The organism is Micromonospora sp. NPDC023956, from assembly GCF_040639195.1.
In the GTDB taxonomy this organism is placed as follows: Bacteria; Actinomycetota; Actinomycetes; order Mycobacteriales; family Micromonosporaceae; genus Micromonospora.
In genome coordinates this window covers 56,177-171,519 of the sequence record NZ_JBEZZN010000010.1, presented here as the reverse complement: position 1 = coordinate 171,519, position 115,343 = coordinate 56,177, and the positions used below count along the sequence as shown (strand labels likewise).

At 69.6% G+C, this 115,343-nt stretch carries 86 protein-coding genes and 5 pseudogenes (1 of these 91 cut by a window edge); 58 read left to right on the top strand and 33 right to left on the bottom strand.

Features of this window, described 5'->3' with window-relative positions; translation table 11 throughout:
- The 5 genes from brxC to AB0F58_RS20370 all read left to right on the top strand — a co-directional run.
- On the top strand, positions 1–1,224 hold the 3' portion of the coding sequence (brxC, locus tag AB0F58_RS20390) for a BREX system P-loop protein BrxC (RefSeq protein WP_357144954.1). 2,250 nt of this gene lie to the left of the window's left edge; the window shows 1,224 of its 3,474 coding nt (coding positions 2,251–3,474); its start codon lies off the left edge, out of view; the stop codon is at positions 1,222–1,224.
- On the top strand, positions 1,224–4,649 hold the full coding sequence (gene pglX, locus AB0F58_RS20385; RefSeq protein WP_357144951.1) for a BREX-1 system adenine-specific DNA-methyltransferase PglX: 3,426 nt from the start codon (positions 1,224–1,226) through the stop codon (positions 4,647–4,649). Before brxC ends, pglX begins: the two co-directional genes overlap by 1 nt.
- 22 nt (positions 4,650–4,671) lie before the next feature.
- Positions 4,672–7,140, top strand: coding sequence for a BREX-1 system phosphatase PglZ type A (gene pglZ / locus AB0F58_RS20380; protein WP_357144949.1), 2,469 nt, complete (start codon positions 4,672–4,674; stop codon positions 7,138–7,140).
- Positions 7,141–7,156: 16 nt separating this feature from the next.
- Positions 7,157–9,277, top strand: coding sequence for a BREX system Lon protease-like protein BrxL (gene brxL, locus AB0F58_RS20375; RefSeq protein WP_357144946.1), 2,121 nt, complete (start codon positions 7,157–7,159; stop codon positions 9,275–9,277).
- A 143-nt stretch (positions 9,278–9,420) separates the two neighbouring features.
- Positions 9,421–10,683, top strand: a complete 1,263-nt coding sequence (locus tag AB0F58_RS20370; RefSeq protein WP_357144943.1) for an IS256 family transposase — start codon at positions 9,421–9,423, stop codon at positions 10,681–10,683.
- Positions 10,684–10,948: 265 nt separating this feature from the next.
- Here the strand turns inward: AB0F58_RS20370 and drmC are convergent, their stop codons facing one another.
- The 5 genes from drmC to drmD are packed head-to-tail and all read right to left on the bottom strand — an operon-like array spanning position 10,949 to position 24,644.
- Positions 10,949–11,659 (bottom strand): DISARM system phospholipase D-like protein DrmC, encoded by a 711-nt coding sequence (drmC, locus tag AB0F58_RS20365; protein WP_357144940.1) that lies wholly within the window; start codon positions 11,657–11,659, stop codon positions 10,949–10,951.
- The gene (locus tag AB0F58_RS20360; protein WP_357144937.1) at positions 11,649–13,718 is read right to left on the bottom strand and encodes a DUF1998 domain-containing protein; all 2,070 of its coding nucleotides are present in this window, start codon (positions 13,716–13,718) and stop codon (positions 11,649–11,651) included. Before AB0F58_RS20360 ends, drmC begins: the two co-directional genes overlap by 11 nt.
- Positions 13,715–17,416, bottom strand: a complete 3,702-nt coding sequence (gene drmA / locus AB0F58_RS20355; protein WP_357144934.1) for a DISARM system helicase DrmA — start codon at positions 17,414–17,416, stop codon at positions 13,715–13,717. The genes AB0F58_RS20360 and drmA overlap by 4 nt, the downstream gene beginning before the upstream one ends.
- On the bottom strand, positions 17,413–21,474 hold the full coding sequence (locus AB0F58_RS20350; protein ID WP_357144931.1) for a DNA methyltransferase: 4,062 nt from the start codon (positions 21,472–21,474) through the stop codon (positions 17,413–17,415). Before AB0F58_RS20350 ends, drmA begins: the two co-directional genes overlap by 4 nt.
- On the bottom strand, positions 21,474–24,644 hold the full coding sequence (drmD, locus tag AB0F58_RS20345; protein ID WP_357144928.1) for a DISARM system SNF2-like helicase DrmD: 3,171 nt from the start codon (positions 24,642–24,644) through the stop codon (positions 21,474–21,476). Before drmD ends, AB0F58_RS20350 begins: the two co-directional genes overlap by 1 nt.
- A gap of 378 nt (positions 24,645–25,022) precedes the next feature.
- Here drmD and AB0F58_RS20340 point away from each other — a divergent pair, with 378 nt between their 5' ends.
- The 7 genes from AB0F58_RS20340 (at position 25,023) to AB0F58_RS20310 (ending at position 39,321) form a co-directional block, all read left to right on the top strand.
- Positions 25,023–26,579 carry a DUF2397 domain-containing protein gene (locus tag AB0F58_RS20340; RefSeq protein WP_357144925.1) on the top strand — a complete coding sequence of 519 codons (1,557 nt, stop codon included), beginning with the start codon at positions 25,023–25,025 and terminating at the stop codon, positions 26,577–26,579.
- Complete coding sequence (locus AB0F58_RS20335; RefSeq protein ID WP_357144922.1) at positions 26,576–27,766, top strand: TIGR02678 family protein; 1,191 nt, start codon at positions 26,576–26,578, stop codon at positions 27,764–27,766. Before AB0F58_RS20340 ends, AB0F58_RS20335 begins: the two co-directional genes overlap by 4 nt.
- Positions 27,766–32,085 (top strand): TIGR02680 family protein, encoded by a 4,320-nt coding sequence (locus AB0F58_RS20330; RefSeq protein WP_357144920.1) that lies wholly within the window; start codon positions 27,766–27,768, stop codon positions 32,083–32,085. The genes AB0F58_RS20335 and AB0F58_RS20330 overlap by 1 nt, the downstream gene beginning before the upstream one ends.
- Positions 32,082–33,230: a TIGR02679 domain-containing protein gene (locus tag AB0F58_RS20325; protein WP_357144917.1), complete on the top strand. Its 1,149-nt coding sequence runs from the start codon at positions 32,082–32,084 to the stop codon at positions 33,228–33,230. The genes AB0F58_RS20330 and AB0F58_RS20325 overlap by 4 nt, the downstream gene beginning before the upstream one ends.
- Before the next feature lie 227 nt (positions 33,231–33,457).
- Positions 33,458–36,640 carry an ATP-binding protein gene (locus AB0F58_RS20320; RefSeq protein WP_357144914.1) on the top strand — a complete coding sequence of 1,061 codons (3,183 nt, stop codon included), beginning with the start codon at positions 33,458–33,460 and terminating at the stop codon, positions 36,638–36,640.
- The gene (locus tag AB0F58_RS20315) at positions 36,637–37,860 is read left to right on the top strand and encodes a response regulator (protein ID WP_357144912.1); all 1,224 of its coding nucleotides are present in this window, start codon (positions 36,637–36,639) and stop codon (positions 37,858–37,860) included. Before AB0F58_RS20320 ends, AB0F58_RS20315 begins: the two co-directional genes overlap by 4 nt.
- A gap of 576 nt (positions 37,861–38,436) precedes the next feature.
- The gene (locus tag AB0F58_RS20310) at positions 38,437–39,321 is read left to right on the top strand and encodes a phosphotransferase (protein WP_357144909.1); all 885 of its coding nucleotides are present in this window, start codon (positions 38,437–38,439) and stop codon (positions 39,319–39,321) included.
- A gap of 30 nt (positions 39,322–39,351) precedes the next feature.
- On the opposite strand, the gene AB0F58_RS20305 is transcribed toward AB0F58_RS20310, so the two are convergent.
- Entirely contained in the window at positions 39,352–39,909 is a 558-nt protein-coding gene (locus tag AB0F58_RS20305; RefSeq protein WP_357144906.1) for a flavoprotein, read from the bottom strand.
- Positions 39,906–40,421 (bottom strand): annotated as a pseudogene (locus tag AB0F58_RS20300) (hypothetical protein); the annotation flags it as partial. The pseudogene AB0F58_RS20300 and the gene AB0F58_RS20305, both read right to left, overlap by 4 nt.
- Positions 40,422–40,768: 347 nt before the next feature.
- Here AB0F58_RS20300 and AB0F58_RS20295 point away from each other — a divergent pair.
- A pseudogene (locus AB0F58_RS20295) lies at positions 40,769–41,095 on the top strand (ADP-ribosylation/crystallin J1); the annotation flags it as partial.
- Positions 41,096–41,666: 571 nt separating this feature from the next.
- Here the strand turns inward: AB0F58_RS20295 and AB0F58_RS20290 are convergent.
- A complete protein-coding gene (locus AB0F58_RS20290; RefSeq protein WP_357144903.1) occupies positions 41,667–42,050 on the bottom strand; it encodes an MmcQ/YjbR family DNA-binding protein in 384 nt (127 codons plus the stop codon).
- 157 nt (positions 42,051–42,207) lie between these two features.
- Between AB0F58_RS20290 and AB0F58_RS20285 the strand changes: the two genes are divergently transcribed.
- The gene (locus AB0F58_RS20285) at positions 42,208–42,885 is read left to right on the top strand and encodes a hypothetical protein (protein WP_357144900.1); all 678 of its coding nucleotides are present in this window, start codon (positions 42,208–42,210) and stop codon (positions 42,883–42,885) included.
- Positions 42,886–42,934: 49 nt separating this feature from the next.
- Here the strand turns inward: AB0F58_RS20285 and AB0F58_RS20280 are convergent.
- The 3 genes and pseudogenes from AB0F58_RS20280 to AB0F58_RS20270 all read right to left on the bottom strand — a co-directional run.
- A pseudogene (locus AB0F58_RS20280) lies at positions 42,935–43,180 on the bottom strand (MOSC domain-containing protein); the annotation flags it as partial.
- An 86-nt stretch (positions 43,181–43,266) separates the two neighbouring features.
- A complete protein-coding gene (locus tag AB0F58_RS20275; protein WP_357144898.1) occupies positions 43,267–43,977 on the bottom strand; it encodes a DUF6333 family protein in 711 nt (236 codons plus the stop codon).
- A 273-nt stretch (positions 43,978–44,250) separates the two neighbouring features.
- Entirely contained in the window at positions 44,251–45,168 is a 918-nt protein-coding gene (locus AB0F58_RS20270) for a tyrosine-type recombinase/integrase (protein WP_357144895.1), read from the bottom strand.
- Between the two features lie 303 nt (positions 45,169–45,471).
- On the opposite strand from AB0F58_RS20270, the gene AB0F58_RS20265 reads away from it, so the two are divergent.
- Both AB0F58_RS20265 and AB0F58_RS20260 read left to right on the top strand, forming a co-directional pair.
- Positions 45,472–46,164 (top strand): response regulator transcription factor, encoded by a 693-nt coding sequence (locus tag AB0F58_RS20265; RefSeq protein WP_357144892.1) that lies wholly within the window; start codon positions 45,472–45,474, stop codon positions 46,162–46,164.
- Positions 46,161–47,612, top strand: coding sequence for a HAMP domain-containing sensor histidine kinase (locus tag AB0F58_RS20260; RefSeq protein ID WP_357144889.1), 1,452 nt, complete (start codon positions 46,161–46,163; stop codon positions 47,610–47,612). Before AB0F58_RS20265 ends, AB0F58_RS20260 begins: the two co-directional genes overlap by 4 nt.
- A gap of 225 nt (positions 47,613–47,837) precedes the next feature.
- Here the strand turns inward: AB0F58_RS20260 and AB0F58_RS20255 are convergent, their stop codons facing one another.
- Complete coding sequence (locus AB0F58_RS20255) at positions 47,838–49,910, bottom strand: MMPL family transporter (RefSeq protein ID WP_357144886.1); 2,073 nt, start codon at positions 49,908–49,910, stop codon at positions 47,838–47,840.
- Positions 49,911–50,553: 643 nt separating this feature from the next.
- On the opposite strand from AB0F58_RS20255, the gene AB0F58_RS20250 reads away from it, so the two are divergent.
- The 5 genes from AB0F58_RS20250 (at position 50,554) to AB0F58_RS20230 (ending at position 55,298) form a co-directional block, all read left to right on the top strand.
- The gene (locus AB0F58_RS20250; RefSeq protein WP_357144883.1) at positions 50,554–51,171 is read left to right on the top strand and encodes a TetR/AcrR family transcriptional regulator; all 618 of its coding nucleotides are present in this window, start codon (positions 50,554–50,556) and stop codon (positions 51,169–51,171) included.
- Positions 51,168–51,965, top strand: a complete 798-nt coding sequence (locus AB0F58_RS20245; protein WP_357144880.1) for an NAD(P)H-dependent oxidoreductase — start codon at positions 51,168–51,170, stop codon at positions 51,963–51,965. Before AB0F58_RS20250 ends, AB0F58_RS20245 begins: the two co-directional genes overlap by 4 nt.
- 454 nt (positions 51,966–52,419) lie before the next feature.
- The gene (locus AB0F58_RS20240) at positions 52,420–53,382 is read left to right on the top strand and encodes a hypothetical protein (protein WP_357144878.1); all 963 of its coding nucleotides are present in this window, start codon (positions 52,420–52,422) and stop codon (positions 53,380–53,382) included.
- 179 nt (positions 53,383–53,561) lie between these two features.
- The gene (locus tag AB0F58_RS20235) at positions 53,562–54,224 is read left to right on the top strand and encodes a pentapeptide repeat-containing protein (protein ID WP_357144875.1); all 663 of its coding nucleotides are present in this window, start codon (positions 53,562–53,564) and stop codon (positions 54,222–54,224) included.
- A gap of 138 nt (positions 54,225–54,362) precedes the next feature.
- Entirely contained in the window at positions 54,363–55,298 is a 936-nt protein-coding gene (locus AB0F58_RS20230; protein ID WP_357144872.1) for a DUF998 domain-containing protein, read from the top strand.
- Between the two features lie 88 nt (positions 55,299–55,386).
- On the opposite strand, the gene AB0F58_RS20225 is transcribed toward AB0F58_RS20230, so the two are convergent.
- Positions 55,387–57,054, bottom strand: a complete 1,668-nt coding sequence (locus tag AB0F58_RS20225; protein WP_357144870.1) for a cellulose binding domain-containing protein — start codon at positions 57,052–57,054, stop codon at positions 55,387–55,389.
- 433 nt (positions 57,055–57,487) lie between these two features.
- Positions 57,488–58,504: a BadF/BadG/BcrA/BcrD ATPase family protein gene (locus AB0F58_RS20220; protein WP_357144867.1), complete on the bottom strand. Its 1,017-nt coding sequence runs from the start codon at positions 58,502–58,504 to the stop codon at positions 57,488–57,490.
- 39 nt (positions 58,505–58,543) lie between these two features.
- Between AB0F58_RS20220 and AB0F58_RS20215 the strand changes: the two genes are divergently transcribed.
- From AB0F58_RS20215 to AB0F58_RS20190, 6 genes are all read left to right on the top strand, one after another.
- Positions 58,544–59,455, top strand: a complete 912-nt coding sequence (locus tag AB0F58_RS20215; protein WP_357144864.1) for a MurR/RpiR family transcriptional regulator — start codon at positions 58,544–58,546, stop codon at positions 59,453–59,455.
- Positions 59,452–60,201, top strand: a complete 750-nt coding sequence (locus tag AB0F58_RS20210; protein ID WP_357144861.1) for an SIS domain-containing protein — start codon at positions 59,452–59,454, stop codon at positions 60,199–60,201. The genes AB0F58_RS20215 and AB0F58_RS20210 overlap by 4 nt, the downstream gene beginning before the upstream one ends.
- Before the next feature lie 17 nt (positions 60,202–60,218).
- Positions 60,219–61,643: an N-acetylglucosamine/diacetylchitobiose ABC transporter substrate-binding protein gene (gene ngcE / locus AB0F58_RS20205; RefSeq protein ID WP_357144858.1), complete on the top strand. Its 1,425-nt coding sequence runs from the start codon at positions 60,219–60,221 to the stop codon at positions 61,641–61,643.
- 2 nt (positions 61,644–61,645) lie between these two features.
- Positions 61,646–62,572 carry a sugar ABC transporter permease gene (locus tag AB0F58_RS20200; protein WP_357144855.1) on the top strand — a complete coding sequence of 309 codons (927 nt, stop codon included), beginning with the start codon at positions 61,646–61,648 and terminating at the stop codon, positions 62,570–62,572.
- Entirely contained in the window at positions 62,569–63,450 is an 882-nt protein-coding gene (locus AB0F58_RS20195) for a carbohydrate ABC transporter permease (RefSeq protein WP_357144852.1), read from the top strand. Before AB0F58_RS20200 ends, AB0F58_RS20195 begins: the two co-directional genes overlap by 4 nt.
- An 85-nt stretch (positions 63,451–63,535) precedes the next feature.
- On the top strand, positions 63,536–64,696 hold the full coding sequence (locus tag AB0F58_RS20190; protein ID WP_357144849.1) for a carbohydrate-binding protein: 1,161 nt from the start codon (positions 63,536–63,538) through the stop codon (positions 64,694–64,696).
- A 201-nt stretch (positions 64,697–64,897) separates the two neighbouring features.
- On the opposite strand, the gene AB0F58_RS20185 is transcribed toward AB0F58_RS20190, so the two are convergent.
- Positions 64,898–65,197, bottom strand: coding sequence for a hypothetical protein (locus tag AB0F58_RS20185; protein WP_357144846.1), 300 nt, complete (start codon positions 65,195–65,197; stop codon positions 64,898–64,900).
- Between the two features lie 421 nt (positions 65,198–65,618).
- On the opposite strand from AB0F58_RS20185, the gene AB0F58_RS20180 reads away from it, so the two are divergent.
- Positions 65,619–66,449, top strand: coding sequence for a DUF2690 domain-containing protein (locus AB0F58_RS20180; protein ID WP_357144843.1), 831 nt, complete (start codon positions 65,619–65,621; stop codon positions 66,447–66,449).
- Between the two features lie 61 nt (positions 66,450–66,510).
- On the opposite strand, the gene AB0F58_RS20175 is transcribed toward AB0F58_RS20180, so the two are convergent.
- Positions 66,511–67,131, bottom strand: a complete 621-nt coding sequence (locus AB0F58_RS20175) for a YdeI/OmpD-associated family protein (protein WP_357144841.1) — start codon at positions 67,129–67,131, stop codon at positions 66,511–66,513.
- A 297-nt stretch (positions 67,132–67,428) separates the two neighbouring features.
- Here AB0F58_RS20175 and AB0F58_RS20170 point away from each other — a divergent pair, with 297 nt between their 5' ends.
- From AB0F58_RS20170 to AB0F58_RS20160, 3 genes and pseudogenes are all read left to right on the top strand, one after another.
- Positions 67,429–69,006 carry an ABC-F family ATP-binding cassette domain-containing protein gene (locus tag AB0F58_RS20170; RefSeq protein WP_357144838.1) on the top strand — a complete coding sequence of 526 codons (1,578 nt, stop codon included), beginning with the start codon at positions 67,429–67,431 and terminating at the stop codon, positions 69,004–69,006.
- A gap of 76 nt (positions 69,007–69,082) precedes the next feature.
- Positions 69,083–69,259 (top strand): annotated as a pseudogene (locus AB0F58_RS20165) (ATP-binding cassette domain-containing protein); the annotation flags it as partial.
- A 113-nt stretch (positions 69,260–69,372) separates the two neighbouring features.
- Positions 69,373–69,495 (top strand): annotated as a pseudogene (locus AB0F58_RS20160) (hypothetical protein); the annotation flags it as partial.
- Between the two features lie 231 nt (positions 69,496–69,726).
- Here AB0F58_RS20160 and AB0F58_RS20155 read toward each other — a convergent pair.
- The gene (locus AB0F58_RS20155) at positions 69,727–70,128 is read right to left on the bottom strand and encodes a DUF805 domain-containing protein (RefSeq protein ID WP_357144835.1); all 402 of its coding nucleotides are present in this window, start codon (positions 70,126–70,128) and stop codon (positions 69,727–69,729) included.
- A 242-nt stretch (positions 70,129–70,370) separates the two neighbouring features.
- On the opposite strand from AB0F58_RS20155, the gene AB0F58_RS20150 reads away from it, so the two are divergent.
- Positions 70,371–70,979 carry a class I SAM-dependent methyltransferase gene (locus AB0F58_RS20150; protein ID WP_357144832.1) on the top strand — a complete coding sequence of 203 codons (609 nt, stop codon included), beginning with the start codon at positions 70,371–70,373 and terminating at the stop codon, positions 70,977–70,979.
- Between the two features lie 59 nt (positions 70,980–71,038).
- Here the strand turns inward: AB0F58_RS20150 and AB0F58_RS20145 are convergent, their stop codons facing one another.
- On the bottom strand, positions 71,039–71,431 hold the full coding sequence (locus tag AB0F58_RS20145) for a hypothetical protein (protein WP_357144829.1): 393 nt from the start codon (positions 71,429–71,431) through the stop codon (positions 71,039–71,041).
- Between the two features lie 525 nt (positions 71,432–71,956).
- Between AB0F58_RS20145 and AB0F58_RS20140 the strand changes: the two genes are divergently transcribed.
- Genes AB0F58_RS20140 through AB0F58_RS20120 form a run of 5 tightly spaced genes read left to right on the top strand, consistent with a single transcriptional unit; the run spans position 71,957 to position 76,821 of the window.
- On the top strand, positions 71,957–73,183 hold the full coding sequence (locus tag AB0F58_RS20140; protein ID WP_357144827.1) for an ABC transporter substrate-binding protein: 1,227 nt from the start codon (positions 71,957–71,959) through the stop codon (positions 73,181–73,183).
- A 58-nt stretch (positions 73,184–73,241) separates the two neighbouring features.
- Positions 73,242–74,117: a branched-chain amino acid ABC transporter permease gene (locus AB0F58_RS20135; protein ID WP_357144824.1), complete on the top strand. Its 876-nt coding sequence runs from the start codon at positions 73,242–73,244 to the stop codon at positions 74,115–74,117.
- The gene (locus tag AB0F58_RS20130; RefSeq protein WP_357144821.1) at positions 74,114–75,181 is read left to right on the top strand and encodes a branched-chain amino acid ABC transporter permease; all 1,068 of its coding nucleotides are present in this window, start codon (positions 74,114–74,116) and stop codon (positions 75,179–75,181) included. Before AB0F58_RS20135 ends, AB0F58_RS20130 begins: the two co-directional genes overlap by 4 nt.
- Entirely contained in the window at positions 75,174–76,103 is a 930-nt protein-coding gene (locus AB0F58_RS20125) for an ATP-binding cassette domain-containing protein (protein WP_357144819.1), read from the top strand. The genes AB0F58_RS20130 and AB0F58_RS20125 overlap by 8 nt, the downstream gene beginning before the upstream one ends.
- Complete coding sequence (locus AB0F58_RS20120) at positions 76,090–76,821, top strand: ATP-binding cassette domain-containing protein (RefSeq protein WP_357144816.1); 732 nt, start codon at positions 76,090–76,092, stop codon at positions 76,819–76,821. Before AB0F58_RS20125 ends, AB0F58_RS20120 begins: the two co-directional genes overlap by 14 nt.
- Before the next feature lie 118 nt (positions 76,822–76,939).
- On the opposite strand, the gene AB0F58_RS20115 is transcribed toward AB0F58_RS20120, so the two are convergent.
- On the bottom strand, positions 76,940–77,701 hold the full coding sequence (locus AB0F58_RS20115; RefSeq protein WP_357144813.1) for an SDR family oxidoreductase: 762 nt from the start codon (positions 77,699–77,701) through the stop codon (positions 76,940–76,942).
- Between the two features lie 41 nt (positions 77,702–77,742).
- On the opposite strand from AB0F58_RS20115, the gene AB0F58_RS20110 reads away from it, so the two are divergent.
- From AB0F58_RS20110 to AB0F58_RS20095, 4 genes are all read left to right on the top strand, one after another.
- Positions 77,743–78,609: an LLM class F420-dependent oxidoreductase gene (locus AB0F58_RS20110; RefSeq protein WP_357144811.1), complete on the top strand. Its 867-nt coding sequence runs from the start codon at positions 77,743–77,745 to the stop codon at positions 78,607–78,609.
- A 63-nt stretch (positions 78,610–78,672) separates the two neighbouring features.
- Positions 78,673–79,395, top strand: a complete 723-nt coding sequence (locus AB0F58_RS20105; RefSeq protein ID WP_357144808.1) for an SDR family oxidoreductase — start codon at positions 78,673–78,675, stop codon at positions 79,393–79,395.
- A gap of 11 nt (positions 79,396–79,406) precedes the next feature.
- Positions 79,407–80,624, top strand: a complete 1,218-nt coding sequence (locus tag AB0F58_RS20100; RefSeq protein WP_357144805.1) for an acetyl-CoA C-acetyltransferase — start codon at positions 79,407–79,409, stop codon at positions 80,622–80,624.
- Positions 80,624–81,439 (top strand): SDR family oxidoreductase, encoded by an 816-nt coding sequence (locus AB0F58_RS20095; RefSeq protein WP_357144802.1) that lies wholly within the window; start codon positions 80,624–80,626, stop codon positions 81,437–81,439. The genes AB0F58_RS20100 and AB0F58_RS20095 overlap by 1 nt, the downstream gene beginning before the upstream one ends.
- A 9-nt stretch (positions 81,440–81,448) precedes the next feature.
- On the opposite strand, the gene AB0F58_RS20090 is transcribed toward AB0F58_RS20095, so the two are convergent.
- Positions 81,449–82,048, bottom strand: a complete 600-nt coding sequence (locus AB0F58_RS20090) for a TetR/AcrR family transcriptional regulator (protein ID WP_357144800.1) — start codon at positions 82,046–82,048, stop codon at positions 81,449–81,451.
- A 366-nt stretch (positions 82,049–82,414) separates the two neighbouring features.
- On the opposite strand from AB0F58_RS20090, the gene AB0F58_RS20085 reads away from it, so the two are divergent.
- Both AB0F58_RS20085 and AB0F58_RS20080 read left to right on the top strand, forming a co-directional pair.
- Positions 82,415–83,149, top strand: a complete 735-nt coding sequence (locus tag AB0F58_RS20085) for an SDR family NAD(P)-dependent oxidoreductase (protein ID WP_357144798.1) — start codon at positions 82,415–82,417, stop codon at positions 83,147–83,149.
- Positions 83,142–84,734 carry a class I adenylate-forming enzyme family protein gene (locus AB0F58_RS20080; protein WP_357144795.1) on the top strand — a complete coding sequence of 531 codons (1,593 nt, stop codon included), beginning with the start codon at positions 83,142–83,144 and terminating at the stop codon, positions 84,732–84,734. The genes AB0F58_RS20085 and AB0F58_RS20080 overlap by 8 nt, the downstream gene beginning before the upstream one ends.
- Positions 84,735–84,805: 71 nt before the next feature.
- Here AB0F58_RS20080 and AB0F58_RS20075 read toward each other — a convergent pair whose 3' ends face one another.
- Positions 84,806–85,207 carry a hypothetical protein gene (locus tag AB0F58_RS20075; RefSeq protein ID WP_357144792.1) on the bottom strand — a complete coding sequence of 134 codons (402 nt, stop codon included), beginning with the start codon at positions 85,205–85,207 and terminating at the stop codon, positions 84,806–84,808.
- Between the two features lie 72 nt (positions 85,208–85,279).
- Between AB0F58_RS20075 and AB0F58_RS20070 the strand changes: the two genes are divergently transcribed.
- Complete coding sequence (locus AB0F58_RS20070; protein ID WP_357144790.1) at positions 85,280–86,914, top strand: class I adenylate-forming enzyme family protein; 1,635 nt, start codon at positions 85,280–85,282, stop codon at positions 86,912–86,914.
- A gap of 119 nt (positions 86,915–87,033) precedes the next feature.
- Here AB0F58_RS20070 and AB0F58_RS20065 read toward each other — a convergent pair whose 3' ends face one another.
- On the bottom strand, positions 87,034–88,557 hold the full coding sequence (locus tag AB0F58_RS20065; protein WP_357144787.1) for a class I adenylate-forming enzyme family protein: 1,524 nt from the start codon (positions 88,555–88,557) through the stop codon (positions 87,034–87,036).
- Complete coding sequence (locus AB0F58_RS20060) at positions 88,554–89,693, bottom strand: alcohol dehydrogenase catalytic domain-containing protein (protein ID WP_357144785.1); 1,140 nt, start codon at positions 89,691–89,693, stop codon at positions 88,554–88,556. The genes AB0F58_RS20065 and AB0F58_RS20060 overlap by 4 nt, the downstream gene beginning before the upstream one ends.
- 99 nt (positions 89,694–89,792) lie before the next feature.
- Between AB0F58_RS20060 and AB0F58_RS20055 the strand changes: the two genes are divergently transcribed.
- From AB0F58_RS20055 to AB0F58_RS20030, 6 genes are all read left to right on the top strand, one after another.
- On the top strand, positions 89,793–90,362 hold the full coding sequence (locus AB0F58_RS20055; RefSeq protein ID WP_357144782.1) for a 2-oxoacid:acceptor oxidoreductase family protein: 570 nt from the start codon (positions 89,793–89,795) through the stop codon (positions 90,360–90,362).
- Positions 90,359–91,438, top strand: coding sequence for a hypothetical protein (locus tag AB0F58_RS20050; protein WP_357144779.1), 1,080 nt, complete (start codon positions 90,359–90,361; stop codon positions 91,436–91,438). The genes AB0F58_RS20055 and AB0F58_RS20050 overlap by 4 nt, the downstream gene beginning before the upstream one ends.
- On the top strand, positions 91,435–92,217 hold the full coding sequence (locus tag AB0F58_RS20045) for a thiamine pyrophosphate-dependent enzyme (protein WP_357144776.1): 783 nt from the start codon (positions 91,435–91,437) through the stop codon (positions 92,215–92,217). The genes AB0F58_RS20050 and AB0F58_RS20045 overlap by 4 nt, the downstream gene beginning before the upstream one ends.
- A complete protein-coding gene (locus AB0F58_RS20040; RefSeq protein WP_357144772.1) occupies positions 92,214–92,951 on the top strand; it encodes a GntR family transcriptional regulator in 738 nt (245 codons plus the stop codon). The genes AB0F58_RS20045 and AB0F58_RS20040 overlap by 4 nt, the downstream gene beginning before the upstream one ends.
- Positions 92,948–93,220 carry a 4Fe-4S dicluster domain-containing protein gene (locus AB0F58_RS20035; protein WP_357144769.1) on the top strand — a complete coding sequence of 91 codons (273 nt, stop codon included), beginning with the start codon at positions 92,948–92,950 and terminating at the stop codon, positions 93,218–93,220. The genes AB0F58_RS20040 and AB0F58_RS20035 overlap by 4 nt, the downstream gene beginning before the upstream one ends.
- Positions 93,221–93,386: 166 nt before the next feature.
- A complete protein-coding gene (locus tag AB0F58_RS20030; RefSeq protein ID WP_357144766.1) occupies positions 93,387–94,724 on the top strand; it encodes a M23 family metallopeptidase in 1,338 nt (445 codons plus the stop codon).
- A 129-nt stretch (positions 94,725–94,853) separates the two neighbouring features.
- Here the strand turns inward: AB0F58_RS20030 and AB0F58_RS20025 are convergent, their stop codons facing one another.
- A complete protein-coding gene (locus tag AB0F58_RS20025) occupies positions 94,854–96,200 on the bottom strand; it encodes a YncE family protein (protein ID WP_357144763.1) in 1,347 nt (448 codons plus the stop codon).
- Positions 96,201–97,331: 1,131 nt separating this feature from the next.
- On the opposite strand from AB0F58_RS20025, the gene AB0F58_RS20020 reads away from it, so the two are divergent.
- The 5 genes from AB0F58_RS20020 to AB0F58_RS20000 all read left to right on the top strand — a co-directional run bounded on the left by AB0F58_RS20020 (position 97,332) and on the right by AB0F58_RS20000 (position 102,367).
- Entirely contained in the window at positions 97,332–97,532 is a 201-nt protein-coding gene (locus AB0F58_RS20020) for a helix-turn-helix domain-containing protein (protein WP_357145213.1), read from the top strand.
- 225 nt (positions 97,533–97,757) lie between these two features.
- On the top strand, positions 97,758–100,124 hold the full coding sequence (locus tag AB0F58_RS20015; protein ID WP_357144760.1) for an FAD-dependent monooxygenase: 2,367 nt from the start codon (positions 97,758–97,760) through the stop codon (positions 100,122–100,124).
- Complete coding sequence (locus tag AB0F58_RS20010; RefSeq protein ID WP_357144757.1) at positions 100,121–100,441, top strand: antibiotic biosynthesis monooxygenase family protein; 321 nt, start codon at positions 100,121–100,123, stop codon at positions 100,439–100,441. Before AB0F58_RS20015 ends, AB0F58_RS20010 begins: the two co-directional genes overlap by 4 nt.
- Positions 100,438–101,673, top strand: coding sequence for a cytochrome P450 (locus AB0F58_RS20005; RefSeq protein WP_357144754.1), 1,236 nt, complete (start codon positions 100,438–100,440; stop codon positions 101,671–101,673). The genes AB0F58_RS20010 and AB0F58_RS20005 overlap by 4 nt, the downstream gene beginning before the upstream one ends.
- Positions 101,674–101,701: 28 nt before the next feature.
- Positions 101,702–102,367, top strand: a complete 666-nt coding sequence (locus tag AB0F58_RS20000; RefSeq protein WP_357144751.1) for a TcmI family type II polyketide cyclase — start codon at positions 101,702–101,704, stop codon at positions 102,365–102,367.
- A gap of 30 nt (positions 102,368–102,397) precedes the next feature.
- On the opposite strand, the gene AB0F58_RS19995 is transcribed toward AB0F58_RS20000, so the two are convergent.
- From AB0F58_RS19995 to AB0F58_RS19985, 3 genes are all read right to left on the bottom strand, one after another.
- On the bottom strand, positions 102,398–103,225 hold the full coding sequence (locus tag AB0F58_RS19995; RefSeq protein ID WP_357144749.1) for a hypothetical protein: 828 nt from the start codon (positions 103,223–103,225) through the stop codon (positions 102,398–102,400).
- A 95-nt stretch (positions 103,226–103,320) separates the two neighbouring features.
- Positions 103,321–104,409, bottom strand: coding sequence for a family 43 glycosylhydrolase (locus tag AB0F58_RS19990; protein ID WP_357144746.1), 1,089 nt, complete (start codon positions 104,407–104,409; stop codon positions 103,321–103,323).
- 176 nt (positions 104,410–104,585) lie between these two features.
- Positions 104,586–105,611 carry a glycoside hydrolase family 11 protein gene (locus AB0F58_RS19985; protein ID WP_357144743.1) on the bottom strand — a complete coding sequence of 342 codons (1,026 nt, stop codon included), beginning with the start codon at positions 105,609–105,611 and terminating at the stop codon, positions 104,586–104,588.
- Positions 105,612–106,351: 740 nt separating this feature from the next.
- Between AB0F58_RS19985 and AB0F58_RS19980 the strand changes: the two genes are divergently transcribed.
- Positions 106,352–107,467 (top strand): hypothetical protein, encoded by a 1,116-nt coding sequence (locus tag AB0F58_RS19980; RefSeq protein ID WP_357144740.1) that lies wholly within the window; start codon positions 106,352–106,354, stop codon positions 107,465–107,467.
- A 67-nt stretch (positions 107,468–107,534) separates the two neighbouring features.
- Here the strand turns inward: AB0F58_RS19980 and AB0F58_RS19975 are convergent, their stop codons facing one another.
- Both AB0F58_RS19975 and AB0F58_RS19970 read right to left on the bottom strand, forming a co-directional pair.
- Complete coding sequence (locus tag AB0F58_RS19975; protein ID WP_357144738.1) at positions 107,535–108,764, bottom strand: helix-turn-helix domain-containing protein; 1,230 nt, start codon at positions 108,762–108,764, stop codon at positions 107,535–107,537.
- Positions 108,761–108,904, bottom strand: coding sequence for a hypothetical protein (locus AB0F58_RS19970; RefSeq protein WP_357144735.1), 144 nt, complete (start codon positions 108,902–108,904; stop codon positions 108,761–108,763). The genes AB0F58_RS19975 and AB0F58_RS19970 overlap by 4 nt, the downstream gene beginning before the upstream one ends.
- Positions 108,905–109,114: 210 nt before the next feature.
- Here AB0F58_RS19970 and AB0F58_RS19965 point away from each other — a divergent pair, with 210 nt between their 5' ends.
- Positions 109,115–109,906, top strand: a complete 792-nt coding sequence (locus AB0F58_RS19965; RefSeq protein WP_357144733.1) for a GntR family transcriptional regulator — start codon at positions 109,115–109,117, stop codon at positions 109,904–109,906.
- Positions 109,907–110,034: 128 nt separating this feature from the next.
- Here the strand turns inward: AB0F58_RS19965 and AB0F58_RS19960 are convergent, their stop codons facing one another.
- The 4 genes from AB0F58_RS19960 to AB0F58_RS19945 all read right to left on the bottom strand — a co-directional run bounded on the left by AB0F58_RS19960 (position 110,035) and on the right by AB0F58_RS19945 (position 113,635).
- A complete protein-coding gene (locus tag AB0F58_RS19960; protein ID WP_357144730.1) occupies positions 110,035–110,661 on the bottom strand; it encodes an SGNH/GDSL hydrolase family protein in 627 nt (208 codons plus the stop codon).
- A 129-nt stretch (positions 110,662–110,790) separates the two neighbouring features.
- Positions 110,791–112,281, bottom strand: coding sequence for a CoA-acylating methylmalonate-semialdehyde dehydrogenase (locus AB0F58_RS19955; protein WP_357144728.1), 1,491 nt, complete (start codon positions 112,279–112,281; stop codon positions 110,791–110,793).
- Between the two features lie 29 nt (positions 112,282–112,310).
- Complete coding sequence (locus AB0F58_RS19950) at positions 112,311–112,712, bottom strand: dimethylsulfonioproprionate lyase family protein (RefSeq protein ID WP_357144725.1); 402 nt, start codon at positions 112,710–112,712, stop codon at positions 112,311–112,313.
- A gap of 134 nt (positions 112,713–112,846) precedes the next feature.
- A complete protein-coding gene (locus AB0F58_RS19945; protein WP_357144722.1) occupies positions 112,847–113,635 on the bottom strand; it encodes a DUF4437 domain-containing protein in 789 nt (262 codons plus the stop codon).
- Positions 113,636–113,907: 272 nt separating this feature from the next.
- On the opposite strand from AB0F58_RS19945, the gene hydA reads away from it, so the two are divergent.
- The gene (gene hydA / locus AB0F58_RS19940) at positions 113,908–115,287 is read left to right on the top strand and encodes a dihydropyrimidinase (protein WP_357144719.1); all 1,380 of its coding nucleotides are present in this window, start codon (positions 113,908–113,910) and stop codon (positions 115,285–115,287) included.
- Positions 115,288–115,343: the final 56 nt, after the last annotated feature.

Genomic DNA, 115,343 nt, shown 5'->3' with positions numbered 1-115,343 from the left:
GACAGCGGCCTGTTCGAAGCCGGCACTTTGACCAGGCTTCCTGCAGAGGAGGTGCTGTCTTTCGTCCTTCGCAAGGAGGCGCTCGGCGAGCAGGTCACGGTCAAGACCGTCGTCGACAGCTTTACGGCCAAGCCCTACGGCTGGGACCTGGCCTCGATTGAGGTTCTGATCGCGTACCTGATCGGCACGTCCAAGGTCACGCTGACTGTCGATGGCAACGTCCTCAAGCGGTCTGAGGTCGCCACGACGCTGCGCAACACCCAGAAGCACGGCTACGCCGTGGTGTCGCCTCAGATGTCCTTCGACGAGCGCAAGGTGTCCGCCTTCCGCAAGTTCTGCACCGACTTCTTCGACGAAGCCAACGCACCCAAGGATCCGCTGGAGCTGGCCCGGCACGGCGCCGACAAGCTAAGGGGCAAGCGCGACGAGCTCAAGGCGACCATGGCGGGTTCTAAGTACCCGTTCGTGAGCCAGCTTGCCGCCCCGATCGAGCTGCTCGACCAAGTGGTCGGCAAGCCCGACGACTGGTACCTGACCGACTTCAACCTTGGCGACGACCTGCTCGACGCCAAGGAGAGCATTATCGACCCGATCCAGGCGTTTCTCAGTGGCGGCCAGAAGGTCATCTACGACGAGGCCGCAGACCTGCTGAGCACTCACAGCAGCAACCTCGGCTACCTGCCGTCCGGCAGCGACGTCACAATCCGTACGGGGCTGGACGACCCGAATGCCTTCCGCGGCAACAAGATGGCCCAGCTCAAGCAGGCCACCGACCAGCTGCGCGCCCAGGTTGACGAAGTCGTCGCCAGCAACCGCACCGAAGTTGTCGAGGCGATCGAGGGACGTAGGGCCGAGATCGAAGGAAGCGCCTTCTACGCCAAGGCGATACCGGACGCCCAGGGGAGCGTGCTGCGCCGGGTCGACCAGACGATCTCCCGCGTCCGCTCCCTGAACCAGGTCGCTCTCATCCGCGAGACCGGGTCGAGTTTCGAGCAGACCGTCTACCCGAGTTTGCTCGACCAGCTGGCCGCTTCCCAGCAGGGAGACGCCGACGGTGATGGCGGCACGCCACCCCCGCCGAAGCAGACGGTGTCGGTCAAAACCATCTCAGCCGCCGGCGTTTCCGGGGTGCTGGAGACGGAGGAAGACGTCGACTGCTACCTCGGTGCCCTGCGCATGGCACTTGTTCAGACCCTGAACGACGGAAAGCGAATCTCTCTCTGATGGAAACCGCACCGCTTAAGTCGTTCGCCACCTGGGCACGTACGGCGCTCATCCGTGAGGTGACCGCCCGCATCGCCGTTGTGCTGGCCCCTGCCTCGCCGAAGCGGGTGGAGCGGCCCAAGGTCGTCGAAGCCCTGGAAAAGGCAGTCAGCGCAGCCGGTGGCGGCGACAAGGGCAAGGCAGCTGTCGCCGACCGGGTCGCCTACACCTGGTTCAACCGCATCATCGCCCTGAGATTCATGGACGCCAACGGCTACACCGGCACCGGCGTCGTCTCCCCACAGGCCGGGGTCGAAAGCGGTCAGCCAGAGATCCTCGCTGAGGCTAAGCGCGGCAACATCGACGCGACGGTCGTCGGCATCAAGACTCGCGAGACCGTCACGGGTCTGCTCAACGGCACCCGTCGCAGCGAAGACCCTCAGGGCGAGGCCTACGCCCTGCTGCTCGCGGACTATTGCCGTTACTGGAACCGGGCCATGCCGTTCATGTTCGAGCGGGAGGGTGATTTCATCGAGCTGCTCATCCCCGCCAACCTGCTGGCGGACGACTCGGTACTCAACCGGGCTGTCAAGGTCCTGACAGCCGACGTTTGCCAGGACGTTGAGGTCATCGGCTGGCTATATCAGTTCTACATCTCCGAGCGGAAGGAAGAGGTTTTCGCCGGCTTCAAGAGGAACAAGAAGGCCGGCGCCGACGAGATCCCGGCGGCCACCCAGCTCTTCACTCCGCATTGGATTGTTCGATACCTGGTCGAAAACTCTCTGGGCCGCTTTTGGATGCTCAATCATCCGTCGTCTCGCTTGGTCGACCAAATGGAGTACTATATCGCCCCGATCGACGATGGTACCGCCTTCCTTGAGATCAGCAGTCCAGAGGAGCTCAAGGTCATCGACCCCGCGTGCGGGTCGGGCCACATGCTCACATACGCCTTCGACCTCCTGTACGCAATTTATGAGGAGGAGGGCTATGCCCCGGCGGAGATTCCTGGCCTCATCCTGACCAACAATCTGTACGGCATTGAGATCGATCCGCGCGCCGGAGCACTCGCGGCCTTCGCATTGACCATGAAGGCCCGCGCCCGGCAGCGCACGTTTTTCAACAAGCAGGTTGAGCCGAACGTGTGCACGCTGGAGCCGATTTCATTTACGCCTGCGGAGCTCGATAATCTTGCTTCGCCTGGCGGTGATGGCGCAGCGGAGGCGTCGTTCTGGAATCAATTCGAGCGGGCCGATCTCCTGGGCGCGCTGATTAGCCCAAGTGCGAATCTCTTAGATGTCTTGTCAAGGCACATCAATTCGCGTCCGTCGAAGGGCGGGGATCTGCTCGCTGCTGACCTCGATGAGCGTGCGCGTCGAGTGCTCCAGTATGCCGAGTTCCTGGGTGGCCGATACCAGGTAGCCGTCGCCAATCCCCCATATATGGATGCACGGAATATGAGCGGGGCGCTGTACGAATATTTGGTTGAGCATTTCCCTGACGGCTACACGGGGGTTGACCTTGCCTTCGTCCTTCGTTCACAGGCGCTCGTGCAACCGGGGGGCTATCTAGGGCTGCTGAATATGGACAGTTGGCTGGGCAATGTGGAGTGCGCTGCATTTCGCGATGTGGTGCGCGAGAGTTTGGCACCCCGAGTCGTTCTACACCTGGGTCCGCGCGCCTTTCCGGAAATTGGCGGAGAAGTTGTCCAGGTATCGGCTACGCTGTTCCAGCGGGCTGCACCAGCCTATAGCAGCACTACGTTCATCTCTGCTACAGGCGGGGCGAACGCAGAGGCCAAGATCGATCAATTCCATGACCCCCGGCGTCGCTTTACGCATCCGCTCGACTGGTTTGATGTTTTTCCGGGCAGGGTGTTTGCAGCCTATTCCGCTTCCGAGGAGGCCCACAAGACGTTCGCAACTGCTCCCCCAATGAGCTCGATTGCAGAAGTTCGCACCGGTTTGCAGACTGGGGATAACGGTCGCTTCTTGCGTCAGTGGTACGAGGTCTCATATGGCAGGGTCCGCACAAGCGAGGCGCCGGATGCTAGGTGGGTCCCGTACGTCAAGTCGAGTTCGCCGACTCGATGGTTTGCTCGCGAACACCTGGTTGTTGATTGGGGTAACGACGGGGCTGAGATCCGGAGTCACCAGAGTTCCGTCGTGCGTAACTCTTCCTACTACTTTCGGCCAGGACTGTCGTACGGCGGACTAGCAGGGAACCTCAAGGCGAGGCTCGTCTCGGCCGGGGCGATCTTCGACCAAAAAAACTCGATGGTCTTTCCCCTTGGACAGGCCACCACAAGTCAACTTCTCGCACTGATGAACAGCCCCGCTCTCGAAACCCTTGCACGGCTCGTATCATCCAAAGGATTCGGAGTTGGCACGCTCGCCCAGCTTCCAATTCCTGCTGACGCGTTGGGCGCGCCGCGTGTTGAGGAGATCTCCAATCATGCCGTACACCTCGCGACCGTGATGTTCGATCGGTCCGAGACCTCCCGCGGGTTCGCCGGTCTGAGGTCGATCTTCCTCGACCAGGATGTCTCGTCGGGGCTGCGGCCCGCCATCGAGTCAGTGTGGAAGAAGGAGGTCGAGATTCGCACAAAACTACTTGATCTAGAGCATGAGAATGCCGCCTTCTTCGAGGAAGCCCTGCTGGCGACCGGCGCGGACGATTCTCGTGCGGAGGAACCGCAAGCACCTACCTCGGAATCCGAGATAGTCCGGGACATTGCTTCGTACGCCGTCGGTTGCATGTTCGGTCGGTATAGCCTCGACAAGCCGGGATTGGTTCTCGCTGACCAGGGCGCGACGATGAATCACTTTGTTGCAAAGGTTTCCGAACCCACGTTCAGCCCCGATGCGGACAACGTCATACCTATCGTGGACGGCGACTGGTTCGAGGACGACATCGTCGCGCGCTTCCGCAAGTTCCTCCGCGCCGCCTTCGGTGAGCAGCACTTCGAGGACAACCTCCGCTTCGTGACAGAGTCCCTCGGGGTGAAGGAAATCCGTGACTACTTCGTGAAGTCCTTCTACAAGGACCACGTTCAGCGGTACAAGAAACGTCCGATCTACTGGCTATTCTCCAGCCCCAAGGGGTCGTTCAACGCGCTCATCTACATGCACCGCTATACGCCCTCCACGGTCTCGACAGTGCTTAATGAATACCTGCGCGAGTTCAGCGCCAAGGTGACGTCCAGCTTGCAGCAGCAGGAGCGTCTCGCCGCCGACGACGGGACGCCGCGTCAGCAGGCGGCCGCTCAGAGGGAGGCCGACCGGCTCCGCAAGGTGCTGCTGGAGCTCGAGGGGTATGAGCACGACGTTCTGTACCCGCTGGCGTCTCGGCAGCTCTCGATCGACCTGGACGACGGTGTGAAGGTGAACTACCCGAAGTTCGGCACCGCTCTAAAGAAGATCCCCGGCCTTGAGGCAAGCGATGAGTGACGGTGCCACGGTCCGCTCACACTTGGAGCGGTGGTTCAAGAGCCGCCGGGTCGTCTTCTGGCACGACCCGGACGGCCAGTACGCAGCGGATCTGGACGGTCTCCAGCTGCCGGGGGTCCAGACGATCCGGGTTGCCAACAATGAGTACGGCATCAAGAACCGACTCCTGCACGACGAGCCCACGAGCAAGTTCCTCGTGTACCGCTCCGGTCAGGTGCCGACGGGTATCGGGAACTGGCTGCTTGATCTAGAGCTTGCCTATAAAGTCTTCACGGCCGACCGCACCGCCCTCATCGCGCAGGACCTCGGCCTCAGTTGCAAGGGCATCGACGAGGTCGTTCAGACCCACGAAAAGTTCTTCAAGGCGACCAAACGCGTCCAGAGCCTCAAGGCTCGGCTGCGCGCGGAGGACGATTCCACCGACTTGCGCGCCAAGATGACTGCAGTGCTACTTGGTCTCAAGGACTCCCACAGCCTGCTGGAGATCACCCGCACGCTGCTCACGGAGAACGCTCAAGGGCTCCATGCGAAGTACGACGCGCTCGTCGACTACGGCCTCGACGACTTCTACTGGCGCGGTGCGGCCAGCATCTACGGTTACGAGTCGCCGTCGCCAAGTATCGACGATCTGGTGCTGTGGATCTTCCGCAAAGCCATTGAGGGCTTCAAGTCCGACCGGCCAGGTGGCCTGCAGAACATCCAGCTCGACTTCGCGAGCCTGCGCAACGACCGGCGCAGCCAGGAGGCGCTCGCCACGCTGGCCAAGCGGGCGGCACGTAACCTCGACTATGCCTCGCTGATCGAGGACACGAGCTTCGGTGATCTGGTGGCGGTCGACCTGTTCGAGGAGTCCGACCAGAAGATCATCAGCGACCTGGCGCGTGCGGTCGCCGAGCAGACCGTCACCCCGCGCGAGGTCGCCGAAGTGGTGCGCGCGCGGCAGAGCAGCGTGTGGATCGACGGCTACCGGCAGCTCTACACGGCCGTCGCCAGTGCCTCCGAACTGCTGGGCGAACTCGCCTTGCTGGACCTTGGGATACAGTCGTTCGACGACGGGCTGGAGCGCTACCGCCGCAAGTGGTTCCGCATCGACCAACTCTACCGCCAGTTCGTTTACGCGGCGCGCACGGCCGAATACCCGAAGCCACTGGAGGCATTGCGCGAGCAGGTCGAGAAACGCTACACCAACAAGTTCGTCTACGGGCTGGGCAATGCCTGGCAGCAGCAGGTCGACCAGGTCGACAGGTGGCGCTCGACCGCACTTCGCTCGCAAACATCATTCTACGCCGGCTACGTGGAGCCGCTCGTGCGGGACGGCGACAAGAAAGCCGTCGTCATTATCTCGGACGCGTTGCGGTACGAGGTGGCCGATGAACTCGGCTCACGCATCCGGCAGGAAAACCGCTTCGACGCGACACTCGATGCAGTCCTCGGAGTGCTGCCGAGCTATACCCAGCTCGGGATGGCGGCGCTTCTGCCGCACTCGACGCTCAAGCACTCTGCCGATGGCAAGACCGTGCTCGCGAACGGCCAGCCGACGAACGGCACCGCCTTCCGCGGAAAGATCCTTGAGCGCGTCGGCGGCGCAGCTATCCAGGCCGAGGACTTCAAGGCCCTGAACGCCGACGAGCGGCGCGAGCTTTACAAGGCCAACCGAGTCCTGTACGTCTACCACAACCGAATCGACGCCACCGGCGACAAGCCCGGCACTGAACGGCAGGTGTTCGAGGCCGTCGAGGACACGCTGCGTGACATCGTCGACCTCGTGAAGAAGCTGGCCAGCGCCAACGCCACAAACATCTTCATCACGGCTGACCACGGCTTCCTGTTCCAGGACGAGGCCCTAGGCGACATATTTTTCCTGTCCACCCAGCCGCAGGGCGACGACATCAAAGTCGTCAACCGACGGTACGTGCTGGGGCGCGGCCTCAAGGTTGACAACGCCTTCGCGACCTTCGATGCCGCCCAGCTCGGGCTCCAGAGCGACCTCGAGGTGCAGATCCCCAAGTCGATCCACCGACTCCGCCTCGCCGGCGGGGGATCACGGTTCGTCCACGGAGGGGCGACGCTCCAGGAGATCGTCGTCCCCGTGCTGGCCGTCAACAAGAAGCGCAAGAGCGACACCAGACTGGTCAACGTAGAGGTATGGCCCGAGTCCGACAAGATCACCACCGGGCAGGTCGTCGTCCGACTGTTCCAGTCCGAGCCAGTCACCGACAAGGTCCAGCCACGCACGCTCCGGGCCGGGCTCTACGTCGGCGAGAACCTGATCTCGAATCTCGCCCACCTAACCTTCGACCAGATCTCGGCCGACAAGCGAGACCGGTACCAGAGCGCACAGATGCTGCTCAGCCAGGACGCCAACGACTACAACAACCGTGCCGTCGAGTTCCGCCTAGAGGAGCGCATCCCCAACACCAACCGGTGGCGCGTCTACGCGAAGGCAATCTACACGCTGAAGCGTTCGTTCGCATCGGACTTCGACTTCTGAGGGGAAGGAGGCTCGGATGAGCGAGACCGAGAACGAGGCGCCCGACGCCGACGCACCGCAGCAGAGCGACCTCGACTTCAAGATCAACCTTCTGTTCCCCGGCGTGGTCGTCCGCAAGGACCTAGTCAAGGCCGTCAAGGGCAACGCCATCGTGCCGTCATACGTGCTTGAGTACCTGCTCGGTCAGTACGCGGCCTCCGACGACGAGGCCACCATCCAGGCGGGTATCGACACGGTGCGCAAGATCCTCGCCGAGCACTACGTGCACCGGAACCAGTCCGAGCTGGTGAAATCTACGATCCGCGAACGAGGGCGGCACCGCATCATCGACAAGGTGACCGCCACCCTCAACGAAAAAGCCGACGTGTACGAGGCCGAGTTCGCCAACCTCGGCATCAAGGGCGTGCTCGTCGAACCCGCGACGATCAAGGCCCATCCGAAGCTGCTCGTCGGCGGCGTCTGGTGCATCTGCGACATCGAGTACTTCCACAGCGACGACGCGCGGGTCGTGCCCTGGATTCTCGGCTCGATCAAACCCATCCAGTTGTCGAACTTCGACTTCGAGGGCTACCTGGCCGCCCGACGGGAGTTCACCACCGACGAGTGGATCGACCTGCTAGTGCAGTCCATCGGGTTCAACCCCGAGCTGTTCGGCCGGCGAGCCAAGCTCATCCAGCTCGTGCGGCTCATCCCATTCGTCGAGCGCAACTACAACCTCGTGGAACTCGGCCCCAAAGGCACCGGCAAGTCGCACATCTTTTCGGAGTTCTCGCCGCACGGCATGCTCATCTCCGGCGGCGAGGTAACCGTGCCGAAGCTGTTCGTCAACAACGCCAACGGGCGCATCGGCCTGGTCGGCTACTGGGATGTCGTCGCCTTCGACGAGTTCGCAGGAAAGAAGAAGCGCGCGGACAGAGCGCTCGTCGACATCATGAAGAACTACATGGCGAACAAGACGTTCTCGCGCGGCGTCGAGACGCTCGGCGCCGAGGCCTCGATGGTGTTCGTTGGCAACACCTCGCACACCGTGCCGTACATGCTCAAACACTCCGACCTGTTCGACGAGCTGCCCGACAGCTACCACGACTCGGCCTACCTCGACCGGCTGCACCACTACATCCCCGGCTGGGAGGTCGACACCATCCGCGGGGAAATGTTCTCCAGCGGCTACGGGTTCGTCGTCGACTACATCGCCGAGGTGCTCAAGTCGATGCGCTCGGCGGACTACTCGGACCGCTACCAGCAGCACTTCACGCTCTCGTCGAACATTTCCACCCGCGACCGCGATGGCATCCACAAGACGTTCTCAGGGCTGATGAAGATCCTCTACCCTCATGAGGAGGCCACGCCCGAGGAGATTGAGGAGATCCTGCGGTTTGCGATTGAGGGCCGCAAGCGCGTCAAGGACCAGATCCTTCGCATCGATTCGACGATGGCCGACGTCAAGTTCGGCTACCTGGACACCGATGGAGCCTGGCACCCGGTCTCGACCCTCGAAGAGGACGAGTACCCAGCCTACTACCACCGCGAGCGCCGCGAGGGTGCCGAAACCACGGCCGATCGAGGCGAACCGACGCTAGGTGGTTCGGCACCGACCGTGGAGGCCGAAGCACCGCGCGAACCCGAGCCGGTCGCCGAGCCGCCGCTGTTCGAGGGGCACCGGGAGTTTCAGGAAAACCAGCGCGGCGTCTCATTCGACACGCTCATCATCCCGTACCTGCGCGGTGCGGGGCAGATCACGATCATCGACCCCTACATTCGCCAGTTCCATCAGGCCCGCAACCTCATGGAACTCATCGAGGCGATCGCCAGGACGAAGGACGCAGCCGACGAAGTCAACGTCAAGCTCATCACCGCGGAGAACATCGAGGGCGCGGACAAGCTGCGCAAGCAGCTTGAATTCCTGGTGAAGATCAAGCAGGGCGCGGCAGTCGGGGGCGTCAACTTTGATGTCGCGTTCGACAACACGATTCACGACCGCTCGATTGTCACGGACACCGGCTGGAGAATCCTCCTCGGCCGCGGCCTCGACATCTTCCAGTACGTCACCGGTGATGCGTTTGACCTCGCGACCAAGCTCCAAGAGTTCCGGCAAGTCAAGGCATTCGGGATAACCTACATCCGCGAGAGCGCATGACCGAGATCAAGGTACCTGTGGTGCGTTGGGGATGAGCGAGGTCTGCCCGCCACACCTCCCGCAGGGACTGCGTAGTTTTCCGTGTTTGGCCTGGGTGTGGTCCGTTGGACAGGACGTAGCTCCTGTCCGGGAAGGACCACGTCATGGCAGACAAGAAGAACGCTGCTCCGCTTCCGCAGCCGTCGGCGGCTGAGGTGGAGTTCGCGCAGCAGCTGGTTGAGCGGGCCAAGGCCGATGGAGTGTCGTTGGTCGGGCCGGGTGGGCTCCTCGCCGGGATCACCCGCACCGTGCTCGAATCGGCCCTCGACGCCGAGCTGGACGCCCACCTCGACGAGGCCGGTGTCGACGAGACGACTGGCCGGCGGGCCAACATCCGTAACGGTCACGGGGCGAAGACGGTGCAGACCGAGGTGGGGCCGGTGCGGATCCAGGTGCCCCGGGACCGGGCCGGGTCGTTCACCCCGAGGGTCGTCCCGAAGCACGCCCGTCGTCTGGACGGGTTCAACGAGGCGATCCTGTCGCTGTATGCGAAGGGCCTGACGACCGGGGAGATCTCCGCGTACCTGGCGGACGTGTACGACGCGGACGTGTCCCGGGAGTTGATCAGCCGGGTCACCGACAGCGTCCTGGCCGACATGGAAGCGTGGCGGCAACGGCCTCTCGACCGGATCTATCCGGTGGTGTTCATCGACGCCCTGGTGATGAAGATCCGGCAGGGGCAGGTCGCGAACCGGCCCGTCTACGTCGTGGTCGGCATCAGCCTCGACGGGGAACGCGACGTGCTCGGTATGTGGGCCGGCACCGGCGGTGAAGGCGCCAAACAGTGGGCCGGCTACCTCACCGAACTCCGTAACCGGGGTGTCGAGGACGTGTTCATGGTCTGCTCCGACGGCCTCAAGGGCATGACCGACGCGATCGAACAGGTCTGGCCGCAGGCGGTGCACCAACAGTGCGTCGTCCACCTCGTCCGAGCCAGTCTGCGGTACACCAACCGCAAGGACTGGCAGAAGATCACCCCCGCGCTGCGGGAGATCTACACCGCCCCCACCGTCGCCGCCGCCGAGGTGCGTTTCGAGGCGTTCGCCGCCGAGTTCGGCGACCAGTACCCCGCCGTCATGCGGCTCTGGCGCACCTCGTGGCCGCAGTTCGTGCCCTTCTTGGACTACGACCACGAGGTCCGGAAAGTCCTCTACACCACCAACATCATCGAGTCCCTGAACGCCCGGTTCCGGCAGGCCGCCCGCCGACGCGGGCACTTCCCGACCGAGCAGGCCGCGATGAAGGTCCTCTACCTCGTCGTCCAGCAGAAACGCCGGGGCGGCGGGAGCATCACCGGCCGGGTCTACGGTTGGGCCAAGGCCCTCAACGCCCTGATCCTCGCCTACGACGACCGGATCACCATCTAACAATCTCGATCACACCACAGGCTCAAACACGGAAAACGCCACACTCCCTCACAGCCCGGAACAACCGCCAGCCCGGCGGTGGGCGTAAGGAGTCGAGTAGCAGCGAGCGGGAGTCAGGTGCGAGCACCGGCAGCCTCCAAAGAATCCGCTGCGCAGCCGTCGTGGATGTCCGTGAGGATCCGGCGGACCTGCGGCCAACGGAACACCTGTCAACGATCGCGGCGAACGACGACGCCCCGCCCGTGGTAATTCGCCCGTGCACCTGTCAGGTCACTTGCTCGTAGAGCACCCCGTGCTTGCTCCGCATGAGGGCTTCGATCGATGTGGCGAGGTTGGTGTCGTGCACCAGCAGGCCCAGTTCTATGTTGGTGTTCTCGGCGCTGTAGGAGAAGTTCGCGCTGGTTAGCAGCGTCATCGTGCGGTCGACGACGATGAACTTGGCGTGGCTGACCAGCGGATGGTGGCCTCCGGGCGGGGTCAGCGTCCGGAGTACGGTTGCCTTCGGCAGGTGGGCCGCGACGGCTGCCGGGGAGCCGGCGTGGGCGTCGAGGTACACCGTGACGCTCAGGCCGGGGCGCGCTGCGGCGTTCTTGAGGGCAGTCCACATGCCCGAGTGCGGCGTGAAGTTGAAGCTGGAGCAGACGATCGACATGCGCGCGTCGTCGATGATGCGCTGAGCTTCGCTGGTGAGACGGCCGGTCGTGGCTTCGACGCCGGGCATGGTCCAGACGGGGGATATGGCGGTCCGGACGGATCGTGCGCCGGCGATCGCCCGGAGTACGGCGACCGAGTCGTCCCGGTGCTCTGGACCGAGTTCGGCTGCGAGGAGTAGGCGCTTCGCCTCGCCGCGGCGGGCCGCGTGTACTTCTTTCAGCGCCTGGCCAGTGGTGCCGCCGCCTTGTAGGACGGTGGCGAGTCGTTGTGCCTCGTAGGCGGTCAGGAAGGCGCCGAGCGCCGTGTAGGGGTCAGTAGACATCGATGGCGCCGAAGAAGCCGGGGACCCGTTCGTCGTCGATGGTGGGCAGGGTGAGCAGGAATCTGCGGTCGAGAAATCGGTTGGCGCGTTCGCAGGAGGTTTCCGAGGCGAAGCTGCAGCAGTGGCAGGCCGCGCCATGCAGGAAGTCCTCGCCGTGCCGTGGGGTGCGTTGCCCGCAGACGGGGTCGGAGGAGCAGCGGGCTGCTCGGCGCAGTGCGTCGAGCAGGAGCCCGTGCAGTCGTTCCGGCTGGCTGAGCGCGACGAGGCCGCCGAGGGTTCCCTCGCTGTCGGAGGCCGTGGTGCAGATGAGCAGTCCAGCGGCGGCGGGCCGGTCGGGGGTGGCAGGCCAGGCGTAGAGGCGTTCGCTGAGGCTGGCAGCGCCGTAACCGCAGGACATCGCCATCTCGCGGATGAGGATGTGCGCCAGGCTGTGGATCAGCCAGTAGCGCGGGGCGGGGAAGCGGGTGTCGGGGTCGATCTGGGCGGCGGTAGCGGAGAAGCGCCGGGAGAAGTTGTGCCGATGGGCTTCACGGTGCGCCCGCCACAGCGCGGTGGGCAGGATCTGCGCTTCCCAGGCGGCGACGGCGGTCTCGTCCAGTTGCAGGAAGATGCCTTCGCCGCGGTCCTCGGTGGCCGGCACCCAGGTGGGTCGGCCGTCCCGGGTGAGCTTGACGAGCCGGCTCGCTAGGTCGTTGACCCGGTCCATCTCGTCGATCCGGGTGAAGCCGATCACCGCGTTGACCCTCTTCATCCGGTTCACGGCGATGACCCGGTGCACCTGCTTCGGGAGATCGGCGGCGGTGGGCATCTCGGTGACCATCAGCCCGCTGGAGTCCTGCTGCTGCGCGAACAGGCTCGGCTTCTGCAGGTAGTCCCACTCCGGCACAAGCAGCTCGACCGGGTCCCAATCGCGGAGCCTCTCCCGGCGCTCCTCCTCCGACGGGGGTGGGGCGAGCGCCTCGGCCGCCGCCGCGGTCAGCTGCTCGTCGGTGACTCCGGCAATGTCGCACTTGTTCGCGACGAGCAGCGAACGGAGCACCTTCGGCAGGGTGGCGTAGTCGGCCAGTTCCTCCGGGGTCAGGTACGTGCGTAGTTTCGTGGCGAGGGCGGTCTGCTTCTGCTCCTCGCTGCGTGGCATGACGATGATCGACTGGGTCGAGGCGAACCAGAGGTTGGAGGCGCCCATCATCATCAGCGAGGTGTCCAGCCCGCACTTGGGGTCGAAGGCGTTCAGGTGCGGGTGCCGGCCCCGGCAGGTCGGCAGTTTCCGCTTGCCGGCCTCGCCCTGAGCCTCGCCCATGCCGCGCCGCTGTTGGCAGCGTTCGCAGGTGATGACCGCGCCGGCTCCCTGACCGATGTTGCTGTCGCGCAGTTTCAGGTTCGGGTGTGGGGCGGCGGCGGGGCAGGTTCTGCCGCGGTGCACCCACAGCGCGTACGGGAACTCGTCGAGGTGTCCGTTGGCGCAGGCGAGCAGGTAACGGGCGGGCACCGCCGGGCTGCGCCTGGCCTTTCCCTTCGCGGGAGCCTTGACCTTTCCCTTTACCGCCCCCGCGAACGTACGGCCGGGACAAGTTGCGTGTTCGAAGGTCGCCAGGTCGGGCCGGAACGGGTGGGTGTTGGTGTAGCTGAACCGCGACAGCGGCCCGAGGTAGTCGCAGCCGGTGCAGCGCAGCCACTGCGGGAACACCCGGGCCGGAATGCCGAGGTCGGAACCCTCCTGTGACATCGCGCGGGCCTTCGGCTGCCACGGGAACGGCCGCAGTTGCTGCACGCGGGACCCGAGGTGAAGCTGGACCACCTTGAGTAGCCGTGGTTCCTCGATCGTCGGCACGGTGGGCCGCCGCCGCCAGATCGGCTCCCAGTCGTCGAGGCCAGCCGGCATGATCGAGAACTGCGGCAGGTCCATGATCGAGCCGACACCGTAGGTGTAGAGCAGCGACGACGGCCGGGCTGAGCCCACCTTGGCCCGGTTCTTGACGTTCGACTGCTCGCTGTCGGTGAGCGGGTCCAACGGCTGCGCCGACTCGAAGATCATCTCTGCCGCGTCGTCGTCCGTCACTCGTCGTCTCCTTCGGGTAGCTCCCAGGACGGCGCGTCGTCGGGTTCGATGACGAACAGCCGCTCGGGTATGGGGCTGACCAGCAGGTTGATCTCTGGCTGGACCTCCCGCATCGAGTGCGCGACGACGAACGGCGCGCGGTCCGGCTGACCCTGATGGGCCTTCGCGTTCTCCGGGCTGATCAGCAACGGCAGGTAGCTGTCGTTGTCACCGGTGCGCTCGTACACCAGGGTCTTGCTGAGCTTCCCGGCGTACCTTCCTCGCGCGTTCCACTGATCCAGCCGGTTAATCAAACGCTGGTATGCCTGCGCCATCACGTCGTCCAACTGGGCGGCTGTCCGGATTCGGGCGTAAAGCCGATCGACCAGGGCGGCGAGAGCGTCCTGTTCGTCACGGACCCGCCACGCAGCCCGCTCCGGCGACAGCCCATCGTCGCGGTGCGCCTGCAGCACCCGCGCCGCGCTGACCAGCACCCCGTCAATGCCCCGGTCCAGAGCCGTCGGTGAGAACGGGGTAACCGACAGCGCCTCCACCTGCGCGTAAAACGTCTCGTGGTAGTGGCGGAACTGCTCGTAGTGGGCCAAGTCGCGGGGCCGCGCCCAGTTCCCGAGCGCCACGACCAGCCCGGGCCGGCCGCAGTCCTCGCCCGGACGGCCGACGTCGCGGCCCACCCGCGAGGACGCCTGGATGTACTCGGCGGTGTTCTTCGGCTGCCCCACCACCAGCATCAGCCCGAGCCGCTGCACGTCGACCCCGACCTGCAGCATCGAGGTGGCCAGCACCACGTCGAACGGGTCGGCCTTCGGCCGCTCCATCCGCCCGCCGGCCTCCTGCTGTTCGAGCCGCTTCCGCATCGCTGCAGTCGTGGCGTAGTCGGGGTCGAACTCCAGGGCCAGATAGTCCAGGGTCCGTCCGATATCGACTGAAGCGATGCGGGAGGTCAGCTCGCCGGTGACCAGCCGCCCGTACGAGCCGAGCCGCCGTGGGAAACCCGAACCGGGGCGGGGCTGCCGGACCCGGTTCTGCACGTCGTCGGCCACATAGCGGGCCATACCGGCCAGTTCCCGGGTCGCGTTGAAGTAGCCCACCAACGTCATGTACGGATCGGCGGCGGACCCACTGCGGTCGAACAGCAACTGCCCCGCGAGCAGCAACACCTCGGCGACCCGGATCTCCGCGCTCGACAGCCGCACTCCCTGCGCACTCACCCCGATGTAGCGCCGGCCCGGGGTGGCCGGCCCGATCGGCAGCTCCTGCGAGAAGTACGTGTCCGCTACGTCCAACACCTGTGGCGGGAAGATCTGGACGCCGCGCCCGTAGAGCCCTCGCACCTGCTCGTCGGCGCGGCGTACGGTGGCCGTCGATGCCACGATCATTGGCCGGACCGGCTTGCCGTCTGCGGTCTCCCACGACGTGAGGGTCTCGACGGTCACCTCGAACAGCCCCACGGCGGTGCCCAGCGCTCCGGTGATCAGGTGCAGCTCGTCCTGGATGATCAGATCCGGGGGCCGGAGCCGTCCCACTCGGCGAACGGTCGCGGCGGGCAGTCCGGGCTCCGCCTGGTGACCGGTCGTCACACTGCAACTGGCGTAGTCCGGGTGAACGTAGCCGTGCCGACCGCAGTAACGGCCAACGTAGCCGAATAGCGATGCCGCCTCACCCTCGCGGGCCAGCCGGGCGAACTTGTCGACGGTCGCGATCACGAACGCCGGCGGCATCCGGTAGATCTCCTCGTCCACCGTCAGCATCGGCAGGCCCTCATCCACCTGACCGCCCTTGGCGAACGGGCACTGCCCCATGTCGTCACCGCAAAAGACCAGTACCCGCCGAGTCGTCTTGATCGGCTTCACGTTCGCGGCGCCGATCGGGCTGCCGCACCACGGGCATCGCTGCACCTGCAACACCGTCAGCCGGTGCCCGCCGTACGCGTTGGCCTTGCGCAGCTGCTCATCCGCCTCGTCCCACCGCTTCGGGCTCACGTCGGTGCCGACCCACAACCCGATCCGGAACGGCTTGCTACCCCAGGTTGCCTCATCCCGGCGGCGGACCAACTCCGCCGCACACACCAGCGTGGTGGCCCGCTGGAACTGCTGCGCGGTGAGTAGCCGCAACGTGTACCGCATCAACACGGCCACCCCGTCACGCCCGTCCAACGGCCCATCGGAGGACGCCACCACCTGCTGCCGCCGCCGGATCGCGAACGTGTACGCCGCCAGACCCAGGTACGCCTCGGTCTTGCCACCACCGGTCGGAAAGAACAACAACTCCACCCGCGACAGCTCGCCACTGCGCGCCGCCGCGGTGGGGATGGTCAGCGCTGGCAGCTGCATGAGGATGAACGCCAGCTGAAATGGCCGCCACGACGACGGCTTCTCCCGCTCGTCGACCTCGACCTGCCCTCGGGCGTCGTCGAACGACAGGCTCGGGTCGGAGCTACGCAACGCCCCGATCCGGGAGTGGACCCGCTGGTCCCGCATGACCTCGTTCATGAACCGGAAGCACGCGAACGCCTCCGGATCAGCCACCACGTGCGCCAGCCCGTCCGCCAGCCGTTGCTGTGCCGCGCGTGCCTCGTCCACGACCTCCTCGGCCAGGTCTCGCAGATGCTCGGGGAGCTGCGCCGCCTTCGCAACCTGACCGTCGAGCCAGGTCCGGTACCCGTCCACCAGCGGGGCGAGCCCATCACGAGCCTGCTCAGGGCTGGCCTTAGCCAGTGCGTCCATGGACAGCATTGCGCCCGCGACCGACCGTGCCTGCGTCTGCGGAGTCTCCGCCACCGGCAGCCACGTCGTCCACACCGCCGTCGCCCGCCGCGCCCCCGACTCCGCCCGCCAATCCACCGAGCAGGTCCGCCCGACCGCGAACTCCAGCCGGTTGCGGTACTGCAAATGCAGCCGGCGCATTTCGTCGTCGTGCTCCGGCCACTCCTGCTCCATGACGTCGCGCACCGGCAGGAACACCGCCGCACCGCCCGCGTCGACGTGCAGCTTCGTCTGGAACAGCCACTCATGCACCGGGATCGTCGGCGGCGTCTCCCGGTCATTGACCAGCGCGATCTCGATCAACCGCCGACCGAAACGCGCGTCGTCGTAGGCATCGATCCGCAGACAGATCTGCCCGGTCAGCACCCGCGTGTACGTCCGGCCCGACGCCAGCTCGGCCACCGCGATCTTCTCGACGATCCCAACCGGCGTGCGCCGATACCGCCGCACCGCCCGGCCCCGCTTGTCGACCTCACCGGTCTTCACGCTCTCGTAGGTGCCCCACGACGCGGTCACCGTGAACTCCGCCAGATCGTTCGGCACCTGGAACCGCAACCCCATTGACGACGGAATCATCAGCCCCTGCCTCGGAGCCTTGTCGTCGGCGTCATCGTCCTCACCCTCGACGTCGGTGCCGTCGGCGGACTCGGCCGGAATCCCACGCTGGGCACGAGAACCCGCCGCATCCGATCGGATGCCCACCAGGCCATACCCGTCCTCAGATCCGGCCGGGTCAGCGTCGGGCTCGGTCAGCTTCACCGGCGCGATATGCCCTACCAGGTAGAGCTGACGCGGGCTGACCGTCAACAGCTCCTCCGGCCCACCCGACGGCCCGAGCACCTCCCGCTCCAGGATGTCGACCAGGTTCTCCCGGACCGTGTACGAAGTGCCATCCGGCTCGTGCGCGAGCCTGAAACCCGACCCTGAGTCAGTCATAGCAGCGCCCCCTGGTCCTTGTGGACCACCGGCTTCCGCTGGCGGGAAGCGGCCTTCTTTGCCGCCTTCGGCAGCTGCGCCGCCGCGCGGCGCAGATTCTCCGCCAGCAACCGGTCCAGGATCTCGACCCGCGCCGCTGGACTCACCGTCCACCGCGTCATCTGACGGTACGTGTGGAAGCCATGCTCCAGCGGCACCTCCGACCAGTCGTACGCCGCCATCACCGCCAAGTCCAGCTCGACGTGAATCCGCCGCAACCGGGCCACGTCCGCGTCGTCGTCGTCAAGGATTTGCGGATTGTTGATCAGGTTATACAGCTTCGTCAAACCCAGCTCTCGGCGTAGCATTATCTCTCGCCGTTCGATGTCCAGGGTTCTGCCCATTTCCAACAAGCGTGGATCGCTTTCGGGTCGAGCAAAAGTCTCAAAAACGTCAGAAGGGCTGTAGCTTAGATCTGTCCGCAAGGTAGAGCTATACCTTATTGCCCACATGCTATGCATCGATGATGAAAGGATAGCCTGATCGCCATACGAGTCGGATGCGAAGATGATCAGCTTGTTATTGAGAACTTGATTGGTGTTTACGCGAACAGGCATGATAGTCTTGCTGACGACGGCAATAACTAGCGCCTCTTGCAGGTGTGCTGTTGCGCTTCGCATGCCGGGCGCATTCTCGCCGTACTGCCACCATCGCTCTCTTCTGATCGTGCGGTTATTCTTCGCACGCTCGGGCATGACGAGAGTTTTTACTCGCTCGAAAGGTGTGGTGTAAGTTGCGGCAGCTTCCATGCTGCGGTCATTAAAATCTATCACCCAGCGTGAAGCGGAGCAATCGAACCGAGAATTAAGATCTTCGCCGTTGAGATAAGGGAACAATACTTCCCGATTTCGGGGGTCCTCCGCGATCCACGACAACGCCTGAGCGGGATCCACAACGAACCCCTGTCCCTCCACCTTGCATCCGTTGAATGAGAGTCGAGCGTTCTCGACGAGTCGGATGGGCGTGCCGTCCACCTTCCCGGCGGGTTCGAGCAGTGTCAGTATTCGCGGAGCTTGAATACCATCTGCCGTCCTCACTGCAGTTGCCGAGACCGTATTTCGTGTAGCCCACACCGCCGCGTACTCTAGGTTGGCGCTGGCCGATGGCCATCGAGCACTTTGGACTGCACGGGTTATGGTAAGCCCGTCTGCGACGACCTGGTCGAGACCAACCTGGCGGGTGTCGCCTTGGGCGATGGTGTTAGTGGCGATTAATCCGAGCGTCCCGGCGGGCCGGAGCAACTCGACCGCTCGCAGCAGGAAGTAAGCGACCAAATCGGCGCTGCCCCGGGTGCCGCCGGCGATCTGGTGGACGAACCAGTCCCGGACGTTGGTCCCCATCGCTCCGGTAATCTTTGAGCCACCCAGGAAGGGCGGGTTGCCGATGACGGCATCGAAGCCGCGGTGATCGATCACCACGTCCGGTACTTCGAGCACCCAGTGCAGCGGCTGCCAGCGTTCGTAGTCCGTCGAGACGGTCGGGGTCAGCCCCTTTTTCAGGATCGAGTCAAGGGACTCGGGATTGGCGGCCGTGCCGTCGGCCGGCATCGCGGCGGCCACCGCCTCGGCCAGGCTCTCGTACGCTTCGTCCAGGGCTTTGCCTGGCTTGCCGCCGACGCGGAGCCCGGCGGCGATTACCCCGTCGGCTGCGGTGCGTAGGTCGGCGGTGAGCCTGCGAGTCTGATTGAGCTGGCGGCGCTTGGCGGTGGCGCTACGCATGGGGTCGTGTTCGCGTACCTCGCTGGCGAGGTCGCGGCGGATGTCAACGGCTCGTCGGATGGTGCCGTCCACGTCCCGGACCGTCAGCCTGGCCTGCTGATAGGTGGGTGCCTCGATGTGCAGGGTGCGGAGCTGGCGGAGATCGGTGAGGCCGAGCAGGGAGTTGCCGTGCAGGATCTTGTCGTCGACGAAGGAGAACGGTAGGTCGCGGTCGAGGGAGACCAGCCATAGCGAAAGCTTGCACATCTCGACGGCCATTGCGTTGATGTCGGCGCCGTACAGGCAGCGGGCGACGACCTCGCGGATCGCGTGTTGTCCGAGGTCTTGCCGGCCGGCGTTGGCCGGGTCCTCGTCGATCCATGCCTCGACGAGGCGGGCGGCGAGGTAGCGGGCGGCGGCGACGAGGAATGCGCCGGAGCCGGCGGCGATGTCGGCCACTTTTAGGTTGACGATCTCGTCCGGGCCGCGCAGTTTCCACGCGTTCTGGTCGGCGGTCTGGTGTGGGCCGGGGGAGTAGCAGAGCGGTTCGAGGGCGTGCTTGACGACTTCCTCGGCGAGGGATTTCGGGGTGTAGTGGGCACCGGCGTTGCGCCGTGACGGCGTCTCGGTGATCACCAGGCCGCCGTCCAGGACGACGGTGGGGCGGTCGCGCAGGTCGGGCCGGGTGATGGTGGCCCAGGGGAGCAGGCGTGCGCGCATGTCGTCGTCATCGGTCACCGCGCGCAGCATGCGGTCGGCGTCGTCGCCGGGCTTGGCTGCGAGCCGCTTCGCCAAGGCGTTCGCGCTCGGCGGGGTGGCAGCGGGCTGGTTCTCCTTGAGCCAGGCGATGATCGCGGTGGCCAGTTTCGCCGGAGTCGGATTGGCGTCGGCGAGCTGCTCCAGCACGGCCAGCGGGATCTCCGGCTCGGCTCCGGTGGCACCGAAGAGGCCGACGTGGGTGTCGCCGGTGACCCGGGTGCAGGAGTAGCCGAGCAGCCCTTCGTAGATGTAGCCGATCTGTTCCACGTCGACGTCACGGAACGAGATGCGGCGGGCGTCGCTGCCCTTGAGCTGGGCGACCTGCACCGAGCGCAGGACGTGCAGCATGACCCGGTCGGAGACGGGCAGGGCGAGGGTGCCGTTGTCGTTCGAGGCGGTCAGGAACGGGTACCGGTCCGGATCGAACAGTGATCCGCCGTACGCGGGCATTCGCATGTTCTCGAACGACGCGCCTCGATAGAGGGCCTGGCTGGTGGCGAGCAGCCGGTGCCAGGTCAGATAGGTGCTGTCCAGCGATTCTTCGCCGTCGCGCAGCCGGCGTTGTTCCAGGTCGTCGAGTTCACCGCTGATGCCGTACCCCTGCAGGAAGAGCTCGCTCTGCGGCAGCAGGCCGCGCTCTTCGGCGAAGAGCAGGAAGACGACGCGCATCATGACCGTGACGGCCGCGGAGTAGGTGTCGTGCGGGTCGTCCGGCAGCGGATCGTGTAGGCCGCGCCTGTGGTGGTCGGCGGCGGTCTCCGCGAACGCCTGGATCAGCAGCTCGACGGCGCGGCGGACCTGGGCGCCGAGGGCTTCGGTGATCTCCTCGGCGGCGGCGACGGACTCCTCGAACAGTTGGGGGAGTCGCTCGTTGGGGTCGCCGCCGATGATGTACTGCCGGGCGATGACGGTGAGGAAGGCGTTGCGGGTCAGTGGTTCCTCGACCCAGGTTTGAGCGTCGACGATGCCGGAGGCGACCATCGCGTCCGGCCGGGCGCAGACCAGGGCCCACCAGCGGCCGTCGGTGACGATGCCGATCGCGATGCTGGCGCCGCGCAGCATCGCTTCCATCCGGTCGATGGCGGTGGCGGCCCAGCCGTCGGTGCCGGTGGCGTGCAGGCTGTCGCACTTGTCGACCACGCCGACCAGCGCGCCGATCCCGTCAGGACCGTGCAGGGCGGCCTGCGGGGTGACGGTGATCCGCCGGTCGGGTGAGTGCGCCGCCACCCCGGGCGCGCAGTCGGGACCCCAGGCCAACGAGGTACGCCAACCGACGACGTCCCGCAGGACGGTCTGCACCCAGACGTCGCGGACCTCGGCGTACTTGGCCTGGACGGTCTCGTCGTCCGGGTCGATGTCGAGGGCCTCCCAGGCGTGGTCGAACGCCGGCCTGGCCTCGCGGAGGACGTCGAGGCGTTCGGGGTCCAGGGCGGGCATGCCCTGCGGCCACACCCGCTTCAGCGGCGGGATGGCCAGGAACGGGCCGTCTGTCTCGACCAGTTCCAGCCACGCCCGGTGCAGCTCGGTGGCCGTCTTCGGACGGAAGGTACGGGCGGTCCGCATCAGCGGGATCCTCCTCGCTGGGCGTCGGCCGGGGTGAGCGCGAACACCACCGCCGCGGCGGTGGTGTGTGGCTTGACGTCGCGGTACCGCTCGGTGATCGCCGCGATCTCTCGCTGCTCCTCGTCACCGAGCTCGTCTAGCCGACGGCGCATCGTTTCAATGTCGCGGCGCCGCTGCCGCTGCTGATCATCGGGGAATAGAGCCAGTTGGTCCTGCATCTCGGCGCTGTTGAGCTGAACCAGCGACTCGTTCAGGTTCCGGCGGAACGCGGCAAAGATCTCCCGCGCCCGGGTGACGTCGGCCTCCTCGCGTTTGGCGAGCTGGTCGCTGACCCGTTGGTGGCGGGACTCGGCGCGGCGCGTCATCGAGTCGAGCAGGCGGACCCGCAGCGGGGACTCCGGCTCGTTCCACTCCCTGGCCAGGTCTGCGCGGACGTCCGCAGCGGCCAGCGTCAGCCTGCCGGCGTCGAGGGCCTGGTCGAGCAGTTGCTCGGCGCGTTCCTCGGCGATGGCACGGCGGCCCCGCAGGCGTACGCCGGCGAGGAATATCTCCTCGTGCAGGCGTAGCCCGCCCCGGCCGACCAGCACCATCCGGGTGACGGCCGCGACGAAGGACTCCTCCAGCCCATCTACCACGACTGCCGTGACTCGGTGCAACGGCGCGTCCGCGCTCCACAGCGACCGGCGTAGCAGCCGCTGAGCCTTTTTCACCAGGGGATGACCCAGGTGGACGTAGACCAGGTCCTTGCGACCGGCCGCGGCCTTGTCGTCGAACGTGATCGGCCGCAATACGCCCGGCTCGGAGCGGGTGTCCAGGCCCTTCAACGTCGACTGCCAGGCCGGACCGAGCGGCGGCACGGTGAACACGGCTGCGTCGGTCCGGTCGTCGCCGGCCACCACCAAGGGCGGCTGGTGGCTGATCCGCAGCGCGGTGTCGACCACCCGCCGCAGGTTCTCCGGCTCCAGGTGCAGCTCCGCCCGACTGTCGGCGTAGCCCTTCTCCAACTGGGTCAACCGGCTGTTCAGGTCCAACCCGCCGGCCAACGCCTTGTTGATCACGGAGTTGCCGTCGAGCGCAGCCTTCTTGCGCCGTCCCGCTGAGGAACGGGTGAAGTGGTCCTGGATCTCGTCGGCGATGACCTGGTTGACCGACCCGAGGTCACGCGCGACCGTCACCACCTTGCGGGCGATCCGGCCCATGAACTCCATGTCGGCGGCGTACAGGGTCGCCGAGCGGTCCGGGGAGAACTGAAACACCAGCGGGGTCTGCTGCTGCCCGTACCGGTCGATCCGGCCGATGCGCTGCTCCAGCCGCGACGGGTTAAACGGGATGTCCAGGTTGATCAGCCGGTAACAGTGGTCCTGCAGGTCGATGCCCTCACCGGCCGCGTCGGTGGCCAGCAGCACCCGCACCCGATTCTTCGCCGACGGCTCGGTGGTGAAGTGCTCGCGGACCAGCTCCCGCTCGTCGGTCGGCGTCTGCCCCTGGATGACCTCCAGCACGTCGCCGTAGCCCTGCTGCACCAGCACCCGGTGCACCCACTCCAGAGTGTGGGCGTACTCGGTGAACACCACGACCCGCTCGTTGGACCAGAACCCGCCCGGCCGGCAGATCGCGTCCAGGGTCGTGATCAGCTCATCGAGGCGGGAATCGGGTCGGCTTTCGAAGCTCAGCCCCCACTCGGCAAGCCGCTGCAACTCGCCTGGCGCGGCGGCGACCAGCGGATCGGTGGCCTTGCTTCGCCGCAGGGCCGTCGCCTCGTCCTGCTCCCACAGGCCTTCCTCCTCGTCGGCCTGTCCCTCGCCAAGGATGTCGTCGTAGTCCCAGTCCGTCGGCGCCTGGCCCACCGACCGCGCGGCGAGGTACGACTGCAAAGTCATGCCGAACGCCCACGGGCTCGACAAGAACCGCTTCTTGAACAGCATCGCGGTGATGTCACCGGACTCGCCGGTCCCGTTCGCCTTCGCACTCTCGGTGAGAATCCGATCCAGCAGAGCGAACATCTCCTGCTCGTCGGCGCGCGGTGTGAACGGGATGATACGCAGCTCCCGAGGGCGGAAACCCTTCTCCGGTAGGTCCGACTTCAACCGCCGAACCGTCACTTCGCGCAACGCCCGCTCGTCGAGCAGCGCACCCCGGCTGAACCGGCGCGAATCGATCATCTCCAACAGCGCCGTGAACGACTCCGGATACCCGTTGTGCGGGGTGGCGCTGAGGAACAAGCGGTGCTCACACTTGTCCGCCAGCTCCCGCACCGCGATCGTCCGCTGCGTGTCGACGGCGTACCCCCGCCCACCCCCGATCGCCGACGGGCTGGCCGGCGCCACGTGATGCGCCTCGTCCACGATCAGGATGTCAAACGCGTACCGCCGGGCGGTCTTCGTGCTCGACGCCTGCGCATACACGTCACGCAACATCCGCTGGGCGCGCACCTGCGGCAGCCACGCCATGCTCACGATCACCCGTGGATACAGCTGGAACGGATTCGCGTGCAACCCGTAGCGCCGCCGTACGTCCCGCATCCTCTCGCTGTTGATGATCGTGAAGTCGAGACCGAACTTGTCGCGCATCTCGTCCTGCCACTTCAAGGCGAGGCTTGGCGGGCACACCACGATCGCGGTCCGCGCCCGGTGCCGCAGCAGCAGCTCCTGCACCACCAGGCCGGCCTCAATGGTCTTGCCCAGACCCACATCGTCGGCCAGCAGGAGGTTAGTCCGGGGCGAGGACAGCGCCCGGCGCAGCGGTTCCAGCTGGTAAGCCTCCACCGCCACACCGCTGTGGAACGGTGCCTGCACGCTACGGTCGTCCGCCGAGGTCACCGCGCCCCAGCGCATCGCGTCGACGAACCCGGCGAGGGTGTTCGGGTCATCGAAAGTATCCGGCTTGACCTGCGTCGGTAGTCCCTGAGCGGGCGTGACGGTGTGGCCAACCTCCAGCTCCCATACGACCGTCAGCTCCTCACCCAGCCGGTCTTCGTCGAGCGCCTGAAGGGTCACCGCGTGGTTCAGCGAGGCCACGGCTTCGTCCGCCGGGCTGCGCGGCAGTCCTTGCGGCTTGACCTGCGCCACCGCCCAGGTCGACCCGCGAACCTCGACCACTTGTCCCGGCCCAGGAACCAGACGGATGTCAGCTGCTGGCGAGAGAGCCGCATTGGCGATCGAGGGAGCCATGCGGAGACCATAGTGGACACGAGATTGGCACACATTCTTGTGCCTGTCGGACAGTGGACTGCGTCAAGGCGTGTCACCGGCTAGTCAGGCCGCGTGACTGAAACTGTCACCTATCGCTGCAGCAGACCCGTCCGCGCCTTCATCACTGAGTTGTTCCTGCGGTATCACCTTGGCCTGTAGCCCAACCGTGTGCCGTGGTGTCGGCCCCGGCACGGTCAACGCTGCGGCAGCGTCGGTGACGGCCCGGTCACGCGGGGGTATGCCGCCTGGTCAAGGTGTCGGACGGTCCGCATATGCTGCGTGGCCCGGGCGGGACGGCGCTGTCGTGTGAAGCGCTCGGGCAGACGGGAATGGTCCAGCGCTGAGAGGAGTTCGCGGGTGCGGCGAACGGGTCCGGAGGAGGATGTCTTCGGCGCGGATGCCTGGCAGCTGGGCGGGATGCCCGGCGGCCTACTGCAGGCCAGCTATCTGACGCCGGGCAGGTACGCCGCCCAGTACCGGGCGATTGTCGACGTGTTGCTTGCGCAGCAGCAGCACACTCTGACCGGTGTCGCCGCCGCGGATCTGCCCGACCTCATCCGGGCACATCTGGCCGCCTCGGGTGCGGACCCCGCCCTGGTCGACGAGGCCGGGTTCGACCTGCCGGCGCGGATGTCAAGCCTGGAGCGGTGGGGTGTCGTCGACCGGTTCCAGGACCGAGCGCTGCGGGACGCGGACTTCATCCGGAACTTGGACCGGTACCAGCTGACCGAAATCGCCGCGCAGCTGCATCAGGCGGTCACGAGTCTCGGGCAGGACGCCGCGACCGCGGCTGCGGCCACGCTGGCACCTGGCGTGTTGACCGCGAACCTGACGCAGCTGCGTGATCTCGCCGAACCGGATCCAGGCGAGGCGGCGAACGCTTGGTCGATCATCTTGAATACCCACCAGTCGATGGCGCGGGCCGCGGCCGGGTGGCAGGCTCGGCTGGCGTCCGCGCTGGCCGGCACCCCTTCCCTCCACAAGATCACGGTCGTGCAGGAGACCCTGCGCCGCTACGTCGACATGTGGGGTGCCGGCGTCGACGTGCATTCGGAGACGATCACAAGTCGGGTGAACGAACTGGGTGCGGTCTCGGACGGGGTGTGGCGGGCGGTCGCGGCCCGCATGCTCGGGCCGAACGCGGACGACCCGGCGATCGTGGACCTGGTCGGGACGTACCGGCAGACGTTGGAGACGCTGCGCTCCTGGTTCGATGGCCCGGACTGTCAGGCCCGGCGGCTGCGGCGGCAGATGCGCGACACGATCGGTCCGCTGTTGCGGGGGCAGCGGACTCTGGCCGCAATCGGTGGGCACATGTCGCGGCGTGCCGAGCTGCTCGCTTTGGCGGCCCGGATCGAGGCCGCTGGCGATGACGAGGCGGGCTGGCAGGTGTGGTGCAACGCGACCGGCCTGTATGCGGCCCGGCACCTGCCGGGGGTGGCGCCGGCGCCGGCTGGTAACCCGTCCGCGTCGTCATGGTGGGAATCCGACACGGTGCCGGTCGAAGCTCGGCTGCGTAAGCAGGGCCCGCGCGGCACGACTGGGGCGCCGGCGCGGCTGGCCGACAACACCGGCAACCGGAAGATCGCGCGGGCGAACGCGGTGGCGCAGCAGTCCTTGGCGGCGCAGACCGAGGCGGCGGTCATGGCCCGTTCGGGGATGCGGTTGTCGGACTGGCCGCCGATCTCGGAGGCGGAGACCACGCTGCTGCTGCAGTTCCTGACCGCGATGCTGCGGGGCAGATCAGCGGCGTCCGGGACGCGGACCGCGACAACCGGGGACGGCCGCTGGTCGTTGCGGACCGAACCGGTTCCGGGCGGCGTGGACGCGGTGATCCACACACCGGCGGGCCGGCTCGTGCACCCGGATCTGATCTTGCACATCTCCGCCACCACGACCGGGAGCATCGGATGAGCGCCAGAACGTCGGCGCAGCAGGTCGCTGCGCAGCATGCGTTCGTCGGCCTGCTCGCCCAGCCGATGATCACCCCGGCTACGAACCGGGAGTTGTTCCGGCTGGTGGTTCGCCATCAGCAGCCGCTGTCGGAGGCCGCGCGCCGGCTCGGGTACCGGATCCAGCGGGTCGGTCAGGCGGCCCGACTGATCCGGGTACCGGTCGGCGAAACGGCGAACGTTCCGCCCCGGCCGTCGGATGCCCCGTCTCGGCGGCTGCTGGCGCTGATGTGCCTGATCGCGGCGTGCTGCGAGGAGGTTTCCGGGACGGTCACCCTGCAACGGTTGTCCGACATGGTCCGTGACGTGTGCGCCGCCCCCGGCGTGCAGGTGTCGCCCTACGACCCGGACATCAAGTCCGAGCGCCGGCAATTGCGGGACGCGGCGGCGCTGCTGGCCCGCTGGGGTGTGCTGAACCGGCGGACCAGCGACGAGAAGATGTTGGAGGAATGGACTGAGGACGGGTCCGGCCCCGGCGCCGGCTACGAAGTCGACCGGGACGCGCTCCTGCTGATGACCAGCCCGGACGTGCTCGCCGCCGCGTTGCAGCCGGAGCCGGCGGACGCGGACGCAACTCGCACGATCCGGCTACTGCGGGCCCTGGTCGAAACCCCGGCAGTGCTTTACGCCGACCTCGACCCCTCCGACGCGGACACGCTGCGCCGACACCGGTCCCGATACGCCGGCTATCTGGCCCAGATGACCGGCGGTGCGATCGAGGCCCGGCAGGAAGGGATCCTGCTGGTCCTCTACGACGGCGACGGCCGTCCGCCGACGGTCGCCGATTGGCCGCGGGCGAAAGCCGCGGACTGGGTCGCGCTGCTCGCCGCCGACCAGGCCGGCCGCGACGGCCTCCGCCACGACGACGGCACCGTCCACCTGACCCGGGTCCTGGTCAACGAGCTGATCGACGACCTGATCCGGTCACGGGGTGCGTACATGAACGACCGGCAGAAAGCCGACCCACAGGTCGTCCTCGACGACGCGCAGCGGGTCCTGACCGAGCTCGGCCTACTGCGAGTCACCGGTGACGGAGGCTGGGTGCTGCTGCCGCCCGCCGCCCGCTACCGCGACCCGGACGTGCTCTATCCCGAAACCACCAGCCGCACCTCGTCCGCCGCTGACCTGACTGTTGTGGAGATTGCCTAATGAGCGCCCTCGCCGGCCCGACCGTACCGTCACCGGGCCCGCACCTGTCCGACGCCCAGCTCGCCGGATGGCGCGACGCCGTCGCGCACGGCCGGCTGCCGGATCCGGTCCGCAGCCGGTGGCAGATCCTGCGGGCCGGGGTCATCGGTTTGTGGGAGTTCGACGTCGCCGAGTACGTGTTCGCTGACGGCCGCGCCCAGTTCGTCGGCGCGAACCAGTCCGGCAAGTCGACGCTGATGACGTTGACGACGCTGATCATGCTCGCCGGCAACCTCGAACGGCAGAACATCGACACCTTCGGTGACTCCGGCAAAGACTTCCGGTACTACGTCGAGCCGTCCGGCAATGACCAGGACCGCCGCGACGACTCCGCGACCGCGCATCGCGGCTGGGCGTGGGTCGAGTACGGCCGGATCCGTGACGAAGGCACCTCGGAGTTCTTCACCACGCTGCTGTACGCGCAAGCCAAACGGGGCGTGTCGCAGCTGACCCGCACCTGGATGATCTGCCACGGCACCGCCCGGGTCCGCGCCGGCCTCGACCTGGTGAGCGGGCAGGCGGTCACCGAACCGAAACACCTCGACGGCATCGACGGAGTCCAGGTCTTTCCCACCGGTACGCACTATCGGCGCAAGCTGACCACCGCACTGTTCGGGTTCACCGATGAAGACCGGTACGCGACCGTGCTCGAGCTGCTCAAGACGCTGCGGACCCCGCATCTGGGGCAGAAGCTGAACCCTGACTGGTTCACCAACCAGATCCGCTCGGCATTGCCGCCGCTGGCCCGAGACGAGATCGAGGGGCTCGCCTCTGGCTGGCAGCAGGTCGAGCAGGTCAGCGCCGACCGCACCGACGCAGAGGAGGCCCGGTCCGCGATCGTGGACTACGTCGCCAAGGCGTGGCGGCCGTGGGCGGACGCCGTGCTGCGCCAGCACGCCGACGCCCTCGCCGAAGCCGACGCCGCGCTCAGCGCGGCGTCGGCGGCCGTGGACGCCGCCGCCGCGACGCTGGATCAGGCCCGGCAGGCTCTCAACGCCGAGTCGACCAAGACCCAGCAGCTCAATAACGCCGCCGAGCGTAATCGCGCAGCGCATCAGCAGCTGCTGGAGTCCGCGGCGTACAAGAGCGCGACCGGCCGGGCCGAAGCCGCGACGTTCGCCCGCCGCGCCGCCAACCAAGCCGCCACCCGCGCCGATGACGCCAAGGCGGCGCTGGTCACGCTACGCAGCCTGCACGAGCGGGCGTTGGCCAAGCAGACCGAGGCGCAAGCAGACCTGGAGACCGCCCGCACCGGCTACCAGGCGGCGGTGACCGCCACCGTCACCGCCGCCGGCAAGGCGATGCTCGGGGACCTCGCGGCCCAATGGGCCGCCGACGCGGATACTGCCCGGCTGGACGCGGCCGTTGCCGCTCGCAGGACCGCAGTAGCCACCCTGCGGAACCTGCTGCGGGAGACGACCAAGCTGGCTGCGAAGTACCGCACAGCCGACGACCTGGCGAGCGCCGCAAAAGCGGACCTCAACACCCGTAACGCCGATGCCGAGTCCGCCGCCGGCAGGCTCAGCGACGCGGTACAGCAGCTGTCCGACGACATGGAACGGTGGGCCGCCGCCCTGACCGGACCCGCACCGGAGCCGGCCCTTCGGCAGCGGTGGCTCGAGCAGGTTACGACGGAGTCGATCGCCGCGAGCCCGCGTCAGGTGCTGCAGCAGCTGCTCATGCGGGACTGGCTCACCCTGGCCGTCGACCCACGGACCACCCGAGTCGCGCAGCTGCGCACCGAAGCCGAACAACAGCAGTCCGCGGCGGCGGCCGCTGACCGGGAAGCCGACGAGCTGGCGATGCACGGTGACCCGGTCCCGCCGGCTCCGGCCGGCTGGACCCGCCGCCCGCGGCCACCGTTCCCGTCCGCGGACGGGGCGCCGCTGTGGCGGCTGGTCGACCCGGCCGACGGGGTCGAGCGGGACGTGCTGGACCAGGTTGAGGCCGCTCTGACCGCCGCGGGCCTGCTCGACGCGTGGGTCACCATCGACGGGGTGTACACCGCCGGCCGCGACGGCACGGACGTGGTCGCCACGAGCCTGCCCGCGGCGACTGGTCCGGCACTGTCGACGGTGCTCGTCCCGGCCGGCGACAGCGGCCCGCTGACCGCGACGATCACGGTGATCCTCGACGGGATCGGGTTCACCCCGGCCGGGCAGCCGCACGCCAGCGCTGTCGCGGTTGCCGTCGACGGCCGCTGGCAGACCCCGACCGCCGCCGGACAAGCAGGTCCGGCCGAACACGGCGCCGAGCTGATCGGCGCCGCCGCCCGCGCTGCCGCCCGGCAACGCCGGATCACAGAGTTGCACGAGCTGGCCGAGCAGCACCGCGCCCAAGCCGATGACGCGAACCAGGCTGCGGACACCCTGATTGATGAGATCGCCGCGCTGCGGGCCGCGGCGGAGCAGGCGCCGTCGGACGGCGACACGGTCGCCGCCGCATTGGCGTTGACGGCCGCCAACCGCGAACGTGACACCGCCCAGCGCAAGCACATGGCCCTGGCCGGCAAAGCCGACGCCGCCCGCCAGCTGTGGGAGACCGCAACTGCGGACGCGACCACCCATGCGCTCGAACACCGGCTGCCGAACTCCGACGAGCACCTCGACGCCGTCACCGAAGCGCTCGACGACGCCGCAGCCGCGACCGGCCGGCTCCGGCTCGCCGTCCAGGGCCGCGACACCGCCGAGCAGGCCAGCGCCGCAGCGGAATCGATGACCATCGAGTCCAAAGCCCAACTTGACGCCGGCGTCGAGGCGGAACGGACCGCAGCGGCCGAGGCGGCACTGCTCGACGAGCGGGCCACCGAGGCGGAGAAGGCTGTCGGGCGCGGCGACCAAGAGTTGTTCGACCGGGCCGCCGAACTCGATCGTGAGGCCGACGCGCTCAGATCGGCGATCGCCGCCTCCCACCGTGACGGTCTCGCCCTGGCCGGGGCCGCCGCCACCGCGCAGAGTGACTGGGAACAACGCCGCCGGGAGCAGACCACCGCCGAACAGAATCGCGCCGCCGCCGTCGTCAGCTGGTGGATTCCAGTCGACGCGGGGCTCGCCGCGGCCCGCAACCTACCCGAGCCGAGCGGGCGCACAGTCGACGACGCGTTACAGCAGGCCCGCACCGCAATCGCCAACCTGCGGCCGGCGAACTGGCCGGCGACGCGCACCGGATGCGAGGACCGAATCCGGCAGGTGACCGCCCGGCTGTTCGCCGGCCCCTACACCGAGCTGCAGACCAGCCTCGAAGCCAAAGGCGGCCGCGCCGTGCACGCCGCCGAAGCCGACGACGCCCGGCCGCTACCGGAGATCACCATGGTGGTGGAAGCCTCCGGCAAGCAACTCACCCCGGCCGCGGCGATCACACACCTCGACGACCAAATCGCGAAGCTGTCCGCCACCCACGACGAGAAACTGCACCAGATGTACGCGCAGATTCTGTCATCGACATTCATCAACCACCTGCGCGACCGTCTCAAGCGTGTCCTGAGCCTGCTGAACACCGTCAACGACGTCCTCGAACGGCACCCGACCGGAGCGAACCGAACCACGCTGCGGCTGCGCCGGCACCCCCGCAACGAACAGCAGGCCGGCTACAAGATCTTGCGCGCTCTAGAGTCCGGCAGCTTCGAATCCGACGCCGCGCAGGAGCAACTGCAGGCCTTCCTCATCGAACGGCTCCAGCAGGTCCAGGAAGCCGGCCTGCCCGGCGTCGACGACTGGACCGACCGGCTCGCCACCCTGCTCGACTACCGTGACTGGTTCGACGTTGTTTGCGAATTCCGGGTCGGGAGCGCCCCCGACCCTAAATGGAAACCGCTGACGAAACAGGTCCACGCCGTCGACTCCGGCGGCGGCAAAGTCGTCACCCTGATGCAACCGTTGCTGGCCACCCTCGTCGCCCTGTACTCCGACAACCCGGCCGGACCCCGCCCACTGTGGCTCGACGAAGCGTTCGAAGGCGTTGACCCCAACAACCGGGCGATCATGCTGCGGATGCTGTGCGACTTCGACCTCGACTTCCTGCTCGCCGGTCCCGGCGCTCTCGTCGCCGCGGCCCAGGTCCCCGCCGCCGCGATCTGGACCATCACGCGGGCGCCGGCGCCGCTGCCCGGTGTCGACCTGTCCCTAATGCTGTGGGCCGGGAACACGCTGCAGATCGTGCCGGTCGCCGACACCGCCGCGCCGCTGCTGGCCACCCCGCGACCAGCCGAACAGGACGGCCCGGACCTACTATCCACGCTCACCGCCGATGCTGCGGCCACCAGCAGCCAGGAGATGCGGTGAGCGCGGCCTTGGACCGTTGGGCCGCTCTCCCCGGCCCGACGAAAATCCTCGCAGCCGCCCGAGAACTGCTGGAGAACGGTAAGACCGGACCCGGCGTCACCCTCCGGGTCACCCTCGATGCGGTTGAACGAGACCAGGTCGGACGGATCCTCGGTATGTCCTGGGAAGCCTCCACAGCTCCGGTCACCCTCGGCCGGCTACGCAAAGCCCTGCACGGCCTGGACGACACCCTGGAAGGCCTTCTCGTCCGGCTCGGCGGTCCACTAGACGACCTGGTCGCCAAGCGCGCACTAGATCGGCAAGCCGCCCAGGACCATCTCGACAACGCCTACGCCGTCCTGACCAGTGCGGGCATCCCGGAGCATGTGGTCGCACTCGCGCGCACCCGGCGCTGGCTCGAGCACACCAACCCCGATCTGGCCGACAACCGCGCCCAGGCTCTAGCCATGCTCTGGCAGCACCTGCCCGCTGCGAATCGCCCGCTGCCAGAGCTCGCGAACTCGCTGTTCGGCAATCCGCACCATCTCGACCGCGACGCCGACATCGGCCGGCTCGCCGCCCGCCTGCTCGCCGCCGCACACACCACGGACCTCGGCGCCGCCGCGGCCGCGGCCGGCACCGCGTTGAGCGCCGACGCATGGCGGCAGTTGTGGGCGAGCGTCGGCGTCAGCTGCGACGAAGTCTCGGCGACCGTCCTCGTCCTCAACCTCCCTCTGGCCGGCTCCGGTGCCGCAGCGGCGATCGCCGCCGCAGCCGCCGAGACCGGTGAACCAGTCTGGCTGACCGCCCGGTCGCTGCGCCGCGTGTGGGAACCCGGACCCGGCCTTCACACTGTTCGGGTGTGCGAGAACCCGGTCGTGGTCGAAACCGCGGCGGCACGGCTAGGCTCCCACGCTCTGCCGCTGATCTGCGTGTACGGGCGCCCGTCGATCGCGGCATGGCTGCTACTGGAGGGTCTGGCCGCTGCCGGGGTCCGTCTGCTGATGACCTGTGACCGCGACACCGCCGGGCAGCAGTTCCTCACCGAACTCCTGCGCCTGCCCGGCGCGGTCGAATGGCTGGGCGCAGCTGACGGCGTCTACGAGGAATCGAGGCTACCGGACCTGCTGGCCGACCTCACCCCTGCGCCGCTGGCAGGTACTTGATCCGGTGCCCAGTGTCCAAGGTAAGGGTCAGGCTGCTGTCGGGGTACGGCTTGGGAGGTATCCCTATGGGATTCGTCAGGCAGCGATCGGCGTGGTCGGGCGGGTGTAGGGGATTTTGTCGCGAAGCATGGCGAATAGGACGTCGCAGCGGCGTCGGGCGAGGCAGATGAGGGCGGCGTTGTGGCGGCTCAGGAAGGCGGTACGATCGAGGGACACCACTTTGGACGGTGGCTCTTCCCGACCTCCACCTCGAAATAGGGGGCCGCCATGCCAGTTCGGGCCAGTTCGACGTGGCGACCGGTGAGGAAGATATGAACAACCCCTACCGCGATCGGGTGAACGACGACGCCGCGTCATTGGATGATAAAGGCCGGCCGCTAGTGGAGCGGATGGTCCGAGATCAAGATCCGTCCCTTGCATGTGGAGATCTCGGTGTGCTTGGGGATGGTGACGAAGGCTGCGGAAATGTGGGCCCAATTCTATCCAAGTTGGCTGATGCGGGGCTAACTCGACCCAGCCGATCTACGCGGATGAGCTTGACTGTTGCCGCGATGCATGCCTCCTATCTTCACGAGAACCAGGTCGACTTTCCCCATGTAACTAAAGGAGTGCTGGAGGCGCTCGATCGACTCGGTCGTGCCTTCTTTATGAGGCATGCGGCAGTGGAATTCTATAAGCGAGACATGGCGCGAACCGTCGGGGATATCAGCAAACAGGTAGCCTCGGTCAATAACGGACTGCATTCGTGGGCGAACCGTCAGGACTGGTTGGCCGAGTCGGCACTACTGGGACGCTCATTCGAGAAGGGGCCTAAGCCGAAGTACCTATACTCGGGGCTCTTTCGGCAGATCCTCGGCGCCATGTGTCTTGCGGGCGAAGAATCGGTAGCCGATCGCTTGGTAAGTGAGATGGTTCTGCAAACACTTACCAAGGCTGGTGATAACGTTGTCGATGCTAAGACCCTCCTTCAGGAGGCAATCTCGCCGGATTGTCCCGTGTATAAATATGAACGATCCGGACCGGACCATGAAGCGTATTTCCAAAGCACTGTGACAGACGCTCGCGGTCGAGTTGGCGTCGGTGGCGGGCAAAGCAAAAAGACCGCCGCACAGCAAGCAGCCTTGGACTTCCTGAGGAAGTATCATCCGGCGGTACGGGAAAATGACCGTTCAAGCGCGGCTCTCTCTGGCAAACTACTAGAGATTCCGCGTTATGCAGCGCATGAAAAGGTAGTGCGCCGAGTGCAGTGCCTCTTCTCGCTTCCTGCCACTGCAGCTCCATTGATCTCACAGGCACTCATTCACTCATCTTGGGCCTATGAGAACCGCGCTGAGATGCAAAGATGTTATCAGCAGGACAACAAGATGCTTGGTTTTGTTGGCTCCTGCGTGCTGGACTATGAATACGCATTCAACGTAGTTCGAAACGCGATGGCCTCACCGCCCGACGAGTTCGTTGGCCTTACTATGACGAACAATGATTATGCCTCCACCTTCCGGCAAGCGGGCCTCGCTCCTGGTCTGCTGTTGGGCGCCGGCCAAAAAAGTTCAGGGATCTCGACGGAAATGGGCGCGAATGCCTTCCAGGCGGTCCTAGCTGCAGTATATGTAGCGAAAAGCTTTCCGAAAAAACTATCAGCCGATTGGCCCCAAGAATGGGGCGACATCCTTCGGACGATCGCGCCTCCACAGCCGAGAGCAGCTGACGCCACAACCCTTCTTATCAAAGCACTTAGTCCCATCGGCTTGGAACCATCCTTTGAGTTCGTAAGATCCGGACCAGATCACTTAGCGATGCAGGCTGCTATCTTGACCCTCGAAAGCAAGCCGCTCGAGATCCGGAAGGAGATACTAGGAACGGCTGACCACCAGGCCAAGGCGAGTGCAAAGCACCGCGCGTGCTACAAGGTATTGGACATCCTAGACCGAATCGGAACCAGCTCGCCGCTTAACGCTCTGGCCGATTTTGGCGACGCAGAGCTGTCCCTCGCACGCTTTTTGCTTGCACATCAGGCAATTTTACTTGCGACCTCTACCGTCCCAGTGCAACGATGGGCGAAAGCTCAATTATTCGGGCTGCATCTCGCTTCCTCGCCAAATCAGTTGGTGAACTGGGCAGCCGAGATTGACGAGCTACTTGACAGCGGCAACAGCATTGGCTTCGGAACCGGACGTCTCGCTGAGGCCTTCCGTGTCGCAGTCGAAAACTCGTCCACCTCGGTCCGATATGTTGTTGATCGGGAATTGGCGAACGTCCTCAGTTCGCTAGAAAGCGTGGAAACGCCCGAGGAGGTAGGCGTCGAGTATGTCTGGCGTCTAGTGCAGTTAGGCGATCTCTATAGGTGCTTAGGGGCGGATGAGCCGGACAGCAGCCTCGGGTTGGTTATTGATGACTGGCGCGTCCTGCACGGTCGGCGCTTAGATATCCCGCCAACCGTTCCCATGCACTCCATGTTGGTCACGGGCCGTGACCGTTCGGTCCTTGAGGCCGCAATCTCGGCTGTGCTTCCTGCCCGTGGCATTGCCACTGTCGAAATAGGCTTGTCATACCCCCTGAGCGTTCGCCTGATATCCGACTCTGGGGTAGATCAGGCACGTGTTAAACAGTTCTGCTCTTTATGGTCTGGCGTGTCCCGAAGCGCAGGCCTTGAGGTTATAGAAAACGGGGTTGAAGCTACCATTGAGAGTCTGGAGTCTCCCCTCAACCCAGGCCCCATCGCCCAGGCGGTCCTGGAATCCATGCGGCCGGAGCCAGATCCATTTCGGGGCGCAGTGGCGGACCTTGTGCATGATCTAAAGAACCAGGTCGTCGCTGTTCGGACTGCCTTGTCTCAGGTCGGGGGGAGTCGTACTGCTCGGCTTGAGCGGCAGTTGGCGGCGAGCCGTCACCTCGAGCATGCCCAAGCGATTGCTCTACGGCTTAGGGCGGCGACGTCAATGGGAGATTATTCTGAGACGGAGAATACGGAGCTGGGTGCCTTTTTGAGGCAGTACGGCGCCACTGTCTTCGCGCGACTTCCGAGAGCGATCTCGATGTCAATTCCGGATGCAAGGTCAGTCGCGTATGTGGCCATCAGCGAGCGGGCACTAACGGCCATTTTTGATAACTTAGTCCAGAACGCGGTCGAGGCGATGCGTGGGAGCGGGTCGATCAGGCTCGATTGGCTTGCAGACAGCTCTGAGGCAGTGGTCGAGGTGAGGGATGACGGACCTGGGCTCCCCGCCGAAGTTTCTCAGGCGCTAGCCACAGGGTCGCGTATACGGACTAGCAAGCTGGGCGGAAACGGACTTGGTCTGTTGGGAGTCCACGCGCTCTTGCACCGTATCGGCGGGCAATTGTCGGTGTCGTCCAGTCCGGCGGGGACCTCCTGGCTGATTACGCTTCCATTGCTGAATGGAGAGGTGTTGTGAAAGGCTCGCTTGCTGACATTCGGATTATCGTTGCCGATGATCAGGCGGATGTTGCTCGTACGCTATGCCGGCCATTGCATGCCGCAGGTGCTCGCCTTCTGTATGTTGAGGATGGACGGGCCGCCTTTAGGGAGATTTCGCGGCGGCCCTTTGACTTGGCTTTGGTCGATATGAAGATGCCGCCGGGGGAATGGGGTGGACTCTGGCTTCTTGAAGAGCTGCGGGCGGCGGGACTGGGTATTCCGGCTATCTCGCTTTCCGGTGAAGGAGCGAAACAGCAGGTGATCCAGGCGATTAGGCTCGGGGCGGTCGACTGGATCAACAAGGATGCTGCAAGCGAGGAACTTCTTGACAGGTGCGTTCAGGTTCTGGAAGAACGTCTTGCGAAGGCGCTAGATGTTGGGGGTGCCGTCCTTCCCTTGCCTCTCGCTCTTAGGTTGGCCAGATACGCACGGACGACCGATCCGGATAAGAGGTTCATGGCGGGCCTTCATGCACTGGAGGCAGTTTTCCGATTTGCTGCAATTCTGGGCTTGGCGTCTAGCCCGCCACGGCCGTTGTCCGCCGTGAAAATGAGTTCGTTGGCGGCGCCCAGTATGGGTACTTGGTTTCAGCTCTGCCTCGCGCTCGAAGCCATCCCCGATAGCCACAAGGACCTCGCTCGCCTGATTTCGTGGCTTGTTCCTGATCGAACTGATCGCTCCACGGTTCAAGAGCTTATTAATGTACGAAACCAAGTTGCTCACGGGCGAGGTTCATCTTCTTCTGCGCAACGTGAGAGGCTCGGAGCCTTACTGCGCCGATTTGCGCACAGAGCCTCTTCGCTCTTGCGGGCCGAGCTTGTCGTGCCTACCTCCATGACCTTCGATGGATTGTGGTACAACGTTGATTTGGTTGTTCTTAAGGGTGCGGGAAGGCCGATCCCATCGCGATCGCAAACTCATCGCCCGATGGTTACCGGGGATGTGATTTACCTACCTAAGGGCGGCGACGAAGTGGCGCTCGGGCCTTGGATGGTGTCGGCTAAGGACTCTAATTCAGAAGACTTGCGGTTCTTCCACTTTGACGGCCTTCTCGGAGGTCGAGGCAGGGACCTAAGCGAGGCAACTTTCCGCTATGCTCCGGCTGACGACGGGGATGCCCCATCGGAAGGACCGCACGCTCCTCCAAGTGCAACGGGTGAAGTTTTAGCTTCCTGGGCCAACGCGAAGTACCCGTAGTGCAAGTAGCGGCTGATCGACCGCTCATGGCTGACACCCCCAGCAGCCGGATGGTCGCAGATCCGGGTGCTCGGCGGGTGCTCGGTCGCCGTGGATAGGGTCGGCGGCGCATGGATTGTGTGGTACGTGCGCCCGGTGGGATCAGCCGAGAACTGCCGATGCGTGGACTGGTGGGACGCACAGGTACTCGAGGCATCGAATCGATGTTGGCTCTTAATCCGCGGGTTCGGGGTTCGAGTCCCTGGCGGCGCACCAGCAATAAAGGCTCTGACCTGGGGTTTCACCCTGGGTCGGAGCCTTTCTCGTTTCCCCGCCGGTGGTCCGGTGCTCGGTGGGTGCTCGGGAGCGGTTGGACCGTTCCGGCTGCCGGTGGACGGGTGACGTGGTGGTGGACGTTGGCCGTTGTCCATCGTGGTGGTGGTGCTCATCGCCTTGAGTAGGTCGATGTGGGGGCCGCGATTCCCGGGGGCAACCGGCGCGGTGAGGTGACGGCGTTGACGGACTACGTTCGCGCCTGCCGCGAGCGCGCTCGTAGGCTGGGGATCACCACCGTCGCGCTCGGTCCCTAGGAGCCCCATGTTCGTCGAGGCGCGCACCCGACCGGTGCTCGCCGAGGTGTGTCGCCGTCTGGGCTACCGCGAGGCTGACGCGGTCCTGCTCCGGCACCACACCAACGCCGTCTACGCCGTCGAGGACGTGGTCGTCAAGATCGCTCCCGGTGACCTCGGCGTGGAGCGGGTGCGCGCGGTGGTGGCCGTGGTGGACTGGCTGACGGCCCGACGGTTCCCCACGGTCGAACTGCATCCGGGCCTGTCGCAGCCGTTGCGGGTGGGCGGCCATGCTGTCACCGTCTGGCAACGTCTGGACCTGGCGCATCACCATCCGGTCACCGTCGCCGAACTCGGCACACTCCTGCGTGAGCTGCACGCGCTACCTGCCCCGCCGATGCCGCTACCGGTCCTGCGACCGATCCACGGTATCGAGCGGTCCATCGCCCGCTCGGAGATCCTCAACGCCCACGAGCGAGACCTGCTCATGGGCCGCCTGAAGGTTCTGACCGCAGGCTGGGAGGCGATGCGGTTCCCGCACCATCTGAGCCTGATTCAGTCCGACCCGCAGATCCGCAACGCGCTGCGGCGTTTCGACGGCACCCCCGTGCTGGCGGACTGGGACGGCGCCGTACTCGGGCCCCGGGAGTGGGACGTCGCCACGGTCGCTGTGCACTGCCGCCGGTTCGACCCTCCCGGCCCGCAGGTTTTCGCTGACTTCACCGCCGCCTACGGCTGGGACGCCACCTCCTGGTCCGGCTTCGACGAGCTGTGCCAACTCCGCGAGCTGCAGATGATCGCGACCAACGCCCGCAAGTCCCGACCCGACACCGACGCCGCCGACGAGGTGCACCACCGCATCGCGGGCCTCACCGACGACGGGACGCGACCGCGCCGGTGGCGAATCCTCTGAACCCGGCACCGCGGTCGACGACGCGATGCTTCAAGTCCGTGCGTCGTGAGCGCGCCCGGCTGCTATCCCGAATGCCGTCCCCCAGGGAAAGACCCGTTGCCGGTCGTTTCCGCTGCCCGGCGGGTGCGGTTCCCATTCATCTTCGGGGCCGAGTAGGACGTGCACTCCCTCGTCGCGGAGGGTGGCCACGGCGCGGCGGAAGGGGAGCCGGGTGGCGAGGGCGGCGTCGACGAACGGGACGACGACGGTTGGTACCTGTCGTCCGATGAGTTCGGCGACCGAGGTCATGGCGTAGTTGTCGGCCAGGCCGAGGGCGATCTTGTTGATCGAGTTGTAGGTGGCGGGTGCGATGACAAGAGCGTCGGCGGCGGGAAGCGCGCGGGGCGCGCCCGGGGATGCCTGGTAGGTGGATCGCACGGAGGTACCGGTCAGGTCCTCGATGGCCGCCAGGTCGATGAAGCTCGTCGCGTTGGGTGTGGCGGTGACCGCCGCAGTCCAATTCTGCTCCTGTGCGGCAGTGACCAGCTTGGCTGCGTCGGCGGCGGGGCCGGCACCGCAGACGACGATCTGCAGGTGGCCGCTGGTCATAGCGGGATGCCGGCGGTCTGGGCGAAGTCGACGACGGCCGTGCGGACCGAGCCCTTGGCGAGGAGGGCGAGGTCGCCGGCGATGCGTTGGACCGCTGGACGGCAGCGGATCTCCTCGGGCGCTACGTCGTAGGCGGTGCGGAGCGCGTTGAGGCCGTGCTCGTGGCGGCCCCACTGGGTGTAGGCGCGGGCGACGTCGACGTACAGGGTGGCTCTGCGTCCGGCGAGCGCCACCTTGTTCAGGGCCACGGTGCGGGCGATCGTGATGGCGGTTCCGGCGTCGCCGAGGGTCAGGGCGATGTTGACCTGGTGCAGTAGGACGTTGGTGGCACCGAAGCCGGTCCACCGGTCGTTGCCGTCGTAGCCGAGTCGGGATGCGGCGCGGGTCGCCTCGTCGAGCATGGCGTGTGCGGTGTCTCTGTCGTCTCGACGGGCTGCGGCGACGGCACCCCGAAGGACGAGGGCGCCGTACACGGCGACCGCGTCGGTCGACGCCAGGCGGGTAGCTCGGTCGAAGGCGCCACCGGGTCGGTCCGCCTTGGCCCGCTGTCCCCAGCCCTCTGGAGGCCCTGAAGCCGGGTATGACGATCACTATGCACGAGGGCCGGCCCACGGTAGGAAAGGCCATCATCATCGAGGCGTCGAATGCGCGCTGACACTGGCACGACCGAGGGCGGGCTCGATCGGGTTGTGGCGGCACTGTGTAGCGTGCCTTGTCTGCGGCAGATCCGTGCACCTGGATTCCATGTGTCATCGACCTGACGAACTGGCTGCGGTAACGTCCGGGCCGACGGCATCAGATCGTTGTAGTCGTGGCTCGCCACCATCACGCGATAACCATCGTTGCAGGGAGCAGACCCATCGACGCCTCCGACACGATCACCCTGTGGCGGCCTACCGGGCAGGCCGAACTCGACCTTGTCGCGGCGTCCGGATGGCGGGCATGGCCACCACGCCTGCCGGACCAGCCGATCTTCTACCCGGTACTCAACCGCTGGTACGCCACAAAGATCGCCCGCGAGTGGAATGTCCCTGCCGGTGGCATCGGCTACGTGACCCGGTTCGAGGTCCAGCGTGCGTACCTGGACCGTTACGAAGTTCATCAGGTCGGTGGCCGCGACGTGCTGGAGTACTGGATCCCCGCAGAGGAGCTTGCCGACCTCAACGCCCACATCGTCGGCGCGATCATCGAGGAAGCCGACTACCGCGGTCCCGTGGGCGACCAGGATTTCACGGACGCCCACCACGCGCTGGGCAGAGCGCTACCGGCCGCGTGGCGGGCCTACCTGCAAGGCGCGTCGTGGTTCCGGCGAGGGTGGATGCCAGGTGGAGCCTATGTTTGGCTCAACACGCCACGCGAGATGCTTGAGCTGCACCACGCATGGGACGAGAGCACCGACGCCCACCCCGGCATCGCGATCATCGGCGGAGACGGATCCCGTGAACAGCTCGTGCTCGACCTGCGCAGAGACCCCGCACCGGTGCTGCTGGTCGACATCACCAGCAGCGGATGGGACAACGCCATCCAGCAAGCCGACGATGTCGGCGAGCTCATCGACCGCATCGAGGCGGGCACTTTCGCGTTCGACTTTGAGGATTAGCGGACATCGGCGAGCGTCCAACGCGCACCTCGCGGCATGTGGGCACCGGATCAAGGGCGATCAGGTTGACAGAACCGGGTCCCACCATGCGGAGCATGGCGTGGGTTGAGGCTGTCGTCGGTGCCTTCGACTGAGCTGCCGAGCTGCTACGGGGTGCTCAGGGCCGTCGGGAGTCGAGCAGCGTGATCCTGCGTGCCCCGGCCGTACGTCGGTAGCTGGCGTCGAGTAGCTCGCCGACCTCATCCCAGCCGCTGTCATCGGTCAGGTTCACCCCGACCCACCCAGAGGCACCCAGGTAGGCCGGTACGAAGCAACGGTCTTCCGCCAGCAGCGCTGCGCGCTCTTCGGGGTCCACCAGCACGATCACCGACTGTCCGTGCTGTTGATAGACGCCGTCAACCTTCATGGATCCCCCGTAGTAGGCGAAGACTTTGGTGGTGTAGAAGGCGGGACGCCCGTGGGAGATCTTCTCGGCCGCGTCGGGGAAGGCCAGGGCGAGAGTCCGCAACCGGCCCAGGAGTGGGTCTGCCTCGTCAAACATGATGGGATGCGGCATATCAGAAGGTAAGCACATCCTGGGCGGCCACGGCGCCCTGCACCGCGCGCCTCGTGGCATGAGCGTGCATCTCCACCGACGTCTCGTGGATGCCCTGAAGGTGCGTGACGATGTCTGTGCTGTTCCGGCGTAGGTTCACCGGGTGACCGTGTACGACATCGCCGCCAAGCTGCCGTCCATCGCCGTGCTGCGGGACCGCTGTAAGGCACTCGCTGTGCTGGAGTGCATCGTCGACGGTGGGGAACCGTACTACGCCTACACCCGTGCCTGGGGTGACGACGAGGCGGCACTGATGAGCAACGGCAGCGGCGACGAGTGGGCGGTCGTGTTCACCTCGGCCGGCGCGTTCATTCGCGCGCTCGACCACGAGTCGGCGATGACGCCGTACCGCGGTCCGGACCATGAGCTGTGGCCCGGACTGCTCGACGACCTCCCGGCGGTGTTCCGTCCGCAGATAGAGGAACCAGCGTTCGGCGACGAGGTGGGACAGTTCCTCGCCACCGCTGTAATGTGGCGACTCTTCGATGACGACCGCTGGCACGCCGGCGAAGGCATCACGTTTCCCCCGCCCCGCGGACCGTACGACACCGACCCGGACGGCTCTGGCCGGCTCGGAATCCTGCTCGACGACATCGTCGACCGGTACATCACGTTCGCCGAGGACTACTACGAGATCGAGGTGGACCCGACGGTGATCGAGCACGTCGTTGCGCACCGCCCGCTCACTGACGTCGTTGTGCAGGCTGTGCACCCGGAAGGAACCATTGCCAGGCTGCACGAGGGCATCGCCGCGATTGGATACCCGATCGCGGGGGCGTGACGTCAGGCCCACACCTGGATCGCCTCAGCAGCCCGTTGGTCACTCATCGCTACCCGGTCAGTCGGCCAGACCGCTCGACTCGCGGCAGATCCGGATGCCGGCGCGGCTCGCCCATCTTGCGCTGGAACGTGACGCACGGGATACGGCCGAACGTCGGCTGGAGCACCAACCGTGGACCTATGCGCCACCGCTCGCCGATGACCGCGCCGTTGACGTCCACTCCCTCGGTCGTCAGGTTCTCGCCGAAGAGCCTGTTGGCCAGCCGGCGGCTCAGCCGCGCCTGCCACCAGTCGTAGCTGTGTTGGGTAGGGCTCTGGTGGGGTGGTGGCGATGCTCGCAGGCGTTACCGGTGGGCCGATCTCGCTGGAAAGCCGGGCGGAGTCAGTCCCGGATCCATACCTCGGTCATCTCGCTGGCAATCGTTTCCGGACGGCGTACCTGGAAGACGGACACGATGAGGTCCTGGTCGTGCGGGTAGCAGAGCTTCAGGCCGCCGCGCACCAGCGTCGCCAGGTCGGAAAGCGCAAAGTCGTCGAGCGTGTCCGGGTCGTCGAGGTCGACGTCCTCCGGCAGGTGGGCCTGAAGATCGGCCCCGATGGCGGTCAGCAGCGTCGCCAGGTCACCGTCCACCTCCACGCCGTCCCAGCCCTCGACGGTCACCACGTCGGCACCCGGGGCGGTGAGCACGTACTGCGACCAGTCGGCGACCATGTCCAGGAACACGGAGCCGGTCAACCTGGCCTGCGGGTGCAGCTTGGCCTGATGCCGCACCTCGTCCTCCAGCGCGTCATGGATGGCGTCGGTGGCCAGGGCCGGCTCGATGACATGCACGACGCCGCCCCAGCAGCCGACCGCGACGATGTCAAGGTCGGCCCGGGTCTGCGGCGCGAACACGTCCCGCCGGGGGAGCTCGCCCTGCTCGCTCACCACAGCCGCGACGGTGCTGAGGCTCTCCACCACTCGCCGGGCGTGCGCCGGGTCGTGCGGCGGCAGCATGGAGGCCACGACGGTCTCACCGGCCGGAGGGAACGGCGGAAACACGATCGTCAACTCGGTACGGCTGTCGCGTACGGTCACCCGGTTTTCGGACACGGTTCAAAACTCTAATATCGATCGCCAGGCGTCGTGTGAACGCTTCCCTGAGCTCGGTGGTTCGACCGGCCGTGAGCCGCGTTTCGGCCATCCGCTGCAACGCCTGTTTCGGCAGGTATCGGCCGGCTGAGTCCGCAAAGAGCCGTCACCCCCGACGACCTGGACGAGACTTGGGCCCGCTACACACATTCGTCGTGGCGGGGGCGAGCCAACCCGCCACTCGGATGATGCAAGATGAAGGCATCCGCACATCGGCAGAACCGTGAGCGCTGGCTATGTCCCGGAGGCCATGTACGCGGCGAGGACGTAGTTGGGGCGACGGTCGAGGTTCTTGCGGGCCCGGTCGTAGCGCATGGTGGTCCGCGGGTCGGCGTGACGGGCGGCGATCTGTACGTCGCGGAGGCTGACGCCGGCGTCGAGCATGGTGGTCACGAAGGTGTGGCGCAGCATGTGTGGGTGCATCCTCGGCATACGGACCCCCGCGGCAACGGCGAGGTGCTTGAGTCGGCGGGTGGCGGTGTGCCGGTCCATCCGCCGTCCGTGGGTGTTTCGCAGGATCGGCCCGCTGGGGCGCTCATCGACAGCCCGGTCAATGGCCCTGGCGACCGCGGGTGGCAGCGGGACGAGCGCGACCTTGCCTCCCTTGCCGCGCACGCGCAGGACCCGGTGGCCGTGTTCCTCGCCCAGGTCGGCGATGTTCGACCCGCAGGCTTCGAAGATCCGCGACCCGAGCAGACCCAAGAGCGCGACCAGTGCGAAGTCGTTCAGGTTCGGGGACTTCCGGGCGGTGGTGATCAGGGCTTCGAACTGCAGGTGCCCCAGCCCGAGGGTCGGCGACTCGGCCGGCACCGTGGGCCGACGGACGTAGTCGGCCGGCGAGTGCTCCAGGATGGCGTCGATGACGCAGACCCGATAGAACCCGACCACCACCGACAGTCGCCGCGAGACCGTCGAGGGCTGGTAGCGACGCACGTCTTGCAGCCAGCGTACGTACCGCTCGATGTCCACCCGCGCCGCAGCGAGCGGGTCGAGGTCTTGGGTGGTGCACCAGCGTAGGAAGATCCGCAGGTCGGACTCAGTGTGGACGCGGGTCTGGCCACGGTAGCGACCCAGGAAGGCCGACACTGCGGCGCGCACAACGAGTTGAGGGGCAGGTACGACACTGGAAGCCGAAACAGGAGAGATAGCCATTCATCACCGTGCGTCACCACCGGTGATGAACGCCAGTCGACCTGGAGCGGCATGACAATGCGCGGAGTTCGCCGCCGGCCTGCGGGCCTGGTAGTGCGCCTGGCGCGCCGGCACTCCGTTCTCGCAAATATCCGTGCCGGCGGTCCCACGGTTCGTTGCCGTCCCGTCAGTGGTCAAGTCTGAGCTCAGGCATCCGTAAGCGCACGGCCCGCGGGCACCACCGAGGCGACGGTTCTAATCCTGGCTTCAGGGTGATCGGGGAGGATGAGCGGCAAAGCATCGACTGGAAGGGGGCGGGCCGGCGTGCGGATCCTGATCGCGGATGATGACGGGGCCATCCGTGAGTCGCTGGAGCGGGTGCTCCAGGTCGAGGGTTACGACACCAGCACCGTCGCCAACGGTCTCGCCGTGCTCGACGGGGTCGGTGGGGCGGGCGGTGACGCGCTGGATCTGCTGATCCTCGACGTGATGATGCCTCGCCTCGGCGGGTTGGAGACCTGCCGGCGGTTGCGGGCCGCGGGTCGGGATCTGCCGGTGCTTATGCTGACCGCCCGTGACCAGGTCTCCGACCGGGTCGCGGGGCTGGACGCGGGCGCTGACGACTACCTGCCCAAGCCGTTCGCCACCGAGGAGTTGCTGGCCCGGGTGCGGGCCCTGCTGCGCCGGCGCACGCCGGGCGACGGGGAGTCGCAGATCCTGTCGTTCGCCGACGTCCGGGTCGATCCCGACAGGTTCGAGGCGTGGCGTGGCGGGCGGCCGCTGCGCTTGACCCGGACCGAGTTCTCCCTGCTGGAGGTTCTCGTGCGCAACGCGACCCGGGTCTTGACCCGCGACGCGCTGTTCGAGGCGATCTGGGGCTTCGACATGAGCGCCACCGCCAACAACCTCCAGGTATACGTGAGCTACCTGCGCCGCAAGATGGAGGCCGAGGGTGAGCCGCGATTGATCTACACGCTGCGCGGCCTGGGATACACGTTGCGGGAGACTCCTCCGTGAGCAGGCCCGCCGGCCGGGAACCGCGCCGGCTGACCCGATGGTGGCGCCGGCGGTCCCTGCGGACCAGGCTGACGGTGATCGCGGCGACGGCCATCGCGGTCAGCGTGTTCGTGGCCTTCCAGGTGGCCAGCGAGCTAATGGACTGGGAGCTGCAGGACGCCGCCGAGGATCAGCTGCGCGCCGACTCCCGCGTCCTGGCGACGGACGCGGAGCACGCCGGTGTGGCGCAGGTCCAGCTACCGCCGTATCCCGGGTCCGGTCGGCTGGTACGGGTCATCCTGCCCGACGGCTCGACCCGGACGCCGGTCGGCCAACCTGCGCTGCCTCCGGTCAGCGGGCGCGCCGGGCGCGTGGCGCAGGGCGCGTCGGCCGACCTGATGGAGTCGAACGACAGCGACGAGGACGGCTACCGCATCTACACGCTGCGGGCGGGCGACGGCGCGGTCCAGGTGGCCCGCGTCGCCGACGACAGCCCGATCAACCGGTTCGGGTTCGGGATGTTGCTGATCGGGCTGCTCTGCGTGGTTGGCGGCGCCCTTGTCGGGCGGACCGTGGCGCGGGCCGGGCTGGCACCGATCGACCGGCTGACTGCCGCAGCGGTACGTGTCGCGCACACCCGGGTTCTCGACGCCGACATCCCGGATGAGGGCGGTGGGGAGATCCGGAGGCTGATCCAGTCGATCAACGAGATGCTCGCCGCGCTCCGGGACTCCCGGCGGGCCCAGCGGCTGCTCGCCGAGGACGCCGCCCACGAGCTCAAGACCCCGCTCACCAGCCTGCGCCTCAACGTCGAGCTGCTGATCCGGCTCGATCGGCGCGGCACCCTGGACAGCGCACTGTCGGCGGAGAGCCGGACCCGGTTGCTCAACGATCTCGGCGCCCAGGTGGCCGAGTTGAGCACCCTTGCCGCCGAGCTGACCGAGGTGGCGCGCGGTGACGTCAGCGACGAGAGCACCGAGCTGCTCGACCTCGCCGACGTGGTGGTGGCCGCCGCGACCCGGGCGCGTTCCCGCGCGCCTGACACCGAGGTCGCGCTCGACGTGACCTCCATGTGGGTGAGCGGGCGTCCCGCTGCGCTCCAGCGGGCGGTGCTCAACCTCATCGACAACGCCGGCAAGTGGTCCCCCGCGGACCAGCCGGTCCAGGTCCGGCTGCGTGCCGAGGGCGCATCGGCGGTGCTCGAGGTCGACGACGCCGGGCCGGGCATCGACGCAGTCGACGTACCGCGGGTGTTCGACCGGTTCTACCGTGCCGACAGCGCCCGGGGGTTGCCGGGATCCGGTCTGGGGCTGTCGATCGTGCAGCGGGTCGTCGACGCCCACGGCGGCCGGGCCGCTGTCGCCCGTTCCACACGCGGTGGCGCGCTGCTTCGGGTCGACCTTCCGGCCGCGGCCCCGCCCGCCCCGATCGCGCGCCGCGCCGCCGGGGAGGACACCGCGGCGCGCTGACCCCGTCCCGGTGGTGCGGCGCAGGACAAGAGAGGGCCGCCTTCGGGCATGACCCCGCGCCGTTCACCTTCGGGGCCGGACACTGCGGTGCGCCGACCCCAGGCCCGGCGCGTCGACCCCAGGCCCGGCGCGTCGCGCAGGACCGGAGGGCGGCGGCCGTCGGGCCCACGAAAGGACACGGGACGGGCTGGATGCCCGTCCCGGATCTCGTCCGTGCCGCCGCGCTCACCGTTGCAGCGCGGGCTCCTCCTCGTCGGCGAGCGTGTGTCGACCGATCGGCGGCCCTGCCGCTGGACGGGACAGCCGGCTCGGCCACCAGATCCGCCGGCCGATCAGGAGGGTGAGGGCGGGCACCAGGACCGACCGCACCAGCAGGGCGTCGAGCAGCACGCCGAAGGCGACCAGGAACCCGACCTCGATCAGCATCACCAGCGGAAGTGTGGCGAGGACCGCGAACGTGGCCGCCAGGACCAGCCCTGCCGAGGTGATGACACCACCGGTGGCCGACAGGGCCTTTAGCATGCCCTCTCGGGTGCCGAGACGCACGGTCTCCTCCCGGGCCCGGCTGGCCAGGAAGATGTTGTAGTCGACGCCGAGCGCCACCAGGAACAGGAATGCCAGCAGCGGCACCGAATAGTCGACGCCCTTGAACCCGAGGATCGTGTCGAAGACGAACACGCTGCCGCCGAAGGCCGCCGCGAACGAGACGATCACAGTCGCCATCAGGATCAGCGGGGCCACGATCGCGCGCAGCAGCAGCCCGAGGACGATCAGCACGACGGCGAGCACCAGCGGGATCACCCGCTTCTCGTCGCGGCTGGTGGTCACCTCGGTGTCGAGGTTCTCCGCGCTCGGCCCGCCGACGATCGCCTCCGCCCCGTTCACCGCGTGCACGGCGGTGCGCACCCGCTTGATCGTGTCGTACTCCGCGGCGGTGTCCGGCGCGTCGGTCGGGAACACGGAGATGTCGGCCCAGCCTCCGACGGTCTGGCCCGGGACGGCCTCTGCCACGCCGGGAGTGCGCTTGACGATGTCGACCACCCGCTCCTGGTACGCCGGCCGCGTATAGATCGTCATCGGCTGGCCGCCGAGCTCCGGGAAGTGCTGGCGGAGAACGGTGAAGCCGGTGACGGACTCCGGCGCGGACAGGAACTGGTCCTGCTCCCGCAGGGCGCCGGTGTTACCCGTCAGACCGATGGCGAGCACGCCGAGGACTCCGAGCGAGCCGAGCGTGGCCACCCACCGTCGGCGGCTGATGCCGGTGCCGAGCCGTCCCCACAGCCCCGGCTTGTCCTGCACGGCCGTGCTGAACCGCGGGATGGCCGGCCAGAAGATTCGCCTGCCGAGCACCACGAGCACCGCCGGGAACAGCGTCAGCATGGCCACCAGCGCGCACAGGATGCCGGCGGCGCCGATCGGGCCCAACCCGCTGGTGCTGTTCAGGTCCGCGACGAGCAGGCAGAGCAGGCCGGCGACCACGGTGGCCGCGGACGCGACGATGGCTGGCGCCGCGCCGCGTAGAGCGTGGACCATCGCGACCCGGACGTTCTCGTGATGGTGCAGTGTCTCCCGATATCGAGCGATGAGCAACAGCGCGTAGTCCGTGCCGACGCCGAACACCAGGATCGTCAGCAGCGCCGAGTTCTGGTCGTTGACCACGATGCCGAAGCCCTTGACGAGCAGGTAGACGGTCGCCATCGCAGTCAGTGCGGCCGCGCCGACGACCACGAGCGGGATGAACCACAACACCGGGCTGCGGTAGGTGAGGATAAGCAGGACCGTGACGACGACGACCGTGGTGAGGAAGACTTGCAGGTCGATGCCGTCGAAGGCAGCGTCCATGTCGCCGTCGATCGCGGCCGGGCCGGTCACGTCGAGTTCCAGGCCGGCGGGGCGGTCCTTCGCGGCGTCACGCAACGGGCCGACGATGGCCTCCGGTGCGCCGTGGGTCGTGCTCACGTCGAGGGTGAACATCATCGCCTTGCCGTCGGTGGAGAGTCTTGTCGCCGGGCCCTCGTCGTCCTCGCCGGCCGCCGCCTTCGGCGGGTACCGCTCGGCAAGGGTGTTGTAGTGGCGCTCGACCGTCGCGCGGTCGGCGTCGGTCATGCCGCCGGCGCGGTGGTACACGAAGACGAACGTGTTGTCCTCGCCGCCGGGGAGACTGTCCTCCAGCAGCGCCACCTTGGTGGACTCGGCGCTGGCCGGCAGGGTGTCCACGGCTTTGTCGGTGGTGACCGAGCTCAACTTTCCGCTCAACGGCACCATGACCGCCGCCAGCGCCAGCCACAAGCCGATCACCAGCCACGGCACCCACCGGCCTGCCAACCGACCGGACGGCGCTTCCCTGGGCGGCGCTGCGTTGACTGACATCAATAGCCTCCTGACGGGTTGCATCGCTTGTCTGAGGCCAACTTCGTACCGAGCGAATCTGAGACGACCGTTAATCCGGTGATCAGACCGGTTGGCAACGCCCCTGGGACGTTCGCGTTCTGCGGCTCACGCAGAGCTGAGCCGTTTCGAGCGGCACCCCGTTCGGGCGTGCTGCCGTCGAGCGGGGGACCAACGGGCCGAGGCAGGCGTCAACGGCGGCGCGGACTGGTACGCCGTCGCGGGATGTGGCGTGGCTCCGGCGGCCACGAGGCGGCCCGCATCGAGGCGGCGATGATGGAAATGGCCAGCATTGCCACGCTGCCCGCGATGTCGAGGATCCAGCATTGCCACGCTGCCTGCGATGTCGAGGATGCAGTGGTTCCGATGGTAACGACGTCTGCTGCCATGAGCAGCGGAGACAACCACGCTGACCGGGCAAGGCATGGATGTATACCGCGCGGCCCGCTGCCGACGTCGTGTCCACCGGAGCGAAGAGCCACATCCGATCGAAGTTACTTGTGGTAACTTACTAGAAGTAACTTGTGGTGATCTTGGTGTGGAAGGAGTTCGGGTGAGTGAGCTGCCCGCGGCCGGCCCGCGCCGCAGGATGTCCAAGCAGCAGCGGCACACCCAACTACTGCAGGTCGCCCGCGAGCTCATCCGCGACGCCGGCACCGGCGAGTTCACCCTCGCCCGGCTCGCCGACCGCGCCGGAGTGACCAAACCCCTGGTCTACGACCACTTCGGTGACCGAGGCGGCATCCTCGCCGAGCTGTACCGCGAGTTCGAGGCCCGCCAGCGCGAGACGCTGCGCGCCGCGCTCGAGGAAGCCGAGCCCGACCTGCCGAGGGTGGCGGACCTGGTTGCGGGGGCATACATCGACTGCTGCCTTGCCGAAGGCCGAGAGCTGGCCGACGTCGTCGCCGCGCTGACCGGCTCAGCCACCCTCAGCCGGCTACGCCAGGAGGCCGAAGAGGCCTACCTCGACATGTGCCGCGAGGCACTCACGCCCCTGGCCGGCCCCATCGACACGGCAGGATTGCAGGCCATCGTCGGCGCCGGCGACGCCCTCGCCCGCAGCGCCCTCGACAACCGGATCAGCCCCGAGCGCGCCCGCGACGCGCTTGCCCGCGTCGTCACGGCGGTCGCCACCGAGAACCGACACCCCACGAGCGAGGAGACCCCATGACGATCACCCATACCCCCGAGACAGGCAACGCCCTCTGGGTGTACGCGCATCCCCGCCGGGGATCCTTCAACGCTCACCTCCTCCAGGCGGGCACCGAGGCTCTGGCCGCTCGCTACCGGGTGCAGACGTCCGATTTGTACGCGCAGGGCTTCGACCCTGTTCTCAGCGACCGCGACCTCGGTGAGCTGGCCGCGAATCCCGGCAACATCGCCGAACTGGCCGGCGAGGCGTACACCCGCGGCGAACTGCCCGCCGACGTGCGCGACGAGCAGGCGAAACTGGCCGCGGCCGAGCTGTTGGTCATCCAGTTCCCGTTGTGGTGGTACGGGCCGCCCGCGATCCTCAAAGGTTGGTTCGACCGAGTACTCACCAGTGGATTCGCGTACGGTGACCTCGATGACGATGGGCTGCCGCGCCGCTACGGCGACGGCGGCCTCGCCGGGCGCCGGGCGTTGATCGTGGTGACCGCCGGCGAAGACGCCGCATCGATCGGCCCGCGCGGTATCAGCGGCGACATCGATTCCCTGCTGTTCCCCGTCACCCACGGCGTGCTCTGGTACGTCGGCATCGACGTGGTCGACCTGCACGTCGTCCACGATGCCGACAGTCTGGACACCGCCGCTGTCGAACGCGAGACCACGCGACTACGAGAGCGGCTGCGCACCGTCGACACCGAGCCCACCCTGCCGTTCCGACGCCTGCGCGATGGCGACTACCACGGGACCCGGGCCCTCCGCGAGGATCTACTGCCAGGGCGTACCGATCTCGGCATTCACTCCGCCCACGGAGCCTGAGAGACGATCGGTGAGCCAGAGTGGGCTCTGTCTATGTGATGGTGCTGCGCCACCATGGCCCGGGGCCGACCGATGACCGGCTGGCGGGTGATCATCCGTGCGGCGTCTCGCGGGGTGCTCGGTGGGTCCTCGGGAGCGGTTGGACCGTCACGGCTGCCGGTGGACAGGGGCGTGGCGGTGGACGTCCGAGCGGGGCTTCGGCCGGACCAGGCGCGGCAGCACGTGCTGTCACCGCAGGCTTCCGCCGTCACCGCCGCTGACCGGCGTCGGTGCAACGCCGCGTTGACGGCTGGGCAGCCGACTCAGGCAACCCCGTCCGGTCACCCGCCCGGTGTCTGTCTGGGCCTCGGGGAGCTTCGCGTTTCGCGGGCCGGTTGCGCAGGCGCCGTCCTCCGGGCGGCCGCAACTGCACGTGGCCCCGGCGGCCCCACGGAGCGGTACTACGCTCCGTTGCATGCCTGAAGATCATGCGTACGGTGTGCGGCTCTTCGTCCCGGGGACCGCGACCACGATGGCCCAGTGGCAGGCCCCGCTCGGACGTTCCGGGCTGACGCTGGAGGGCCAGTCGCTCACGTCGCAGAGCTTCGGCTTCCGCGGGATGGTGGAGTGGGTAGGTAACGACGGCTCGTTCGGACAGGCATTCGGTCACGGCACGATGTCGGTGGAGGAGCAGCGTGCCGTCGGAGGGGCCGGAAGCGCCCTGGTCCTGGATCTGCCGGTGTACCTCGGTGAGGCGGCAGGCAAGGTAGCGATGCTGATCGCCGCGCTGGGCGACGCAGGAGCGCTCGGAGTGCGACTGGAGCAGTCGAAGCTGGGCTGGCCCGTCACCCGGTGGGTTCAGGTTCTCGAGAGTGGCGACCCGTGGTCGCTCTACCGCTGCGCCGTCGTGGTGCTACAGGAACGCGGTGTGTCGCGATCCTGCGGCATGCACGCGTTCGGGTTGCCGGATGCGCAGGTCGAGGCCCTCTCATCCGAAGCCAACCAGATCCTTGGCTCGTTCAACGTGTACCAACTGGCAGAGAACCCCGTGTTGGTCAGCGGCGATGCCTTCCGGCCCGACCTGGAGACCCCTCGCCGCCGCCTCGAGCGCTGGCCCGATGACGGGTACCCGCCGGGCCACGCGTGCCACAACCCCTTCGGCGTCTGGCGTCTGGGCAACGAGGGAGGTGAGGCGGACTCGCGGAGCGGGCGCCGGCCCGTGTTCGTTCCCGCGCTGGTGGCCGTCCTCACCGCCGCCGAGGAGAGGGCCGGTCGGCGCCTCCGCCGCGAGGAGGTGGAACGCCTCACTGGCGAAGGTGTCTGCATGATGATGACCCACGCCGATGCTCAGAAGCTCGAACGCAGCCGAGGTTATGCGGACCTTGAGCCGGAGCTGGTCTGGAGGCAGTGGCAGGTCCTACGCGAGTCCCGAGGCTGACATCGTCGTGACCCAGCACGCATACCAAGTCGACGTGGCAGCCTGACAGGACATCACCTGCTACCGGCTGGTGCCGGCCCTGACCTGCGTTCACCGTGGCCGGCTCGACCTGCTGGCCGACCATGACCCGCTGCCGGGTGGGCAGGCGACGCCGCAGGACTACCGAGGGTAGAGGACACATGCGGACCACCACAGTTGGCAACCTGCGGATCCTGCTCCCGGATCTCGACCCCGACGACCTCGACAGCACCAGCGACCTGAGCGACGACCTCAGCGACGCCGCCGTGGCCGGCGCTTCCCGGCGCGGCGCTGCGCTCGACGGTATCCGGGTCCGCAGCAGCCGGATCACCGGCGTGGACCTCAGCGAGAGCGCCTGGGAGACAGGAACCCTCTTCGGTTGCGAGATCACCGGCACCGACTTCTCCGGCGCCACCCTGTCCGGCGTCGCCATCGAGCGCTGCGCCGTCACCGGCTGCCGGTTCACCGGCACCGGACTCACCGACATCCGGCTGAAGGACGTCCTGTTCGAGGGATGCCGCTTCGACTACGCCACCTTCATCCGGGTCACCGCCGCCGGCGCCGTGGCCTTCGTCGACTGCATCCTCACCGACGCCACCTGGTCGTCCTGCCGACTCCCCGACACCGTCCTCCGGTCCTGCCAACTGGCCCGTCTCGAACTCGAAGCCTGCCAGCTCCACGGCGCCGACCTCCGGGGCAATTCGCTGCACGATCTGAAGACCAGTCTCGGCAACCTGCACGGGGTCACCGTCGACGAGGACCAGCTCCCCGACATCACCCACCTGGCCGTCACCGAGCTCAACCTCACGGTGCAGCGACGATGACCCAGGGACGCAAGCCCTCCGTCGATGATCACGTGCCCTGGAACGGGGCACCCCGCAGGCTCTGCTGTCCCGTAACCATCAGGCGTACCGACAGGTCCCCGTATGAAGCCTCGCCCTCCTGCGGCGTCCGGCGGTGAAGTGACCACGCTGAAGCCCTTGATCTGTTCGAACTCGGCCCGCAACTCCGCCGCCGGGGGTGGCACGGCTTCGGCAGCGTCTAGCCGACACGGACCCGAGCGGCACCGGTGGCTCGTCCGCCGTCACCGCGTCCACCTGCAGAAATGCGACCGCTACGAGGTGGGCGAAACCGTCATTGCCGGTTACGATGATCAAGATCAAGATCCGGCGCATGATCCGTCCGTGGCGTTCTCCCCCGCGTCGCCGACCGTCAGGAGGAGGACCACCATGCCCTCGTACGCCACAGCGCCACCCCGCTCGATGCCTCGTGTCGGGGCCCTGATGTGGCTGGTTCAGCCCCTCTACATCGCCTGCGAGCTGGTCGCGGCGGCGGCCGCCACCGCGCCGTACAGCCTGATGGACAACACGATCAGTGACCTCGGGGCAACCACGTGCACCACCATCGCGTACCCGTATGGAGACATCCCGGTCTGCTCACCCCTGAATCTGCTCGTCAACGGCGCGTTCGTGGGTTTCGGCCTGCTGATGGCGCTCGGAGCGGTGCTGCTCCGAGGGTGGCTTCCCCGAGGCGCCGCAGCGACGACCGCCGTGGTGCTGTGGGTCGTCACGGGGCTCAGCTCGATCGCAACCGGATTGGTGCCGCTGGACCGGGACCTGGAACTGCACGTACTTGTGGCCCTGCCCGCCTTTGTCACGCAGTTCCTGGCACTGCTCGTCACCGCCTACGTTGTGAGGCACCGTCGAGGCCCGTCGCGAGCGGCCCTGCTCGCGGGCGTGGTTTCGCTCGTGGGTCTCGTCGCGTTCCTCGCGCGCACCGGCAGCGCCGAACTCGGTGGCTTGTTCGAGCGGCTGGCGCTGTGGCCGGGCTATCTCTGGCTGCCGGTCCTCGCCGTCGTCGTCCTGCGTGAGCGGCGCCCCGTGGACCCGGCACGCTAGAGCCGCGTCACGCAGCCACGAACGGGCAGTCTGGTTGGCGCATCCCCGGAAGGGCCCCTACTCGAGAAGCGACGCGAGGGGCCCTTCCTCACCGGCAGGGAGCGCCGTTGAGGGAGAAGCTCGTGGGGGTCGGGTTGCTGCCGCTCCACGTACCCTGGAAGCCGAACGAGACGCTCGCGCCGGCCGCGATCGTGCCGTTCCAACTGGCGTTGCGGATCGTGACGGCGGAGCCGGACTGGGCGTAGGTGGCGCTCCAGAGCGTGGTGATCCGCTGGTCACCCGGGAACGCGAAGGCCAGGGTCCAGCCGTTGACGGCGGTCGTGGCAGTGTTCTTGATCGTGACGTTGGCGATGAGCCCGCCGGACCATTCCGACTGCTTCTGGTAGGTCACCGCGCAGGTGGGGCTGGGTGGCGGAGTGGTCGGACCGGTCGGCGGGTCGACCCGGACCTCGTTGGTCGCGATCGACACGTTGCCCGCCGCGTCCCGGGCCCTCACGTAGTAGTGGTTGGGCACGGACGGCGCGAGTGACACCGTGTGGCTGGTGCCCGGCACGGTGGCCACCAGCGTCGAGGTGAAGGCCCCGTCCCAGCGGTAGACGTCGTAGCCGGTCACTCCGACGTCGTCCGTCGAAGGCGTCCAGTTCAGCTTGGCCGACATGGTGGTCACGTCGCTGACGGTCAACGGCCCCGGGGCGCTCGGGGGTACGGTGTCAGGGCCGGCGTCGGTCGCCGGGGTGACGATGGTGAGCGGATCCGACCACTGTGAATTGTGCCCGCCCGAGTCGCTGGCCTGCACGATGAAGCGATACTGCGTGGCCGGCCTGAGTGTGATCGTGGCTGTGGTGACGTTGCCGACCCGGACGGAATCCCCCAGGTCGCGGAACGCCTGGAAGTATCCGATCGTGTGTCCGGTGATGTCGCAGCAGCCGGGCTCGGCCGCCGTCCAGGTCAGGGTGACCGACGTCGAGGTGATCCGGCTGACCGCCACGTTCCTCGGCGCGGTCGGCGGAAGGTCGGCCGGGGGCGTCGGGTTGGTCGCGTCGACCGTGTTGGACGCGGCCGACAGGTTACCCGCGGCGTCCTTGGCGCGTACGTAGAACTGGATGTGCGGGCCGGGTCCCGTCGTGCCCGAGGGCGGCAGCTGGTACGTCGTCGACGTGGCGGTGCCGAGCAGCGTGGTGGTGTACCAGCCGTCGAACCGGTAGACGTGGTAACCGGTCACACCGACGTTGTCCGGCGCAGCCGACCAGTACAGCGTGCCATTCCGGTTGGTCAGGCTCGTCGGCGAGCCCGGTGGCACGGTGTCCGGGCCGCTGTCGGTGGCCGGAGCCACCACGATGATCTGGTTCGACCAGGGGGAGGTGTGTCCCGTCGAGTCCTTGGCCGCGACCCTGATGTTGTACTGGCGGGTCGGCGAGATGTTGATCGTGGCCGTGGTGACGTTTCCGACCGTCACGGTCGGGATCGCGTCGGTGAACGGCTCCGGGTACATGATGGTGTAGTTGGTGATGGCGCAGCAGCCGGGGGTGGAGGCGGTCCAGCTCAGGGTGACCGACGTCGAGGTCACCATGGTGGCTCTGAGCAGCGCGGGCGGGGTCGGCGGCGCCGGTGTGACGGGCGGGGTCGATGGCGGGACGGTGCTCGCCAGCGTCGACCCGGCGCCGGCCGCGGGTGTGGTGACCAGACCCGCACCCAGCACCGCGACCGGCAGGGCGGCGGCGGCCACGACGGCCGGCCACACGCGACGGAACGACAACCTGGGACTAGGGTCCACCATGCGTCGACAATGTCGTTACGGATAGATGCGCGTCAAGGCGCTACTCGGCAGCTGAGATGCGCGACGATGCAGCGTGGGACGCAGCCGCGGGCGCTGGTTTGCCGCCGGCCGCCGGCGAGCGGCTCGATGCGAGCGACGTCTTCACCCCACTGCCCGAGTGCCTCCCACCCCATCCACCGCATCTTACGGAGACGCCTCCGGCAAGGGGCCACGGTGCCGAGGAGGTAGGAGGATCACGCCGGCGGCGCGGACCCGCGTCACGCTGGCGATGTAGGAGAGGTCCGGTTCGGTCTGCGTCTCGCCCACGCGACCGACCCTACGGGGCACGCCCCCAGCACGTATGCCGTTACCGCAGGAGGACGGGCGTGCCGGGTCCGCCGACGGTCCGCCCCTGCTGTCGCTGGCGGGGCGTTCACGGTGCCGACGGTGCCGTCACCGGGTCCGCCCGGTGGGGCGTGACGAACGCGCGGTGCTCGGCGGCGGTGGGGGTGAGGTCGCGGGCGGCGAGCCAGGCCGCTGCCTCGGCGGGGTCGCCGGCGATGGTCGCCGGGCGGTTCAGCCGGGCCAGCAGCGCGGTGCGGATCTCCGGCGGGCCGGTGAGCAGACCGCCGGCCAGGACGAGCGGTCCGGCGCCGGGCGCGACGGCGCGCACGGTGGCGGCGAGCCGGTCGGCGGCCGTCCCGATCAGCCGGTGGGCGTCGGGGTCGCCGGCCCGGACCGCGTCGAGGACGAGCGGGGCCAGCCCCGCCACCCGGTGCCGGGGCAACGTGTAGAACGCGGTGACGAATCCGTCGCCCGTCGGGTCTCCCGTCGGAGCGGCGGCGCCGCGTACGGCGGTGGACACGGCATCGACCAGCGGCCCGCTCACGTCACGGCCGGCGGTCAGCGCCCGTGCGGTCAGCCGGGCCGCTTCGAGGCCGAGCCAGAAGCCGCCGCCCTCGTCGCCCAGCAGCCAGCCCAGCCCGTCGACGGTGTGGCCCACCGAGTGTTCGACGATCCGTACCGCGACTGCTCCGGTCCCGGCGATCAGCACCGTGCCCGACCGCGCCGGTGTGCCGGCGGCGAACGCCGCCACCGCGTCGCCCACCGTGCGTAGCGGGCAGTGCAGCCCGGTCGCCCGCCAGGCGTCCGCGTAGCACGCCGCCGCCGCCGGACGGTCCAGGGCCGACCGTCCGGCCAGCGCCACCACGGCCCCCGCCACCCGCGCGGGATCGCGCCCGGCGAGAGCCTCCCGGACCGCCGCGACCAGCGCGGCTGCGGCGTCGGCCGGTGGTCGGGCGACCGGGTTGCCGGCGCCGGCCCGACCGCGCCCGACGATCCGCCCGTCGGGCGTCGCCACCACCACCCGGGTCGCCGAGCCGCCGCAGTCGGCGCCGGCAACGAGAGGTGTCGATGTGCAAAGTATTGACACATTCGAATGTTCAATCATAATTTTGCTCATCACAAGGGTGAGCCGAAAGGAATGCTGATGGCCGGGACCGGGTTGCTGGGTCGTGTCCGCACCGAGCTGCCGACCCTGCCCGAAGCCCTCCAGCGGGTCGGTGAGCGGCTCCTCGGCGACCCCGAGGAGACCGCCCGGTCCACGATCGTCGACCTCGCCGAGCGGGCGGGTACCTCGACCGCCACGGTCACCCGCTTCTGCCGCACCTTCGGCTACCGGGGCTACGCCGAGCTGCGGGTCGCCGTGGCCACCGAAACCGGCCGGGCGGCGCAGGCCCGGTGGGACACCGACATCGACCGCGAGATCGGCCCCGACGATCCGCTCAGTCACCTGCTGGACGTCGTCGCGTCGGCCGACGGGCGGGCGATCCAGGACACCGCCGGCCAGGTCGACCTCGCCGCCGTCGACCGGGTGGCCGCCGCCGTCGCCGAGGCGCGCCGGGTCGAGCTGTTCGGTCTGGGCAGCTCCGGCAACGCGGCCCGGGAGATGGCGTTCCGCCTCGAACGGATCCGGGTGCCGTGCTGGCACCGTCCCGACCCGCACACCGCGCTCACCAACGCCGCGCTGCTGGAAGTGGGTGACGTGGCGATCGGGCTGTCGCACAGCGGCCGTACCCGCGAGGTCATCGAGGTGCTCGCCGAGGCGGCCGACCACGGCGCGCTGACCGTCGCGGTCACCTCGTTCCCGCGCTCGCCGCTGGCCGAGATGGCCGACGTGGTGCTGACGACCGCGGTGCAGGAGACGACGTTCCGCCTCGCCGCGCTGTCGGCGCTGCACTCCCAGTTGCTCGTGCTCGACCTGATCTACGTCGCGGTCGCGCAGCGCACGTACCGCCGTACCACCGAGGCCTTCGAGGTGACCGCCCGAGCGGTCGCCGCCCACCGCCTGCCCGACGAGAGCCGCCGGCCCCGGCGGCGTCACCGACCGGAGGAACGATGATCGGCGCCCAGGAGTACCTCGCCGCGGTCAACGCCGCGATCGCGCAGGTGGCCGCCACCCAGTCCGACGCCGTACGGCGCGCCGCCGACCTGATCACCGCGGCGCTGCGGGCCGGTGGCGTGGTGCAGGCGTTCGGCAGCGGCCACTCCGAGGCGCTGGCCATGGAGATCGCCGGACGGGCCGGCGGCCTCGTGCCGACCAACAAGATCGCGCTACGTGACATCGTCCTCTACGGCGGGGCCGAGCGGGCCGCCCTCGACGACCCGTTCCTCGAGCGCGACCCGGCCGTCGCCCACCGCCTCTACGAGCTGGCTCCGGTCAAGCCGGACGACGTGTTCGTGATCGCGTCGAGTTCGGGCGTCAACGGCGTCGTGGTGGAGTTGGCGAGCGTCGTCCGGGACCACGGTCACCGACTGGTCGCGATCACGTCGCTCGCCCACACCAACGCCGTCGAGTCGCGTCACCCGAGCGGCCGGCGACTGGGCGACCTCGCCGACGTGGTGCTCGACAACGGCGCCCCGTTCGGTGACGCCGCCCTGCCGATCGACGGTGGGGGAGCGGTCGGCGCGATCTCGTCCATCACCGGTGCCCTGCTGGCCCAGCAGGTCGTGTGCGAGGTGGTGGCCCGGCTGGTCGCCGCCGGCGAGACGCCCCCGGTCTACCTGTCGGCGAACATCCCCGGCGGCGACCGGCACAACCAGGAGCTGGAGGCCCGGTACGCGGGGCGCATCCGACGTACCGCCTAGAGAAGGCGAGCTCAGTCATGAACCTCTCTTCTTCCTCCCACCGACGACACTCGACCACCCGGCGCACCGTCCTGCGGACGACCGCGGCCGTCGCCGCGACCGTGCCCCTGGCCGGCTGCGTGACCGCCGGCGGGGGTGACGACGACGCGCCGGCCGCCGAGGGCGCGAGGAGCGCCGACAACCCGCTCGGTGTGCCCGACGCGGCACCGCTCGAGGTCGTCATCTTCAAGGGCGGCTACGGCGACGAGTACGCCCGGCACGCCGAGCAGCTCTACCGGGACCGGCACCCGGGCGCGACGGTCGACCACAAGGGCATCCAGAAGGTGGGCGAGGCGCTCCAACCGCGGTTCGTCGCCGACACCCCGCCGGACGTCGTCGACAACACCGGCGCCGGACGGCTCGACCTGGCCACCCTGGTCGCCGCCGACAAGCTCACCGACCTGAACGAGCTGCTCGACGCCCCGGCGCTCGACGGCGGCGGCGCGAAGGTACGCGACACCCTGCTGCCGGGGGTGGTCGAGGACGGCACCTTCGACCGCGTACCGCGCGCCCTCAACTTCACCTACACCGTCTGGGGGCTGTGGTACTCCCGGCCGCTGTTCGCCCGAAACGGCTGGACGTTCCCGACGACCTGGGACGCCATGCTGACCCTCTGCGCCGAGATCAAGAAGACCGGCGCGGCGCCGTGGACGTACCAGGGCAAGTACCCGGAGTACCTCAACGACCCGCTGTTGGCCATGGCCGCCAAGGCCGGCGGGATGGACCTCGTCAAGGCGGTCGACAACCTCGAACCCCGGGCCTGGAAGCAGCCGGCGTTGCTCGACGCGGCCGCCGCGATCGCCGAGCTGGCCGGGCGCGGCTACCTCCTGCCCGGCTCGGAGGCGCTGTCGCACACCGAGTCGCAGGCGGCGTGGTGCCAGGGACGCGCCGCGATCATCCCCTGTGGATCGTGGCTGGAAGCCGAGCAGAAGGGCGTGGCCCCGGACGGATTCGACATGGTGATGGCCCCGGTGCCGGCCCTCGGTGGCGGCGACCGGATGCCGGCGAACAGCCTGCAGGCGACCAGCAGCGAGTCGTTCGTCGTGCCGGCCAGGGCGAAGAACCGACGGGGTGGTCTCGATTTCCTCCGCATCCTCTTCTCGAAGCCGGCCGCCCGGCGGTTCGCCGAACTGAACTCCGCCCTGCCCACGGTGGCCGGCGCGACCGACGGCCTCACCCTGTCCAGCGGGCTCGGCTCGGTGCGGGGCGCCGTCGACGCCGCCGCCGCGAACACCTTCGCCTACCGCTTCCGCACCTGGTACGCGCCCCTGGCCAAGGCGGTCGACGACGCCACCGGCGAGCTGGCCACCCGACGCGTCACGCCGGCCCAGTGGGCCGACCGGATCCAGCGGGCGGCGGACCGCGTCGCGGCCGACAGCTCCGTCACCAGATACGAGCGGTAGCGATGACCACCGTCCGGTCCGGCCGGAGCCGGTTCCTCGCCGCCGCGATCCTGCCCGCCCTCGCCCTGTACGCGGTCTTCGTGCTCTCGCCGTACGCGCAGGCGTTCTACCTGGCCCTCACCGACTGGACCGGGGTGTCCGGCGAGGCGAGCTTCGTCGGGCTGGACAACTTCCGCCGGCTGGTCGACGACCCGCTGTTCCGTGCGTCGTTGCGCAACAACGCGCTGATGCTCCTCGTCGTGCCGGCGGTCACCATCGGCCTCGGGCTGCTGCTGGCCGCGCTGGTCTCGTTCGGCGGACGCGGCGGAGCCGCCGGACCGTCCGCCGTCCGGGGCGGCGAGGTGTACCGGGTGGCGTACTTCCTGCCGCAGGTGCTCGCGCTGCCGATCGTCGCGGTGCTCTGGCAGTTCGTCTACAACCCGACCGACGGGCTGCTCAACGGGTTCCTGCGCGGGGTCGGGCTCGACGCGCTGGCCCGGAGCTGGCTCGGCGACCCGGCCGTCGCGCTGTGGGCGGTGATGGCGGTGCTGATCTGGTCGTCGGTCGGCTTCTACATGGTCCTCTTCGGCGCCGCGATGGAGTCGATCCCGCGCGAGGTGCTGGAGGCGGCGGTACTGGACGGCGCCGGGCGCCTCGCCGTCCTGTGGCGGGTCGTCGTGCCGCTGCTGTGGGACAACGTCCAGGTCGCGTTCGTCTACCTCGGCGTGCTCGCCCTGGACGGCTTCGCGGTGGTGCAGATCATGACCGTCGGTCCGGGCGGGCCGGACGGAGCGACCGAGGTGATGGGCCTCGGGCTGTACCGCAACGCCTTCACGTACGGGCGGTTCGGTTACGCCGCGGCCATGGGTGTCGCGCTGTTCTTCCTCACGCTCGCCGTCGCCGTGGTGGCGCTGCGGGCCGGACGCCGGGAGCAGGTGGAGTACACATGACGACCGTCGTCGAACGACCCGTCGGGGCGCGACCCGCGCCGCCCGCCCGGCGTCGCCGCCGGAGCGGCACCTGGGGCCCGCACGTCTTCCTGGTGACCTGGGCGGCGATCGTCACGGTACCCCTGCTCTGGGCGGTGGTCAGCTCGCTCAAGACCGACCGCGAGATCCTCACCAGCCCGTGGACGCTGCCGGAGCAGCCGCGCTTCGACAACTGGTCGCGCGCCTGGGAACAGGCCTCCATCGGCCGGTACGTCGGCAACAGCGCGATCGTGGTGGGCGCCGCGCTCCTGCTCACCATGGTGCTGGGCTCGACCGTCGCCTACGCCCTCGCCCGCTACCCGTTCCGGGGCAACCGGATCGTCTACTACACGTTCGTCTCCGGACTGCTCTTCCCGGTCTTCCTGGCCCTGGTGCCGCTCTTCTTCGTGGTCGAGCAGCTCGGCCTGCTCGGCACGTACCCCGGTCTGATCCTGGTCTACACCGCGTACGCGTTACCGTTCACCGTCTTCTTCCTGCACGCGTTCTTCCGGTCGCTGCCGACCGCGCTCGCCGAGGCGGCGTTCCTCGACGGCTGTTCGCACTGGGGCGTTCTCGTCCGGGTGATGCTGCCGCTGGCCCGACCCGGCCTGATCAGCATCACCATCTTCAACTTCCTGGGGCTGTGGAACCAGTACCTGCTCCCGCTGGTGCTCAATCCCGACCCCGACCGGTACGTGCTCGCCCAGGGGTTGGCCGCGCTGTCGGTCAGCCAGGGTTACCGCAGCGACTGGAGCGGCCTGTTCGCCGGCCTCACCATCGCGATGCTGCCGGTGCTCGCCGCGTACGTGCTCTTCCAACGGCAGATCCGCACGGGCCTCACCGCGGGGGCGATCAGGTAGGCCCTTCCGATGGGTTCCACCGCGCGGGCGGTCGTCGTCGCCCGGCCGCGCGTATCCCTTTCCCTCCCACCGTGAGGAGACCCCCATGTCACGGAGACCCCGCGTGGGTTTCGCCGCCATCTCGGCGGCGGCGCTCACCGCCGTCGCCGCGTTCGCCGCAGTCGGCCCGGGTGGCAGCGCCACCGCCGCGGCCGAGACCTGCGGCGTGCTGTTCGACGACTTCGCGTACGCGTCGTCGGCCGATCCCGCGCTGCCGGCCCGTAGCTGGACGGTACGCACCAACGCCGGTGGCCCCGGCGTGCCGGGCGCCTCGTGGCCGGCGTCCAACATCTCGTTTCCGACCTCCGGCGGCCAGAAGGTGCTCCAGCTCGCCGCCTCCACCAACGGAACCGCCGCCGGTACCAGCCACGCCGAGCTGTTCCAGCGCCGGGCCTTCTTCGAGGGCACCTACGCCGCCCGGGTGCGCTTCACCGACGCGCCGGTCGCCGGCAACGACGGCGACCGGCTCGTCGAGACGTTCTTCACGATCACCCCGCTCGACCGTCCGATGGACCCGAACTACGGTGAGATCGACTTCGAGTACCTGCCCAACGGGGGGTGGGGCGAACAGGGCCCGATCTTCTACCAGACCACCTGGGAGACGTACCAGAACGAGCCCTGGGTGGCCGACAACATCCACACCGCGCAGCGCACCAGCTTCGACGGCTGGCACGACCTGGTCTTCACCGTCTCGGCGGGTCGGGTCAAGTACTACGTGGACGGTCGGCTGGTGGCCGACCACGGCGACAAGTACTACCCGGAAACGCCGATGTCGATCAACTTCAACCTCTGGTTCATCGACCTGGTCACCCACACCGGCGGGCTGAGCACCTACCACCAGCAGGTCGACTGGCTGTACTACGCCGACCGGCAGGTGCTGACGCCGGCCGAGGTGGCGACGCGGGTGGCCGGGCAGCGATCGGCCGGCAGAACGCACACCGACACGGTCGGCACGGGCGGTACCTGCCCGACCCCGCCGCCGACCACTGCGCCGACGACACCGCCCCCGACCACCGCGCCGCCGACGACACCGCCCCCGACGACCCCGCCGGCAAACTGTGCCGGCGTCCCGGCCTGGGACCGCAACACGGTGTACCTCGGCGGGCAGCGGGTGCGGCACAACGGCCGGCTCTGGCAGGCGAACTGGTGGACGCTCGGCTCCGAGCCGGGGCTCACCGCACAGTGGCGCGACCTGGGCAGCTGCTGAATCCGGTACGGGGAGGCGCCGCCGTCACCGGGCGGCGGCGCCCCTACCGCCCGCGACCGTTGCTCAGCCGACGACGCGAGCTGTCCAGCGAAGCGGCGACACCGCCCGTGCCACGACCCCCCTCGTCTGCATCGTCGTTTCGAAACTGACAGGGTGAACGTCCCGAGCGGAGCGACGACGTCGGGACGAAGGCGCGAACCGCTAGGCGCAGACGCGTGCTCCGTTGGTGTGGAAGTTGAGCGTGCCGAAGTCCGACGACAACCACGCCTGCACGCACGCCGTGCTCTGCGAGTTCACCAGGCGCAGGTAAGGCGACCAGGCGCTTGTTCCGCCGCTGCCCGTGCGTACCTCGTGGTCGAGCGAGCCTGCTCGACGGCCCTCCGACTCGACGATCTGCTCCACGGTCACCGGGCTGGAGTACATCCCGCCGTACATGAGGACCCGCGACCAGTTGCCGTGACAGGACCACGACCACCGGAGCTGGAGTTCACCGATCTTCATGCCCGCGAGGTGGCCACGAGATCCGTAGATAGGCGCGGTAGCGACAGTGCTGGGGCTTGAGCAACCTGAGGGGTCGCCGTCACCCCCGAAGCTCGACGCCTGTGCCGGAGCCGCGCCGATGACGGTGACGGCGCTGCCAACCACGATCGCGGTGGCAGCCGCAGTCAGGAACCTAATGGAGGGACGACGTCGATCCGAGATGGACTTGTTCTTCATTGACGTTCTCCTAACCGGATGGGATGCGCGGCGCCGCGTCTGCGCGCGCCGCCGTGCCGGGTGTGGAACGTCCAAGGCGGCGACCGCCACGCGAGTGATTCGCTGTGGGCGGCGCATCCCGGACATCCTGAACTGAAGCTGTTCAGCTGTTCATTCACCAGATGGATGGAGAAGTGAATAGCGGGTACGGCACACTGGTGGGGCTGTGGGGGATCCGCCCGGCGGCGAGGAGGGCGTCGTGCAACACGAGTCGGCTCGGCAGGACCAAGGCGACTCGGTTGAGCGTTTTGTGGGTGATCTACGCAGGCTGCGCGACGACCTCGAGGTGCCGCCGACGTGGGACGCGATGGTCCACCGCGCGAAGACTCGCGGTGTACGAGTCAGCAAGAGCACCCTTCACAAGGTCACGAAACTCGAAGGGCTGCCCTCCGAGTTGGCGGTGCGCGGCTACCTGACCGCCCTGAGCAAGGATCCCGCCCAGGTCGACCGGTGGGTGGCTCGACGTACGGCGCTGGTCGCGCTGCCCGACGAGCATGACACCGCGGAGTTCACGACGCGATCAGCGAGTCGGACTCGACGGCGGTGGTGGGCAGCGGTCGCGGCTACGCTGCTGATCACCAACGTCCTGACCGGATTCGTCGTGCACCGCAACTCCACGCCTGACCCGAACCCCGTATTGGCAGCGACCGGTGACAACCCACTGGACACGCCATGCCTGGAGGACGCGAAAGTCGCGACAAGCACTAACGCGAACCAGCAGTTCCTGTTGGAGATCCTGTTCTCGGTCACATGCCGCGCCGCGTGGGCTCGTATCACCCGAGCAGACGACAGCGCGCTGGGCAACCACGTCGAGGTCGTCATCTACCGCAGGTCTGACCCTGACGGGAGCACCCGTCAGGAAGCCGTGGAGCCCGACGTGAAGTCGGCCTTCACTACCTTGATCGTGCGCGCCGACCCGACGGACCGGCTCTGTGCGACGGGAGCCGTGGTCACCAACGAGACGCGGTCCGGCGCCGTAGAACCGATCTGCACCTGACCACCACCGCAGGCGGCCCGCCTCCTGGAGAGGGCGCGACCGCCGGTTGGCACGTTCCGGATCAGGAAGATGTCGACGACGGCGAGGTCGGCGGCTTGGCCTTCTGCGGGTAGATCGTCTCGTGGCGGGCCAGCATGGCGACGAACTCGCCGATCTTCCGCTCACGGGTCTGGGCCCGTTTGACGGCGTTGAGGCGGTGGATGAGGGCGAACCGGTTGGTCTTGGTGAGTACGTCGAACATGGCCTGGGCGGCGGGGTCGGCGGTGATGGCGGCGAGGAGGTCGGCCGGCACCTCGGCTTCCGACGGCGGGGCGTAGGCGGCTGCCCATCGCCCGTCCGCCTTCGCGGCTTCCACTGCGGCGCGGCCCGAGGGCTGCATTCGCCCCTGTGCCTCGAGCCGGGCCACGTGCGTGACGTTCCGTTGTGACCAGGAACTGCGGGACCGGCGAGGGGTGAACCGGATCCAGGAGGTTTCCTGATCCCGTTTACGGGCCTGCCCGTCGATCCAGCCGAAGCACAGGGCCTCGTCGACCGCCTGCTGCCAGGTCAGCGTCGTGACCGTGCCGCCCTTCTTGGTCAGGGCGAGCCAGACACCGGGCGACGTGGTGTGGTTGGCCGACAACCACACGCGCAGCGCGTCAGCGTCCGCGACGATCAACTCATCCAGTTCGGCGCTCCCCATGCCGGCAGGTTAACGCGTAACCGACAGGGCCGGGCCTGACCCCGGTCCGGCGGAACATCCGAGACCAGAGGGCCGGTGCGGCCTCGGGAGGGCGGTCTTCGGTTTGATCGTGCGTGCAAGCGACGGTACGATCCGTATCGTGATCTACTGACCCTGCGCCCGCTCGTATCCAGTGCGACCCCTTGTTCTGATCGGGGGCGCACACGCGGGCATCCGGATGAGCATCGCCTTTCAGGTTCGATCGCTTCTGGTGGCAGGTGTCCAGTGTCAGAAAATGTCTTTCTGTGCGCCCGTGACGTGGCGAAATCCTATGGTGACCGGCAGGTGTTCGACGGGACGTCGTTCTCCGCGTCCCCGGGCCAGCGCATCGGTCTGGTGGGGGAGAACGGCGTCGGCAAGTCGACGTTGTTGCGACTGCTGGCGGGAGTCGAAGAACCCGACGCCGGTGAGGTGCGGCGACCGGCCGACTGTGGGTTCCTGTGGCAGGAGTCGCCGTTCGCGTCGGATGCGACGGTGCAGGACGTCGTCGACGACTCGCTCGCCGAGCTGCGGGCCGCCCGGACCCGGCTGGAGCAGCTCACCGGGGAGTTGGCGCGGCAGCCTGACGACCGCGACGTGCTCACGGCCTACGGCGACGTCCTCGAGTGGGCGCAAGACCACGACCTGTGGGACGCCGACCGGCGCGCCGAACTCGTGCTGGCCGGGCTCGGACTGGCCGACGCGGAGCGGACGCGACCGCTCGCCACGCTCTCCGGTGGTCAGCGCTCCCGGCTGGGACTGGCCGCCCTGCTGATCCGGCAGCCGCAGGCGATGCTGCTCGACGAGCCGACGAACCACCTCGACGACGAAGCGGTCGGCTTCCTGGAGCAGCGGTTACGGGGGCTGCCCGGTGTGGTCGTCGTCGCCTCGCACGACCGGATGTTCCTGGACGAGGTCTGCACCGACATCATCGACCTGGACCCGACCCGCGGCACGGTGAGCCGCTACGGGGGCGCGTACACCGAATACCTGGATGCCAAGCGCCGGGAGCGGATCCGCTGGGAAGAGCAGTACGCGGCCGAGCAGGAAGAGCTCAAGGAGCTCCGCGAGGCGGTGGAGACCACGGCGCGGGCGGTCAACCATGCCCGGCCGATCAGGGACAACAACAAGGTCGGGTACGACCGGCACGGCGGCCGGGTGCAGAAGCAGATCTCCCGGCGGGTGCGCAACGCCCAGCACCGACTGGACGAGTTGACCCGTGACCAGGTACGCAAACCCCCGGCACCGTTGGTCTTCGCGGCGGAACTCACCGGCAGCCCCGTAGCCGACCGGGTCGCGGTGTCGTTGTCCGGGATTACGGTGGCCGGACGGCTGAGCGTCGACCGGCTCGACGTGTCCACCACGGCGCGATTGATGGTCACCGGCCCGAACGGCGCCGGCAAGTCCACCCTGTTACAGGTGATCGCCGGCCGTCTCACCCCGGACGCCGGGGAGGTGCTCCGGGCCGGCGGGGTCCGGGTCGACCTGCTGGAGCAGGAGGTGGCCTTCCCCGACGACGAGCAGACTCCGCGACAGGTGTTCAGCGCGGTGACCGGGAGCAGTTCGGTGTCGCTGGCGCAACTCGGTCTGCTGGCCCCGCGCGACGTGGACCGCCCGCTCGGTCACCTCTCCGTCGGGCAGCGGCGGCGGCTCGGGCTCGCCCTGCTGGTGGCCGATCCACCGGACGTGCTCCTGCTCGACGAGCCGACCAACCACCTCTCGCTCAGCCTGGTCGAGGAGCTGGAGGACGCGCTGCGGGCGGCACCCGGTGCGGTCGTGGTCGCCTCGCACGACCGCTGGCTGCGGCGCGGCTGGGAAGGCCCGGAGCTTTCCCTGGTCAGCGGCAAGATCGTCTGAACCCGCAACCCGCGCGCAGATCACGCCCCTGCCCGCTCCGGGGCGAGGGAGTTGCGCTCGGCGATCGGAGGCTTCCATGTCAGCTCAGCTCGCGTTCCGGTCCGTCAGCAAGGCCTTCCCCGGCCGCCGCGTGTTCGACGCCGTCGCCTTCACCATCCAGCCCGGCGAGCGGGTCGGCATCGTGGGGGAGAACGGCGCCGGCAAGTCCACTCTCCTGAGGTTGATCGCCGGCCGGGAGGATCCGGACGACGGCGAGATCACCGTGCTGGCGGACGGCGGGGTGGGGCACCTGGGACAGGTGGTCGACCTCCCGGACGACGCGACCGTCGGCGATGCCGTCGACGCCGCGCGTTCGGCGAGGGGCGGGTGGGCGACACGGAGGAACACCGGGAACGTCTGCGGTCGCTGGGGCTGTTCCGCCCCGCCGATTTCCGTACGCCGGTCGGTGCGCTGTCGGTCGGACAACGGCGTCGGCTCGCGCTGGCCCGTCTGCTGGACCGGGACGCGGACCTCCTGCTACTCGACGAGCCGACGAACCACCTGTCCCTGACGCTGGTCGAGGAATTCGAGGCCGCGCTCGAGGTCTACCCCGGCGCGATCGTCGTGGTCTCCCACGACCGGATGCTGCGGGAACGATGGCGGGGCGGCGAACTCGCCCTGCGGTCCGGGCGGATCGCGCGGCCGGGTGACGGCGCTACCACCGGTGCCCGGACGTCTCGGTCAGGCGGCCCAGCCGGAAGCGGTGTGGTGCTTCGGGCTGGGACCGAAGCGGTTGGGACCGGGCGTGCCGTCCTGTACGAAGAACACCAGCAGGACGATCGCACCGATGATCGGGACCAGTCCGAGCAGCATCCACCACCCGGAACGGTCGGTGTCGTGCAGGCGTCGAACCGCGACCGCCAGCGACGGCAGCAGGATCGCCAGGCTGACGATCAGGCCGACGAGGCCACCGGACGAACTCGCTCCTTCGAAGTCGGTGCCCAACACCATGTCGAGGATCGCGGCCACGATGCCGACCAGGATCGAGAAGAGGGCGAACCACCAGTACTCGGCGCGACGAGCCCGCCCGCCGAACCCGACATACTGGGAAAGCACCGAGCGAACAGCAGCGGTGAAGGACATGCCGACTCCAGCGTCTCGACGGTGAAGCGATGCGGGACATCAGGGTAGGCGGCGACAGCAAACCGCCCGCTTTCCCTCCTTCGACGCAGCGTCGAAGGAATTGCGAGGTCGTCCTCGGTACGTACGGGCTCGTATAGTCGGCGCCGCGCTTCGTCCGGGACGACAGCGCACGTCGGAACTCGTGCCCGGATCACCGGACGTGGACCACCGTCGGCCGGGTCGCGCCCCCTATAGTCGCGACGGTGAACACGGAGAAGGTCCGGCAGGCGTACACGTCGGTCGCGGGGCTCTACATCGAGCTGTTCGGCACCAGCCAGCAGGTACACCCCGACGACCTCGCCTTCATCGGGCGGCATCTGACGATCCGGCCCGGTACGGTGCTCGACCTGGGCTGCGGACCCGGCCAGATCACCGGTCACCTTCGTGCGCTGGGCGTCGACGCGACGGGGATCGACATGGTCCCCGAGTTCATCGCCCACGCGCAGGCGGCCCACCCGGGCGTTCCCTTCCGCCTCGGGTCGTTGGAGCGCCTCGACGTCGCCGACCACTCCGTCGACGGCATCCTGGCCTGGTACTCGTTGATCCACCTACCGCCGCAGGACCTCGACGGCGTGCTCGCGGAGTTCCGGCGAGCGATAGCCCCGGCCGGAACGGTGGTGCTGGGCCTCTTCGACGCCGACGAGGTCGCCGCCTTCGACCACAAGGTCGTGACCGCCTACCGCTGGCCCGTCGACGACATCTCCGAGCGGCTCGGCCGAGCCGGCTTCACGGAGGTCGAACGCCTCCAGCGCCCCGGCGACGGCAACCACCGGCCGCATGCCGCCATCGCGGCGGTCGCAGCGCAGGGGTGACGTCCCGGGCGCGGGAGATCGGCCGACGAGGGCGCTGTCCCCGGCACGACCTCGGGACCTCAACGGCCGGCGCGGGGAAGATCCTCGCTACTGATCACCAAGCATCCGAACAGGTCGCCCAGGACGGCACGTTGGTGTTCCGTCAGGGGGTTCGCGAAGACCGCGACGTCGACCCCCGCAGCCCGGCACGCCTGCGCGATCTCGCCCGCTCTGCCGGGGCTGAGCAGCGTCCGCCGCGAGAACGGCGCGCTCATCCTGGCCGCACCGCCGTGGGAGACACCCCGTCGTTGGACGTGCCGGCCCACCATCCGGCCACCGTACGTCGCCACCGTGGCCGCCAGCAGGTCGAGCCGGGCGGCGAACTCCCGGTCCTTCGCCGAGAACAGGCCGACGAGCACCACGTCGGCCCCCGCCAGCACGCTGGTTGGTGGTCCGCTCGGATCTCGCCGCACCGGGCCACGGTGCCAGAGACCTGCGGGCGGCACCGAGCGGGGTGACGGGGCCAGTCCCCGGGCGAGGGCCGCGTACCGGCCACGCCGGCTCCCGCTCCGACGGGTGGAGCGCGGTGGGCGCGGCTTGGTCACTCCGGACTCGTACTCCCGACCGCAGCCCGCTCCCTCACTCTCCGTAGCTCCCCCTTCGACGTCCGTTCGGCGGCAGGGCCGATGGTGGGTCCGGCCCGGCCGGTGCGACCTGGGAAATCGCGTGTTGTCTCAGCAGGTGGTCGGTCGTCATGATCGGGGCTCTTCTTGATTCGTTCGTAACCCGCGGGTCACATTGTGGTGCTTGACACAGCACTGCACCGACACCATGATGAGGAACAACCAAGCGCTTGCTAGGTTTTCTTCGCAGGTGTCGTCCGGACCGTTACCGGGGCAGCAGCGCGGGAGCGACGGACGACCGAGCTGGTCAACCTACTCCGGCAGAGCAAGCTCACAACTACCTATCACTGACAAACCGGCGAGGCAGGGATAGCAGTGGCCGTATCAAGAAGAGGTAGCACCGGTCTGGCGACGGGCCTGGCGGCCCTGTTGCTGGCCGTCACCGGCTGTGGCGGGGGCGGCGACGACAACGACCAACCCACCGACGGGACCGCCTCCGGCACCCCCATCATCATCGGGATGGACGAGGACAGCACCGGCCCCGGAGCGTCCTACAGCACCATCGCCGGCGGCACGATCAGGCTCGCCGTGCAGGACATCAACGACAAGGGTGGCGTCCTCGGCCGTCCGCTCCGCCTGGTCGTCGAGAACGACGAGAGCGACCCGACCAAGGTTCCCGCGACATTGCAGAAGCTTGCCGGTCAGGGCGCCAAGGCGCTGCTGCTCCAGAGCGGCAGCGCGGCGATCATGCAGGCCAAGTCGACGTTGACCCAGCTCGGGCTGCCGGCGATCGCCCCGACCGGGGTCACCGCGACGCTGGTCGAACCGCCCAACAACGAACTCATCTACATGCTCGCGAACACCACCTCCGACTGGGCCGACGTCTACTGCGGCGCCTTCAAGGCGGCGAACATCAGCCGGCTGGGCGTACTGACCGACGACACCACCACCATCGCCGCGCTCAACAAGTCGCTGCTGGGCGGACTCGACTGCGTGCAGACGGTGGCCACCGAGAAGGGCGCGGCCAACGCCTCCGACCTCTCCGCCCAGGTGGCCCGGCTGAAGAAGGCGAACCCGGACGCCGTGCTGGTGACCAGTGTCGGCGGCGCCTTCGAGGTGCTCGCCCAGAACACCCTGGCCGCGCAGTTGTCCGGCAAGCCGCGCTTCTCGCTGGCGTCGATCGGTAACCAGCCGTCCTCCTGGAAGCTCGCCAACGCCGGAGCGCTGAAGGGCCTGATCTTCATGGGCTCGATCAACCAGGAGAACCCCCGTACCAAGGCGTTGACCGAGCTGCTGAAGAAGAAGAACGGCGACGACTACGAGGTGACCGCGTACGACGCGCAGGCGTGGGACTCGGTGCAGCTGCTCAAGCTGGCCATCGAGAAGGCCGGTGGGCCGGACGACCCGGCCAAGCTCAACACGGCGATCCAGAGCCTCACCAAGTACCCGGCCACCTTCGGGCAGGCGAACTTCACCCTGTCGTTCTCGGCGACCAAGCACCTCGGAGCGGACGGGCTGTGCGGTCTCTCCCTGATCGAGTTCGGTGCCGACAACAAGCCGAAGGGGCCCTGGGACACCTTCCAGCCGCCCTGTTCCGGTTGACCGGGGAGGGGACCGGCCGGGCGGCCGGTCCCCTCCGGCAGTTCCCGAGGGAGTGACGATGACAGACCTCCAGCTCTGGCTCTCCGCGGTGGAGATGGGCTGTTTCTTCGGCATGCTGGCCCTGGCCTACTACCTGGTCCAGGTGGGCGCCGGCTTTTTCAACTTCGCCATCGGCCCGTACGCGATGATGGGTGGGCTCTGCACGAGCTGGCTCGTCATCGAGTACGACGTCGGCGTCTGGCCCGCCGCCGGGATCGCGGTGGTGGTCACCATGCTGCTGGCGGCGGCCACCGAGCTCGGCGTGGTCCGGCCGGTGCAGCGCCGCAGCAGTGGCGGTGAGCTGCCCGCCCTGGTCGCGGTGGCCGCCGTGCTCTTCGCCATCCAGCAACTGGCCGGCTATCTCTTCGGCCACCCGACCCTGCCGGGACAGAGCCTGGCCACCTTCGACCCGGTGCCCGTCGGGGAGATCGTCGTCCAACCCAGCTCGCTGCTGCTCATCGGCGTCGCGCTGCTGGCGTTCGGCCTGACCGCCGTCTGGATCCGAACCACCCGGACCGGCCGGCTGCTCCGGGCGGTCGGGGACAGCAAGCAGGCCGCGGCGCTGCTCGGCCTGCCGGTCAACCGGATCCGGCTGGTGGCCTTCCTGGCGGCCGGCTTCCTCGCCGCGGTCGCCGGCCTGCTCTTCGCCCCCAAGGCGGGGGTGCACTCGCTCTCCGGGTTGCACTGGTCGCTGTCCGGCTTCCTCGCCGTCGTCATCGGCGGTACCGGTTCGGTCTGGGCGCCGCTCTTCGGCGGCATGATGCTCGGTCTGGCCGAGGTCTTCCTGCCCTACTACTTCGGTGGTCAGTCACACGTGTACGGGATGCTCCTGATCGCCCTGCTCTTCTTCGCCTTCCGCCCGCAGGGGCTCTTCGTCCGGACGGTGCGGGCATGACCGCCCGGGGCGCGTCGGACGTGACCGGCAGGAGCGCGTCGGGCCTGCGCCGCACGGCCCTGTCGGGCCGGGACGACGGACGTGACCGGCGGGACATCCGGCAGGTCCCCGGCATCGGCGGGCTGGCCCTCGGGGTCGCCGCGGCCGTGCTCATCCTGGCCTGGGTGGGCTCCAACGGCTACCGGCAGACCCTCGTCACCGCCACCGTCACCTACGCGCTCATCGCGCTCGGCATGTACGTGCCCTATCTGATGGCAGGCTCGCTGTCGATGGCCTACGGGGCGTATGCCGGCATCGGAGGCTACGCCGTCGGGCTGATCTCGACCCGTACCGGGCTGCCGCTCCTGCTCGCCTGGATCGCCGGGCCGATCGTGGCGGCGGTCATCGCGGTGCTGCTGGGACTGGCCACCCGGCGGCTGTCCGGGTTCTTCCTCGCCGCAGTCACCCTGCTGTTCGGGATGGCCTTCACCGCATTCCTCATCGACGGGGAGCGGATCACCGGTGGTTCCGGCGGCCTGGGCAACCTGCGTCCGCTGCACCTGTTCGGCTGGACGCCCAGCCACTACCAGGTGGTGATCGGCTCGGTGGTGGTGGTCTGCGTGATCGCCTTCCTGCTGGACCGGTTGCGGCTGTCGCCCTGGGGCGTGGTGGTCCGCACCATGCGGGACGCGCCACGCGCGGTGGAGGCGGCCGGGGTCCGCGTGCCGATGATGAACCTGGTCGCGCTGGCGCTCGGCGCGGCCGTCGCCGCGATCGGCGGGGCGTTGTTCACCTACTCCGCCGGCAGCATCACCCCCGACACCTTCACGCTCAACATCGTGTTCCTGGCCATCTTCATGCCGCTGATCGGGGGCTCGGGCACGCCCTGGGGTGCGGTGGCGGGTGCCGTGCTCGCCGTCCAGCTGACGTTGAACTTCCCGGCGATCCAGGCCAGCGGGACGCTGCTGCTCGCGTTGGGCGTGCTGTTCATCATGCTGGTCGCGCCGAAGGGCGTGATCGGATACGCCGACGAGTTGAGGCGGCGGGCGATCGCGCTGCCGCGGAAGGGGCGTACCCATGGGTGAGACGGACCTGCTGGTCGGTCGGGGCCTGACCAAACGGTACGGCGGGGTGACCGCACTGGCGGACGTCTCGTTCGACCTGCGCGCGGGGGAGATCCTCGGGCTGGTCGGGCCGAACGGCGCGGGTAAGACCACGCTGGTGGACCTGATCTCCGGCGCGCAGGCGGCCACGGCGGGTGAGCTGTTGCTGCGCGGCCGGAAACTCACCGGCCCGGCTTCCCGGCGGGCCCGGGTCGGCCTGGGGCGCACCTTCCAGTACCCGCAACTGGCGCTGCACCTGAGCGTGCGGGACAACCTGCTGCTCGGTCGGTACGCGCAACGGCACAGCACCCTCGGCCGCATGATCGTCGGCGCGTTCGCCGGCGCGGTACGGCCGGAACGCACCGCCGACCGGGAGGCCGTCCGGCACCTGGCGCACGAGCTGGGGATCGAGGGGCTCGACCGGCTGGCGGGTGACCTGACCCTGGGCGAGCAGCGACTCGTCGAGGTCGGGCGGGCCCTGGGGCAGGACCCGCTGGTGCTGCTGCTCGACGAGCCCTTCGCCGGCTCGGACGCCCAGGGCGTCGCCGGCATCGCCGAGGTGATCCGGACCGTCCAACGACGCGGACACGCGGTGATCCTGGTCGACCACAACGTGGATCTCGTCGCTCGCCTGGTCGACCGGGTGCTGCTGCTCGACCGGGGCCGGGTCGCCTTCGACGGCGACCCTCGGGAGTGCCTGGCGAGCCCGGAGATGCAGCAGGTCTACTTCGGCGTGACCGACGCGGACGACGACGAGGACGGCGACGCGGCGGACGGGCCGGCGAGCGGAACCGCCCCCGGCGGGGCGGAGGGCTCCGCCGCCGACGGGGAGACCTCCGGCGCGGTGACCGCCTCCGCCGGTGACGTACCACGGCAGGGGAGGGTGGAGGATGTCCGGTCATGAGTTGCGGGTGGAGGAGCTGAGCGTCCGGTACGGGCAGGCCAGCGCCCTCGCCGCCGCCACGGTGACGGTGCCCGGGGGCACGGTCACCGCCCTGGTCGGGCCGAACGGCGCGGGCAAGAGCAGCCTGCTGCTCGCGGCGTACGGCTCGGTGCCGTCCACCGGACGGGTCCTGCTGGACGGGACGGACGTCAGCCGGATGAAGCCGGCGGCCCGGGCGCGGGCCGGGATCGCGATCGTGCCCCAGGGGCGGCAGCTCTTCCCGCACCTCGACGTGGTCGACAACCTTCAGGTGATGGCGGAGCTGCTGCACCTGCCGCGCAGCGCGGTGCAGGAAGCCCTGGACCGGTTCCCGATCCTGCGGACCCGCCGTCGCAGCCTGGTCGGGGTGCTCTCCGGCGGGGAGCAGCAGATGCTGGTGGTGGCGCGGGCCCTGATGGGCTCGCCCCGGGTCCTGCTGCTGGACGAGATGACCACCGGCCTCGCGCCACTGGTGGTGCAGGAACTCGCCCGTACGGTGACCACGCTGGCCGCCGAGGGCGTGGCGGTGCTGATCGCCGAGCCGGCGTTGGGGGTGCTGCGCCGGGTGGTCTCCCGGGGCTACGTCCTCGTCCGGGGTGAGGTGCTGGTCTGCGAGGAGGGCGGCGGCCGGGCGCTGGACGGGGCGTACCGCGCCGCGATGGGTGTGGAGCGTCCCCGGGAGCTGCGCCCGGCGGGCTGACCCCGGCCGGTCCGGCGCGCTGGCTGGCCTCGGTCGGTGCGGACGCGCCGCCGGCCGGGTCACACCGGGTGAGCCGCCGCCGGCCGGGGTCACACCGGGTAGCCGCTGTCGACACGGGTCACACCGTGTAGCCGCCGTCGACGTCGAGCAGTTGGCCGGTGACGAACCGGGCCCGGTCGCTGGCCAGGAAGCACACCGCCTCCGCCACGTCCTCGGCGCTGCCGAAGGCGCGCAGCGGGATGGCGGCGCGGGCGGCGGCCAGTGCGCGGTCGTCGAGGTCACCGGAGGCGATCAGCCGGGCGGCCATGCCGTCGGTCAGCATCCCCGGCCCCACGCAGTTGGCCCGTACGCCGTACCGGCCCTCCTCGGCGGCGATGCCCCGGACCAGCGCCTCCACCGCGGCCTTCGGCGCGGCGGAGAGCCCGTCACGGACCGGGAACCGCCGGGTGGCGGCGGTGGTGACCGCGACGAGGCTGCCCCGGCTGCGGCGCAGCCAGGGCAGCGCGGCCCGGACCAGGCTGAAGAAGCCGAGGGCGTCCTGGGTGAGCTGGTTGCCGAAGGCCGCCGGCTCGACCCGGCTCAGGTGCACCATCGGCACGTGTGGACCGGCGGCGTGGACCACGGTGTGCAGCCCCCCGAAGTGCTCTGCCGCCTCGGCGAGCACCTCGGCGCAGCGCGCGGCGTCGGTCAGGTCGAGCTGCCAGGTGGCGGCGTCGCCGCAGGAGGCGGCGAGGGTGGCCGCGGCTTCGGCGTCCCGCCGGTAGGTCAGCGCGAGCGCGCTGCCCCGGCTGGCCAGCATCCGGCTGATCGCGGTACCGATACCGCCGGTGGAGCCGGTGACCAGGGCGGCGCCGGGGCGGGCCCGGAAATCGTCGATCATCGGACCAGCTTACCAAGCAAGCATTTGGTAGGCTACCGCTCATGGGGTTCAAGCTCGGGGTGCTGCCGGTGCTCGGTGGGCGGGGTGCCGCCGAGCCCGGGGTCACCGCCGCCTTCGTCCGGCACCTGGAGGAACTGGGCTGCGAGTCGGTCTGGGCGGTCGAGCACCTGGTCGTGCCGGACGCCTACCGGTCCGCCTACCCGTACGACCGGAGCGGCCGGATGGGCCTGGGCCCGGAGGACGACATCCCCGACCCGTTGCAGTGGCTGACCTTCGCGGCGGCGCACACGAGCCGGCTGGTGCTCGGTACGGCGATGCTGATCCTGCCCCTGCACCACCCGGTCGACCTGGCCAAACGGCTGGCCACCCTGGACGTGCTCAGCGGCGGCCGGCTGATCGCGGGGGTCGGCGTGGGCTGGCTGCGCGAGGAGTACGACGCGGTCGGGGTGCCCTTCGCCGAGCGGGGGCGGCTCGCCGACGAGTACCTGGAGGCGCTGCGTGCCCTCTGGACCGGTGCACCGGCCAGCCACCACGGCCGCACCGTCCGCTTCGACGCGGTGCACAGCGCGCCCCGCCCCACCCGGCCGGCCGGGGTGCCCGTCATGATCGGCGGGCACAGTCCGGCGGCGGTGCGCCGGGCCGCCCGGTTCGGCACCGACTTCTACCCCCTGGGGGTGGACGCCGAGGGCCTGGCGCGGCTGCTGGCCCGGCTCCGGGCCGAGTGCTCGGCGCTCGGCCGGGACCCGGCCGAGGTGGCGGTCACCGCGCGGGCCCCGGGCACCCGGGCCGAGGCGGACGCGCTGCGGGAGCTGGGCGTGTCGAGAGTGGTCGTCCGGGCCGACCCCCGTGACCCGGAGCGGGTCGCGACCACCGTCGACCGGTACCGGCGCGAGATCCTCGGGGAGTGAGGTGACGGGGGCGGACGCCGGTCGACCATTGTTCTCTGAGCAAGCGCTTGTTAGGTTGTCTCGGTGGACTTCACCTTCCCGACCGGCGCGACCGTCGTCGTCACCGGCGCCGGCAGCGGGATCGGCCGGGCGACCGCGTTGCTGGCCGCCCGGGTCGGCCTGCGGGTGGTCGCCTGGGACCTGGCCGCCGACGCCGTCGCCGGTACGGTCGACGCGATCGTCGCCGATGGCGGGACCGCCGTCGCGCTCACCGTCGACGTCGCCGACCCGGCGGCGGTGCGGACCGCCCTGGACGCCGGGGGCCCGACCCGTTACCTGGTCAACAACGCCGGTCCGGCCAGCAGCGCCGACCTGGGCTTCGACCGCGCGCTCGCGCTCACCGTGGGTAGCGTGCGGACGGTCACCGACGCCTGGCTCGCCGACGAGCCGGACGCCGGGTCGGCGGTGGTCAACGTCGCCTCGGTCGCCGGCAACCTGGTCGGCACCGACTCCGCCTGGTACTGCGCCGGCAAGGCGGCCATCGCCGGCTACACCCGGCACCTGGCCACCCGGCTCGCGCCGACGGTCCGGGCCAACGCCGTCGCCCCGGGACTGATCGACACCCCGCGTACGGCCGGCTTCGCCGCCACCGCGCTGGGCCGGGACCTCGTCGCACGCAACCCGATGCGACGCGCCGGCCGCCCGGAGGAGGTCGCCGGCGCGGTGCTCTTCCTGCTCTCTCCGCTCGCCGGCTACCTCAACGGCGTCCTGCTGCCGGTCGACGGTGGCTGGACGGTCACTCAGTAAGGGGACAACCGATGCCAGAAGCCGTCATCGTCGCCGCGGCCCGTTCCCCGATCGGTCGGGCCGGCAAGGGCTCCCTGGCCGGGATGCGGGCCGACGACCTGATCACCGAGATCACCGGCGCGGCCCTGGCGCAGGTGCCCGCGCTGGACCCGCACACCCTGGACGACGTGCTGCTCGGGTGCGCCCAGCCGGCCGGCGAACAGGGGTACAACCTGGCCCGGATCCTCGCCCTGCGGCTCGGTCTGGACGAGGTGCCCGGCACCGTCGTGCAGCGCTACTGCGCCTCGTCGGTGCAGACCACCCGGATGGCGTTGCACGCGATCAGGGCGGGGGAGGGGCACGCCTTCGTCTCGGCCGGGGTGGAGATGGTCTCCCGGTACGACCGGGGCAAGGCGGACGGGATGCCGGACACCCACCATCCCCGGTACGCCGCCGCCGAGGCACGGACCGCCGCCCGGGTCACCGAGGGCGGCGGCTGGTCGGATCCCCGGTCCGTCGGGGCGGAGCCGGACGTCTACATCGCCATGGGTCACACCGCCGAGAACGTGGCCCGGCACTGCGGGGTCAGCCGCCGGGAGCAGGACGAGTACGCCGTCCGTAGCCAGAACCTCGCCGAGCGGGCGCTCCTCGACGGGTTCTGGGCCACCGACATCACCCCGGTGACCCTCCCCGACGGCTCCGTGGTCGACCGCGACGACGGCCCGCGTGCCGGGGTCACCCTGGACCGGGTCGCCGCCCTGAAGCCGGTCTTCCGGCCGGACGGCACCGTCACCGCGGCCAACTGCTGTCCGCTCAACGACGGTGCCGCCGCGCTGGTGGTGCTCAGCGACACCCGCGCCCGTGACCTGGGCCTGACCCCGCTGGCCCGGGTGGTCTCCACCGGCGTCTCCGCGCTCAGCCCGGAGATCATGGGACTCGGTCCGGTGGTGGCGAGCCGGCGGGCGCTGGCCAACGCCGGCCTCGCCATCGGCGACATCGACCTGGTGGAGATGAACGAGGCGTTCGCGGCCCAGGTGATCCCGAGCTACCGGATGCTCGGCATCGACCTCGACCGGCTCAACGTGCACGGCGGGGCCATCGCGGTGGGACACCCCTTCGGCATGACCGGTGCCCGGATGACCACCACCCTGATCAACGCGCTGCGGTTCCGGGACCGACAGTTCGGCCTGGTCACCATGTGCACCGCCGGTGGACAGGGGATGGCCCTGATCGTCGAGCGGCTCTCCTGATGCCCGGGGTGCTGGCCGGCCGGGCCGTCATCGTCACCGGGGCCGGCCGGGGGCTCGGCGAGGCGTACGCCCGGCTGGCGGCCGCCGAGGGCGCCTCGGTGGTGGTCAACGACGTCGACGGGGCCGCCGCCTCGGCGGTGGCCGACTCGATCGGGGCGCTGGCCGACGACTCGGACATCGCCACCTGGGCCGGCGCCGGCCGGCTGGTGGACGCCTGTCGCCGGGCCCACGGGCGGGTGGACGGACTGGTCAACAACGCCGGCCTGTTCCGGCTGGCCGATCCCGGTGAGCAGGACCCCGAGGAGTTCCGTCGGGTGCTGGAGGTGAACCTGCTCGGCACCGCCTACTGCGGACTGCACGCCATCCGGGCGATGCTGGCGCAGGGCGGCGGTTCGGTGGTGAACGTGACGTCGGGTGCCCAGTCCGGCACGGCCGCGCTCGCCGCGTACGGTGCCAGCAAGGGCGGGGTGGCCTCGCTGACCTGGTGCTGGGCGGCGGACCTGGCCGGTACCGGGGTGCGGGTCAACGCGGTCTCACCGAACGCGCACACCCGGATGGCGGACGCCTTCGAGCGCCACCTGGGCAGCCGGGCCCGGGGTCAGAACGTGGGCAAGTCACCGTCGAGCAACGCACCGGCCGTGGTCCACCTGCTCTCCGACGCGGCGGCCGGGATCACCGGTCAGATCGTGCGGATCGACGGCGACGAGCTGTCGCTGGTCCCCCCGCCCCGGCCGACCCGCCCGGTGCGGATTCCGGAGTGGACGGTGGCGGCGGTGGCCGGGGCGTTCGCCGGGGAACTCGGCGTCACCCGGTAGCGGTGCGGTTCAGCCCTCCTTGGGCCGGTTGGTCAGGCCGTCCAGGAAGAGCGAGGTGCAGTCCTCCGCCAGCCGGGCGATCGGGTGGTCGGCGCTGGGCTTGAACCAGCGCACCGAGAGCCACACCGCGTCCCGCATCAGCCGGTAGAGGATCTTCGGATCGACGTCGGCCCGGAAGGTGCCCTCGGCGATACCCGCCTCGATCACCGCCAGCCAGGTGTTCTGCACCTGTCGGCCGGCGTTGCGCAGGTAGTCGAACCGGTCGAACTGGAGCAGGTAGTTGACGTCGTTCTGGTAGATCTCGGTGGCGTGCGGGTGCTGCTCGACCACTTCGAGCGAGGCCACGACCAGGTCGTGCAGGCGTCGCCGGGCGTCGATCTGCTGCGCCAGGACCTGCTCGTACCGGCGCTGGAGGTCCTCGAGGAAGGACGAGATGATCTCGTCGACCATCGCCTCCTTGGACTCGAAGTGGTGGTAGAGGCTCCCGGAGAGGATGCCGACGTCGTCGGCGATCTGCCGGACGGTGGTCGCCGCCACACCCTTGCTCGCGAACAGGGCGGCGGCGCTGTCGAGGATCGCCTCGCGCCGGACTCCAGGCTCTCGCGCCATGTTTTCTCACAGACAGGTCGACGGAACAGGGGTTTGGTCGCCGGCCGTCCCGCAGGACGTGCCGCCGAACGGCCTCCGGAGTGTACCGGCGGCCTCGGCGGATGGTGCCGCTCCGCGAACAGGGTAGCGCAACCAATCAAGCGCTTGGTAAATTTGCTGCACACGGCCCTGGCGTATCGAGTCGAGCTGATGCCGCCGAACCGCTGGCGGGCCGACCGCGAGGACCGGGCGCACCGGCGGTGAGAAGGCGGCGATGGCAGACGAGCGGACGGACCGGGGACGAGGTCGTGGCGGAGCTGCGGGCGGACGGCCGGTGGACGGTGGGTCGCCGGGGGACGCAACGCCGGGCGGCGGCGCGGCGGACCGATGAGCGGCCGGTACGAGGGGCGGGTCGCGCTGGTCACCGGGGCCGCCGGTGGGCTCGGCCGGGCCACCGCCCGTCGCCTGGCCGGCGAGGGCGCCCGGGTGGCCTGCCTGGACCTGCGGGCCGACGACGCCGGGCTGGGTCCGGCCGGCCTGGCGCTCGCGGTCGACGTCCGGGACGAGACGGCCCTCGGCGCGGCGGTCGACCGGACGGTGGCCTGGGGCGGTGGTCTGGACCTGGTGGTGACCGCCGCCGGGGTGGCCTCCTTCGCGCACACCACCGAGGTTCCGCTCGGCGAGTGGGAGCGGCTGCTCGCGGTGAACCTGACCGGCACCTTCCTGACCGCGCGGGCGGCACTGCCGCACCTGGTCGCGGCGCGTGGCGCGCTGGTCACGGTCTCCTCGCTGGCCGGCGTGCGGGGCTACCGATACAGCGCCGCGTACTCGGCGGCCAAGGCCGGGGTGGTCGGGCTGACCCGGGCGCTCGCGGTCGAGTACGCCCCCCTCGGGGTCCGGGTCACCTGTGTCTGCCCCGGATCGATCGACACCGGGATGACCCGGAACCTGACGCCGGTGCCGGCGGCGGACCCGGGACTGCTGGCGCACGGCCGGGCGCTGGTGGACCCGCCGGTGTCCCAACCCGAGGAGATCGCCGGAGCGATCGCCTATCTCGGATCACCGGAGGCGAGGTTCGCCACCGGCGCGGTGCTGCGAATGGACGGTGGGGCAGGTGTCTGAGTTCTCCGCGACGACGATCGAGCGGTACTACGCCGACGGTTCCTGGGACGCCGACACGATCGCCGACCTGGTGGCCCGCAACGCGGCCGCCGCCCCGGACGCGGTGGCTTTCCACGCCCCCGAGGGGACGCTGACCTGGCGGGAGTACGACGCGGCGGCGACCCGCCTGGCCGGGGCGTACGTGCTGGCCGGCTGGACGCCGGGGCAACCGGTGGCCGTGCTGCTCACCGGGGGCGCGCTCACCCACGTCGCGTACCTGGCCGCACAGAAGGCCGGTCTGGTGACGGTGGGACTCGGTCCCCGGGCCGGCGACGCCGAGATCGGTCACCTGCTGCGGCACACCGACGCGGTCGCGCTGCTCAGCCGGGCCGTCCACCGGGGCCGGCCGGCCGCGGAGATCGCCCGGGTCACCGGCGCGCGCGACCACCTGGAACTGGACCTGGTGGACGGGGCGCCGGTGCTGTGCCGGGGCGGCGCGGCCCTGCCGGTGCCGTCGCTGCCGGACGCCGTCGACCTGCTCGCCGGTCGGGGCCTCGGCCCGGACGACCTGTTCTTCCTCAACTCCACGTCGGGCACGACCGGGCGGCCCAAGTGCGTGCGGCAGACCATGAACGTCCGCAAGTACTTCGCCGCGCTCGCCGCCGGGGCCGGCGCGTTCGGCCCGGACGAGGTGGTGCTCAGCGCGCTGCCCGCGCCCTACGGCTTCGGGCTGTGGAGCGCGCACGTCGTACCGGCCCGCTACCGGTTCCCCGCCGTCCTGGCCGCCGAGTTCGACCCGGCCGGCACCCTCGACCTCATCGAGCGGCACCGGGTGACCGTCCTGGCTGCGGTGACCAGCCAGTTCATCATGCTGTTGAACCACGAGTCGTTCGCCCGGCGTGATCTCGGTTCGCTGCGGGTGCTCTTCACCGGGGGCGAGCGGGTGCCACCGCACCGGGCGGCGGAGTTCGAGGAGCGCACCGGCTCCGCGGTGCTCCAGTTCTACGGTTCCAACGAGGCCGGCCCGATCTCGGTGACCCGGGTGGACGATCCCCGCCCGGCGCGGCTGGGCACGGCCGGACGGCCGGTGCCGGAGATGCGGGTACGCCTGCTCGGCCCGGACGGCGAACCGGTGCCCGGAGGGCCGGGGCAGGTGGCGGTGAACGGTCCCGGCTGCACCTCCGGGTACTTCCGGGACGAGCCCGCCAACCAGCTGCTGTTCCGTCCGGACGGCTGGCTACGGACGGGGGACCTGGGGCGGCTGGACGACGACGGCTACCTCTCGGTCACCGGCCGGACGGCGGACTTCATCATCCGGGGCGGGCACAACGTCAGCGCGCCGGTGGTGGAGGAGGCGGTCGGCGGGCATCCCCGGGTGGCCCAGGTCGCGGTGGTCGGCATGCCCGACGAGGTGCTGGGGGAGCGGGTCTGCGCCTTCGTGGTGACCCGCGAGGGGGCCGGTCTGACCCTGGACGAGTTGCGGGTCCATCTGGACACCACCGGAGTGTCGAAGGTCAACTGGCCGGAGCGGCTGGTCGAGCTGGCGATGCTCCCGTTGGGCACGGGCGGCAAGGTGGACAAGGCGGCCCTGCGGGCGCTGCTCTGACCGGCGGCGGGCCGGTGCGTACCGGCGGGGAGCGGGCCGGTGGGCCGGCTCGGGTGGCCGGTGGGTCGGGGTCAGGCCCCGGTGGCCCGGATCAGGGTCTGGGTGACCTGGCCGTCGCCGATGGTGCGGCCGTCGACCGAGGCGGTCACGTCGAAGGTGATGTGCCGGCCGGTCACGGTGGCGACCGTCGCCACGACGTCCACCCGGTCCCCGGCCAGTGCCGGGGCGCGGTGGTGCACGCCGATCCAGGTGCCCACCGAGGCGGCTCCCGGCGTGAAGCGGGGACGCAGGATGTCGGCGGCGGTGTCCTCCAGGAGGCCGATCAGGGCAGGGGTGGAGAGCACCGCCGGTGCGCCGGGCACGTGCCCGGTGAGCATCTCCCCGCCCACGTCGAACGAACGGTGCGTCCGGTCGCCGGGGCCGACGGCGACGGTCAACAGGTCGGTGTGGTCCGAGGTCCGCCAGATCCGCATACCTTCTCCTTGACACGTGTCGCCGATCGACCCAGAATGCCACAAACAAGCGCTTGTTTGGTAGGGGGGACAGTGCAGCTCAACGAGGTTTCGGCTCTCTTCCCGCCCGGCACGGCCCCGGCCGCGGGCAGCGCGCACGAGCGCTACGTGGCGCAGCGGGTGGCCGAGGTGGGCCGCTGGGGCGACGACACCCTGGTCGACCGGGTACGCCGACACGCCACCACCATCGGGGCGCGGCCGGCCTTCGTCGCCGGCACCGACCGGGTCAGCTGGCGGGGACTCGACGACCTCTCCGACCGGCTCGCCGCCGTGCTGCTGCGCCACGGGCTCGCCCGGGGGGAGCGGGTCGGGGTGCTCCTGCCGGACGGGGTGCCGGTGCACGTGGTCTACCTGGCCGCGCTCAAGGCCGGGGTCGTGGTGGTGGCGATCGGCCCCCGCGCCGGTCGGCTGGAGGTGCGGCACCTGCTCACCACCAGCGGGGCCACCGCGCTGGTCAGCCATGCCGAACACCGGGGCGAGCCGGTCGCCGCGCTGGTCGAGGGGCTGCCGCTGGCCGTCCGGCTGGAACTGCCGGCGGACGTCGCGGACGCCGGCTGGCCCGCGCCGACCGCCGCCGAACGGGCGCTGATCACCGGGCGGGCCCTGGGACTCGGCGAGATCCACCTGCTCAACGGCACCTCCGGTACCACCGGTATGCCCAAGTGCGTGGTGCACAACCAGAACCGCTGGATGTACTACCACCGGCTCGCCGTCGAGGCGGGCGCGCTCACCGGCGACGACGTCTTCCTCACCCTGATCCCCGCGCCGTACGGCTTCGCCCAGTGGACGGCCAACTTCACGCCGACCCTGCTCGGCGCGCCGACCGTGGTGATGCCCCGGTTCAGCGCCACCGGCGCCCTGGAGCTGATCGAGCGGGAACGGGTCACCGTGCTCTGCTGCGTGAGCACGCAGTTCATCATGATGCTCAACGCCGACCCGGGCCGGTACGACCTCAGTTCACTGCGGTGCATGTTCACCGGCGGCGAGGCGGTCCCCTTCGAACGGGCGGCCGACTTCGAGCGCCGTACCGGTGCCCGGGTCCTCCAGTTCTTCGGCTCCAACGAGACCGGGGCGCTCTCCCGGACCACCACGGACGACGGCACCGACGCACGGCTGCGGACGGCCGGCCGGGTGATCGACGAGATGAACGTCCGGCTGCTCACCGAGGACGGCACCGACGTCACCGCCACCGGCGGCCCCGGACAGGCGGCCTGCGCCGGTCCGGCGACCTGCCTCGGCTACTTCGCCGACCCGGCGGCCAACGAGCGCCTCTTCACCCCGGACGGCTGGATGCTGACCGGGGACATCTGCACCGTCGACGCGGACGGCTACCTGCGGGTGGTCGACCGCAAGCAGGACTTCATCATCCGGGGCGGCAAAAACGTCAGCGCGGCGGCGGTGGAGGACCAGGTAGGTTCGCACCCGGCGGTCGCCCTGGTGGCGGCGGTGGCGGTGCCCGACCCGACGTACGGCGAACGGGTCTGCGCGGTGGTGGTGCCGCACCCCGGTGCCACCCTCGACCTGGACGGCCTCCGGGCCCACCTGGCCGAGCGGGGGGTCTCCCCGGAGAACTGGCCCGAGCGGCTGGAACTCGTCGACGAGCTGCCCCGCGGTTCCGGCGGCAAGGTCGCCAAGGCGGAACTCCGCGCCCGGTTCCGCGCCGGCTGACCCCGGCCCGCCCGGCCCCGGCACCGTCCCGCTGCCGGGGTTCCCGGCGCTGCTCCGGTGCCGGGCGGGCCCGTGCGGGGGCGAGCGGTACACGTCCCGGCCCCGGGCGGGGTGCGTGGCTAGCCGCGCCGATCCGGGGCGCCGCCCAGCGCCGCGCGGATCCGGGACCGCTGCACCTGGCCGGTGGCGGCGGTACGTGGGATGGCGGGCAGGACGACCACCCGGCGGGGCTGCTTGAAGCCGGCCAGCCGACCGGCGACGTGCGCGCGTACCGCGTCGACGTCCGGGTGGGGCGCGTCGTGGGCCAGGACCAGCACCGCGCAGACCACCTCTCCCCAGCGTTCGTCGGGCAGGCCGACCACGGCCACGTCGACGACGCCGGCCAGCCCACGCAGGGCCGTCTCCACCTCCACCGGCGAGACCGACTCGCCCCCGGTCCGGATCACCTCCCGGAGCCGGCCGGTCAGGTGCAGGTAACCCTCCTCGTCCAGGCGTCCGAGGTCGCCCGAGCGGTAGACGCCGTCCGGCAGGGCCGCCGCGGTCTCCGCCGGCAGCCGGTGGTAGCCCGACATCAGCGCCGGCCCGGTGACCAGGACCTCACCGGTCTGTCCGGGGGTCCCGGTCGCGCCGGTCTGCCCGGCGTCGATCCAGAGCGCGCCGGGGAAGGCCGGCCGGCCGACACTGCCCGGCTTGCGGGCCAGGTCCGCGTCGGGCAGCGCGGCCATCCGGCCGGCCTCGGTGGAGCCGTACAGGATGGTCGTGGTGGTGTCGGGCAGCCGGCGCTTGATCCGTTCCACCAGGTCGACCGGGAGGGCCGAGGTGCCGGTGTCGGCGTGCCGCAGCGAGGAGAGGTCGGCCCGGCGGTGCTCGGGGTCGAGCAGCCGTTCCCAGACCGCCGGGATGCAGTAGAGCGCCGCCGGCCGTTCGGCGTGCACCACGTCGATGAGCCGGGCCGCGTCGGCCCGGGGGACCAGGTGCACGGCGGTCCGGTTCTGCCACGCCTCCAGCACGTAGTGCCAGCCGCCGTAGTGGTAGAGCGGGAAGCTGCACAGCACCCCGCCGGTGCCCCGGATGGTGGTGGTGAAGGTGCCGCCGCCCGGCGCGGCGCGCAGCCAACTGGCCCGGTGGCTGACCAGCGCGCCCTTCGGTCGGCCGGTGCTGCCGCTGGTCAGGTAGATGATGTGCGGTTCGGTGTCGGCCAACCGCTCGGCGCCGGCCGGCGCGCCCGCCGAGGCCCGTGCGGTCAGCGCGTCGAGGTCGGCTCCGGCGCCCGGGGCAGCTCCGATGCGGGCCAGCGGTACGCCCACCGGCTCGACGTCCCGGTCGGCGACCAGCAGCCGGGGCTCCAGGTAGCCGAGCACGGCCTCGGCCTCGGCGGCGGAGAGGGCCGGGTTGACCGGCACGAAGACCGCGCCGAGGCGGGCGCAGCCCAGAAAGGCGTCGAGGGTGCGCAGGGTCGGTGCGGTCGACCAGGCCACCCGGTCGCCGGCCCGGATTCCCAGTCCGGCCAGCGCGTTCGCGGTCCGGTTCGCCTGCCGGTCCAGCTCGCCGAAGGTGATCCGGCGGCCGGTGAGGGTGGCCGCCACGGCGCCCGGGGCCATCCGCGCGGCCAGCCGGACGATCTCGCCGATCAGCAGGTTCACGACCGCCCCCAGTCGACGCCGATGCGGACCTGCGCCGGGTTGATCGCCCCGTACGCGGCCTTGTCGCCGGTGATCCGGACCGCCTCGACGATCGACTCGACGCCGGTCAGCCGGTGGGTGATGAGGGACTCGACGTCGACGTCGGCGCGGGCGACCAGGCGCAGGGCGTGGGCGAAGACGGTGCCGGAGGGGGAGTAGCCGCCGGCGCCGGAGCGGGGGTGCAGCAGGGAGACCGCCCGTTCGCGAAGCAGCCCCAGGGGCGCCGGTACGTCGTCCGGCGGCACCGAGACACCGACCACCCGGCCGCCCCGCCGCACGCAGCGGGCGGCCAGGTCCAGAGTGTCCACGCCGGAGAGGCCGAGCTGCGGTGCGCCACCCGCGGTCTCGATCACCACGTCCGCGCCGACGCCCCCGGTGGCGTCCCGGATCGCCGCCAGCACCGGGTCGGCCCCGTCGGGGCCGGTCGAGGTCGCGTCGACGACGAGGTCGGCACCGAACTGTCGGGCCAGAGCGAGCTTGGCCGGGTTCCGGCCGCTGACCGCGACCAGGCCGGCGTTGCCCCGGCGGGCGACCTGGACGGCCAGCAGCCCCATCACCCCGGCACCGAGCACCAGCACCGTCTCGCCGGGCGCGACCGCGGCCAGCGCGTGGGCGTGCAGCGCCCCGGCGAGCGGCTGGACGGCCGCCGCGGCGGCGGCGCTGACCCCGGCCGGCACCGGCACCACGGCGCTCTCCGGCACGACCACCTGTTCGGCCAGTGCGCCCGGTCGGGTGAACCCGACGAACTCGGGCCGCACACACGCGTCGGCCCGGTCGTGCCGGCAGGCCGCGCAGTGCCCGCAGGTGAGCGTCTCGACGGCGGTGACCCGGTCCCCGGGCCGGTACCGTCGCACCCCGGCGCCGACCGCCCGGACCACCCCGCAGAACTCGTGCCCGCCGAAGCGGACCGGCCCGGCGGCCAACGCCTCGGTCAGCCGGTGGTGCAGGGCGATCCGCGCCCCGGCGATCAGCATGCACTCGGTGACGCTCGGCTGCACGCAGGAGACGTCGATCGCCACGTCACCGGGGCCTACCTCGGGATCGGGCACCTCGTCGACCCGGAGGTCGGCGAAGCCGTGCAGAACGGCGGCGCGCATCCGTGCTCCCTTCGGACAGCCGGCGGTACCGGTCTTGCCTGCTGGTTAGATTTTGTATTCAATATTCAAATCAGGTCAAGGTCTCGGTCGGGAGGGCGCATGGAGCGTGAACTCGTGGTCACCGGAGTGGGCGGTCAGGGTATCCAGCTGCTCGCCAAGACCCTCGCCCTCGCCGCGACCCGCGAGGGCCGGCACGCCATGCTCACCGCCGAGTACGGCGGCGAGATGCGGGGCGGTCCGTCCCGGGCCGGCGTGGTGATCGGTGACGCGCCGCTGCGGAGCCTGCCGGTGCTCGCCTCCGCCTGGTCGGCGATCGTCGTCCACCACCGGTTCAGTGAGCCGGCCCTGGCCCGGCTGCGCCCCGGCGGCCCGGCGGTGGTGAACGTCCCGCTGGTCGACCCGGCGAGCCTGCCTGACATGACGGTGCACCCGGTGGACGCCACCGCCGTGGCCCGGTCGGTCGACGCGCCCCAGGCCATCGGCTTCGTCCTGCTCGGCGCGTACAACGCGGTCACCCGGACGGTCGATCCCGCCGCCCTGGTCGAGGCGATGACCGAGCTGCTTCCGCCGTACCGCCGGCAGCACGCCCCAGCCAACGCCCGAGCGCTCGCCGCCGGTGCCGCCGTCCCCGCCGCACCGGTCGGCCTTCCGGCGGGGGTGGCCCGGTGACCCGGGAACTGCTGGAGGGGAACGCGGCCATCGCGTCGGCGGCGATCGCCGCCGGCTGCCGCTTCTTCGCCGGCTATCCCATGTCGCCGTTCACCGGACTGCTCGAGAGCATGTCGCGCGAGCTGCCCGGGGTGGGTGGCGTCTGCCTCAACGCGGAGAGCGAGATCGAGGGCGTGAACATGGTGCTCGGCGCGGCGGCGGCCGGCACCCGGGCCGCCACCGGCTCCTGCGGGCAGGGGATCGCCCTGATGCAGGAGACCATCGCCGAGGCGGCGCTCAACCAGACCCCGTTCGTGGTCTTCAACATGGCCCGCAACCAGCAGGACTACTTCCAGTGCACGCGCGGCGGTGGGTGGGGGGACTACCGGACCATCACCCTCGCGCCGAAGGACGTCACCGAGGCCGTCGCGCACACCCAGCTCCTCTTCCACCTCGCCGAACTGCACCGCGCGCCGGTGATCCTCTACGGCGACCCGCTGATCGCCCAGACCCGGGTGTCGGTGACGGTGGAGCCGGTGGACCACGGGCCGCTGCCGGACCGGGACTGGGTGCTCGACGGCACCGGCGGGGGCACCGGCCGGTCCCGCCAGGTCTGGACCTGGGCGATGGGCAAGGCCACCGACCCGGGCCCCGGGCCCGACCGGCACTGGCGGGCGGTGGCCGACAAGTTCGACGCCATCGCCGCCACCGAGAGCCGCTTCGAGCAGGCCCACACTGAGGACGCCGAGACGGTGGTGGTGGCGTTCGGCACGGCGGCGCTCTTCGTCGAGTACGTGGTCGAGGAGCTGCGCGCCGAGGGGTACCGGATCGGCTGGTTCCGGCCGGTGACGCTCTGGCCCTTCCCGGGAGCGGCGTTGACCGCCGCCACCACCGGCGCCCGTCGGGTGCTCGTGTTCGAACTCAACGCCGGACAGATGCTCGACGACGTCCGCATCCACGCGGCCGACCGCTCGGCCGTCCGGTTCGTCGGCGGCGTCAGCATCGCCGAGTCCGGTCTCGCCTACGGCGACCTGATGGACGCCCCGGTGATCCGGGACCGCATCCTCGCCGTCCTTCCCGGAGGTCCCGCCGCATGAGCCGTGAACGGATCACCATCGACACCTCCGGTCCGCCCCGGGTTCCGGCCCGCAAGGTGGCCGACCCGCGCCCTTCGCTGCTGCTCGGAGAGCATTCGCTCTGTCCGGGCTGCGGCGAGCCGGTGGCGCTGCGACTGCTGCTGGAGGTGTTGCAGGAGCTGGACATCGTGCAACGGACCATCGGGGTGGTCGGCCACGGCTGCTACGGCAGCTTCGTACGGATCATGGACGTGGACGTGCTCCAGTGCCTGCACGGACGGGCGCCGTCCTGCGCCACCGGCATCAAGCGGGTCCGGCCCGAGTGCGCCGTCTTCACCATGCAGGGCGACGGCGACATGGCCAACGAGGGACTCCAGGAGGTGCTGCACGCCGCCGCCCGGGGCGAGCGGATCACCTGCGTCCTGCTCAACAACGGGGTCTTCGGGGACACCGGCGGCCAGCTCACCGCGACGACCGTGCTCGGCCAGCGCACCAAGACCAGCCTGGCCGGTCGGGACGCGGAGACGCACGGGTACCCGATCCCGGTCGCCGACCTGGTCGCCGGACTGCGGGGCAGCGCCTACGTCGCCCGGGGCGCGGTCTCCACCGCCGGTGGGGTGGCGCAGACCAAGCGGATGCTGCGCCGGGCCTTCGAGACACAGCTCGCCGGGGCCGGCTTCAGCCTGGTGGAGATCCTCACCATGTGCCCGACCGGGTGGTTCGTGCCGGCGAACGAGGGCCCCGGATATCTTGGCGGATCGCTGGAACAGAGCTATCCACTCGGGGAGTTGACCACATGACGCCACTGGTACGGACGAAGGCCGGTGAGGCGGTCGCCGAACACATCCTCGGGTTGCTCTTCGACGGCACCCTGCGCAGCGGGGACCGGATCGACCTCGACGCCGTCGCCGCCGCCCTCGAGGTCAGCCGGGCCCCGGTCCGGGAGGGACTCGCGCAGTTGGAGCGGGACGGCCTGGTGAGCCTGCCGCACTACCGGGGCGCCTTCGTGGCCGCCTTCGACGCCCGTACGGTCCGCGAGGCGTTCGAGCTGTACGGCATGCTGAGCGCCCTGACCAGCAGTCGGGCCGCCACCTCCGCCGACCCGGGACTGCGCGAAACCCTCGACAAGCTCATCGAGGCGCTGACCGGCTGCGACCGGGTGGACGAGTTCGAGCGGCTGGCCCGGGAGTTCCGCAAGGTGGTCAACCTCGCCGCCGCCGGCCCGCACCTGCGGGCCCTGCTGCGTACCTTCAGCGGGCTGGTGCCGGTCGCGGCCCGGTTCGCCATCGAGGACGCCATGGACGACGAGCGGGCCGCGCTGCGCCGCGAGCACGCCGCGCTGGTCGCGGGTGATCCCGGGGCAGCCGCCGCGGCGAGTCTCGACCACGTGTCGATGACCGCCGAGAACGCGGTACGGGCGCTGCGGCGGCGCGGGATCTTCCCACCGGCGACCGAGCCGCCGGCCCCCGCGCCCGGGGAACGCGACCAGATGCTCGACATCGTCGCGGCGATGACGAGAGGAGCCCGCCCGTGACCACACCGGACGACACCGTCAGGACCAGTCGGGGCACCCTGGTCATCGACACCGAGAAGTGCAAGGGCTGCGACCTCTGCGTACTCGCCTGTCCGCCCGAGGTGCTGGTGATGTCCGCCGAGGTCAACGAGATGGGCTACCGGTTCCCGGAGCTGACGCCGGGCTGCACCGGCTGCACCGCGTGCCAGATGGTCTGCCCCGACTTCGTCTTCTCCGTCTACCGGCTGACCCCGCCGCCCCGCCCGTCGGGCGCGGACCCGTCGCCCTGACCGTCGAGGGCGTGAACCGGTCGCCCTGACCGTCGAGGGCGTGAACCCGTCGCCCTGACCCCCGTCGGGCAGGCGTGTCCCGTCCGGGGCTCCCTTCCGTTCACATGATCGTCTATTTTCCTCGTGACGTCGGTCGATGTCGACAGGATCGAGAAGAGGACGTGGCGTGACCGGGAAAACAGTGGGGAGGCGGCGGCGGGCGGTCATGACCCTCCTGGCCGTCCTGTGCGGACTCGTGCTCGTCCCGGCGCAGCCGGTGCAGGCCGGGGCCGGGGTGATGGTCCAGCCGGTGGGTGGGCGGGTGACCGGGGTGTTGTCCAACCGGTGTGGTGCGGTCGACGCCGACCACTACGGGGTGGACATCGCGGGTAACAGCGGAATGGCGATCGGGGCGGCCTATCCGGGCACGGTCGCGGTGGCGGGGTTCACCAGTGGTGGGGGTTACCTGGTGACCCTGAACCATGCGGCGGGTTACCAGACCCGGTACCTGCACATGGTGCGGCAGCCGTCGGTGGTGGTGGGGCAGCAGGTCGGGCAGGGCCAGGTGCTGGGGTACGTGGGCAGCACCGGCAACTCGACCGGCCCGCACCTGCACTTCGAGATCCGACGGCACGGGGCGGTCCACGACATCGCGCCGGCCTATTCCTGTGGTGGCACGGTGACCAAGGGCGCGCCGATCAACCTGCCCTTCGCCGACCTGTCGCCGGTCAACGCCATCCCGGACCGGTTCGCGTTCGTCAACTCGGCCGGGGTGCTGTACGCCAAGGACGGCGCGTACGCGCCGTGGCAGGCGGTCAACGCCGGTGGGGCGTCGAAGGTGGTACTGGGCGGCAACTGGATCGGCTGGTTGCAGGGCGGCAACTTCTACGCCAAGGACGGCGTGTACGCCCCCTGGCTGGCGTTGGCCGAAGGTGGTCAGGTGCGGGACATCGCGGTCAGTGGTGACCGGTTCGCGTTCGTGAACTCCGCCGGGGTGGTGTACGTGAAGGACGGCGCGTACGCGCCGTGGCGGGCGGTGAACAGTGGTGGGGCGTCGAGGGTGGTGCTGGGCGGCAACTGGATCGGCTGGGTGGAGGGCGGCAACTTCTACGCCAAGAACGGTATCCACGCCGAGTGGCTGACGCTGGCCGGCGGCGGTCAGGTGCGGGACATCGCGGTCAGTGGTGACCGGTTCGCGTTCGTGAACTCCGCCGGGGTGCTGTACGCCAAGGACGGCGCGTACGCGCCGTGGCAGGCGGTCAACGCCGGTGGGGCGTCGAAGGTGGTGCTGGGCGGCAACTGGATCGGCTGGTTGCAGGGCGGCAACTTCTACGCCAAGGACGGCGTGTACGCCCCCTGGGTGACGATGGCCGCGGGTGGGCGGGTCAGCGACGTCGCGCTCGGCGGTCAGGACTGGTTCGCCTTCGTCGGCGGTGGCGACTTCTTCGCCAAGCAGGGCCCGTATGCCGGCTGGCTGACGATGGCCGGTGGCGGACAGGTCCGGGGGGTCGCCGTCACCAGCTGACCGCCGTACGGCCGGGCGCTCCCCGCCGAGGTGGCGGGGAGCGACGCGGGAGGTGCCGGTGGTCGGGTCAGCCCGCGGGCGGCGGGGAGCGACGCGGGACGTGCGGGGGAACCGCGAATCTGCGCGTGGTCAGCCGGCGGGCGGCGGGGTCCAGCCGGTGGGCAGGTCCCCGACCCGGACCCGCTGCGGGTGGTCGCCGACGGCGACGCTGGCTACCTTCTGACCGGTGGCGAAGTTGATCGCGGTGACCCGGTCGGTGGCCGACTCGGAGATCACGCAGTCCTGGCCGTCCCCGCTGACCGTCGCCCAGTACGGCTTGCCCGCCGTCACCAGCGGGCCGGGTTGCAGGGTGGCCCGGTCGACGACGGTGGCGTAGTCGTCCATGGTGCCGGCCACGCAGAGCTTGGACCCGTCCGGGCTCATCGACAGGCCGTGGTGCCGGGAGTCGTTGACCCAGGTCGTCCGGTCCTCGTTGGTGTTCGGGTTCTTGGGCAGCGTGCCGACCCGGGTGATGGCGTCGGAGGCCACGTCGTACTCGAGGACCCCGTTGAAGAACGACACCTGGAAGTAGAACGTCCGCTCGTCGGGGGTGAAGACCGCCGGGCGGACGGCGTCGGAGAAGTCGGTGCGGCCGGCGGCGTCGAGTCGGGGCCGCATGTCGATGGTCCGTACGGTGGCGAAGGTGGTGGCGTCGGCGATGGTGATCTTCCGGTCGCCCTTGAGCCAGTCCTGGTCCGGGTCGTCGAACGAGGTGGTCACGTCACCGATGGACATGTTCCAGATGTACCGGCCATCGGCGGTGTAGATGTTCTCGTGCGGCTTGTCCCCGGTCCTGAACGACCCGAGTTCCCGGCCGGTGACGATGTCGAGCACGTGCACCCGGTTGGAGAGGGAGGCCGACACCGCGACCCGCCGGCCGTCGGGGGAGACCGCCATGTGGTCCGAGCGGTACCCGGAGACCGGGAACCGCCAGCGGACCGCGCCGGTGGCCACGTCGATCGAGACCACGTCGGCGAAGCTGGGCCGGGAGGCGACCAGGGCGGTGCCGTCCGGCGTGCTGTACATGTCGTCGACCAGCTGGTCGTGCCCCTCGCCCGGACCCTCCCGGACGCCGAGGTAGAAGGCGAGCTTGATGGGGTTCAGGTAGATCTCGCGGAGCCGTTCGGTCCGGTCCGGGATCACGTTGATCCGGCCGAGCCTGGCGTAGTCGCCCCGGGAGCGGATGACGTCGACCGTTCCCTCCCAGTTGTTGCCGACGAACATCACCTCCTGGAGGCTGCTGCCGCCCGCCCGGCCGGAGACCTCGGTCGTGCCGGTGACTCCGGCCGCACGGGTGACTCCGGCCGTGCCGGTGGGACCGGCGGTGGCCGGGGCGGGTGCGCCGGCCACCAGGAGGGCGAGGGCGGCGGCGGTCGCGCCGTACCGGCGGCGACGGTGACCACGGGCGCGCGGGGACGGGGAAGCTGCTGCTGTCATGGACCGCTCCTGACCGTTGGGTGCCCGTGCCGGCGTTCCGCTCGACGCGACACGGTGTTACTTTGCGGTAACAGAAGGAAATCAGTCGAACCTGGACTCTCGGTAGGTGCCGAGGGCCAAGACCCGGACGAACCGTTGTGCGTCGACCACAGCGACGGTCGAGGGAGCGGGGCTGATGGTGCTGCCGGAGCGGCTCGGGTCGCTCGGGGCGTTGCTGCGCGACATCGCCGCCGACCAGCGGATCGTGGACGAGATGGTCGAGGCGGCACGGACCAGCTCGACCGAGGTGGCCCGACTGCCGTGGGCGGAGAACCGCCGGCACGTGGCGGCTCTCCTCGCCGCCGGACTGGCCTCGTTCGAGTTGCTGGCCGACCCGACCGAACGCGACTTCGCCGAGGTCCGGCGACTGGGTGCGGCCCGCGCCGCGCAGGGCGTGTCGGTGACCGGCCTGCTCCGGGGGGTCCAGGCCGGTCGGCGGGTGGTGGTGGAGACCGCGCTCGACCGGGGTCGGGCGGCCGGGATCCCGGACAGCGCGCTGCTGGAGGGACTGCTCGACCTCGACCGGTACGCGGGCGCGCTGGAGCGGGCCCTGGTCGACGGCTACCACGCCGCCGAGCGGGAGTTGGCCCGTACCGAGCAGGACGCCCGCAACCGGATGCTGCGCCGGCTGCTCTCCGCCGCCCCCTCCGCCGGCTGCCCGGACGACCTGGCCCGGTTCGGGTTGCGGCCGGACGGGCGGTACCACTGCGTGGTCACCGACCTGACCGAACCGACCCGGGTCCGTACGGCCGAGCGTCGGCTGACCCGCTGCGGCGGACTGTTCGGTACGGTCGACGACCGGCTCGCCGGACTGTGCCCGCGCCCGCTGCCGGCCGACGCGCTGGACGCCGCGACGCTCGTGGTGACCGCGCCGACCCGGCCGCTGGACCGGCTGCCCGCCATGCACGCGCTCTGCGTCGCCGCGCTGCACGTCGCGGCCGATGCCGGGCTGACCGGCCGCTACCGGCTGGCCGACCTGGCCGGTGAGGTCGCGCTGGCCGCCCAGCCGGCCCTGGCCGACGTGCTGAGCACGACCCTGCTGGCCGCCTCGACCCGGCCGACGGGTTCCACCGGCAACTCGCCTCGACCGCGCTGTCCTACCTGGACCACGGGCAGCGGCTGGACCACACGGCGGCGGCCCTGCACCTGCACCCCAACACGGTCCGGTACCGGATGCGTCGCCTGCGGGACCTGGTCGGGATGCCCCCGACCCCGGCCGAGCCGGACGGCCGGTGGCCGGTGCTGGTCACCGTCCAGTGGTGGTGGGCACTGCGAACCTGGCTGGCCGACTAGGAAGCCCAGCGGCAGCCAGCCCCACCGGACTCGTGGGCGGTCGTTGCCGGGCTCCCGCGCCAGGGGTGGGCTGCGGCGGAGGTCGGTCCCCTGTCACCCCGGCGTCTCCGGGCGGTCGCGTCCGGTGACGTCGTGCTGACGCCCGGCCCACAGACTCGCTACCGAGGGCGAGCGGTGTCCGTCCCGCTCGATCCCCGCTCGCCGCAGGTCGTAGGAGGGACTCCCATGATCAGGACGATGGTCCGGATGCGTGCCCGCCCGGGGTGCGGGTCCGCCGTGGAGTCCGCGTGGCGGTGGGTCGCCGGGCAGGTCGGCGGTTCGGCCGGCAACCTGCGGCGGGAACTCCTGCACGACGTCGCCGACCCGGACTCGTACGTCGCCGTCACCGACTGGTCCGACGAGTCCGCGCTGCGCGAGTTCGAGTGCGGGCCGGTCGCCGCGCGCCTCGCCGAGGCGGTACGCCCGCTGTGCGAGCCGTGGGCGCCGGACGACCGCCGGGTGCTGCGCGAGCCCGACGGCGGCACCCCGTCGATGATCTTCGTTGACGTCGAGGTGCTCGTGCCGGCCGCCCGTCGGGCGGAGTTCGAACGCGGGCACGCCGAGGTCACCGCACGGATGGCGGGCGTGCCCGGCTACCTGCGCGAGGTCCTGCTCCGTAACCCCGGCTCGGACGTCCACCACATCTTCGCCGAGTGGCGCAGCGAGGCGGAGTTCCACCGCTGGGTCAGCAATCCCGCCCACGCGCAGGAGGAGGCCGGGCCGATCGCGGACTTCCTGCTCCGGGACTTCCGACGCAGCCTCTTCCACCCGGTAGCCGATCCCGACGACCGTCCGGAACCCCGCCGTTCCGACGAGCGGCCGGAACCCATCCGCCCCGACGAGCGGCCAGCAGCAACCCGCCCCGACGACCGGCGTGCTCCCGGTGCCGGCAAGGAGATCGACATGCACTCCACAACGGAAGTACTCATCGTCGGCGCGGGGCCCACCGGGCTGACCGCCGCCGTCGAGCTGGCGCGTCGCGGCATCGACTGCCGGGTGGTCGAGAAACTGCCCACCCTGCCCGGACAGGCCGACAAGGCGATCGGCGTGCACTGCCGCACCATGGAGATCTGGGAGGAGCAGGGCTTCGTACGGGAGGCGATGAACGCCGGGACCTGGCTGACCGGGCAGCTGGTGTCGGTCAACGGCACCGAGGTCCACCGGATGAGCTGGGAGCTGCCGGAGTTGCCGTACGCCCATCTCGGTCTGCCCCAGTACGAGACCGAGCGCCTGCTCACCGAGCGGTTGGCCACGCTCGGCGTACGCCCCCGCCGGGGGGCCGAGCTGACCGCGTTCACCCAGGACGACGACGGCGTGCTGGCGACGCTCACGCTCGCCGGCGGCGGCACCGAGACGGTACGGGCGAAGTACCTCGTCGGCTGCGACGGCGCGCACAGCAGGGTCCGCGAGCTGCTGGGGCTGACGTTCACCGGCGGGCTGGGCCGCTTCCCGCAACTGTTCATGCTCGGCGACGCCGACGTGGACTGGGACATGCCGGCGGGTCACCTGCTGCGGTTCCTGCACGAAACCGACGGCCGGATGGACGGCATGCTGGTGTGCGTACCGCTGCGCGGGGAGTCCCGGTACCGGATCGCGACGCTCGCGCCGCCCCGGTTCTTCGCGCAGACCGGTGGGCGGGACGCCCCGCCCGGGTTCAGCGAGGAACTGGACGCCCCGACCCTCGCCGACGTGCAGGCCGCGCTCGACCGGCTCGCTCCGCCCGGCACCCGGGCGTCGAACCTGCGCTGGTCGTCGGTGTTCCGGATCAGCCACGGCATCGTCGACCGCTACGCCGAGGGGCGGGTGTTCGTGGCCGGCGACGCGGCCCACCTGCATCCGCCCGCCGGTGGCCAGGGCATGAACACCGGCATCCAGGACACCTGGAACCTGGCCTGGAAACTCGCCCTCGCGGTACGCGGGATCGCCGCCCCCGGGCTGCTCGCCAGCTACGAGGCGGAGCGGCGCCCGGAGGGCGAGGAGGTCGTCGGGCGGGCGGTGCGGATGGCCTTCACCGACGAACTGGACCGCAGTGACCTGAACCGACAGTTCCTTCAGGAAATGGGCATGCTGCTCAGCTACTCCCGCAGCCCGCTCGTCGGCGAGTCGTTGTCCGCCCCGGACGCCCTGGCCGGCGGTCCGGCGCCCGGCGACCGCGCTCCCGACGTGGGCGGCCTGCACCGGCGGGGCGTCCGGCACCCGCTGCGGCTGCGGGACCTGACCCGGGGCACCGGGCACACCCTGCTGGTGTACGTGGACGGCTCGGCCGATGAGGCGGAGGTGGCCGCGGTGCCCCGGCTCTGCGCCGACGTCCACGCGCTGAGCTGCGGGGAGATCGACTCGTACCTGCTGGCCAGTTCGGACGCCCGGGTGCCGGCGATGCTCGCCCCGCCGGTCGTGCGGGACGGGGCGGGCGAGTTCCGCACCACCTACGGCGTCGCCGGCACCGCGCTGTACCTGGTCCGCCCGGACGGGCACGTCGGGTTCCGTAGCCAGCCGATCGACGGCGACGCGCTGCGGAAGAACCTGCAACTGGTGTTCGGGGGTGCCAGGTGACGCCGATCCGTACCGTGCTGGCGATGCGCACCCGGGAGGGCTGCGAGCAGCGGTTCGAGGCCGAGTGGCTGGTGGCGGCGGAGAAGATCCGTACGCTCGACGGCTGCCTGCGACAGGACCTGGTCCGCGACGCCGACGACCCGCGCAGCTATCTGGTCATCAGCGACTGGGCGGATCGGGACCGGCTCGACGCCTTCGGTCGCAGCGAACACCGGGACCACCTGCTGCGCGTGATCCGGGAACTCCGCGAGTCCGCGCAGCGGCACACCTACCAGCTCCTGCACAGTGTGCGCAGCGACGCCGAGGTGCCCCGATGAGCGAGGTGGCCCGGCCCGCGTCCGAGTTCTACACCGACGACTTCGCCACCGACCCCTACCCCACCTTCGCCGAGCTACGGGAGTCCGGGCCCGTCTGCCTGGTCAAGGGGCCACGGTTCGACTCGTACCTGATCACCCGCTTGGACGACGCGCGGACGGCGTTGACCGACCCCCGCTTCTCCAAGGACCTGTACGGCCCGGACCAGCACTACCTGCGGATCTTCGGGCCCAACTCCGAGGCGCTGAACCGGAACATGCTCAACTCCGACCCACCGGAGCACAGCCGGCTCCGGCGGATCGTGTCCCAGGCGTTCGCGCCGCGGCGCATCGAGGCGCTGCGGCCCCGGGTGGCGGAGATCGTGGACACCCTGCTCGACCGGATCGTCCCGCACGGCGCCGCCGATCTGATGCACGACTTCGCGATCCCGCTGCCGATGATGGTGATCGGTGAGCTGCTCGGGATACCGGAGGCCGACCACCAGCGGGTCCTCGACTGGACCCAGGTGATCAGGACGTCCGGGTCGTCGAAACGTCCCGAGGAGGACCGGGCGGCCGTGCAGGAGGCCCAGCTGCGGCTGCACCACTACCTCGTCGGGTTCGTGCAGGCCAAACGCGCGGACCCGGCCGACGACATCGTCAGTGATCTGATCGCCGCCAGCGACCGGGAGGGCAGGCTGTCCGCCGCGGAACTGGTCACCACGACGTTCCTGCTGCTGTTCGCCGGGCACCAGACCACCGCGGACTTCCTCGGCAACGCGACGGTGGCCCTGTTGACCAACCCCGACCAGCTCGCCCTGTTGCGCGGTCGGCCGGAGCTGCTGCCCGAGGCGGTCGAGGAACTGCTCCGGTTCGACGGGCCGCTGCCGGTGGCCAGCCCGCGGATCGCCACCGAGGAGGTCGACTACCAGGGCGTACGCATCCCCTGCGGGTCGGTCGTCGGCGTGGTGATCAACTCGGCCAACCACGACCCGACGCACTTCGTCGACCCGGACCGGCTGGACATCACCCGCGAGCGCGCCCCGCACCTCGGTTTCGGCCACGGCGTCCACTACTGCCTGGGGGTGTCGCTGGCCCGCATGGAGGCGCAGCTCGCCATCGGGGCGCTGCTGCGCCGGCTGCCCGACCTGCGGCTGGCCGTGCCGGTCGACGACCTGCGCCGGCTGCCGGCGGCGTCGCCGTTCCGCGGCCTGCTGGAGCTGCCCGTCCGATTCGGCACACCACCCGGCCCGTAACCACCGTTTCTCCCACCAAGGAGCAGTCATGGTCTTCCGCAACGTGATCGTCTGCCACATGGTTCCCGGCAGCGACAAGACGGTCGGCGACGTCTTCGGCCACTACGACAGCATCACCCGACCCCAGGACCTCGGGGTCATCGGGCGGATGCTGCTGTCGCACCACGACCTCTACCTCCACGTCATCGAGCGCGAGCAGGACCCGAAGGTGTCCGGCCAGACTCGTGGCCTGCCCGCGTTCCAGCAGATCGCCGAGCAGATCGGGCCGTACGTGACGCCGTACCCGAGGTACTGGAAGAACCCCTCGGACTCGGTGGCGAAGGAGTTCTACCAGTGGGCGCCGGAGGGGCGGGAACGCCCCGGGGACACCACGCTGACCGTGATCGTGGGACGGATCAAGCCCGGCGCCGAGGCCGACGTGGCGCGGGTCTTCACGGCCTCCGACGCCGGGCCGCTCCCGGTCGAGCTGGGGGTCACCGGGCGCTGGCTGTACTCGATCGACGACGTGTACGTCCACCTGCTGGAGCAGGACACGGCGGTCGCCGAGGCCAGTCGGGGCCACCATGACGAGCCGGCCTTCGCCAAGGTCATGGAGGACCTCAGCCCGTACCTCGGCCCGTACCGTCCGGAGGCCTGGCGCGGCCCGGAGGACTCGGTGGCCACCGTCTTCTACCGGTGGCGGGCGCAGGACTGACGAAGCGGGCACCAGATCCTCGTCGGTGGATCAGACCCGGCGGAGCTGGAGCACCGCCACGCGGGCGTCGTGGCCGTCGACGTTCATTGGGACGACCTTCGTGCTGCGGAGCTGGATCTGGACCCCGTTCGTGCCCTCGATCCAGCCGATCTGGTCGATGCCGGAGGCGAAGGCGCGCGTCTCCTTCGCCGGGTAGAGCATCGGCATCGGGTCGCGGTTGACGTCGCCGGTCCAGATCACCGGGTAGCCGCGGGTGCGCCAGTACTCCATGACGGTGTTCCGGAGGACGTCGAAGTGGAGGGTCCACATACTGTCCCGCCACGCCTCGTGAGGATCCTCCCTGCCGTTGTAGGCACCCGCCACGAAGTGCGTGTTGACGAAGGCGAACTGGAGGGCCGGGTCGTCGGCTGCGGACAGCAGGGCCTCGGAGACGACGCGGTTCGGTGAGACGCCCTCCTTACCGGGGTGGACGGGCGTGACGCGCTGGGCGAGTACGTTGTACACCTTGGGCGCGGAGATCGGGACGCGGTGCCCGGCGTCGTTCAGGTGCAGGTTGTTGTAGTACGGGCCGAAGTGCTCGTTGATCCAGCCCTTCTCCTTCTCGTCGCCGTCGCCTTCGCCGATCTCCTGCCAGCCGACGAGCGGACGGTCCTCGGGGCCCTCCAGGCTGAGCGCGTTCCGGACGGCGACGATCGCGGCCTCGCGCTGACCGAGGTTGTCCCGGCCGATGTTGGCGGTGACGACGCCGAGGTTGCGCCAGGCGGTCGCCGCGCCAGCCGGCGCAGTGACGGTGAGGGCGCCGGTGGCGCCGACGAGGGCGGCGCCGCCGGCGATGCCGAGGGCCTGCCGTCTGCTCACGGGGTTCAAGGGATCTCCTTCGGGCGTCGGGCGGGGCGGGGCGGTGGTGCGGGTTCTCTTGTCCGGCCGGTCGCGGTGGGCGAGCGTGTCGCCGACTACGACACGTGGAAGCCGGAGGAGGGGCGGGTCAGCACGCCGGTCATGGGGAACCGGGTCGCGCCGTCCCACCAGTGCCAGACCACGCGCTCGGTGCCGTCGGCGGCGGCGAAGACGTCCATTCCGCCGGGGCCCTGGTGGTTGCCGGGGAGGCCGCTGATCGGGTTGAGCCCGGTCGCGCCGGTGAAGCCGAAGAAGGGGCGGGCGACGCCCTCACGGATGGGCGTGCAGCGGGAGCCGGGCAGGGGGGTCGTGCCGCAGTCCGCGATGCCGGTCGCGTACCGGGGGCTGTCCCAGTTGTTGCCCGAGTACATCAGGTACCACCTCCCGTCGGCGGCCTTCCACATCGACGGGTTCTCGACGACGTGGGTGCCGCCGCTGGTCTTGGCGGTGTCCCAGGTGATGTCGGTGCTCTTGAGCATGTCCCGCCGGGTGTCCCAGATCGCGCGGCCCTCACCGTCGGTCCGGACGGTGGAGATGCCGGTCTCCGCGCCCGTCGCGATGGCATCGTCCCGGTAGGTCACGTACAGGGTCCCGCCGGAGACGAAGGGGTTCGCGTCGATCGCCCACCGGCCTCCGCCGGGGCAGGCCCACTCGCCCCTGTCCTCGAAGGGGCCACGGGCGCTGGTGGCGACGGCCCGGCCGATGCACTTCTGGCCGGAACTCTTCCGGGAGGCCGTGTAGAACATGAAGTACCGGTCGCCGAGGCGCGCGACGCCGGGCGCCCAGATCGCGCCGCCGGGCTCGGCCCAGCCACCCGGGCCGGACGGAAGGGCGTCGTGCGACGCGCAGTTCGCCATGCCCACGGTGCTGCCGGAACCGTGGGCGAGGACGGGTACGTACAGCTTGCCGGTCGCGCCGCAGCGCGCACCCTTCCCGGCGCCGACGGTGGTGCCGTACGTGACGTACGAGCCGTCCTTCGCCAGCACGGTGTCGGGGTCGGCCAGCGGGAACGTGGACGTGCTGGCCAGGGTGGACGGGTGGTCGTCCCCGGGTACGGCGACGGCGGGCGCCGCTGCCGCCGTGGTCGCGACCACGGCGGTCGCCGCGAAGGCGACGAGCACCCCGCGCAGTCGGACAGAGCTCACCGGACGCCCCCCATTGACATGTGTGGATTTTGGATCAGGGGGAGGCTATCGGCGACGTGCCGGACGCGTCAACGGCCCGGAGCTTCCCGACGTCCGGCCGGACCCCGCGCCATCCCGCCGAGGCGCGGCGGCCGAAGCCGCCGCGCCAGGGGTGGTGGTGTCAGGAGATGGTCGGGTCAGCCCGTCCGGCAGGTGACCGTCGGCCAGGTCCAGTTGCCGTTCGCCATGATCGTTACTCCGAAGTTGTTGCCGTTGCCGTTCGGCCTGGCGGTGACGGCTCCGCTGGTGCCGCTGACCGAGGCGTTCCAACTGTTCTGGATGCTCTGACCACCGTTCAGGTTCAGGGTGACCACCCAGCTGTTGGTGCCGCTGACCGCGACATTCAGGTTGAACCGGTCGCCCCACTGCTGGCCGGCGGAGAGCACCGCGGTGCAGTTGCCGCCCGGGTCGGTCGGGCCGGCGGTGGGGGTGGGGCCGGGGTTGCCGCCGCCGCCCTCCCAGACGGTGATGTCGGAGCTTCCCTGGCTCTGGTAACCCTCGGTGGCCATGATCTGGTAGTAGTGGCTGCCGAGGTTCAGGCCGGCGCGCGCCCAGGCGTCGAAGTGGTTGGCGGTGGTGATGGTGCCGCTGCTCCGCTTCTGCTGGCGGACGCTCCAGTACTGGTAGAAGGTGCAACGGTCACCGTCGATGCAGGGAGCGTTGACCCGCTGGCTGCGGAGGATGTCGTAGGTGCCGCCGTCGGTGGTGACCGTGCCCAACCGGGTGGCGCCGCTGCTCGGGTTGTAGCTGCCGAAGTTCTCCACCACGTAGTACTCGATGAGCGGGTTGCGCGTCCATCCGTACAGGGCGAGGTAGGTGTTGTTGTTGCCCGGGTTGTAGGTGCCCGAGTAACTGATCGTCCGGCGGGTGCCGGTGGCCCAGCCCTTGCCGCCGACCCAGTTGTTGGTGCTCCGGTCCCAACTGCTGCTGTACCGGCCGTCGGCGCGCAGCGTCATGCTGGCGTTGCCGCTGTCCTTCCAGAACGAGAAGTAGTAGCCGTTGTGCGTGCCGGTGGTGTTGGAGGTGAGGGTCCGGTCGGCCTCGGCCTGGGCGGCATCGGGGGCGGCCAGGACCGTGCCGCTGATGGCGAGCGCGGTGGCGCACATGGCGCCGAGGAGCAGCCGGACGCGACTGCGCCTCCTCGGTGTGGTGGAGAGGTTCATGGGGGCCTTTCCTCCTCGGGACGGCTGGCGGGGGCCAGCAGCGCGGTGCGACCCGGCGGGCTCGGTGGCCACGTGAGGACAGCCGGAAACTCGGCGTGACTACCACGTGGTGGGGGTGGCACCGGTCGTCCCGCACGCTCGGAGGTGGGTCGCGGTGGTGGTGTCGACAACAATTCAGTGCTGTCGATGGCGACGCTATGGGCTGCCGCCGTTGTCAGTCAACAACTTCCGGAAACTTACGGAAGCAATCTGTAGGTCTCGATACGTTCAGGCGGGGTCGTTCATGCTGGCCGAAGCTCTCCTGGGGGAGGCCGATCAAGATCATGAGCTTCTCGGCATCCAGGGCTGGGGCACGTGCCGGATGTCAAGTTTCGGAAGTTTCGGGACCTGCTACTTCGTCCTCACTCGGACGGCAGTGCTGGCCAGGACAGGCCGCAGGCCCCGTCCCACCCCGAACGACCACGCCTGGAGCAGAGCGATCACGTAACCGGTGGCTTCAACCTGCCCCGAAACCGCCCAATACCGAAACTATTCAACCGTCCTCAGGACGAAACGCGCCGGTGGATCAACGCTCAGAAGGATGCGGTGGAACCAGTCGCATGATCAGCCTAAGATGGCGCCTCAGCTCGACATCTGAACGACAGATGTTCTGATTGCTGCGGCAACGTGTTGAAGGCCAGCGGGTGCGACCGACCCAGCCAAGCTGGCCACCGCTGAACCTCCTGGGAGAAGAAATCGCCATGACCGAAGCTCCGATTGACGCGGGCGACTCTGACGACGACGCTGCCCGGAAGGCTGTCGAGCGGGATCGGGCCGAGCTGCGGGAGTTCATCAAGAGCCTGAACGCGGACGACGTCAGGTCAGGCGACTGGTTCTCGAAACTCGTTGCGCAGGCTCTGAGTTCCTACACCGACAAGGTCGACTGGCTGTACTTCCAGGAGAGGTACAAGGGCGTACCGGCGGATGGCATCGTCGAACAACGGATCACGATGGCATCGCGGTACGCCGCGCTCCAAGGCGGACTCTCGGCCGGAGCGTACTCGGCGGCCGTCGCTGCCACCATCGGCAGCGCTGGTGGTGCTTCACCGCTTGCTCTGCCGGCCGCTGCGGTGACCCTCATGGTCGACCTCACGTACATCACCCGGCTTCAGCTGCGCCTGGCCTACGACATCTCCGTGTTGTATCGGGTCCCGCTCGACCTGTCCGACCCGGACGACATGTGGAAGCTCATCCGTGTGGCCTTGACCATCAAGGGCGGGGAAGTGGCGCGGGAGGGTGCTACCAAGTCGGTCCCGTTCGTGGTGCGTCCGTTGATCAAAAAATTCTACTCCCATGGCGTCCTGACTGCGGCGAAACAGCTTCCTGTCGTCGGGAAGCTCCTCCTGCAGCGCAACGTAATCAAGATCGGTATCCCCCTGGTCGGAATTCCCCTCACCGTGGTGCTGAACCGTTACACGACGCTGGTCGCGGGCCGGCACGCGCGAACCGTATTCCGTAACGAGGCGCGGGTGATCGAGCTCGCCATGAAACTGTGCAGGCAGAGTCGGTACCCCCAGTTGATGCTGTGGGTCGCATGGCTCGTCATTACAGCGGACAACAAGATCGGCGACGATGAGACGCTGCTGATGAAGCACCTGGCGAGGAACGTCCGCGATCTGCACGGGGTGATCGATCATGAACTGGCCAATGTTGTCGATATCGACCCGGACGATGTGTGGAAACGTCTGGACGCTGAACCCGGGGACCTGACCGAGCTCCTTGACGTTGCCAGCCGGGTGGCCACGGTAGACGGCGACATCACCGTTCGTGAAAAGGAGGTCATTGCTGAGCTTCGTGACCGCTGCCGTCGAGCCTGACGCCGCCAGCGACACCGGACCATCACGGTCGGCTGCGGCCCGAACCACTCCCTTCCAGGCGGCGCGGTCAGGTTCGGGCCAGGCCGAGGGTGGCGGCGAGGCGGGTCACGTCGGCCGGGGTCGGTCCGGCGCGCAGCACGGCGGCCAGTGCGGCGTGGGCGGCGGGTCGGAGGCGTACCTCGGCGGGGGCGATCCGGTCGGCGGTGAGCAGGGCGCGGCCGGCGGCATGGTGGTCGCCGAGGTCGAGGTGGACTCGGGTCATGTCGATCAGGTGGGCGGCGCGGTGTTCGGCGGGCAGCCGCTGCCAGGCGTCGCCCTCGGTGGCACGGTGGTGCAGGGCGACGGCCAGGTGATTGTCGCCGAGGCGGGCGGCGGCCAGCGCGCGGGCGAGGTCGACCACGACCGGCCCGAAGCCGTACCCGTCGTGGTGGTGGCGCTCGGCGTGGGTGGCGGCGAGGTGGGCCGCACGTTCGGTGAGGTCGTCCACGGCAGCGACATCGCCGCAGGTGGCGGCGGCGAGGGCGGCCTCGGTGAACAGCGTGCCGGCCAGGGCGAGGTCGTCGGGTGCGAGCACGCGGTGCGGAGCCAGGTCGAGGGGACGTACGGCGGTGGTGGCGGCGGTCATCGCCAGCCGGCCCCGGTGCAGCGCCCGGAGGGCCTGAGCCAGCGGCACGGCGGCGAGGGCGGTACGGCGCGGGTCGCCTGCGGCGGTGGTCATCGCCCGATCCGCGACCAGCCAGGCGAGGTGCGCCTCGCCGAGCTTGACCAGCACCTGGGCGGTGAGCCGGTAGACGTGTACCAGCATGAGCGCGGCCGGTCCGCCGCTGGCCGGCCCGTCGGGGCGGGTGGCGTGGCGGGCAGCGGCGAGCAGGCCGGGCAGCATCCGGAGCACCTGAAGGTGGTGGGCGTGGCGGTAGGCCGTCTGGGCGTACCCGATCCGGTGGTCGAGTTCGGTGACTGACGACGGCCAGTCCCGGTCGGCGGCGCCGGGGGTGTCGTAGCAGGTGAGGGCCTCGCGGACCTGCTCCACGGCGGCGGTGGCGTCGGTGGTGGGCGCCCGCTGGACCTTCCGGCCTACCAGGACGCCGGGGGCGACGCCGAGGGCGGCGGCCACCGTCTCGATCATGGGGAGCCGGTCGAGGGTGCGCACGCCGCGTTCGACCTTGTCGACCCAGCTCTTGGACCGGCCGATCCGGTCGGCGAAGACCTGTTGGCTCATGCCCCGACGGACCCGCAACTGCGCCACCCGTCGGCCGATCGGCAGCTCGCGTCGGTTGTGCTGGCGCGGCGCGGTCATCGCCGGTCGGCCCGGTTGATGGGTTCGGTGTACTCGCCGCAGCGCGGGCACCACCGCGCCTTCACCCGGAACGCCAGCAGCCCGAGTAGGAACCCCGGCACCAGACCACCGAACACCACCGACAGGATTTCGGAAACCACGAACACCGCACCTTTCGCCGAGGTTGGGCATGGGCCGATGCGCAACGCTCGGCTGCTCCGCTTACTGATGGCAAGCTATCGCACTCATTCCGTGATCAGAAGGAATTAAGTGCGCTAAATCCTCACGCGTCGTGACGCCCCGTGTTTGCCGCACCTGTGTCAGCGTGGTCGACTTGGGACGGAGCACGTGCCAACGTGGAAGGACCGCCGATGACCAGCCAGGAACCGCCGAACTATCAGCGCGTCGTGGACGACCTGCGTTCGCGGATCCTCTCCGGTGACCTTGGCCCCGGCGACAAGCTCCCCACCGAGCGGGAACTTCAGCAGCGCTGGGGCTTCTCCACCACGATCATCAAGCACGCCCTGACGTTGCTGCGCGGAGAAGGTCTCATCGAGGGGCGGCGTGGCTCCGGCAACTACGTGCGTGACCGGACCCGCCTCGTCCGCCATGCCCATTCCCGCGACATGCGCCAACGCGTCGGCAGCACGTCACCGTTCGCCCGAGACACCCACGCCGCAGGCAGGCAACCGACCTGGAAGGCGGAGAGTGAGAAGATCCCCGCTCCGCCGCGCATCGCCGAACGGCTCGGCATCCAACCCGGCGACCCGGTCATGCGTACGACGTACCGGTATCTCGCCGACGACGTGCCGATCCAACTCGCCGACTCGTACGAGCCGTTGACGGTCACCGGCGGCACGCCCGTCGAGTACCCCGAGCGCGGGCCGGTCATCGGCGTGGTCGCCCGGATGGACTTCATCGGCGTGGCCATAGACCGATTCGTGGAGGAGGTCACCACCCGACCGGCGATGCCCGAGGAAGCGGACGCCCTGGCGCTCGACCGGCGTGGTGGCCGGTGGGTGATTGCAATCGAGCGCACCTACTACGCCGGACGGACGGCCGTGGAGACCGCCGACATCGTGTTCCCCGGCGACCGGTACCGGCTCGTCTACGAGATGCCCATCGACCCGTGGTCCCCACCGGACGACGCCGAGACGTCCTGACCTGCCCGTGATCGTCGTACCGCCAGGCTGATCCGGCGGTCAGGGCCGGTCCGGGACCTACGTTCTCGGGCCGGCACCGCCGGCCGGCCGTGTCGCGCCCGCCGTCGGGCGTCGCCGGGGGTGCCGCGTCAGCGGGCGCTCTGACTCACCGCCACCGACGCGGCGGTTCGCACGGTGGGCGCCAACGCGGCGGCGATGACCGCGTATCCGGCGCTGGACGGGTGGAACCGGTCCGCGCTGAACAGGCTCGGGTCGACGGTGAAGTCCGCCGCCGAGGAGCCGCCGATGTCCGCGATGTGCGCCCCGGCGGTGCGGGCTGCGCGGATCTGTGCCTGTTGCAGCATGACGCTGGCGGCCCGTACGGACGGGCGCAGCTGCGCCGGGACCCAGGGCACCGCGCTGAGGTCGGGTGCGGGGGCGACGACCACCTCGGCTCCGACGGCGCACAACCGCCGGACGGCGTCGGTCAGGTGCGCGCAAGCCTGCTGCGGCGGAACGAAGTGGGTCAGGTCGTTGGCGCCGATGATGATCAGTGCCAGGTGCGGCGGCCGGGCGGTCGCGCGTTGCACCTGGCCTGCCAGGTCATGACTACGCGCGCCGGGTACCGCGTAGACGCGTACGTCGGTGGTGATGCCGGCATCGGTCAGGTCGGCGGAGAGGCGCGCGGCGATGGTGTCGGCCGGTTTCGCTGCGCCCTGTCCGTAGGCGATGGAGTCGCCGAGGACGGCGAAGGCGAGGGTCACACCGGAGGACAACGCCGGACAGGCGTTCCTGCTTCCGGCGGCGACATCGCGATCAGCGGTGACCGGTTCACGTTCGACGGGGACCGTCCGGGCGGGCAGTGCGGGTGACGATCCGGCCCGCACTGCCCGTACCGAGGTGGCTCAGGAGGCGGTGGGGAAGTGGAAGTCGGACCGGAACGTCTCGGTTCCGCCCGGCCAGCGACTCGTGACCACCTTCCCCCGGGTGTAGAACGACACCCCCTCCGGACCGTGGATGTGGGTGTCGCCGAAGAGCGACGCCTTCCAGCCGCCGAAGGAGTGGTAGGCCATCGGCACCGGCAGCGGGACGTTCACGCCGATCATGCCGACGTTGACGCCCCGGACGAACCGGCGGGCCGCCGCGCCGCCCGAGGTGAACAGCGCGGTGCCGTTGCCGTACGGGTTGGCGTTGATGATGCCGACGGCCTCGTCCAGGGTGTCGGCGCGCAGCACGACCAGCACCGGACCGAAGATCTCCTGCTGGTAGGCGGCCATCTCCGGGGTCACCCGGTCGAGCAGGCAGGGGCCGACGAAGTAGCCCTCGTCGTGGCCGTCCACCCGCAGCTCCCGACCGTCGACGACCAGGGTGGCACCGGCCTTCTGTGCCTCGTCGACCGAGTCGATGACCCGCGTGCGTGCCTCGCCGGTGACCACCGGGCCCATCTGGGAGGTGGGCTGGTCGCCGGGGCCGACCACGATCGTCGACGCCTCCTGTGTCAGCAGCTCGACGAGTTGGTTGCCGACCGGGCCGACCGCGACGACCGCCGAGATCGCCATGCACCGCTGCCCCGCCGAACCGTACGCGGCCGAGGTGATCTGTCGTGCCGCGTCGGCCAGGTCGGCGTCGGGCAGCACCACGGCGTGGTTCTTCGCCCCGCCCAGCGCCTGGACCCGCTTGCCGGTGGAGGCGGCGCGCTGGTGCACGTAGCTGGCGATCGGGGTGGAGCCGACGAACGACACCGCCGCGACGCCGGGGTGGTCGAGCAGCGCGTCGACCGCCGCCTTGCCGCCGTGCACCACGTTGAACACCCCGTCGGGCAGGCCCGCGTCGGCGTAGAGCTGCGCGACGAGGTTCGCCGCGGACGGGTCGCGCTCGCTCGGCTTGAGCACGAAGGCGTTGCCGCAGGCGATGGCGATCGGGTGCATCCACATCGGCACCATCACCGGGAAGTTGAACGGGGTGATGCCGGCGCACACGCCCAGCGGCGCGCGCAGCGAGTACGAGTCGACGCCGGTGGAGACCTGATCGGAGTAGGCACCCTTGAGCAACTGCGGAATCCCGCAGGCGAACTCGATGACCTCCCGGCCCCGGATCACCTCGCCGCGCGCGTCCTCGACGGTCTTGCCGTGTTCGGCGGTGACCAGCCGGGCCAGGTCGTCCTCGTGCCGCTCCACCAGGTCACGCAGCCGGAAGAGGACCTTGGTACGTCGGGACAGCGACATCTCGGACCACGACTCGAAGGCCGTGGCCGCCGCCGCGACGGCCCGGTCGACCTCGGGCTGCCCGCCCAGCGCGACCCGTGCCTGCGGCTGGCCGGTCGCGGGCTGGTAAACGGTCGCGTACTCACTGCCGGCGACGGACGTCCCGCCGATCCAGTGCTCGATGCTGCGCACCGCACTCTCCTTCGTCGTCGATGTGGGAGTCAGAGCCACCGGGTGCCGATCCCCTGGAGGTCGGGGTTGTGGAAGGAGTACAGGAGTTCCATGGTGTTCGTGCTGCCGGTCGCGATCGCGTGGGCGACCCCGGCCGGGATGTACATCGCGGTGCCCGGACCCGCCTCGAACTCCTCGTCGGCGACGGTGAACAGCGCCGTGCCGTGGAGCACGTAGTAGAACTCGGCCGAGGCGGCGTGCAGGTGCAGCGGGTGGGTCATGCCGGGTTCCATCCGGTAGACCCCGGTGAGGAACTCGCACTCCGGGTCGTCGGTCCGCTGCCGGTCGACGAGGCGGTGCACCAGGCCCTCGTCGTCCGGGTTGTGGTTGAGGGCGGAGATCAGCTCGTACTCCAGCTCGTCCCGGTGCAGCACGAACGCCGGGCGCGGCACCGCCGCGCCCGGGGCGGCCTCCGCGCCAGGCGCAGCTCCCGCGCCAAGGGGAGCCCTGACGCCGGGGGCGGAACCGGCGTCGGCGCTGGCTGCCGGCCCGGCGATGCGGCGACCGGGTGGGTGGGGTAGCGCGGTCACCGTTCGGCGTCCACGCCGGTCGCGCCGACCGGGATGTTCGGGCTGGTGAGCGGGCCGTGGTGCTTGGAGAGGCAGAGCGCCTCCCAGCCGGAGACCACACCGTGGATCACGCCGGGCTCCCAGCACAGGTACTCGCCGGTGCGGTAGACGTGCTCGGGGTCGGTGGCGCACCAGCCGCCGAGGAAGAAGATCTCCTCGGTGCTGTGGTGGAACTCCAACGAGGTCTTGGAGAAGTTACGCGGCATCACGAACAGGATGGTGTCCTTGCCGGTCTCCTCGACCTTGCGCAGCCGGACGCACTGGGTGGGCACCGCCAGGTCGCCGTGGCTGCTCGTGTCGGTCACGCCCGCGAACGCCTCCCGCACCGGCAGCCAGTTCGCGGAGTCGAAGATGTCGACGGTCTCGCCGAACGGCTTCGACGGGGCGGGGGGCTCGCCGGTGCCGACCTCGAACGGCGCGTCGGTCCAGAAGATCAACGTGGCGCCCTGCTCCGACGAGACCGGGCCGATCGGCGTGCCGGCCGGCAGGAAGAGGTAGTGCCCGCGCCGGCACTGGCGGCCGGCGATGGTGAGGTCGCCGTCGCGGACCAGGAGTTCGAGGTCGGCGTGGTTCCAGTGCTCCGGCATCTGCCAGCCGGGCGGGACGTCGACGACGAGCGTCTCCGCGCCGGTCTCCGGGTCGCTGTTGATCTGCCGGGAGAGGAGTCCGAACGGTAGGTCCCTCGCCCGCCACACCCGCTGCGGTACCTGCTCGACGACGACCCGCCGCTTACCGGAATGAGTCACGGTGGCCTCCTTAGCGTTGGGGCTGGATTGTATGTAATCACCAGGACAGCGTCTAGGTCCACTGTCTCGTTAGGCGGGATTTCTGCTGGTAGAGGCCGGTCGGCCGCTGGACCGCCGCCACTGGCTGTATGCAAGATGGCCTGAGGCGGGCTGGTGGTGGCGATGCGTGGACCGTACCGTGACTTCTTATGGCTGACCAGCAGTCTTGTATACGATCCAGCGCCTAGTAGCCCTGCCAACCGCGCTCCCTCAGCTGCTCGGATCGGACAGAGATGCCGCGAAGATTCGGCCTCGTCGGTGGAACGGTGGTCACCGAGGACGGCAGCCACGTCACGGACCTGCTTATCGAGGCGGGGCGGATCGAGAACGTCGGTCGGATACCAGCGTCGGCGGACATCGAGAGGATCGACGTCCGAGGGAAGATCGTCATCCCCGGTGGCGTCGATGTGCATACACATATGGATACGCCGTTCATGGGGGCGGTCACCTCCGACGACCACGCCTCGGCCAGTCGCGCCGCTGCGGTGGGAGGCACCACGACCTACGTCGACTACGCCTTCCAGCGCCCCGGCGAGCGCCTGCCGGAGGTCCTGGCCCGCTGGGCCGGGCGGGCCGGCGGCCGGTCCGCGATCGACTTCAGCTTCCACCTGGCGGTGACGTCGCCGTACCCGGATCTCGTGGCGGACATGGCGCTGGCGGTCGCCGACGGCGTGACCAGCTTCAAGGTGTTCATGGCGTACAAGGGTCTGGCCATGCTCGACGACGGCCAGCTCTTCTCGATCCTCGGCGAGTGCCGGCGCCTCGGCGCCACGCTCTGCGTACACGCCGAGAACGGGCACGTCATCGACGTGCTGGCCGAGCGGCTCGTCCGGGCCGGGCGGACCGGCCCGCTGGCCCACCTGCTGTCCCGGCCGCCGGAGACCGAGGTGGAGGCGGTCCGGCGCGGGATCATGCTCGCGAACCTGGCCGACGCCCCGCTGTACTTCGTGCACCTGTCGACCGCCGGGGCTGTCGAGGCGGTGGCGGAGGCCCGGCTGGCGGGGCGACCGATCTCCGGCGAGACCTGTACCCACTACCTCCTGCTCGACGAGGGCCTGTACCACGCCCCCGGTTTCGAGGCGGCGAAGTACGTGGTCAGCCCCCCGCTGCGCGGCCCGGAGCACCGGGAGGCGCTGTGGCGGGGCCTGCGGGACACCACCCTGGGGGTGGTCAGCTCGGACCACTGCCCGTTCTGCATGGACGGGCAGAAGACCCTGGGCGTCGACGACTTCCGGCGGATCCCCAACGGGGCGCCGGGCATCGAACACCGCGTGCCGATGCTCTACGGGCACGGCGTACGCCCGGGGCGGTTGAGCCTCGAACGGTTCGTCGAGGTGGTGTCGACCGAACCGGCCCGCCGCTTCGGGCTCTACCCGGACAAGGGTGTCATCCGGCGGGGGTCGGACGCCGACCTCGTCGTGCTCGACCCGGACGCGGCCTCGGTCGTGCTCGCGCAGACGATGACGCAGAACTGTGACTACACCCCGTTCGAGCGGTGGCACGTGCCCGGTCGGATCGACGCGGTCTACCTGCGGGGCGAGCTGGTCGCCCGCCGGGGACGGTTCGTCGGCCGGCAGGATGCCGGACGGTTCCTGAGCCGTCGCGCGGCGTGAGCGCACCGGGTTCTACCTGCGGAGAGGCTTGACAGCGGCAACTTTGCATACAACTA

Bases quoted from the DNA above. Each gene is read 5' to 3' on its own strand.
- AB0F58_RS20195 (WP_357144852.1), top strand. From the start codon at position 62,569: ATGACGACCGTCGTCGAACGACCCGTCGGGGCGCGACCCGCGCCGCCC.
- AB0F58_RS19975 (WP_357144738.1), bottom strand. From the start codon at position 108,764: ATGACCGCGCCGCGCCAGCACAACCGACGCGAGCTGCCGATCGGCCGA.
- AB0F58_RS20100 (WP_357144805.1), top strand. From the start codon at position 79,407: ATGCCAGAAGCCGTCATCGTCGCCGCGGCCCGTTCCCCGATCGGTCGG.
- AB0F58_RS20215 (WP_357144864.1), top strand. From the start codon at position 58,544: ATGGCCGGGACCGGGTTGCTGGGTCGTGTCCGCACCGAGCTGCCGACC.
- AB0F58_RS20290 (WP_357144903.1), bottom strand. From the start codon at position 42,050: ATGTTTGACGAGGCAGACCCACTCCTGGGCCGGTTGCGGACTCTCGCC.
- AB0F58_RS20130 (WP_357144821.1), top strand. From the start codon at position 74,114: ATGACCGCCCGGGGCGCGTCGGACGTGACCGGCAGGAGCGCGTCGGGC.
- AB0F58_RS20060 (WP_357144785.1), bottom strand. From the start codon at position 89,693: ATGCGCGCCGCCGTTCTGCACGGCTTCGCCGACCTCCGGGTCGACGAG.
- AB0F58_RS20055 (WP_357144782.1), top strand. From the start codon at position 89,793: ATGGAGCGTGAACTCGTGGTCACCGGAGTGGGCGGTCAGGGTATCCAG.
- AB0F58_RS20040 (WP_357144772.1), top strand. From the start codon at position 92,214: ATGACGCCACTGGTACGGACGAAGGCCGGTGAGGCGGTCGCCGAACAC.
- AB0F58_RS20190 (WP_357144849.1), top strand. From the start codon at position 63,536: ATGTCACGGAGACCCCGCGTGGGTTTCGCCGCCATCTCGGCGGCGGCG.
- AB0F58_RS20210 (WP_357144861.1), top strand. From the start codon at position 59,452: ATGATCGGCGCCCAGGAGTACCTCGCCGCGGTCAACGCCGCGATCGCG.
- AB0F58_RS19965 (WP_357144733.1), top strand. From the start codon at position 109,115: ATGACCAGCCAGGAACCGCCGAACTATCAGCGCGTCGTGGACGACCTG.
- AB0F58_RS20085 (WP_357144798.1), top strand. From the start codon at position 82,415: ATGAGCGGCCGGTACGAGGGGCGGGTCGCGCTGGTCACCGGGGCCGCC.
- AB0F58_RS20045 (WP_357144776.1), top strand. From the start codon at position 91,435: ATGAGCCGTGAACGGATCACCATCGACACCTCCGGTCCGCCCCGGGTT.
- AB0F58_RS20120 (WP_357144816.1), top strand. From the start codon at position 76,090: ATGTCCGGTCATGAGTTGCGGGTGGAGGAGCTGAGCGTCCGGTACGGG.
- AB0F58_RS20005 (WP_357144754.1), top strand. From the start codon at position 100,438: ATGAGCGAGGTGGCCCGGCCCGCGTCCGAGTTCTACACCGACGACTTC.
- AB0F58_RS20305 (WP_357144906.1), bottom strand. From the start codon at position 39,909: ATGACCAGCGGCCACCTGCAGATCGTCGTCTGCGGTGCCGGCCCCGCC.
- brxL (WP_357144946.1), top strand. From the start codon at position 7,157: ATGAGCGAGACCGAGAACGAGGCGCCCGACGCCGACGCACCGCAGCAG.
- drmD (WP_357144928.1), bottom strand. From the start codon at position 24,644: ATGGCTCCCTCGATCGCCAATGCGGCTCTCTCGCCAGCAGCTGACATC.
- AB0F58_RS20350 (WP_357144931.1), bottom strand. From the start codon at position 21,474: ATGCGGACCGCCCGTACCTTCCGTCCGAAGACGGCCACCGAGCTGCAC.
- AB0F58_RS20025 (WP_357144763.1), bottom strand. From the start codon at position 96,200: ATGACAGCAGCAGCTTCCCCGTCCCCGCGCGCCCGTGGTCACCGTCGC.
- AB0F58_RS20155 (WP_357144835.1), bottom strand. From the start codon at position 70,128: ATGTCCTTCACCGCTGCTGTTCGCTCGGTGCTTTCCCAGTATGTCGGG.
- AB0F58_RS20245 (WP_357144880.1), top strand. From the start codon at position 51,168: ATGACGATCACCCATACCCCCGAGACAGGCAACGCCCTCTGGGTGTAC.
- hydA (WP_357144719.1), top strand. From the start codon at position 113,908: ATGCCGCGAAGATTCGGCCTCGTCGGTGGAACGGTGGTCACCGAGGAC.
- AB0F58_RS20220 (WP_357144867.1), bottom strand. From the start codon at position 58,504: ATGATTGAACATTCGAATGTGTCAATACTTTGCACATCGACACCTCTC.
- AB0F58_RS20185 (WP_357144846.1), bottom strand. From the start codon at position 65,197: ATGAAGATCGGTGAACTCCAGCTCCGGTGGTCGTGGTCCTGTCACGGC.
- AB0F58_RS20015 (WP_357144760.1), top strand. From the start codon at position 97,758: ATGATCAGGACGATGGTCCGGATGCGTGCCCGCCCGGGGTGCGGGTCC.
- pglX (WP_357144951.1), top strand. From the start codon at position 1,224: ATGGAAACCGCACCGCTTAAGTCGTTCGCCACCTGGGCACGTACGGCG.
- AB0F58_RS20335 (WP_357144922.1), top strand. From the start codon at position 26,576: ATGAGCGCCAGAACGTCGGCGCAGCAGGTCGCTGCGCAGCATGCGTTC.
- AB0F58_RS20125 (WP_357144819.1), top strand. From the start codon at position 75,174: ATGGGTGAGACGGACCTGCTGGTCGGTCGGGGCCTGACCAAACGGTAC.
- AB0F58_RS20330 (WP_357144920.1), top strand. From the start codon at position 27,766: ATGAGCGCCCTCGCCGGCCCGACCGTACCGTCACCGGGCCCGCACCTG.
- AB0F58_RS20095 (WP_357144802.1), top strand. From the start codon at position 80,624: ATGCCCGGGGTGCTGGCCGGCCGGGCCGTCATCGTCACCGGGGCCGGC.
- ngcE (WP_357144858.1), top strand. From the start codon at position 60,219: ATGAACCTCTCTTCTTCCTCCCACCGACGACACTCGACCACCCGGCGC.
- AB0F58_RS20135 (WP_357144824.1), top strand. From the start codon at position 73,242: ATGACAGACCTCCAGCTCTGGCTCTCCGCGGTGGAGATGGGCTGTTTC.
- AB0F58_RS20270 (WP_357144895.1), bottom strand. From the start codon at position 45,168: ATGGCTATCTCTCCTGTTTCGGCTTCCAGTGTCGTACCTGCCCCTCAA.
- AB0F58_RS20200 (WP_357144855.1), top strand. From the start codon at position 61,646: ATGACCACCGTCCGGTCCGGCCGGAGCCGGTTCCTCGCCGCCGCGATC.
- AB0F58_RS20175 (WP_357144841.1), bottom strand. From the start codon at position 67,131: ATGGGGAGCGCCGAACTGGATGAGTTGATCGTCGCGGACGCTGACGCG.
- AB0F58_RS19985 (WP_357144743.1), bottom strand. From the start codon at position 105,611: ATGAACCTCTCCACCACACCGAGGAGGCGCAGTCGCGTCCGGCTGCTC.
- drmC (WP_357144940.1), bottom strand. From the start codon at position 11,659: ATGTCTACTGACCCCTACACGGCGCTCGGCGCCTTCCTGACCGCCTAC.
- AB0F58_RS20000 (WP_357144751.1), top strand. From the start codon at position 101,702: ATGGTCTTCCGCAACGTGATCGTCTGCCACATGGTTCCCGGCAGCGAC.
- AB0F58_RS20235 (WP_357144875.1), top strand. From the start codon at position 53,562: ATGCGGACCACCACAGTTGGCAACCTGCGGATCCTGCTCCCGGATCTC.
- AB0F58_RS20240 (WP_357144878.1), top strand. From the start codon at position 52,420: ATGCCTGAAGATCATGCGTACGGTGTGCGGCTCTTCGTCCCGGGGACC.
- AB0F58_RS20310 (WP_357144909.1), top strand. From the start codon at position 38,437: ATGTTCGTCGAGGCGCGCACCCGACCGGTGCTCGCCGAGGTGTGTCGC.
- AB0F58_RS20090 (WP_357144800.1), bottom strand. From the start codon at position 82,048: ATGGCGCGAGAGCCTGGAGTCCGGCGCGAGGCGATCCTCGACAGCGCC.
- AB0F58_RS20370 (WP_357144943.1), top strand. From the start codon at position 9,421: ATGGCAGACAAGAAGAACGCTGCTCCGCTTCCGCAGCCGTCGGCGGCT.
- AB0F58_RS20075 (WP_357144792.1), bottom strand. From the start codon at position 85,207: ATGCGGATCTGGCGGACCTCGGACCACACCGACCTGTTGACCGTCGCC.
- AB0F58_RS19980 (WP_357144740.1), top strand. From the start codon at position 106,352: ATGACCGAAGCTCCGATTGACGCGGGCGACTCTGACGACGACGCTGCC.
- AB0F58_RS20115 (WP_357144813.1), bottom strand. From the start codon at position 77,701: ATGATCGACGATTTCCGGGCCCGCCCCGGCGCCGCCCTGGTCACCGGC.
- drmA (WP_357144934.1), bottom strand. From the start codon at position 17,416: ATGACTGACTCAGGGTCGGGTTTCAGGCTCGCGCACGAGCCGGATGGC.
- AB0F58_RS20110 (WP_357144811.1), top strand. From the start codon at position 77,743: ATGGGGTTCAAGCTCGGGGTGCTGCCGGTGCTCGGTGGGCGGGGTGCC.